This is a genomic window from Rhodobacteraceae bacterium S2214 (assembly GCA_025141675.1).
Taxonomy (GTDB): domain Bacteria; phylum Pseudomonadota; class Alphaproteobacteria; order Rhodobacterales; family Rhodobacteraceae; genus Yoonia.
On sequence record CP081161.1, the window covers coordinates 2,902,672 to 3,018,014 of the forward strand.

99 protein-coding genes, 1 tRNA gene and 1 pseudogene (2 of these 101 only partly in view) are annotated in these 115,343 nt (G+C 55.0%); 41 read left to right on the plus strand and 60 right to left on the minus strand.

The annotated features are described in order from the left end of the window. The 10 genes from K3729_14425 to K3729_14470 all read right to left on the minus strand — a co-directional run. Positions 1-107 carry the beginning of a TolC family outer membrane protein gene (locus K3729_14425; GenBank protein UWQ98617.1) on the minus strand. It extends 1,255 nt beyond the left edge of the window, so only the first 107 of its 1,362 coding nucleotides appear in the window; its start codon is at positions 105-107; its stop codon lies off the left edge, out of view. Between the two features lie 55 nt (positions 108-162). Then, complete coding sequence (locus tag K3729_14430; protein ID UWQ98618.1) at positions 163-816, minus strand: protein-L-isoaspartate O-methyltransferase; 654 nt, start codon at positions 814-816, stop codon at positions 163-165. A gap of 92 nt (positions 817-908) precedes the next feature. Next, on the minus strand, positions 909-2,333 hold the full coding sequence (locus tag K3729_14435) for an AMP-binding protein (protein ID UWQ98619.1): 1,425 nt from the start codon (positions 2,331-2,333) through the stop codon (positions 909-911). Further along, positions 2,326-3,174, minus strand: a complete 849-nt coding sequence (locus K3729_14440) for a hypothetical protein (GenBank protein ID UWQ98620.1) — start codon at positions 3,172-3,174, stop codon at positions 2,326-2,328. The genes K3729_14435 and K3729_14440 overlap by 8 nt, the downstream gene beginning before the upstream one ends. Further along, entirely contained in the window at positions 3,171-4,496 is a 1,326-nt protein-coding gene (locus tag K3729_14445; protein UWQ98621.1) for a hypothetical protein, read from the minus strand. Before K3729_14445 ends, K3729_14440 begins: the two co-directional genes overlap by 4 nt. Beyond that, positions 4,493-5,596: a BtaA family protein gene (locus K3729_14450; protein ID UWQ98622.1), complete on the minus strand. Its 1,104-nt coding sequence runs from the start codon at positions 5,594-5,596 to the stop codon at positions 4,493-4,495. Before K3729_14450 ends, K3729_14445 begins: the two co-directional genes overlap by 4 nt. Then, positions 5,580-8,006, minus strand: coding sequence for a hypothetical protein (locus K3729_14455; GenBank protein UWQ98623.1), 2,427 nt, complete (start codon positions 8,004-8,006; stop codon positions 5,580-5,582). The genes K3729_14450 and K3729_14455 overlap by 17 nt, the downstream gene beginning before the upstream one ends. Beyond that, positions 8,003-8,917 carry a UbiA family prenyltransferase gene (locus K3729_14460; protein UWQ98624.1) on the minus strand — a complete coding sequence of 305 codons (915 nt, stop codon included), beginning with the start codon at positions 8,915-8,917 and terminating at the stop codon, positions 8,003-8,005. The genes K3729_14455 and K3729_14460 overlap by 4 nt, the downstream gene beginning before the upstream one ends. After that, a complete protein-coding gene (locus K3729_14465; GenBank protein ID UWQ98625.1) occupies positions 8,914-10,185 on the minus strand; it encodes a hydroxymethylglutaryl-CoA reductase in 1,272 nt (423 codons plus the stop codon). Before K3729_14465 ends, K3729_14460 begins: the two co-directional genes overlap by 4 nt. Before the next feature lie 84 nt (positions 10,186-10,269). Then, positions 10,270-11,223 (minus strand): ester cyclase, encoded by a 954-nt coding sequence (locus K3729_14470; protein UWR01073.1) that lies wholly within the window; start codon positions 11,221-11,223, stop codon positions 10,270-10,272. Positions 11,224-11,494: 271 nt separating this feature from the next. Between K3729_14470 and trpA the strand changes: the two genes are divergently transcribed. The 3 genes from trpA to K3729_14485 all read left to right on the plus strand — a co-directional run bounded on the left by trpA (position 11,495) and on the right by K3729_14485 (position 14,117). After that, the gene (gene trpA / locus K3729_14475) at positions 11,495-12,283 is read left to right on the plus strand and encodes a tryptophan synthase subunit alpha (protein UWQ98626.1); all 789 of its coding nucleotides are present in this window, start codon (positions 11,495-11,497) and stop codon (positions 12,281-12,283) included. A gap of 12 nt (positions 12,284-12,295) precedes the next feature. Beyond that, on the plus strand, positions 12,296-13,525 hold the full coding sequence (trpB, locus tag K3729_14480; protein UWQ98627.1) for a tryptophan synthase subunit beta: 1,230 nt from the start codon (positions 12,296-12,298) through the stop codon (positions 13,523-13,525). A 163-nt stretch (positions 13,526-13,688) separates the two neighbouring features. Beyond that, positions 13,689-14,117 (plus strand): hypothetical protein, encoded by a 429-nt coding sequence (locus K3729_14485; GenBank protein UWQ98628.1) that lies wholly within the window; start codon positions 13,689-13,691, stop codon positions 14,115-14,117. 234 nt (positions 14,118-14,351) lie between these two features. Here the strand turns inward: K3729_14485 and K3729_14490 are convergent, their stop codons facing one another. The 8 genes from K3729_14490 to K3729_14525 form a co-directional block, all read right to left on the minus strand. Beyond that, positions 14,352-16,694 carry a molybdopterin-dependent oxidoreductase gene (locus tag K3729_14490; protein ID UWQ98629.1) on the minus strand — a complete coding sequence of 781 codons (2,343 nt, stop codon included), beginning with the start codon at positions 16,692-16,694 and terminating at the stop codon, positions 14,352-14,354. Next, positions 16,687-17,163: a (2Fe-2S)-binding protein gene (locus K3729_14495; protein ID UWQ98630.1), complete on the minus strand. Its 477-nt coding sequence runs from the start codon at positions 17,161-17,163 to the stop codon at positions 16,687-16,689. The genes K3729_14490 and K3729_14495 overlap by 8 nt, the downstream gene beginning before the upstream one ends. A gap of 21 nt (positions 17,164-17,184) precedes the next feature. After that, on the minus strand, positions 17,185-18,486 hold the full coding sequence (locus K3729_14500) for a c-type cytochrome (protein UWQ98631.1): 1,302 nt from the start codon (positions 18,484-18,486) through the stop codon (positions 17,185-17,187). 932 nt (positions 18,487-19,418) lie between these two features. Beyond that, a complete protein-coding gene (locus K3729_14505; protein ID UWQ98632.1) occupies positions 19,419-19,883 on the minus strand; it encodes a nuclear transport factor 2 family protein in 465 nt (154 codons plus the stop codon). Positions 19,884-19,889: 6 nt separating this feature from the next. Next, positions 19,890-20,342, minus strand: coding sequence for a cyanase (gene cynS, locus K3729_14510; GenBank protein UWR01074.1), 453 nt, complete (start codon positions 20,340-20,342; stop codon positions 19,890-19,892). Between the two features lie 32 nt (positions 20,343-20,374). Next, positions 20,375-21,280, minus strand: coding sequence for an ABC transporter ATP-binding protein (locus tag K3729_14515; GenBank protein UWQ98633.1), 906 nt, complete (start codon positions 21,278-21,280; stop codon positions 20,375-20,377). A 10-nt stretch (positions 21,281-21,290) separates the two neighbouring features. Further along, positions 21,291-22,124, minus strand: a complete 834-nt coding sequence (gene ntrB / locus K3729_14520) for a nitrate ABC transporter permease (protein ID UWQ98634.1) — start codon at positions 22,122-22,124, stop codon at positions 21,291-21,293. A gap of 3 nt (positions 22,125-22,127) precedes the next feature. Next, positions 22,128-23,510, minus strand: a complete 1,383-nt coding sequence (locus K3729_14525; GenBank protein ID UWQ98635.1) for an ABC transporter substrate-binding protein — start codon at positions 23,508-23,510, stop codon at positions 22,128-22,130. A 199-nt stretch (positions 23,511-23,709) separates the two neighbouring features. Here K3729_14525 and K3729_14530 point away from each other — a divergent pair, with 199 nt between their 5' ends. Then, positions 23,710-25,566 carry a sigma 54-interacting transcriptional regulator gene (locus K3729_14530; GenBank protein ID UWQ98636.1) on the plus strand — a complete coding sequence of 619 codons (1,857 nt, stop codon included), beginning with the start codon at positions 23,710-23,712 and terminating at the stop codon, positions 25,564-25,566. Between the two features lie 515 nt (positions 25,567-26,081). Here K3729_14530 and K3729_14535 read toward each other — a convergent pair. From K3729_14535 to K3729_14555, 5 genes are read right to left on the minus strand one after another with little or no spacing between them, the layout of a single operon-like run. Continuing rightward, positions 26,082-26,507: a F0F1 ATP synthase subunit epsilon gene (locus tag K3729_14535; GenBank protein UWQ98637.1), complete on the minus strand. Its 426-nt coding sequence runs from the start codon at positions 26,505-26,507 to the stop codon at positions 26,082-26,084. A gap of 25 nt (positions 26,508-26,532) precedes the next feature. Continuing rightward, complete coding sequence (atpD, locus tag K3729_14540) at positions 26,533-27,957, minus strand: F0F1 ATP synthase subunit beta (GenBank protein UWQ98638.1); 1,425 nt, start codon at positions 27,955-27,957, stop codon at positions 26,533-26,535. Between the two features lie 18 nt (positions 27,958-27,975). Next, positions 27,976-28,848 carry a F0F1 ATP synthase subunit gamma gene (locus K3729_14545; protein ID UWQ98639.1) on the minus strand — a complete coding sequence of 291 codons (873 nt, stop codon included), beginning with the start codon at positions 28,846-28,848 and terminating at the stop codon, positions 27,976-27,978. Between the two features lie 26 nt (positions 28,849-28,874). After that, a complete protein-coding gene (atpA, locus tag K3729_14550; GenBank protein UWQ98640.1) occupies positions 28,875-30,410 on the minus strand; it encodes a F0F1 ATP synthase subunit alpha in 1,536 nt (511 codons plus the stop codon). A 1-nt stretch (position 30,411) separates the two neighbouring features. Then, entirely contained in the window at positions 30,412-30,972 is a 561-nt protein-coding gene (locus tag K3729_14555; GenBank protein UWQ98641.1) for a F0F1 ATP synthase subunit delta, read from the minus strand. Between the two features lie 585 nt (positions 30,973-31,557). Between K3729_14555 and K3729_14560 the strand changes: the two genes are divergently transcribed. Continuing rightward, positions 31,558-32,550, plus strand: coding sequence for a hypothetical protein (locus K3729_14560; protein UWQ98642.1), 993 nt, complete (start codon positions 31,558-31,560; stop codon positions 32,548-32,550). Here the strand turns inward: K3729_14560 and K3729_14565 are convergent. Beyond that, positions 32,542-33,303, minus strand: coding sequence for a class I SAM-dependent methyltransferase (locus tag K3729_14565; GenBank protein UWQ98643.1), 762 nt, complete (start codon positions 33,301-33,303; stop codon positions 32,542-32,544). The two genes, K3729_14560 and K3729_14565, sit on opposite strands and share 9 nt — an antisense overlap. Before the next feature lie 61 nt (positions 33,304-33,364). On the opposite strand from K3729_14565, the gene gloB reads away from it, so the two are divergent. From gloB to K3729_14580, 3 genes are all read left to right on the plus strand, one after another. Beyond that, complete coding sequence (gene gloB / locus K3729_14570) at positions 33,365-34,132, plus strand: hydroxyacylglutathione hydrolase (GenBank protein ID UWQ98644.1); 768 nt, start codon at positions 33,365-33,367, stop codon at positions 34,130-34,132. 176 nt (positions 34,133-34,308) lie between these two features. Next, entirely contained in the window at positions 34,309-36,630 is a 2,322-nt protein-coding gene (gene clpA / locus K3729_14575) for an ATP-dependent Clp protease ATP-binding subunit ClpA (protein ID UWQ98645.1), read from the plus strand. Between the two features lie 13 nt (positions 36,631-36,643). Next, complete coding sequence (locus tag K3729_14580) at positions 36,644-37,594, plus strand: M23 family metallopeptidase (GenBank protein ID UWQ98646.1); 951 nt, start codon at positions 36,644-36,646, stop codon at positions 37,592-37,594. On the opposite strand, the gene K3729_14585 is transcribed toward K3729_14580, so the two are convergent. The 3 genes from K3729_14585 to K3729_14595 form a co-directional block, all read right to left on the minus strand. Continuing rightward, the gene (locus tag K3729_14585) at positions 37,591-39,549 is read right to left on the minus strand and encodes a peptidoglycan -binding protein (protein UWQ98647.1); all 1,959 of its coding nucleotides are present in this window, start codon (positions 39,547-39,549) and stop codon (positions 37,591-37,593) included. The genes K3729_14580 and K3729_14585 overlap by 4 nt on opposite strands. 2 nt (positions 39,550-39,551) lie before the next feature. Next, positions 39,552-40,658, minus strand: a complete 1,107-nt coding sequence (locus K3729_14590) for a biopolymer transporter ExbB (protein ID UWR01075.1) — start codon at positions 40,656-40,658, stop codon at positions 39,552-39,554. 137 nt (positions 40,659-40,795) lie between these two features. Beyond that, a complete protein-coding gene (locus K3729_14595) occupies positions 40,796-41,326 on the minus strand; it encodes a gamma-glutamylcyclotransferase (protein ID UWQ98648.1) in 531 nt (176 codons plus the stop codon). A 64-nt stretch (positions 41,327-41,390) separates the two neighbouring features. Between K3729_14595 and K3729_14600 the strand changes: the two genes are divergently transcribed. Continuing rightward, positions 41,391-42,383, plus strand: coding sequence for a DUF2125 domain-containing protein (locus K3729_14600; GenBank protein UWQ98649.1), 993 nt, complete (start codon positions 41,391-41,393; stop codon positions 42,381-42,383). Here K3729_14600 and K3729_14605 read toward each other — a convergent pair. Genes K3729_14605 through K3729_14615 form a run of 3 tightly spaced genes read right to left on the minus strand, consistent with a single transcriptional unit; the run spans position 42,380 to position 45,221 of the window. Further along, a complete protein-coding gene (locus K3729_14605; GenBank protein ID UWQ98650.1) occupies positions 42,380-43,381 on the minus strand; it encodes a YcjF family protein in 1,002 nt (333 codons plus the stop codon). The genes K3729_14600 and K3729_14605 overlap by 4 nt on opposite strands. A 2-nt stretch (positions 43,382-43,383) precedes the next feature. Further along, positions 43,384-43,812, minus strand: a complete 429-nt coding sequence (locus tag K3729_14610) for a GNAT family N-acetyltransferase (protein ID UWQ98651.1) — start codon at positions 43,810-43,812, stop codon at positions 43,384-43,386. Continuing rightward, entirely contained in the window at positions 43,809-45,221 is a 1,413-nt protein-coding gene (locus K3729_14615; GenBank protein UWQ98652.1) for a YcjX family protein, read from the minus strand. The genes K3729_14610 and K3729_14615 overlap by 4 nt, the downstream gene beginning before the upstream one ends. Positions 45,222-45,319: 98 nt before the next feature. Here K3729_14615 and truA point away from each other — a divergent pair, with 98 nt between their 5' ends. From truA to K3729_14630, 3 genes are all read left to right on the plus strand, one after another. After that, positions 45,320-46,090, plus strand: coding sequence for a tRNA pseudouridine(38-40) synthase TruA (truA, locus tag K3729_14620; GenBank protein UWQ98653.1), 771 nt, complete (start codon positions 45,320-45,322; stop codon positions 46,088-46,090). A gap of 136 nt (positions 46,091-46,226) precedes the next feature. Next, positions 46,227-48,023 carry an autotransporter assembly complex protein TamA gene (locus tag K3729_14625; GenBank protein UWQ98654.1) on the plus strand — a complete coding sequence of 599 codons (1,797 nt, stop codon included), beginning with the start codon at positions 46,227-46,229 and terminating at the stop codon, positions 48,021-48,023. Next, positions 48,020-52,780 carry a translocation/assembly module TamB domain-containing protein gene (locus K3729_14630; GenBank protein UWQ98655.1) on the plus strand — a complete coding sequence of 1,587 codons (4,761 nt, stop codon included), beginning with the start codon at positions 48,020-48,022 and terminating at the stop codon, positions 52,778-52,780. The genes K3729_14625 and K3729_14630 overlap by 4 nt, the downstream gene beginning before the upstream one ends. Positions 52,781-52,853: 73 nt before the next feature. Here K3729_14630 and K3729_14635 read toward each other — a convergent pair whose 3' ends face one another. From K3729_14635 to K3729_14655, 5 genes are all read right to left on the minus strand, one after another. After that, entirely contained in the window at positions 52,854-53,861 is a 1,008-nt protein-coding gene (locus K3729_14635; protein UWQ98656.1) for an ATP-binding cassette domain-containing protein, read from the minus strand. Next, entirely contained in the window at positions 53,858-54,865 is a 1,008-nt protein-coding gene (locus K3729_14640; protein UWQ98657.1) for an ATP-binding cassette domain-containing protein, read from the minus strand. The genes K3729_14635 and K3729_14640 overlap by 4 nt, the downstream gene beginning before the upstream one ends. Continuing rightward, positions 54,828-55,754, minus strand: coding sequence for an ABC transporter permease subunit (locus K3729_14645; GenBank protein ID UWQ98658.1), 927 nt, complete (start codon positions 55,752-55,754; stop codon positions 54,828-54,830). The genes K3729_14640 and K3729_14645 overlap by 38 nt, the downstream gene beginning before the upstream one ends. Before the next feature lie 12 nt (positions 55,755-55,766). After that, the gene (gene oppB, locus K3729_14650; GenBank protein ID UWQ98659.1) at positions 55,767-56,690 is read right to left on the minus strand and encodes an oligopeptide ABC transporter permease OppB; all 924 of its coding nucleotides are present in this window, start codon (positions 56,688-56,690) and stop codon (positions 55,767-55,769) included. A gap of 86 nt (positions 56,691-56,776) precedes the next feature. Next, a complete protein-coding gene (locus K3729_14655; protein UWQ98660.1) occupies positions 56,777-58,411 on the minus strand; it encodes a peptide ABC transporter substrate-binding protein in 1,635 nt (544 codons plus the stop codon). A 284-nt stretch (positions 58,412-58,695) separates the two neighbouring features. Here K3729_14655 and K3729_14660 point away from each other — a divergent pair, with 284 nt between their 5' ends. After that, a complete protein-coding gene (locus K3729_14660) occupies positions 58,696-59,262 on the plus strand; it encodes a hemerythrin domain-containing protein (GenBank protein UWQ98661.1) in 567 nt (188 codons plus the stop codon). Between the two features lie 75 nt (positions 59,263-59,337). On the opposite strand, the gene acs is transcribed toward K3729_14660, so the two are convergent. Continuing rightward, positions 59,338-61,284 carry an acetate--CoA ligase gene (gene acs / locus K3729_14665; protein ID UWQ98662.1) on the minus strand — a complete coding sequence of 649 codons (1,947 nt, stop codon included), beginning with the start codon at positions 61,282-61,284 and terminating at the stop codon, positions 59,338-59,340. 155 nt (positions 61,285-61,439) lie between these two features. Here acs and K3729_14670 point away from each other — a divergent pair, with 155 nt between their 5' ends. Next, complete coding sequence (locus K3729_14670) at positions 61,440-61,934, plus strand: YdcF family protein (GenBank protein ID UWQ98663.1); 495 nt, start codon at positions 61,440-61,442, stop codon at positions 61,932-61,934. On the opposite strand, the gene K3729_14675 is transcribed toward K3729_14670, so the two are convergent. From K3729_14675 to K3729_14690, 4 genes are all read right to left on the minus strand, one after another. Continuing rightward, on the minus strand, positions 61,931-62,149 hold the full coding sequence (locus tag K3729_14675; protein ID UWQ98664.1) for a DUF1127 domain-containing protein: 219 nt from the start codon (positions 62,147-62,149) through the stop codon (positions 61,931-61,933). The two genes, K3729_14670 and K3729_14675, sit on opposite strands and share 4 nt — an antisense overlap. 123 nt (positions 62,150-62,272) lie before the next feature. Next, entirely contained in the window at positions 62,273-64,561 is a 2,289-nt protein-coding gene (locus K3729_14680) for a glycoside hydrolase family 55 protein (GenBank protein UWQ98665.1), read from the minus strand. Between the two features lie 127 nt (positions 64,562-64,688). Further along, positions 64,689-65,090: a DUF4864 domain-containing protein gene (locus tag K3729_14685; GenBank protein ID UWQ98666.1), complete on the minus strand. Its 402-nt coding sequence runs from the start codon at positions 65,088-65,090 to the stop codon at positions 64,689-64,691. Positions 65,091-65,226: 136 nt separating this feature from the next. Further along, entirely contained in the window at positions 65,227-66,792 is a 1,566-nt protein-coding gene (locus tag K3729_14690) for a lysine--tRNA ligase (GenBank protein UWQ98667.1), read from the minus strand. A 112-nt stretch (positions 66,793-66,904) separates the two neighbouring features. On the opposite strand from K3729_14690, the gene K3729_14695 reads away from it, so the two are divergent. Then, on the plus strand, positions 66,905-67,324 hold the full coding sequence (locus K3729_14695; GenBank protein UWQ98668.1) for a tellurite resistance TerB family protein: 420 nt from the start codon (positions 66,905-66,907) through the stop codon (positions 67,322-67,324). Between the two features lie 59 nt (positions 67,325-67,383). Here K3729_14695 and K3729_14700 read toward each other — a convergent pair whose 3' ends face one another. After that, a complete protein-coding gene (locus K3729_14700; GenBank protein UWQ98669.1) occupies positions 67,384-67,674 on the minus strand; it encodes a hypothetical protein in 291 nt (96 codons plus the stop codon). A gap of 155 nt (positions 67,675-67,829) precedes the next feature. Here K3729_14700 and K3729_14705 point away from each other — a divergent pair, with 155 nt between their 5' ends. Continuing rightward, positions 67,830-68,015 carry a PLDc N-terminal domain-containing protein gene (locus K3729_14705; GenBank protein ID UWR01076.1) on the plus strand — a complete coding sequence of 62 codons (186 nt, stop codon included), beginning with the start codon at positions 67,830-67,832 and terminating at the stop codon, positions 68,013-68,015. Positions 68,016-68,066: 51 nt separating this feature from the next. Here K3729_14705 and dacB read toward each other — a convergent pair whose 3' ends face one another. The 4 genes from dacB to mgrA are packed head-to-tail and all read right to left on the minus strand — an operon-like array spanning position 68,067 to position 72,075. Continuing rightward, positions 68,067-69,569 carry a D-alanyl-D-alanine carboxypeptidase/D-alanyl-D-alanine-endopeptidase gene (gene dacB, locus K3729_14710; protein UWQ98670.1) on the minus strand — a complete coding sequence of 501 codons (1,503 nt, stop codon included), beginning with the start codon at positions 69,567-69,569 and terminating at the stop codon, positions 68,067-68,069. 51 nt (positions 69,570-69,620) lie between these two features. Beyond that, positions 69,621-70,214 carry a nicotinate-nucleotide adenylyltransferase gene (locus tag K3729_14715; protein UWQ98671.1) on the minus strand — a complete coding sequence of 198 codons (594 nt, stop codon included), beginning with the start codon at positions 70,212-70,214 and terminating at the stop codon, positions 69,621-69,623. Continuing rightward, complete coding sequence (locus K3729_14720) at positions 70,215-71,036, minus strand: hypothetical protein (GenBank protein ID UWR01077.1); 822 nt, start codon at positions 71,034-71,036, stop codon at positions 70,215-70,217. It abuts the gene before it with no gap. Positions 71,037-71,040: 4 nt separating this feature from the next. Continuing rightward, positions 71,041-72,075 (minus strand): L-glyceraldehyde 3-phosphate reductase, encoded by a 1,035-nt coding sequence (gene mgrA / locus K3729_14725; GenBank protein ID UWQ98672.1) that lies wholly within the window; start codon positions 72,073-72,075, stop codon positions 71,041-71,043. 156 nt (positions 72,076-72,231) lie between these two features. On the opposite strand from mgrA, the gene K3729_14730 reads away from it, so the two are divergent. Continuing rightward, the gene (locus tag K3729_14730) at positions 72,232-74,070 is read left to right on the plus strand and encodes an EAL domain-containing protein (protein ID UWQ98673.1); all 1,839 of its coding nucleotides are present in this window, start codon (positions 72,232-72,234) and stop codon (positions 74,068-74,070) included. 31 nt (positions 74,071-74,101) lie between these two features. Next, positions 74,102-75,757 carry an energy-dependent translational throttle protein EttA gene (ettA, locus tag K3729_14735; GenBank protein ID UWQ98674.1) on the plus strand — a complete coding sequence of 552 codons (1,656 nt, stop codon included), beginning with the start codon at positions 74,102-74,104 and terminating at the stop codon, positions 75,755-75,757. Between the two features lie 34 nt (positions 75,758-75,791). Here ettA and K3729_14740 read toward each other — a convergent pair whose 3' ends face one another. Then, positions 75,792-76,310, minus strand: a complete 519-nt coding sequence (locus tag K3729_14740; protein UWQ98675.1) for a PhnA domain-containing protein — start codon at positions 76,308-76,310, stop codon at positions 75,792-75,794. Between the two features lie 224 nt (positions 76,311-76,534). Here K3729_14740 and K3729_14745 point away from each other — a divergent pair, with 224 nt between their 5' ends. Together K3729_14745 and K3729_14750 are read left to right on the plus strand one after the other, a co-directional pair. Further along, on the plus strand, positions 76,535-76,741 hold the full coding sequence (locus K3729_14745; GenBank protein ID UWQ98676.1) for a cold-shock protein: 207 nt from the start codon (positions 76,535-76,537) through the stop codon (positions 76,739-76,741). 249 nt (positions 76,742-76,990) lie between these two features. Next, on the plus strand, positions 76,991-77,200 hold the full coding sequence (locus tag K3729_14750) for a cold-shock protein (GenBank protein ID UWQ98677.1): 210 nt from the start codon (positions 76,991-76,993) through the stop codon (positions 77,198-77,200). A 51-nt stretch (positions 77,201-77,251) separates the two neighbouring features. Here K3729_14750 and K3729_14755 read toward each other — a convergent pair whose 3' ends face one another. Beyond that, positions 77,252-77,938 carry an arylesterase gene (locus tag K3729_14755; GenBank protein UWQ98678.1) on the minus strand — a complete coding sequence of 229 codons (687 nt, stop codon included), beginning with the start codon at positions 77,936-77,938 and terminating at the stop codon, positions 77,252-77,254. On the opposite strand from K3729_14755, the gene K3729_14760 reads away from it, so the two are divergent. Genes K3729_14760 through K3729_14770 form a run of 3 tightly spaced genes read left to right on the plus strand, consistent with a single transcriptional unit; the run spans position 77,937 to position 81,645 of the window. After that, positions 77,937-78,623 carry an ABC transporter ATP-binding protein gene (locus K3729_14760; protein ID UWQ98679.1) on the plus strand — a complete coding sequence of 229 codons (687 nt, stop codon included), beginning with the start codon at positions 77,937-77,939 and terminating at the stop codon, positions 78,621-78,623. The genes K3729_14755 and K3729_14760 overlap by 2 nt on opposite strands. After that, on the plus strand, positions 78,620-81,127 hold the full coding sequence (locus K3729_14765; protein ID UWQ98680.1) for an FtsX-like permease family protein: 2,508 nt from the start codon (positions 78,620-78,622) through the stop codon (positions 81,125-81,127). Before K3729_14760 ends, K3729_14765 begins: the two co-directional genes overlap by 4 nt. After that, entirely contained in the window at positions 81,124-81,645 is a 522-nt protein-coding gene (locus tag K3729_14770; GenBank protein ID UWQ98681.1) for a gamma-glutamylcyclotransferase, read from the plus strand. Before K3729_14765 ends, K3729_14770 begins: the two co-directional genes overlap by 4 nt. Here K3729_14770 and gltX read toward each other — a convergent pair. The 4 genes from gltX to K3729_14790 form a co-directional block, all read right to left on the minus strand. After that, a complete protein-coding gene (gltX, locus tag K3729_14775) occupies positions 81,642-82,961 on the minus strand; it encodes a glutamate--tRNA ligase (protein UWQ98682.1) in 1,320 nt (439 codons plus the stop codon). The genes K3729_14770 and gltX overlap by 4 nt on opposite strands. A gap of 51 nt (positions 82,962-83,012) precedes the next feature. After that, positions 83,013-83,441 (minus strand): DUF1801 domain-containing protein, encoded by a 429-nt coding sequence (locus tag K3729_14780; GenBank protein UWQ98683.1) that lies wholly within the window; start codon positions 83,439-83,441, stop codon positions 83,013-83,015. 105 nt (positions 83,442-83,546) lie between these two features. Further along, positions 83,547-83,738: a hypothetical protein gene (locus K3729_14785; protein UWQ98684.1), complete on the minus strand. Its 192-nt coding sequence runs from the start codon at positions 83,736-83,738 to the stop codon at positions 83,547-83,549. After that, a complete protein-coding gene (locus tag K3729_14790; protein UWQ98685.1) occupies positions 83,735-85,396 on the minus strand; it encodes an NAD+ synthase in 1,662 nt (553 codons plus the stop codon). Before K3729_14790 ends, K3729_14785 begins: the two co-directional genes overlap by 4 nt. Before the next feature lie 186 nt (positions 85,397-85,582). Between K3729_14790 and K3729_14795 the strand changes: the two genes are divergently transcribed. Then, positions 85,583-87,013, plus strand: coding sequence for a 2-isopropylmalate synthase (locus K3729_14795; protein ID UWQ98686.1), 1,431 nt, complete (start codon positions 85,583-85,585; stop codon positions 87,011-87,013). A gap of 55 nt (positions 87,014-87,068) precedes the next feature. Here K3729_14795 and K3729_14800 read toward each other — a convergent pair whose 3' ends face one another. The 3 genes from K3729_14800 to K3729_14810 are packed head-to-tail and all read right to left on the minus strand — an operon-like array spanning position 87,069 to position 89,791. Beyond that, the gene (locus K3729_14800; GenBank protein ID UWQ98687.1) at positions 87,069-87,584 is read right to left on the minus strand and encodes a redoxin domain-containing protein; all 516 of its coding nucleotides are present in this window, start codon (positions 87,582-87,584) and stop codon (positions 87,069-87,071) included. A gap of 24 nt (positions 87,585-87,608) precedes the next feature. Continuing rightward, positions 87,609-89,135, minus strand: coding sequence for a cryptochrome/photolyase family protein (locus K3729_14805; protein ID UWQ98688.1), 1,527 nt, complete (start codon positions 89,133-89,135; stop codon positions 87,609-87,611). Further along, a complete protein-coding gene (locus K3729_14810) occupies positions 89,129-89,791 on the minus strand; it encodes an SDR family oxidoreductase (protein UWQ98689.1) in 663 nt (220 codons plus the stop codon). The genes K3729_14805 and K3729_14810 overlap by 7 nt, the downstream gene beginning before the upstream one ends. A 370-nt stretch (positions 89,792-90,161) precedes the next feature. Here K3729_14810 and K3729_14815 point away from each other — a divergent pair, with 370 nt between their 5' ends. The 7 genes from K3729_14815 (at position 90,162) to K3729_14845 (ending at position 98,577) form a co-directional block, all read left to right on the plus strand. Next, the gene (locus tag K3729_14815) at positions 90,162-91,718 is read left to right on the plus strand and encodes a 2-isopropylmalate synthase (protein ID UWQ98690.1); all 1,557 of its coding nucleotides are present in this window, start codon (positions 90,162-90,164) and stop codon (positions 91,716-91,718) included. Positions 91,719-92,028: 310 nt separating this feature from the next. After that, on the plus strand, positions 92,029-93,066 hold the full coding sequence (locus K3729_14820; GenBank protein UWQ98691.1) for a rod shape-determining protein: 1,038 nt from the start codon (positions 92,029-92,031) through the stop codon (positions 93,064-93,066). Between the two features lie 51 nt (positions 93,067-93,117). Further along, complete coding sequence (gene mreC, locus K3729_14825) at positions 93,118-94,017, plus strand: rod shape-determining protein MreC (GenBank protein ID UWQ98692.1); 900 nt, start codon at positions 93,118-93,120, stop codon at positions 94,015-94,017. Beyond that, complete coding sequence (locus K3729_14830) at positions 94,010-94,549, plus strand: rod shape-determining protein MreD (GenBank protein UWQ98693.1); 540 nt, start codon at positions 94,010-94,012, stop codon at positions 94,547-94,549. The genes mreC and K3729_14830 overlap by 8 nt, the downstream gene beginning before the upstream one ends. A 13-nt stretch (positions 94,550-94,562) precedes the next feature. Then, positions 94,563-96,509, plus strand: coding sequence for a penicillin-binding protein 2 (gene mrdA, locus K3729_14835; protein ID UWQ98694.1), 1,947 nt, complete (start codon positions 94,563-94,565; stop codon positions 96,507-96,509). After that, positions 96,506-97,645, plus strand: coding sequence for a rod shape-determining protein RodA (rodA, locus tag K3729_14840; GenBank protein ID UWQ98695.1), 1,140 nt, complete (start codon positions 96,506-96,508; stop codon positions 97,643-97,645). The genes mrdA and rodA overlap by 4 nt, the downstream gene beginning before the upstream one ends. Further along, a complete protein-coding gene (locus K3729_14845) occupies positions 97,645-98,577 on the plus strand; it encodes a glyoxylate/hydroxypyruvate reductase A (protein ID UWQ98696.1) in 933 nt (310 codons plus the stop codon). The genes rodA and K3729_14845 overlap by 1 nt, the downstream gene beginning before the upstream one ends. On the opposite strand, the gene K3729_14850 is transcribed toward K3729_14845, so the two are convergent. Next, positions 98,574-99,350 carry an SseB family protein gene (locus K3729_14850; protein ID UWQ98697.1) on the minus strand — a complete coding sequence of 259 codons (777 nt, stop codon included), beginning with the start codon at positions 99,348-99,350 and terminating at the stop codon, positions 98,574-98,576. The genes K3729_14845 and K3729_14850 overlap by 4 nt on opposite strands. A gap of 173 nt (positions 99,351-99,523) precedes the next feature. Between K3729_14850 and K3729_14855 the strand changes: the two genes are divergently transcribed. From K3729_14855 to K3729_14875, 5 genes are all read left to right on the plus strand, one after another. Beyond that, positions 99,524-100,048, plus strand: a complete 525-nt coding sequence (locus K3729_14855; GenBank protein UWR01078.1) for a uracil-DNA glycosylase family protein — start codon at positions 99,524-99,526, stop codon at positions 100,046-100,048. Positions 100,049-100,208: 160 nt separating this feature from the next. Continuing rightward, a complete protein-coding gene (locus K3729_14860) occupies positions 100,209-100,868 on the plus strand; it encodes an ATP-binding cassette domain-containing protein (GenBank protein UWQ98698.1) in 660 nt (219 codons plus the stop codon). Further along, complete coding sequence (locus K3729_14865; protein ID UWQ98699.1) at positions 100,846-102,474, plus strand: capsule biosynthesis protein; 1,629 nt, start codon at positions 100,846-100,848, stop codon at positions 102,472-102,474. Before K3729_14860 ends, K3729_14865 begins: the two co-directional genes overlap by 23 nt. Before the next feature lie 74 nt (positions 102,475-102,548). Continuing rightward, positions 102,549-103,841, plus strand: coding sequence for a mechanosensitive ion channel (locus tag K3729_14870; GenBank protein ID UWQ98700.1), 1,293 nt, complete (start codon positions 102,549-102,551; stop codon positions 103,839-103,841). 62 nt (positions 103,842-103,903) lie between these two features. Further along, positions 103,904-103,978: transfer RNA gene (locus K3729_14875), tRNA-Gln, on the plus strand. Between the two features lie 249 nt (positions 103,979-104,227). Here K3729_14875 and K3729_14880 read toward each other — a convergent pair. Further along, the gene (locus tag K3729_14880; GenBank protein ID UWQ98701.1) at positions 104,228-105,751 is read right to left on the minus strand and encodes a hypothetical protein; all 1,524 of its coding nucleotides are present in this window, start codon (positions 105,749-105,751) and stop codon (positions 104,228-104,230) included. Positions 105,752-106,388: 637 nt separating this feature from the next. Here K3729_14880 and K3729_14885 point away from each other — a divergent pair. From K3729_14885 to K3729_14900, 4 genes and pseudogenes are all read left to right on the plus strand, one after another. Further along, positions 106,389-106,775: a hypothetical protein gene (locus K3729_14885; GenBank protein UWQ98702.1), complete on the plus strand. Its 387-nt coding sequence runs from the start codon at positions 106,389-106,391 to the stop codon at positions 106,773-106,775. Between the two features lie 113 nt (positions 106,776-106,888). Then, positions 106,889-107,314 carry a hypothetical protein gene (locus tag K3729_14890; protein ID UWR01079.1) on the plus strand — a complete coding sequence of 142 codons (426 nt, stop codon included), beginning with the start codon at positions 106,889-106,891 and terminating at the stop codon, positions 107,312-107,314. After that, entirely contained in the window at positions 107,311-108,186 is an 876-nt protein-coding gene (gene sigJ, locus K3729_14895) for an RNA polymerase sigma factor SigJ (protein UWQ98703.1), read from the plus strand. The genes K3729_14890 and sigJ overlap by 4 nt, the downstream gene beginning before the upstream one ends. Positions 108,187-108,372: 186 nt before the next feature. Further along, a pseudogene (locus tag K3729_14900) lies at positions 108,373-109,005 on the plus strand (tyrosine-type recombinase/integrase). 225 nt (positions 109,006-109,230) lie between these two features. Here K3729_14900 and K3729_14905 read toward each other — a convergent pair. From K3729_14905 to K3729_14920, 4 genes are all read right to left on the minus strand, one after another. Continuing rightward, entirely contained in the window at positions 109,231-110,559 is a 1,329-nt protein-coding gene (locus tag K3729_14905) for a TrkH family potassium uptake protein (protein UWR01080.1), read from the minus strand. Between the two features lie 17 nt (positions 110,560-110,576). Further along, entirely contained in the window at positions 110,577-111,242 is a 666-nt protein-coding gene (locus K3729_14910) for a TrkA family potassium uptake protein (protein ID UWR01081.1), read from the minus strand. Between the two features lie 1,136 nt (positions 111,243-112,378). Further along, positions 112,379-113,104 (minus strand): hypothetical protein, encoded by a 726-nt coding sequence (locus tag K3729_14915; GenBank protein ID UWQ98704.1) that lies wholly within the window; start codon positions 113,102-113,104, stop codon positions 112,379-112,381. A gap of 93 nt (positions 113,105-113,197) precedes the next feature. Next, entirely contained in the window at positions 113,198-113,377 is a 180-nt protein-coding gene (locus K3729_14920; GenBank protein UWQ98705.1) for a hypothetical protein, read from the minus strand. A gap of 677 nt (positions 113,378-114,054) precedes the next feature. Between K3729_14920 and K3729_14925 the strand changes: the two genes are divergently transcribed. Then, positions 114,055-115,343 carry the start of a hypothetical protein gene (locus K3729_14925; GenBank protein ID UWQ98706.1) on the plus strand. Its footprint extends 2,260 nt past the window's final position, so the window shows 1,289 of its 3,549 coding nt (coding positions 1-1,289); its start codon is at positions 114,055-114,057; the stop codon falls past the right edge of the window.

Sequence of the window (115,343 nt, forward strand, 5' to 3'; positions counted from 1 at the left end):
TAGGCATGCGTCAATGCATCAGCAAGCGTTTCGGCAGAAGCCGCAGGGGCAAATGCAACAAAGCAAACAGCAGCAATGGTTTTCAATTGTACCGCAAAATTCTTCATTAAGATCGCTCCCTTTGCGCATTCTGCGCTCGCCGAAGATCGGACCGAACCCGGTTCACAAGCTGAACGCGGCGGCCTTCTTAAAACCAGATAGTGTCGGCGCCGTCGCATTAAAGGCGAAGCGCCAACTTACAATACCGTTTGACTTGTAACCGACCCGCACAACGCCAAGCGACCCTTCAGCAAAGATGGCCGCAATTCGCCCACCGTCGCGCAATTGGTCAAGAATCGTTGCAGGAATTTCTTCGACAGCACCTTGCGCGATGATGATATCGTAAGGGCCAGATTTAGCTGCACCTTCTGTCAGGTCACCGGCCATCACGGCTGCGTTGTCGACACCGTTTTCTGACAAAATGGACTGAGCTTCGTTCGCCAGATCTTCATCGTCTTCAACGCCAGCAACAAAATCTGCTAATCGCGCCAGAACCGCTGTGGAATACCCAAGACCGCAACCCAGATCCAACACTGTGTGGTCTGGCTGGACATCAAGCACTTCCAGCATCTTCGCGAATGTCCGTGGTTCCAACACAACCCGATCGGCGCTTAGCACAACATGTTCGCCCATGTAGGCTGCTTCGCGCAGTTGATCTGGCACGTAGACCTCGCGCGGAACGGACAACATCGCGTCGATGATTGGGAACTTTGTGACGTCTGATGGGCGGACTTGTGTGTCGACCATCATCGTGCGGCGGTTGCTGTAGTCTACCACGGGGAACACTCTTCTCTTGAAATATGTCAAGGTTGGTGATGCCACACCCCGCCACTGGCGGCAATGTCTGATAAGCCGTTGAACCGCCCGATTTATGCCTTCAATTGAAGCAAAAGTGCTTTTCGATCCACCTTTGATGCGTGGCGCTGATCCATGGGGATCGCTGTCACGTGCCTGATCTCGGAGATTCCTAAAGCGCGAGCAGATGTAACCCACGTCTGAAAATCTGTTTTGTCTCCGCAGATAACAAGCGTCGGCGTTCCATTTGCACTAATCAATGCGCAGGACTCAACACCGGGCCATTGCCGCACCGCGACCTCCACCGAAAACGGAAAAGTAGGCTGCCCATTCAGGTAAACGTCCGTTCCTATGCGACCCAGCAACCAAAGCCGGCCATGATCATCATACCGGCCAGCGTCACCGGTGCGGTGCCAAATCTCGCCGTTCTCGTGCAGTTTGTTTTCGGCGTCGTGTCGCGGATCAAGATATCCTTGGTTCACGTGGTCGCCCGCGACCAAAATTTCGTCTTCAACAATCCGGACCGACGTCGTCGCAGTTGGTTTCCCAACCAAAAGCCCCTGCCCCGCTTGCATGGCCGCGTTATCGTCATCACTAACCTGCGCCTGATCAAGATGCGCGATCGGTTCCGCTTCGGTAGACCCATACACACATGTAACGTGCACCTCGGGATGCGCCTGACGCAGGGCCGCAACCATGTCGGGAAACACCGGACCACCACCGGTAAAAATCTTTCTTAAGGACGGCAGGCGTTGCGTTTGTGACAACGCCGTACACAACGCGGGCGGCAGCAACGCACGGCTGACGTTTTGATCTTTGATCCAATCTCCCAGCTGATCAGAGCCCAGATCAGCAAGACGCGACATTTTCCAATTTGGCAGAACAGATGTGCGACCAGCCGCTAAATTGATCAGCGCAAAAACTGGAAAGGCAACAAGATCGCGTTCTGGCAAATCGCTATTCAAGAGAGGGGCGACAGCGTCGTGCTGCGCCATCAAAAACGCATGACTGCGCGGGATCGCTTTCGGGGCATCTGTTGTGCCTGACGTGAATGAAATCAATGCGATATCGGTTGGGTTAATGGCGTTGTGTAACTCCCCATGATCGCCTTCGCGTAGCGCTAATCGCTGGATGAACCACAATTCGGGCACGACCACCCGAAGCCCGACATACCACCCCGCCGCGCAAAAAGCCGTTACATTTGCGGTCTTCACCGCGTGCCGCACACCTGCCAATCCCAATGCTGGTTCTGGCAGGACAACAGTCGCACCAAGCGACCAAAGTGCGGCAAGGGTCGCGTATAGATCGCTGCTGATCCCCATGGCCAGCAGAACGCGGTCACCCTGACCGATGCCTGCCATGGACCATGCATTGGCCAGCTTTGCAGCGCGTGCGTCAAGGGCAGAAAAAGACACAGACGATCCGTCAGCGTTCACGATAGCCGCGCGATCCGGATATGCGGCGACCGTCCGCGTAAAATGACTGATCAGATCAGCCATCTAATTTGAGGCCGAACAACGTATATCTTCGGAAAATCTCTGCCCCCTCGGCGGCACTTCGCACCGCCGACAGGTTGTCGTTGTGAATCAACGCGTGAACAGCTGTTTCATAACCAAGTTCACGGGCCGTTTCGTGGAAGGCATGCGCCAACATTTGACCTGCACCCTTGTGCAAACTCGCATAGGTTTTGAGAATGACAGTCCTCGGCGCCGGGCCTTCGTTATAATTGGGAATCGCAAACAGAAAGCCAGCCAGCCGCCCTGCAGAAGTCCGTGCAAAAAAGATAAGTTCTTTCTTCAAGACTGGCAGCACCGGCATATACATTTGCAGAAAAACATCGAGCGACACAGGTTTATAAAACGCATTCTTTTCAAACGCGGCGATCGATAACCCGTAAACCTGCTGAAACAGCTCTTCGGGATCTTCGCCATCCCACTGCTCGACATACAGATCTTCAGAGGGTGGTGGTGCAGTCGTCGCAGTGTCTTTCAGCGCAACCCGTGCTGAAAAGTAGTCGCTGACCGATTGGAAACCCGCAGCAACAAACACATCAACATTTGTCTGCGGATTGGAAGGCTCTAACATGAACGTCGGACTGTCATCGGTTTCAGTTACAAACCGGTAGCTGTGCCAAGTGTCCCCATCCATCGGGCCAATCACGCGGCGAATATTCTTCGAGCGAATAAAATCTAATGCGGTTGTTAAGACTTCGGCACCAGCTTCTTTTGTTTTACACGAAAACTGGCCTAAAACGGCCGTTCTTTCACCTGACCATAGCGGGCCATCAAGGTAGACAGATATCTTCGCATCCGTCGTTTTAAAAAGCGTCGGGGCCGTCACAGTAACCCTCCCAAGTCAGTCTCAACACAATACACTATTACCGGGGTCATAGTCGACACAACGGCCAGTAAAGTCACCCTGAAACGACTGAATAGGTAAGTAAATTGGGATGTCATAGTAGAAATAAAGATCAAATTTACCATAACGACGCCCCACATCGGACCGTTCCAGTTTTGAACAGGATCGTTCAGCGTCACACTCACAATTCGTAGAACAACAAGCGCAGCGACGACGCACAACGCCCCTACTAAGCGCACTCTTGCACGTGCAGGTATCAACGCAATGACGCAAAAACCTAGGGACATCCCCATCGCAGAGATCCCGTAAAACGACACGGCATTCCACGTAGTTGCATTACCTAGCGTGAGCCAGAAAAGGCTAAGAATGACAATCCCGGCAACGACATCCAGATCGGGATATGCGCTTTTGTCAGGGTTCGTTGATCTGCTCCATGCGTGGGCCAGAAAAACAGATATCGGCAGCAATGCGTTATGGACCGACGTCACCGCCAGCAGCAAAAAGACGGTTGTCACGTATACCCGACCAGCATGATTAGTCAGACCAACAAGCGGCGCCACCGCGCGGAACCCGATGAGCGTTGCTGCGAATAGAACTGCTAGGGAAATCAACGCGCCAATATCGCGATCACCGTGACTGGCGAGGAAAACCAGAATTCCAAGCGGTAGGAAAAGGTTGTCAAAACCACGCCAACTGACCGCTTCGACCAAGGTCCCAAAGCCTGCCACCATCAGCGAAAGCAGGATAACGTTGCTGGGCGGAAAAGGTGTCATCGCCATCAAGCATCCCATCGACAACAACAATGCGACCGCAAAGAAAACAACGCAGCCCTCAAGGCTTTTCTGGCCGTCCTCGACCCTGAAAAAGCGGCGGCCATAGGTCGTCCCTGCCAGTGCGGCGGCTGCGTCAGCGAGCGTCAGCAACGCAATGGGAAGAACGTACAAAACCAGTTGATCTTCTGACAGGAACAAGCACAACCCAACAGCAATCGCGAGCAGAATGTCACCGTAGGATTGCCTGTCCACGCCGTGTAGCGTTGATCCCAACCCGCCCGACGCCACGCGTGGCAATCGCAGCGCCAGCATCACAATCAGGGTCACACCAACCAACACGTATACGGGCCAACGATCAGGAAACAGCCAAGGTAAGGTTAACGCATACATACCAGTCCCGATGTGAACCATCTTGCGCTGGATTTCTGCCGACAGGCCGTACGCGCCGGCCATACGTTTCACGACGGCCATGAGACCAAGCAGCACGCAGACCGACCCGAATGCGAGGACCATCTGCGTAACAACGGTCACGGGCGGACTTCCTCGACCACGAAATCCGAATAGAAAAAGGCTTTGTCACGCCGTTTCTGTATGTCTTCAACATCGGTCAACGTATTCACGCGGTCCTGCAAATCAGACGGCACACGGCGTGGCGCCATCATATTCCAATAGACTAACCGTGCATGCGGTGACGCCGCCGACAGAATACTTTCATAAACCTGCGCAAAAACATCGGGCGACATATATTCGAAAATGTCAGACAGGTTAAAACCATCGGCCTTTTCGCCTGTAGACACAAAAGCCTCTAACGATCCGGACCGAATATCCAACCGATCCAATCGCGACCGGATCACGTCATAATGCTCAGCCCGCCATGCCATCGGAAGGGCAGCACCGTGTCTGCCCTTTAATATCCAGTGCAGGTAGGGGTTTTCTGCCGGATCGCAGTCAACAGCCGCATGCCGGATACGCTGCGCGACATGCTGTGCTGGGCTGTCGTCGACATGATCAAAAAAGGCTTTGTCGCGCCCCATGCGCCCCATCACAAAGCGCGAGAAAAACACGTTCAACAGCAGCCGCCAGCGCCATGTATTGAAACGCGTATCAAGGAATTCTTGCCGCTCCGCTTTCGGGCGGGAAACAAAAGTGTCGTCAACCGTGCGACGACTGTGGACCAGTGGTAAAAGGCGGGTCCGGAAAATGCGGAAATAGCGTTCGAACTTACCAACACCGCCTGCGCCGTGCTGCGCTACGTCATCCGAAAGCGAAGCCCAGAATGCTATCGTATCAGCGTCCAAATTCGCAATTGCACGCTCCAACAATGCAGCGCGCCGGTCGCTTTGTACGGCCCCCATAAGTTCAAGAAATTCTGGATGCGACAAGTTTCGGAACGCGCCAATCCGTAAATGCAGGCAGGCGATTTGCGCAGGCGATAGGTCGACGACGACAACCTTTGCAGGGTCCAAGGTCAGCATCGCCAATGCGTTATCCCCAGCCGAACAAATGGAAACCAACGTTCCGCCCGTCACATCACCCAACGCTGCCGTCAAAACATCAGCGTCTTCCCAAAGCTGGGCGTAGCGGATGTAATCAAACGCCGCTTTTTCTGCGATTTCAGAGCTTTGGGTCATGCTTTTCTACCCTCCCCGTTGCACCATCTACCGAGATTTCTTGCCCATCCGCGATCCACTGCGTTGCACCTTTCAGTCCAACGACGCAGGGGATACCCAACTCTCTTGCCACAATCGCGGAATGAGAAAGCAACGATCCCCTTTCGACCACAATGGCCGACGCTTGCGCAAAGACCGCGATCCAACCGGGGTCAGTGTGGCGCGCGACCAAAATCTCTCCGGGGGCCAGCGTTTGTGTGCGCGGATCACGGATCACGCGCGCTGTCGCCGTCACTTGCCCTGCGGCACATCCGGTCGCAGTTTGCACCATATCCGAGGTCGCAGAGGTCACCGTATCCGCCTGCCAGACTGGCGCAATCGCTGGTCCGCGCAGAGATACGCGTTCAGGTGGATCAGGACGATCCTGCGCAGCGCGATCTTCTGCTTGCCGCATCGTGACGATTGCTTTCAGATCATGGGATATACCCGCGCCTTCGACGGCACCTAACACCTCGTCTTTGGTCAGGAAAAAGATATCGCGGGGCGTGGCAATGATCCCGCGGGCCGCAAATTCGCGACCAAGCCCCAGAAACACGCGCCGCGCGTAGCCAAATAACCGCGTCCGTTCAAAGCGTAGATTTTCACGATCACGTACGCGGGATTTCGTCCAGTTGATGATGGCTTTCGCAACCCTCTTTTTGATTGGATTGCCCTGAAAAAGCGTCTCCCAATCAGGCGCTTGGTCGGCCTGCTTCGTTCGCTTAGTCAGAGATGCCTGCGCCGCAATCGCGTTCAAAAGCGGTTGCGGGTCATCCGTCAACGGGATGCTTTCCAGCTTTAGTTCTTCAGTGCATCTATCTCCGAATTTCGCAAGGTAGCTTTCAATTTCGGCAGCGATTTGCGGTATCTCTTGCAAGCATGAGGGGTCCGTCACCCCCGCCTCGCGCGCCATCGTAGCCATCTTTGCGATCCGCTGGGCAGGCTCAGCCGACACGATGTCACCCTGCCCGATCATCACATCGTTATGCAGCGACAAACCACGGTCACTCAGCCATTTCTGCATCAAATTTCGCGACGCACCAAAAGCGATCATGCATAGGAAATCATTGACCAAAGGCGCATCCCAGCGATCCAAAAGCGTGCTTTCGATCTTGCGGTATTGTGCAGCCAATGCAGTAGGGTTCGCCGTTGCGATGTCGAAATCATCATGCAACGCCGCATTCAACCGCGCATAAAAACGACGTCGCGTGCGGGGTAGGATCATTGCCTGCCACGCAAGTCCCGCCCCAACCCGTAGCAATTTCAAGTATTCGACATAACGCGCAATTCCGGTCGCTGGCGGCGGCCCAATCGCGTCGGTCACTTCGTCAGGCAAGGGTTCGGACACCCCCATCATCGTTTCCATGTACGCGCGGTTGAGCGAAAATCCGGGCAACAGTGCCAAAGCGCGATACCAGTTCACGAGATTGTAGTAGACGCGCCCATCAAGCCGACCCAGCATATTCGCAAATACGGCGCCGTTCGCTTCGATCGTCGTATCGGGCACACCTAATAGGCCGACGAACGCCCGATAAACGCGATCATAAACATGAACGGCAAACGAATAGGTCAGCGGGCTAACTATCCCTGGATAGCTTTCCACGATGTTGGAGTTATCGAAAATTGTCAGCGCCCGATCCAGCGCGGGTTTCGGCAACAATAGCGTGGTGATCGGGCGAGCTTGCAGAATGTGCAGCCCATCGCGATCAATCGCCCATTCGATATCTTGCGGACATCCGAAGGCTGTTTCAGCGCGCCGTGCGAGCCCTGCAATTTCTAGCGCTTGCTGATACGACAAGATGGCATCACGCGGTGTCGTGATGATGTTTCCTTCCGCGTCTATTAACCAACTTTCACCATCGACTTCACCCGCGACCAACGCATCGCCTAACCCCGCCACAGCCGAGATCACGACGCGATCGCGTTGCCCCGAAACGGGGTCGGCCGAAAACGCAACGCCCGCGAAATCCGCCTTAATCATGCGCTGAACGATGATTGCGGGGGCTTCGGACGTTCCCCCAGATGTCACGTCGAGATAGGTTTTAACTGTATCCGAAAAACCGGATTGCCAAACCGTCAAAGCCTCGTTTGCTACTTCAGCGTGATCGACATTTAGCACGGTTTCGAACTGCCCCGCATGGCTGTGCGCGACGCCATCTTCCGCACGGCCAGAACTGCGTACAGCAAATGGACCGGAGCCTAAGGTGTTTAATGCAGTATCAAGTTCAGGAACCAGTTTGTCGTCCATCAGACCGCCATCAAATGCGGCTGGCTTTATCACAAAAAATGGCGGCGGATTGAAACCCAGACGGGTCAACGCAGACAACGCGGCGGCTTTCCCCCCCACGACATTAGCGTCAACCGACTGATCTTCTTCGACAATAAAACTCATAAGGCCCTCAGCGCTAGCGGTACAAAGCCCGCGATGGCGTAACATGCAAACACCCACAGGCCTGCAATTGTATCCATGCCCTCTGCTGCCTTTACTGTTGGTTCATTGCGATAGGCAAGCGCACGCACGACGCAAAGCCCAACCATAACCGCCCCCATAGGTGCGACCAACCACCCTGATTGCGTCACGCCCCCGATCCCCCAAAGCAGGCCAAATGCGACGCCTACACACGCCAGCCAAATGGCGCTTGCGCGCCGCGCACCCCACAGGCCAGAATAGGTGTCGACGCCGTCGATTTCGCTTTCAGGCGCCCACAGTTTGCGCCCGATTTCAAGAATGCAGCCATTCACAAACGACAATGCAATGAACAACCACAGGAACGGTGACGCCCCACCACCCGGCACCCATTCAAGTCCGGTAAGCAGCACATCAATCAGCGGCATAATCGCCATATGGCTCAGAAGATAAAGAACGGGACGCGCTTTCAAAAACGCCGGCACGCCGAATTCAAAGGTCATCGCCGTTAACCATAACCAGACAAGAAGAAGCAGCCACAGAACGGGTGGATGCCAAATCCAAACCGCAAGAATGGCAACCGGGACCGTCGCAATCCCGACCTCTATTACGCCGCGCAGCGACACCAGCCCGCGCGGGATTGGGCGGTCGGGACGAAACCGTCGGTCGTCATCCAAATCCTTAATCTCGTCGCAGACCCGCATCTGGAAAAACAACGCCATAGCAACAATGAAACCCACGACGAAGACGCTGAATTCAGGCAGCTCGCGCCCGCTTAACGTGGCTGACGCGCAAATGCTGGCTGCCGAAAAGACACCCAAGAGCGGCGCCGTTTTTTTCAAAGGGAAGCGTTCAGATTGATAGATCCACATCCGCGTCAGGCGAGATTGTATCATCGGTGTCGTGCCAATGATTCATGTGCACGGGTAAAATCCCCAGCGGCGATGGCTGCAACAATCGAAATCTCGCCGCACAGACAGGTTGCCGCGGCGACTTCTGCCAGCGCTGCGGCTTTGCCTTCGCCCTTTAGTCCCAGCACGTTCAGCCCGGCAGACTGGCTCGGCAAACCTGTCCCACCACCAACAGACCCCACCAAGATATTGGGCATCGTGACACTGCAGAACAGGTCATCGCCGCGCGGTTCCATCCGCGTGATGCCCATCGCGCTTTCAGCGACACAAGCCGCGTCTTGACCGGTCGCGATGTATAGCGCGGCAAGACCATTGGCAAAATGCGCCTGCGCCCCCATCTGGCCCGATAAGTGCGACCCAAGATTAGCGACCTGCCCGTAAGCAAGCATATCCTCCACCGTCGTGCCGAGCGTTTTTTCGACAACTGCAGCGGACAGTGTGACAGAGGCGCTGACCTTGCGTCCACGCCCTGTCACCAGACCCAAGAATGACGCCTTTTTATCGCCCGAAAAGTTTCCTTCGATATACCAATGTGCAATTGGCACGTCGCAGCGATCAGCAATCATGCGACACAGCGCATCCGTTGCGATCGTCACCATGTTCTGGCCTGCAGCATCGCCAGTTGTGTAACGGCAAACTAAAAAAACCACATTATTATCGACCATAGGTTCAATAGAAGACAATTTCCCGTATCGGGTGGTGCTTTCCGATTCGACCTTAAGGTCGTCAACGTTGTTTACAATCCATTCAACAAAGCGACCGGAATCCAGCAATGACCCCAAGACGAACGCGGGCGAACGGATCACCCCTTCGTACAGCATGGCGGTGCTGATCCCACCTGCCTTTGTGGCGGCATAGGCCCCCCGCGCATAAGACGCGACAAGCGCTGCTTCGGTTGTCGCCATCGGGACATGATAGTCGCCATGCGCGTTCAAACCATTGATCCGCAGGGGACCAATGATGCCGACGGGGACGTTTACTGTCCCGATAAAATTCTCGATATTGCCATTGAAGACATCCGGCGAATCCGCATCAAAACCGGTCTGCATTGCCGCTTTGTCCGCGTCGGTAGCGGGGCTGTCCGACATCAGCCTTGCCCAGTATTTCGCGATCGATGCCTGCGTTGTTTTGCGAACCGGGCGTAACGTCGTGAAGTCATCGTCACTGGGCAACATCCGATCTTGAAGCGGTTTCAGTTCGAATTTGTCCCGCACGGATTGCACCATTTTGCGGACGTGATTTGGAATTGTCACCAGCTGTCTCCGTCATTTTGAGACACCTTAATGTTTAAGGCGGTGATGTCTAAGCATAGTTTCTAGATGAAGATCGCCCGCCTATCAGGACATACCACTAGGCACGGCGACAGCGCCGACATTCCGCGCCTTATTGAATTCACGCATGCGACCCAGTACGTCGACACCAACCTGATTGTAGAGGTCCAACAGATCAACCAACACCCAGTTTTCGCGGATCAGACCGCTTTCCAGCCGCCAAAAATCGAGGCTGCGTAAAAGCACCTCTTTGTTCGATGGCGCAATTCCCATCCAACCGTCGGCGGTGATCGTCAGCCGCATATTCGGCCAGCCAGTCTCGCAAACGTAATCGCCTTCGCCGACCCAATGAGACATAAGATCACCCATCGCATCAAGCTTGCGGTCGGGCATACCATTCAGGAACGGAATCTGATGCCAATTCCTGAAACCTGAAATCCCGCGCGACGTTCCGATCCCCGTCGGCCCGTACCAGTTGAAACGCGGGTGCCAATATTGATCTAGGTTCATCACGGACGGATCCGGATCAGCAGGATATTTACAAAGGTCGGTCAACATCGCGACCACATGGTCGACCGCTTTCTGTCCATCACCTGCGATGGTTAAACCGTCGCCAGACATCGGCGCTGGAGTACACAAGAATCCGCCCAATTGCGGCGCCATCGGCCAAGCCCGTGCCTGCATCATAATCTCAGGGATATCCCAAATCGCCTGCATCTCGACGATTTTGCCGTCAGAGACGTGAAAAAATTCGTGGTACCGCATGTGAACAAGGTGGCCGGTCGGCGGAATATCAAGAAACGGTGCCGTGAAGGTGCCCATGTAATTGCCCATACACCCGATCAAGTCCTGCCCTTCTGGCGTCGTTCCGGCCATCACGATCATATCGCGTCGCTCCAGATCCGGCACAGCGGCAAGCAAGGGCGCATAACACGTATCGAAAAAGGCATCCGGTCCAGTGACAGTCCCAAACGGGAAACACATCTTGATCTCAGCGTCCGGCGCAAACAAAGCCTCCATTTTCGCGCGGACAGACTTTTCCGTGAACGTGGCCGTTGCAACGCGGTAGTCTTTGAAGAGCGCTTTCAATTCAGCAGATGTCATTTTGTTGGACCTTTTGATCAGACAAGAAGCGCGGCAATTTCACGCGATATCGGGTTCATTCTACCCACATTCTTGACAATGCGCGGTCCCCGCTTCAAGTGGTTATTATATCCGCGACAGCAGTCATACCAAGGGCCCCGCCGCTTGTAACCACTGCCCAACAATCGCACTGACTGGGGAGGGCAAGATGACCCGTATTGATGACAAATTCGCCGACTTGAAGGCTGCCGACAAGAAGGCCTTTGTGACCTATATTATGGCGGGCGACACCGACTATGACACTTCGCTTGAAGTCATGCGCGGCCTGCCTGGTGTCGGCGTCGATGTAATCGAACTCGGCCTGCCCTTCACCGATCCTGTGGCCGACGGCGCGACGATCCAGCTAGCTGGGCAACGCGCCCTTGATGCGGGCCAAACGCTGAAGAAAACGCTCGCGATGGCCAAGGCATTTCGCGAAGACGACAACACGACCCCAATCGTGATCATGGGCTATTATAACCCGATCTATTCCATGGGCGTGGACAAGTTTTTGGTTGCAGCCAAAGACGCAGGCGTTGACGGTCTGATCGTCGTAGATCTGCCGCCTGAAGAAGACAGCGAATTGTGTTTGCCCGCGAAGGACGCAGGCATCAACTTCATCCGCCTTGCGACCCCGACAACAGATGCGAAACGCCTACCAAAGGTGATCGAAAACACATCCGGCTTCATCTACTACGTCTCGATGAACGGGATCACCGGCTCTGCCGCGGCGCAGGCAGACAGCGTGCAGCCAGAAGTCGCACGGATCAAAGAAGCAACAGATCTGCCCGTCGTCATCGGCTTTGGCGTTAAAACACCAGAGGCGTCCAAAACCTTCGCGGGCTTGGGCGACGGCGTTGTTGTCGGCTCTGCCATTGTGGAACGGATCGGGCGCGGCGATGCCCCTGCTGATGTTCTCGCCTTCGTTAAAACGCTTGCCGATGCGGCCCATAGCTAAAGGAACTGACCGATGAATGATCTTTTCAACAGCTTCATGACTGGCCCTGACGAGAATGGCCGTTTCGGCGATTTTGGTGGTCGCTTTGTGTCTGAAACGCTGATGCCGCTGATCCTTGAACTTGAGGAACAGTACGAGCACGCAAAGACCGATCAAACTTTCTGGGCCGAGATGAATGATCTGTGGACCCATTACGTTGGCCGTCCGTCGCCGCTGTATCATGCAGAACGTCTTTCCGAACATCTTGGCGGTGCCAAGATTTACCTCAAGCGCGACGAGTTGAACCACACTGGCGCGCACAAAATCAACAACGTGCTCGGCCAGATCATTCTGGCGCGGCGCATGGGCAAGACGCGGATCATCGCTGAAACTGGCGCTGGTCAACATGGTGTTGCGACGGCGACTGTTTGTGCGAAATTCGGTTTGAAATGTGTGGTTTACATGGGCGCACATGACGTTGAACGTCAGGCACCAAATGTTTTCCGCATGAAGCTGCTGGGCGCTGAAATCGTGCCTGTGACCTCTGGTCGTGGCACATTGAAGGACGCCATGAACGACGCCTTGCGCGACTGGGTGACCAACGTTGACGACACGTTCTACTGCATCGGCACCGTGGCGGGTCCGCACCCCTACCCCGCTATGGTCCGCGATTTCCAAGCGATCATCGGCAAGGAAGCCAAGGAACAGATGCAGGCTGCAGAAGGCCGCCTGCCCGACACAATCATCGCCGCGATCGGTGGCGGGTCAAACGCGATGGGCCTGTTCTTTCCATTCCTCGATGACAAAGAGGTCAACATCATTGGCGTAGAGGCCGGTGGTAAAGGCGTGAACGCGAAGATGGAGCACTGCGCGTCCCTGACGGGCGGCCGTCCCGGCGTGTTGCACGGCAACCGGACGTATCTTTTGCAGGATGACGACGGGCAGATCCTTGAAGGGTTCTCAATCTCTGCGGGTCTGGATTATCCGGGCATCGGGCCAGAACACGCTTGGCTGCACGAAATTGGTCGCGCGCAATACGTGTCGATCACGGATGTTGAGGCGCTTGAGGCCTTCCAACTATGCTGTGACATGGAAGGCATCATTCCCGCGCTCGAGCCGTCCCACGCGTTGGCGCACGTGATCAAGATCGCGCCGACGTTGCCGAAGGACCACTTGATCATCATGAACATGTGTGGGCGTGGCGATAAGGACATCTTTACGGTGGCCAAGGCGCTTGGGTTTGAGATGGGTGAGTTTGCTTAAAACACTAATCTACTTTGATGACCTTGTGGGCCTTGCAGATCGCGAGGCCCTTTTCATTTCTCCATCAATGTCTGCTTCGAGCCCATACTTGCCCTAGTATTTTCTACATTCTCTATGCAATTTGGTCGGCGACAATCAATTCAAATTCCACCGGAACTCAACAATGAGAGTACGACTACAACCTTTTTCGGCGCAACAGGAGCTCGATGAGGACTTAGCCCATTGCTGGCAATCCCATCTCAATGAGATGGGTGTGGGTGCAGAGGTGGAGGTTTGGGGCGTTAGCAAAAGGGACGCACGATGCTTGCTATTGCTCATACCATATTCCGACACACTTGGAGATATTTTCTTCAGTAGAGCAGAGAGCTGGGAGTTTCTCGACACAAACATTCCAAACAGTTGGAAAACCAAGTTTGAGGTCTTTGATGAACTTCTGGCTCCGGTAGTTGAGGATTTCGACTTAATCGCTGACCCACTCTTCAGAAGCACTAAAGATTTTCTTTGGCGTTTGTCTGAAGATCAGCTCAGTTCAACCGAATGGGACGGCCTGAAAGCGATTGTCGGAAAAAAGAGCGCCTCAAAGGTAAAGTGAATTTCTATTCTAAGGACAAAGTGTCGGGGGTCCGTTTCGTCCGCGATGTGTGAATTCACCCGTCGCTTGATTTCGCTGGTGCAGCGAATGTCTTCTTTGGCGGGCCGCATCGCAGCATCGCGCAGTGTGGGGCAATGGCCGGTATGGGCCGTTACTACTGCCCGACAGCAGGTGCGGATCGCTCTCGTTCGGTGAGGTGCGCATCAATCGCGCGCACCTCTCTGTCGCAGATTGTCACGCGTTCAAGACAGACAGCACAGCCTCTGGCGTAATCGGTAGATGGCGAAGACGTGCGCCCACCGCATTGTAAATCGCGTTGGCAATGGCCGGCGCGATCACTGTGGTTCCCGGCTCGCCAAGTCCAACAGGCACCTCTGTGCTCTCGATAAACTCGATCTCCATGGGTGGCGTGTCGATCATACGCAGTGGCGTGTATGTGCCAAGATTGCGATCCGCCACATTGCCGTCTTCAAATTTTGTGCCTTCGTAGAGGGCCATAGACAAGCCCCACAGGGCGGCGCCCTGACACTGCGCCAGCGCCCCATCGGGATCAACAACTGTGCCGCAATCAAAACTCAACCACATCTTTTGCACATCGATATCACCGGTTTCACGATCGACATGAAGCTGCACAGCACCGCCGACCCAAGTTGGCATTGAGCGGGACTGCCCAAATGTAGTGGCGATGCCAATTGCTGTATCCTCCGGCAGATCAACCCGACCGTAACCCGACATTTCGGCAACGCGCCTCAAGGCATCGGCCTGACGGTTTGCGCCACCAACCGCATTGGGCGCAGATCCGGCATTCATGCCGGTCGCATCAAGGTGTTTCAGGCGGAATTCCAATGGATCGACGCCCAGCTTGTGCGCGGCTTCATCCATAAAACTTTCAACAGCGAAGTTCGTCCACCCCGGCCCGACCGAGCGGAGCCACCCCGGGCGGAAAGTTGCATTCGCAAGATCGTTGGAAACCGCCCGCACCCTATGGGCACCGACGTTGTACCAATGATCGGCACCATCGATTGCAAAGGGATCATAGGGCTCATCATTGACGCCCTTTGGCATGAATGAGGGCACCATCACCTGCGTGGGCCACCCTGCGGCGGCGTTATGATCCATCGCAGTAACCGCGTTCGCGTCATCAAACGCCATGCGCAACTGCTGTACCGAAGGCGATCGTGGGCTATCAAATTTTGCATCGTCCTCTCGCATGAAGACCAGTTTGACAGGTTTGCCGCCAAGCGCCTTAGACGCCAGGGCCGCAGGGATCGCGTAGTCGCCATTCAATCGGCGTCCAAAGCCACCGCCCAACATGTAGCTGCGCATCACAATCTGATCTGCGGGGGCTTCGAGCGCGGCAGAAAGTGTGGGTAGGATCAACGATTGCCATTGGTTGCCGGTATGAATTTCCCAGATACCGTCTTCATCTTGAAAGACCGTCGCATTGGCTGGCTCTAACTGAAAATGCAGGACCGTCTGCGTCGTATATTCCGCCTCAAGAACAGCGGCGGATTGTTCAAATGCGGCTGCAGTATCAGTGTCATCTGCGGGAAGGATTGCGCCATACCCATCATCGGCGATCAGCGCACGTGAACGGGCGTTAATATCTTCTTCGCTGACCGATGCGTTCTCTCCCGCTTCCCATTCGACAGCGACAAGGTCCGCTGCGCGTTTGGCCGCCATAAGGCTCTCGCCCAGTACGACAACCCACCCCGGAACCGTACCAGACGGATCATCTAGGGCAAGCGTTTGCAGATAGCCCTTAACGTCTCGGGCTGCGCCATCATCAACAGAGATCACAGAAGACCCAAGGCGCGTTGGCGGCACAAGTGGTACCGCGTAGACCATACCATCAACCGACGCATCGATGCCGTAGATTGCCTGACCCGTTGTTTTTGTATCGATATCGAGCGCTGTGACATCCTGCCCGACCAAGCGCAGATCTTCATGCTGTTTGAGCGGCAATGCGTCCAGTTCATCCTCGCTGAAGGATCGTTCCAAACCCTCAGCGACAAGCGCGGCATAGCTGATTTCGTTACTGCCATCACTCACAACTCCGTCGCGGGCGGTGCAATTTGCAGGATCAACGTCCCACTTGGCAGCAGCAGCTTCAATAAACGCCGTTCGTCCTGCGGCACCCGCTTTGCGGTAAACCGGCCAGCTTTGCCAGACCGACCAACTGCCGCCCGTGACCATCGTGCCCCATTTTTCGTCCGTATCGACATGGGTGATGCGCACGTTTTCCCACGCGACCTCCAACTCATCGGCCAAGATACGTGCGATTGCTGTGCCAACGTGCTGGCCCATTTCGGCGCGGATGATGTTCACATTGACGATCCCGTCACTGTCGATCCAATACCAAAGACTAGGCTCGAAGGTTGCGCCATCTGGGGTCACCGGTTCGCCATCGGGCACGCTAGGATCCATCGCGGCCCGGCTTTGCAGCGGAAATCCGAAAGCAGCCCCAGCCGCAGTCGCCGCAACCAGGAAACCGCGGCGGGACAAATCCAATTGCCCTTCGCCTGCTTCAACAACATCTGTGTGCGCTTCGCGCAAACGGGATAAAAGATTAGCCATTGTTGCGGCCTCCATTTGCCATTGCAGAAGCAGCTTCGCGAACCGCATCGCGAATACGTGGGTACGTCATGCAACGGCACAGGTTGCCTGTCATTACTGCGTCAATATCTTCATCCGTTGGGGAAGGGATATCCTCAAGCAGCGCTGCGGCTTGCATAATCTGACCCGACTGGCAGTACCCACATTGCGGAACGCGTAGGTTGCGCCACGCCTCCTGAACGGGGTGATCATTCTCTTCGGCAAGCCCTTCGATGGTGGTGATAGACGTTCCTTCAACTGACGAAACAGGCGTAATGCAAGATCGCGTCGCCTGTCCGCCAACATGAACTGTGCAAGCACCACACATCCCGATTCCACAGCCAAATTTTGTACCTGTCAGGCCAATCTCGTCGCGGATAGCCCACAGCAGGGGCGTGTCTGGGTCGGCGTCAACACGCACCGTTTTACCGTTGATTTCGAACTCTACCATCCGACTGATCCCCCTTTGGATTTATTCGCTTTGTGTGTTGGTTTGTGAAAGGCGTGACACAGTTTCCACAAGGTCTGGCCAAGCAGGTTTGCCTGCGCGTTCATCTCTGAGATAGGCTGCGATCGCCGTAATGTCGGCCTCGGTCAGTGCGCCGCGAAAGCCCGGCATAACAACGCCGGCAATGCCTTCAGGCCCGCTTACCCCATCTAGAATGACGTGGACGAGGTTGTCGGATGTATCCAGATTAGTCGCTGAATTGATGCCAAGATCAGGGCGGCCTGCTAAGATTTGCGCGGCATTGTAGTGACAGGATGCGCAGGCGGTTGCGTATAGACGTTCGCCAAGTTCACGGCGGTACAACGGGTTCGGGCGACCTCGCTCAAGACTAGCTAAAACGGTCTCGCTTGTGGCCGGGTCCGCCGCGTCACCACCGGATATCTCAGCAAAATAAAGGCTAAGGGCGTCGATGTCATCGTCCGGCAATGCGCGGATACCATCATGAACGACAGGCCCCATCGGTCCGGCCGAAACACCGTGATACGTCGACACACCGGTTTTCAGATAAGCTGCGAAGTCGGGCGCGGTCCATGGCACTTGCGCGGCATTTTCAGACGTCAATGCGGGGGCCGTCCAGCCGTTGATCTGCGCACCGCCGTATTGTTGGCTTTCGATTTCCGCACCCAACGGATTGCGCGGCGTATGACAAGCACCGCAGTGTGCCACACCCTCGGCAAGATATGCACCACGGTTCCATTCCGATGTCTGCGCTTGCTCGCCTTCATATTCGCCAAAGTCGACAAACAGCATCTTCCAGCCAGCCTGCAAAAAACGTTGGTTCAAAGGAAAGGGAATCTCGGCTTCTTTGGTCTCTAGTTCCACCGGAGCGATTTCAGACATGATGTAGGCGTATAACGCGGCAACATCCTCATCGGTCATTTTGGTGAAGTGATCGTATGGAAAAGCGGGGAACAAGTGGCGCCCGTCAATATCCACGCCCTGTTTCATCGCCCGCCGGAAGGCTTCGACCGAGTAACCACCGATGCCTGTTTCCATCGCGGGGGTCAGGTTGCTGGCGTAAATCGTGCCAAATCCGGTCTCCATCGCATAATTGCCAGCGTAAGGGGCACCATTTTCCGAAGTGTGGCATTCGCTGCAATAACCGGCGGCGGCGAGCAACCGGCCTTTTTCAATGACCTCAGGCGAAAACTCTGGGCGTTCCGAGGCAGTGATCGGCGGCAACGGGGATTTATACGCGTAGATGCCAAATCCAATTCCCCCGACGATCAAAACGCCGAAACCACTAAGAAGTAAACGCTTTAGCATGAGATGGGCCTTTGTTCGCCTGAATGGACTGCGGGAAGCAGAGCTTTCAGTCCGATGAACCTTGAACCGCCCCAAAGGTTCCTAGAAAATTCGCTTTGTCGATAAGTCGAAACGAAAGCCCCTTTCTGATCACAGTTGTGCGCGTCGTCCATCTGGATGCAGTGGAGCCCAAGTTTGCGGCCAAGAAACAGAGCACCGCTTCGTAAGCCCCAGCCATAATTTCCGGTTAAACTGCAACGGGCTTGGCGTGCGGAACCACTCACTGTCCAGCAATATCCCAAGAGTCAGGGCCAGCATTCAAAACCGCGCAACCGATACGGACACATGACTGCTTCTGACCAATGCACAAATCGGATCAGACATGCCGTGCCATGCCCGCGCCATCCCGACTGGACATGCGACACAATGCAGCGAATTCACACTTTGTTCGCAAAGTGCGGGTTCGCATGCGTCGAAATTTTGTTGTCACAGTAAAAGGCCGGTCTGAAGGAGCGCACCACAGCGTTGTGACAACTGGATGAATGGCAGCAATGGGCCGTCCGTGTTGCTCCAACACGACCCAGCAAGTGAACTCGCTGTAATCTTTCTAATGGCCGCATTGAGCCCAATACTGTAACTAGGTAATTTGTGTTGTGTGCGCTAGCAGCATGCCGATCGCCGCAGATACTGGTTAGGCCAGGCTGCGCGGCGGTAAGGATAGCGGCCATTCCTTCATGGTGCGGAGAAGATTTGGGCGGAAATTATTCGGGTTGCGGATTTTTGAGACATTCGATTTAAAGGCCGGCCCTGCTGTAGATAAATCCCGTTCATATGTGGGAAGGCGCCCTCATCCGTGAGCGGCCCGCTGGTCTTCAATTTAAGCTCTCTTTTGTCGTTGATACGGCAATAAAAATGACGTTCAGTCGCTGCCGAGCAGTCTTGATACTCTTCGTTTACAGTCCGAAATCAGACAAACCTCCATGTTCTGACGGCCTTGGCCCCTGAGGCCAATGAAACAGCCTTTCGGTCTCAGTGATGGCGACATCATTGATTGAGGCATGGCGCACGGCCATGTAGCCTTCAGCGTCGAATTCCCAGTTTTCATTGCCGTGGGCGCGGAACCAGTTGCCGTTCTCGTCATGATATTCGTAGCAAAAGCGTACTGCGATGCGATTGTCGCCATGCGCCCAGATCTCCTTGATCAACCGGTATCCGTTTTCCTGCGACCACTTACGGGTCAGGAAATCGCGCACCTCGTCCCGGCCATTCAGGAACTCGGAGCGGTTGCGCCACTTTGTGTCAGGCGTGTAGGCCAATGCCACCTTGTCAGGATCACGTGTGTTCCAAGCATCTTCGGCCATGCGGACTTTTCTGACCGCATCGACGTAAGAAAAGGGCGGCACTGGCATACGGGTCATTGCGGTCTACCAGCTATTATAGCCAAGGTACTTGCCCGACATCTCGACCTTCACGCGATCCCCTTTTGGGTTCTCAACGCGCGTGACGGTCATGTCGAAATCAATGGCGGACATGATCCCGTCGCCAAATTTTTCTTGAATCAGCGCTTTCAAAGTCGGGCCATAAACGCCAACGATTTCATAAAAACGGTAAATGCAGGGATCGGTCGGCACTGCTTGTTCCCAAATCTTGGTGGGGCTTTCGGCCAAGACGCTTTCCGCTTCCTGCGGCAGGCCCATGACGCTGACCATCAACTTGGCTTTTTCGGCCGGAAAGGCGTTCATGCCCATCGCGGCGGAATGGGTCCAGACGGGGGACATGCCGATTTTTTCGGCGATCTCTTCCCATGTCAGTCCAGCCTGTTTCTTGGCGGACAGGATCATGGCGGTGACGTCTTCTTTGGTCATCATCTCAGTCATTGTGAGGTCTTTCATGTTGGTCTCCTCCGGTCTTAGCTATTCACTGCTTTCAAGGCAGGTCGTTTGTCTTCGGGATCTTCTGCAGGATCGGTCAAGTCGATCCTGACCGTTTTGGGTTTGTTCGTTTGGCCTGCCTCTGTGGGCTGTCCGGCCAGTTCCTTTGATCGTTTGCCAAGGAACTGCACCAAATGGTTGCGGATCGCATAGTAGTTTGGGTGTTCGATAATTTCGGTCCGATTGCGCGGGCGCGGGATTGTGATTTCGACACTTTCGGCAACACGCGCGTGCGGTCCGTTTGTCATCAGCAAGATGCGATCGGCCAGCAGGATCGCCTCGTCGATGTCATGGGTGATCATAAAGACCGTTTGCTCCATCTGACCCCAAATCTTGAGCAGCTCATCCTGAATGGTCCCGCGTGTGAGGGCATCAAGTGCGCCGAAAGGTTCATCCAGCAGCAACAGTTTTGGGTGGTTTGCAAAGGCGCGCGCAATCGACACCCGCTGGCGCATGCCACCCGACAACTGGCTTGGTTTGCGGTGGATCACATCCCCCTCAAGCCCCACCATCGCGAGGAACTTGGTCGCATGTTCTTCGACCTGCTGCTTGGTCCATTCCGGGTGCCGGGCCTTAACCCCGAATGTGACGTTCTTCAGTGTCGTCAGCCATGGCAGCAAAGAATAGTTCTGGAACACGACGCCTCGGTCGAGGCTGGGACCACGGACCTCATAGCCATCCATCGTGACAACGCCGCTGGTCGGGTCTGCCAACCCTGCGAGGATGTTCATGATCGTCGATTTGCCGCAGCCTGAATGGCCAAGGATCACCACGAATTCGCCTTTTTCGACCCCGAAGGAAGCGTTTTCGAAAACAGTCAACTCGCCGCCGTTCCCATCCGGGAACCGTTGGGTGAGTTTGTCGATACTTAAGAACGGTTTCATGGAACTTCCTTTATTCGGCGTAGGTGACACGGCGCTGCAGCAGGCCGAACATGGCGTCGAGCAGCATGCCCACCACACCAATCATGAGGATTGAGAAAACGACGGATGTCAGATCAAGATTGTTCCATTCGTTCCACACGTAGTAGCCAATGCCGGTGCCACCGACGAGCATTTCAGCGGCCACAATCACTAGCCACGCGATACCGATCGAGATGCGCATGCCAGTCAGAATCGTTGGGGCCGCCGCTGGCAGGATCACGGTGAAGGCAGTTCTAATTGGTCCCAGCTCGTGGGTACGGGCCACGTTGACCCAGTCCTCACGCACGCCAGCCACGCCAAAGGCGGTGTTGATCAGCATGGGCCAGATCGAACAGATAAAGATCACGAAGATCGCCGATGCTTCACTGTCACCGATAATGAACAACGCAAGCGGCATCCACGCGAGCGGAGAGATCGGGCGCAGTACCTGAATGAACGGGTTGAAGGCCTTGTAGGCAACTTGGCTCATCCCGATCAGAAACCCAAAGGGGATGGCGATCAAGGCGGCGAGAAAATAGCCCGTCAGGACACGATAAATCGAATATCCGATTTGAATGCCGATGCCTTTGTCGTTGGGCCCCGCATCATAGAACGGGTCGCTGAGTTGTTCCCACGCCTTGGCAATGACCTGACTGGGTGGCGGGACACCCGCCTTTGGTGCGCCAGCGCCGGTTAGAATCTCGTATTCGGTCAGCTCTTCGGCGGCCTTTTGTGCCGGGATGGCGGCCTCCCAAATCAGGAGACCGACAACCAACATGACAACCGACAACAATGCAGCACGCTGGTTTATTGAAAGGGTGCCCATGGCTTACCCCTTCCCGATTGGGAAGCTGCTGACGTATTCTTCTGGCTTCGCAGGATCGAAGGTTTTGCCCATGATCGTATGCGATTTGTAGGTGATGTCCGGCGCGTCATAACCGAGGTCTTCCATCACTTTCTTACAGTCAGCGGCAAGGTAGACCTGTTCAGCCACGCCGCGGTAATCCACGTCGCCTTCGATATAACCCCAACGTTTCATCTGCGTCAGGATCCAAACGCCCATGGAGTGCCATGGGAAAGGATCGAAATCGATCCTGTCGGGCACACGCTGCACCTCGCCCAAGCCGTCGGCGTAGGTTCCTGTCAGTACCTGCTCGATGACAGTCACCGGCTGGTTGAGGTAGTTGGTCGGGGCAATCGCCTCTGAGATTTCCTTGCGGTTTTCTGGCGCTGACGCATACTGCGTCGCGTCGATGATCGATTTCAAGAGCGCGCCATAGGTGTTCGGCAACTCTGTGGCAAAGGACAGGGGTGCAGCAAAGGCGCAGCATGGGTGACCTTCCCAGATTTCTTTCGTAAGCAAGTGAAGGAAACCAATGCCCTCATAGACGGCACGCTGGTTGAACGGATCAGGCGACAGATAGCCGTCAAGGTTACCGGCACGCAGGTTTGCAACCATTTCTGGCGGTGGCACAACGCGGATTTGGATGTCGACATCTGGGTCCAGGCCAAACTCGGCCACGTAATACCGCAGTAGGAAGTTGTGCATCGAATACTCAAACGGCACGCCGAAGGTGAAGCCCTTCCACTGTTTCGGGTCACGCTTATCGAGGTGTTCGTTCGACAGCACGATGGCTTGGCCGTTGATGTTTTCAACGGCTGGCATGATGTAAGGTTCCGCAACCGACCCCGCCCCAAGTGTCATCGCCAATGGCATAGGCGTCAGCATGTGCGAGGCGTCGTATTCCCCGTTCAGCGACTTGTCACGCGCCACAGCCCAGCCTGCGGTTTTGATCACCTGGGCGTTCAGGCCGTAGCGTTCATAAAACCCCAAGGGTTGGGCCATAATGATCGGCGTCGCACAGGTGATCGGCACAAAACCAATGTTCAGGTCGGTCTTTTCAGGCGGCCCAAGATTGTCGAGGATAGCGGCTTTCGCTTCGTTCAGTGGAAACACCGACGCCAGTGCCGCGGCCATCGTCGACCCACCCATCATGCCCATAAAGGACCGGCGCCCGATGTCGCTTTGTCCAAAGACTGACCGCACAATTGCGCTTTCGACTGCGCGCTCCAACATGCCTTCTGAGGTGGACAGATCAATGCTGTCCGCAGCCTCTTGTTTGGGTGCGCTACAGGTGTGGCAGCCGCAATCGGCGGCGTGCCGCAGATCGGTTTCGGAAGAGAAGGGATTACCCAGTGATTTGACAGTCATGTTGCAACCTCGCTGTTGATTTTCTCCATGCTGGCAGCGGGGTATCGACAATTGAAGGCATTCGTTAAGAAATCAAAAAATGGATTTTTTGATTAATTTCAAAGCAATAACAGAAGAACAGCCCACGAATTATTACGAAATTTCGTAAATTACGATATTTCGTATTGCTCATGGGCGCGTGCTTATCCTTCATCAAAGGATGCTTGATACCGATCTCCCTCACGATTCCTTTCTCGCCGGCGCAATTGGCCCTACGATCCTAATTCATCTTGGCCGGGATCAAATTTTGGCAGCGACTAAAGAGGCCGAAACACTTTTAGGGGATGATGCCCTAACAGGATCGCACTTCGCCCGCTTCGTTGCCGCAGGTATGGAGACCTTCGTCGTCTTTATCACAGAGGTTCAACACCGAGGGACAGCTTGGACCCGGCAGGTGACACTCCAAAATGCGGACCAATCGCCCCTGCAATGCGAGGTTACGGGGCGGGCTGTACATCACGACGGTCAGGACATGCTGCTTTTGCATGTGCTTGATCTTGAGACCCTTGAACAACACGCAGCTGAGGTTGAGGCCGGAAAAATCTACAACGGCGGCCTGATGGAATGGCAGCGCGCGCAAAGCTTCTTTGCAGATCTGGAACGCGAAAACCAATTGATCCTAAACGCCGCTGGCGAGGGGATTTACGGGGTTAATGCCGACGGTAAGACAACCTTTGTGAACCGCGCAGCGCAGGAAATGCTTGGTTGGACAACCCAAGACCTTCTGGGCCACGATATCCACGCGAAAATTCACCATCACCACCTGAACGGCGAACAATATCCGTCGCACGAATGTCCGATCTATCAATCTTTCCGGTATGAGCAGGTCAACCGGATCGAAGACGAAGTATTCTGGCGTAAGGATGGCAAACCGATCCGGGTCGAATATGTCTCCACCCCGATCTACGACGGGCCCAAATTGGTCGGTGCGGTGGTCATCTTTCGCGACATCACGGAACGCTGGGAAAACGAACGCAAACTGCGGGACGCAATGGATCAAGTTGCCGCGTTGCATCATCAGTTGGAAGAGGAAAACGCCTACCTACAGGAAGCGATCAGTATCGAGCGGGCACATCACGACATTATCGGGCGCTCGGATGCGATTCAGGAGGTCATCAGGCAGATCGAACTTGTAGGTCCAACCGATACAAGCGTCTTGATCCGTGGCGAGAACGGTGTCGGAAAATCCCTTGTGGCGTCAGCTGTCCATGACGAAAGCAGCCGTAAACGCCGCCCTATGATCCACTTCAAGGCTGGAGCCGTAAGCCCTGAGAAAATTGAAAGTGAGTTGTTCGGCCAAGTCCGTGGTGCCTTTGCCGGTGCGCTCAAGGATCGGCCTGGAAAGTTGGAATTGGCACATGGCGGCACCTTGTTCATTGATGAGGTTGCGGACATTCCCATCGAATTACAGGGCCACTTACTTGATGCATTGCAGAACAGAGTGGTGACACGATTGGGCGATGATCGCAGCCGCAGCCTAGATCTACGTGTGATCGCCTCGACCAACCGCAACATTGACCGCGAAGTACAGGCAGGACGTTTGCGTCAGGACCTCATGCTGCACCTTGGAGTTTTTCCTATTTTGTGTCCTTCTTTACGGGACAGGCCGGAGGACGTCCCGATCCTGACCGCCCATCTGCTGCGCATCGCCTGCAAGCGGCTCGGTCGAAAGGTCCCTGTCGTCACCGAAGGGGCGATGCGAAAGCTGCAAGACTACCACTGGCCCGGCAACGTGCGCGAACTGGCAAACGTCATCGAACGCGGTGCCATCGTGTCGCAATCCGACAAGTTACAAGTTGAGATTCAGAGCCAGGTTGTACCGGGATCCGCGCCGACGTCTGCCTTGCTCACGGAAGCGGATGTAGAGCAAATCCGTCGAGCAAATATCATCGCCTGCATGAAAGAAGCTGATGGAAAGGTTTCCGGAACAAAGGGGGCGGCCGCACTGCTCGGTATCAAGCCGACAACACTCTATTCAAGGCTAAAAAAGCTGGGATTGAATGAAAATGACTGGTGAATAATTGACGTGTGCAGAAAGTCACGAAGACCGCCAAAGCCTACATCGGATCGCATGAATAAACGCCAAGCAGCTTATCCGGAAGGCTGTGGGCGGACCCTTCGTAAAGGCTAAGATTACCTGCGATGACTGCGCCCAGCGGGATTTCAATGCCAGGCGCAATGGTTGGTATTGAATAGTGGTTCTGGGGCTGCAGTGGACTGATCTGCAAAAGGAGGGCCGAAGCAAGATCCCTACGCGGCAATGCATTGGCGCTTTGTCCACCGGATCGTTGGCCGGATCAGTTTGCGTTGAAAATACGTTCTTTGTTCTTATTGATACCACTTTTGCGAATGACTGGTCTGGCGACAGATGATGTAGTGCAGAGCAAAACGTGCCGCGTGTGTAAACGAACGCTGCATCTGCGAAATACGAAAATGAAGGTCGGGAAAGTCCGCACAGCTCACATTCAATCTCTCAACGAAAAAGGCCCCGCGTCGCCGCGAGGCCTTTCTTAATTCAAATAACCGCAGGTCTTAGTTGCTAGCTGTCAGGCCGATGTGGCCCCCGATGGCAACCATGTCTGAGATTAGCTTGGCCGCGTCATCGACTGGGCCTGGCTCGTTTTTGAAGGTCTCTTGCGCAGTTGCGTAGGCTTCTTTCGCCTCTGCCACCATGCCGTCGAACATCTCTTGCGTGACCTCTGCTTTTGGCAAAGCACGCTCTGCCAAAACCGATACGCCTGTTGGCGTAATCTCTGCGAAGCCACCGACCACGATGTAGTCGTCAACGCCACCGCTGTGCGTCACGGACAGCACGCCGGGGCGCAGTGTCGTGATGGTCGGTGCGTGGTCAGCCATCGCCGTCATGTCGCCATCAGCACCCGGGATTTGCACCGCGGATGCTTCGATGGACGCCAAACGACGCTCAGGCGAGACAAGATCGAATTGTAGGTTTGCCATTATCTAGGCCTCCTTTTGCTTCGACTTAAGCCGCGTCTGCGGCCATTTTCTCGGCTTTGGCTTTCACTTCGTCGATGCCACCAACCATGTAGAACGCGCCTTCTGGCAGGTGATCGTATTCACCGGCAACAACCGCTTTGAACGACGCGATTGTGTCTTCCAAAGGCACCTGAACACCGTCAGAACCTGTAAACACTTTCGCAACGTCGAATGGCTGGGACAAGAAGCGTTCGATCTTACGCGCACGGGACACAGTCAATTTGTCGTCTTCTGACAATTCGTCCATGCCGAGAATGGCGATGATATCCTGCAAAGACTTGTAACGCTGCAGCATTTGCTGAACGTCAGCTGCCACAGCGTAGTGCTCTTCACCAACGATCTGCGGATCAAGCAGACGGGATGTTGAATCGAGCGGGTCAACCGCAGGGTAGATGCCTTTTTCGGAAATCGCACGGTTCAGAACCGTTGTCGCATCCAAGTGAGCAAATGATGTCGCAGGCGCAGGGTCGGTCAAGTCATCCGCAGGTACGTAGATGGCCTGAACAGACGTAATAGAACCGTTCTTAGTGGATGTAATCCGTTCCTGCATCGCACCCATGTCGGTTGCGAGTGTAGGCTGGTAGCCCACCGCAGATGGAATACGACCCAAAAGCGCGGACACCTCGGAACCAGCCTGTGTAAACCGGAAGATGTTGTCCACGAAGAACAGAACGTCTGTACCAGATTGGTCGCGGAACGCTTCAGCCATTGTCAGACCTGACAAAGCAACACGCATACGCGCACCTGGAGGCTCGTTCATCTGACCGTACACCAGTGCCACTTTGGACTTGGTGAGGTCTTCCATGTTGATGACTTCGGATTCGATGAATTCGTAGTAAAGGTCGTTCCCTTCACGTGTACGCTCACCCACACCCGCGAAAACGGAGTAGCCAGAGTGCACTTTCGCGATGTTGTTGATCAATTCCTGAATAAGAACTGTTTTACCAACACCCGCACCACCGAACAGACCAATTTTACCACCCTTCGCGTAAGGCGCGAGAAGGTCGATCACTTTGATGCCTGTTACCAGAACTTCGGACGCAGTGGACTGCTGTTCGAATTCAGGTGCGTCAGCGTGAATAGAGCGACGCTCTTTTTCACCGATGTCGCCACGTTCGTCGATTGGTTCACCGATCACGTTCATGATGCGGCCCAAAGTGGCTTCACCAACTGGCACAGTGATTGGGCCGTCAGTATCTGTCACTTCTTGACCACGAACGAGGCCCTCGGTGGAGTCCATCGCAATTGTACGGACTGTGTTTTCGCCAAGGTGCTGCGCTACTTCGAGCGTCAGCGACTTGCCGTTGTTGTCTGTCGTAACCGCGTTCAAGATCTCCGGCAGGTGATCGTCGAATTTAACGTCTACAACGGCGCCAATCACCTGTGTGATTTTGCCTTTTGCGTTTGCCATTATGTTTCTCCGGTTCTCTTAAAGCGCTTCCGCGCCCGAAATGATTTCAATCAGCTCGTTGGTGATCACAGCCTGACGCGAGCGGTTGAACTCGATTGTCAGTGCGTCGATCATTTCACCAGCGTTGCGGGTCGCGTTGTCCATTGCTGACATCCGAGCACCCTGCTCGGACGCACCATTTTCCAACAGCGCCGCGAAGATTTGTGTAGCCACACCACGTGGAAGCAAGTCAGCCAAGATGGCATCCTCGGACGGTTCGTAGTCGTACAAGGTCGCGTCACCGCTCTCGTCTGCTTCGAACTGTGCGGGAATAACCTGCAAAGCCGTTGGGTGCTGCGTCACAACGTTTTCGAAGCGTGCGAAGAAAATCGTCGCCACATCGAATTCGCCGCCGTCGAAACGGGACAGCACGTCTTTGGCAATGCTTTGCGCGTCGCCGTAACCCACGCGTTTCACTTCTGTCAGGTCAACGTGACCCACAAAGTGATCGCCCAGATCGCGTTTGATCGCATCGCGGCCTTTTTTACCAACGGTCAAGATTTTGACTGTTTTGCCTTCAGCAAGCAATTTGGATGCATGCGTACGGGCCAATTTAGCGATGTTGCCGTTAAAGCCGCCGCACAGACCACGTTCCGCTGTCATAACAACAAGCAAATGAACTTGATCTGAACCGGTGCCGGACAACAGCTTTGGCGCGGACGGGGAACCCGCTGCGCCAGACGCCAGCCCTGCCATCACAGCGTTGAAACGCTCTGTGTAGGGGCGTGATGCCTCAGCTGCGTCTTGGGCGCGGCGCAATTTTGCTGCCGCGACCAATTGCATCGCTTTGGTGATCTTGCGGGTCGATTTGACCGACGCGATCCTGTTTTTAAGGTCCTTGAGATTAGGCAAACCTAGTTCTCCTTATCCTAAGACGATTAAGCGAAGTCTTTTGCGAATGCATCCAAAGCAGCTTTCACTTTGTCAGCCAGTTCACCCTTAACCTTACGGTCATTCTCGGTGATGTCAGCCAAAAGATCAGCATTATTTGCGCGCAGGTGCTTGAGCATTTCTGCCTCAAAACGACCTACTTCTTTGACGTCGACGTTATCGAGGTAGCCGTTTGTACCCGCATAGATGACACAGACGATTTCTGCGTTTGTCAGTGGGGAATACTGTGGCTGCTTCATGATCTCAGTCAAACGCGCACCACGTGCCAGCAACTGCTGAGTGGCCGCATCCAGATCGGAACCGAACTGCGCAAACGCAGCCATTTCACGATACTGAGCCAAAGAAAGCTTAACCGGACCAGCAACAGACGCCATCGCCTTTGTTTGGGCAGAAGACCCAACACGGGAAACGGACAGACCTGTGTTCACAGCTGGACGGATACCTTGGTAGAACAATTCTGTTTCCAAGAAGATCTGACCGTCGGTGATGGAAATCACGTTAGTCGGAATAAACGCAGAAACGTCGCCACCTTGGGTTTCAATGATCGGCAGCGCCGTCAAAGAACCAGATCCGTTGTCTTCGTTCAGTTTACATGAACGCTCAAGCAGACGGGAGTGAAGGTAGAAAACGTCACCTGGGTAAGCTTCACGGCCTGGTGGGCGACGCAGAAGCAAGGACATCTGACGGTAAGACACAGCTTGCTTGGAAAGGTCATCATAGATGATCAGCGCGTGACGGCCAGCATCGCGGAAATGCTCTGCCATGGCTGTCGCAGCGTATGGTGCAAGGAACTGCATCGGTGCTGGGTCAGACGCTGTCGCCGCAACAACGATTGAATACTCAATCGCGCCGGACTCTTCGAGCTTCTTAACCAACTGCGCAACTGTGGAGCGTTTCTGGCCGATAGCTACGTAGATACAGTACAGCTTGCCAGAATCGTCGGCAGCTGCGTCGTTGTATGATTTTTGGTTCAGGATCGTGTCGAGCGCGATCGCTGTTTTACCTGTCTGACGGTCACCAATGATCAATTCGCGCTGACCACGGCCAACTGGGATCATGGAGTCAACGGACTTCAGGCCAGTCGCCATTGGTTCGTGAACAGATTTACGTGGAATAATGCCCGGCGCCTTAGAATCAGCAATCGCACGCTTTGTTGTCGCGATTGGACCTTTGCCGTCCAGCGGGTTGCCAAGGCCGTCAACAACGCGACCAAGCAGTTCGTCACCAACAGGAACATCCACAATCGCGTTTGTACGCTTAACTGTGTCGCCTTCTTTAATGTCGCGGTCAGAACCGAAGATAACAACACCAACGTTGTCAGCTTCTAGGTTCAAGGCCATTCCGCGGATACCACCGGGGAATTCGACCATTTCACCAGCCTGCACATTGTCGAGGCCGTAGATACGCGCAATACCGTCACCAACTGACAGTACGCGGCCCACTTCGGCCACTTCGGCTTCCTGACCGAAGTTTTTGATCTGGTCCTTAAGGATCGCAGAAATTTCAGACGCTTGGATCGCCATATTATCCGACCTCTTTCATAGTGTTCTGGAGTGCGCTGAGCTTCGATTTGATCGACGTGTCGATCATTTTCGAGCCCACTTTAACAATAAGACCGCCGATGATTGATTCATCCACGGTCTCTTGAATGGTGACGGCTTTGCCGACTTGTGCTTTCAAAGTCTTCGAAAGCTTGTCCATCTGGGCCTTTGTCAAAGCTTTGGCTGTTGTGACTTCAGCAGTCACCTCGCCACGCTCTTCGGCCAAACGGTCGCGCAAGACAGTCGTCAACTGTGGCAACACAAAAAGACGCCGCTTGGACGCCAGAAGTGAAAGCACGTTGCTTGTTGTCTTGGACAATTTCATTTTCGTAGCAATCGCTGCGATTGCCGTTTCTTGCTCTTCCCGGCTGTAAAGCGGGGATGTCAGCAATGTACGGAAATCTGCGCTGTCGGCTAATGCGCCGTCCAGTGCTGCCACGTCGGTTTCCAGCGCCTTGAGCGCCTTACCCTCTTTTGCGAGGTCAAACACAGCCGTCGCATAACGCGCGGCGATGCCTGTGGAGATACCAGCTGTTTCGGACACGTCCACCCTTCCGATGTCTGTCGCCTACACTATTAACCGCTTCTTCACGGCCGCCAGATAGGCATCTTGTTGGGCCCCCAATAACCGGCGGCTTCAAAATCTCGTGCGATGTAGCAGAGGTCATATGTTGTCGCAAGCACGCGTCGCGACAAAATCGTAATCTCGCGTCGCTCCTATATTCTTTGGGCACAGTTTACCCATATTCTACGCAACTTGGGCAAATTGACGCAGCGAAAGGCTGCTTGCCCTCGAAAACCCTTCGCAAACGGCACATTCATGCTTTTAAGCGACTCAGCCCGTCCAGTCACGCCCCGCATGCAAATCTATGGAATCGCCTCGGTGCATCAAACGAACGCAAAGCTGGCCGATTCGTCCCACACGCCCTTAACCGCCCAATGATCCGGCACACGGCCTAAACCACCCGCAAAATATCCGCAGATTTACTCTGCTCAGGCAAATCAAACCATTAGACCAATTTACGCCATATCATCGTTCCGATAACGGCGCATTTCTTGCCAACATTCGTTGATTTTACAACGTAAAGTAGGTGATAGTAGCGGCGTTACTCCCAGAGGGCTTATTTGTATGCGTATTTCGAAAAGAGAATTTGATTCACTTGCGAGCTTTGTCAGGAAGAAGTCTAACGAAGAGGTCGGTCCGGCCATGCGCTATGCCATTTCAGGCATCGACCCTCGGAAATCGAACCGTGATCTCCAATCTCTTGGCGCTGAAAGGCTAACAGAGCTTATCCAGATTTTACCATCAGGACGCGGCACAAGTTTTAGTTCGCCGCTTTTGACAAAGCTGAAAAAGAAGGCACGACAGTCCTTGGCCGGTCTACGTGTGCCGCACCTTGATCCAGAATCATGGCCGCAAATCTACCGGATGCAGATGCGCCTTAATAATAGTCGCGCCGGCCTACGGGATTTTGGCATGGGGCAGATCGGCAAAATGCACCCCAAAGGCAAATCCCTATCCAAACCGCTGCGTATTACATCGGTATGGGACACATCAGAAGCCGGCGATCTTGTGATTATGGGGCCTTGGGCTGACATCGCTAAAATGCTGTCCACCAGTAGCGGAACCTTCCGTGCCAAATTTGACGACATGTACGACGGTGATGTGAATGTCGAATTTGACCGCAAGTATGGCCCGCCAAAAGGTGAATCCCCTGACTGGTTCGAAAAAATTAGTGCGATGCCGCTGTACGTCACGATGGCTGAAGGCGCGCAATACACAAAGACAGAATCTGAAGGACACGTTGTTCTCAACGCCCCCGGCGAAATCGTCGATCTGGTGGGTAGTAAAGTGACAGCTATCGCAGGGGCAGTTGCACCAGAAAGCCTTGGTGACAAAACATTGGACATTATCAATGAAATCAAAGGCGCCATGGAAGATCACGTTATTCCAGCGGTTCAATCGGGAATGGAACAGCATGCCATGGTGAAGGAAGAAAAGCTGAACAAAACGCTTTGCACCGTCACTGTCGGTATTACGCCGGCAGGCAAGAACTACGCTGTTGGCCAACAATCCATGACAGCCGCTGAAATCCTTCAGCTCGCGCGTAAACTACGGTAAGTCGCGACCGCTTACCGCTTCGGGTGCTGGTTTTGCGATCCCTTCCAGCGCCTTGAGCGGCCGACGCACCGCTTCTGTTAATCCCGGACGTGTTGGGGCGGCCATCTGCTTTGACACCTCTACGATCAACACGCCGCCTGTTGCGATAGGCATGTGGTGACCTATCTTTTCCAACGGACCTGCAAATTTGCGCCAGACCCGTTTTCCGGATGGCGGTTGGTACAATGCAGACTGTGATCGTTCCGTTACGAAACGATGCTTACGCAATTGCGATTCCAGCTGCCCCATCGAATAGGGTCGCCCGTAGCCAAACGGCGTATTGTCGGATCGTGACCAAATTCCGGCCCTGTTCGGCACCACAAAGACGGCTTTCCCGCCGGGACCAAGCACGCGCCAGCATTCGTCTAGCAATGCAGTGGGATTCTCTGATGTCTCTAGCCCATGCATCAATACTAGCTTGTCGACGACACCTGTTTCAATCGGCCAAAGCGTGTCGTGACAAAGGACAGACACATTCGGTTGCCCTGCAGGCCATGGCATCACACCTTGCGGACCAGGCATCAAGCCAATCACCCGTCGTGCGTCTGCCAGAAATGGCCGCAGCAACGGGACCGCGAAACCAAATCCGGCAACGGTTTGGCCTTTTACGTTCGGCCACCAACTGACCAATTCATCTCGGATCACCTTCTGGGCGCCCCGACCGAGCGCGCTGCGGTAGTAGAAGTTTCGCAGATCAAGAACGTCGAGATGCATTGCAGGGGCCAGTGGTTTGGGTCAGTCTAACTATACAATAGCCACGAAAGCACAATTGACCATGCCCGTTGAAGTCATCACCGTCCCCTGCCTGTCTGATAATTATGCCTTCATCATTGGCAACCCCGACACTGGAGAGGCCGCGGTCGTCGATGTGCCAGAGGCCGGACCGATCAACGCGGTGATTGCCCAAAAAGGATGGACGGTCAGAACAGTGTTTCTTACCCACCACCACGATGACCACGTCATGGGGTTACCGGACCTCGAAATTGCCACTGACGCATTGGTCATCGGGGCCGCGGCAGATCAACACCGCCTTCCACCGCTGACCAAAGCCGTTAGCGAAGGTGACGTCGTTTTGTTGTGTGGGCTGGAGACACTGATCATTGACGTTTCGGGCCATACTATCGGCCACATCGCAGCCTATACCCCGTCGATCGGCCATGCCTTTACTGCCGACAGCCTCATGGCGCTTGGATGCGGTCGTCTTTTCGAAGGATCAGCAGACCAGATGTGGCAAAGCATGCTGAAGCTGCGCGATCTGCCCGACGAAACGATCATCTGTTCGGGCCACGAATATACGGCGGCCAATGCAAAATTCGCCGCAACTATTGATCCTGACAACGCGCACCTTATCTCTCGTATACGGGCAATCGAAGCTGCCCGCGCCGCCAACCAGCCTACGGTTCCGTCCGAACTGGGGCTTGAAAAACGAACCAACCCCTTCCTGCGTGCTGATGACCCAGCGCTCAAAGCAACCTTAGGGATGCAATCCGCATCCGACAGCGCCGTCTTCGCCGAGATTCGCTCGCGCAAAGACTCGTTCTGACTGGAAACTGGGCAATTGCCCCCGAATTCTTAACGATCACGCAACTTTAAACCAAAAAGTGAGCGTGTTTTGAAAAAAATGCCTTGAAGGTTCGGCTTCGACACCAGACCTTAAGGATAAGAGGCCACGGTTGACCCATCTGTCGGATCAGCCCCCGATCAAAAGGAGCACCCAACGTGCCATCTTTTTCGAACACACTAGAGCAGTCCATTCATGGTGCCTTGGCGCTTGCCAACGCGCGCAAACATGAACTGGCGACGCTTGAACATCTTTTGCTGGCCTTGATTGACGAACCTGACGCGGCCCGTGTGATGCAGGCCTGTGCGGTCAATCTGGACGAGCTGAAGAAAGACCTAGAAGATTTCATCGACGACGATCTTTCCAATCTGATCACAGATGTGGACGGTTCCGAAGCTGTGCCAACGGCGGCTTTCCAGCGCGTAATCCAACGCGCCGCGATCCATGTGCAGTCGTCTGGTCGTACCGAGGTCACCGGCGCCAATGTTCTCGTCGCCATTTTTGCGGAACGCGAAAGCAATGCGGCATACTTCCTGCAAGAACAGGACATGACACGTTACGATGCAGTGAACTTTATTGCGCATGGCGTGGCGAAGGACCCTGCATTCGGCGAAAGCCGTCCTGTCACAGGGTCACCAGACGCGGAAACCGTTGATGGCGGTGAAGCGGAAGAAGAAAAATCCGCATTAGCCAAATACTGCGTCGATTTGAATGCGAAGGCCGCCAAGGGTGATGTCGACCCATTGATTGGTCGGTCACATGAAGTCGAACGCTGCATCCAGGTTCTTTGCCGCCGCCGCAAGAACAACCCGCTTTTGGTGGGTGATCCGGGCGTTGGTAAAACAGCAATCGCTGAAGGTCTTGCGTTTAAGATTGTGAACAAGGACACACCCGAAGTCCTGTCAAACGCGACAATCTATTCGCTTGATATGGGCGCGCTTCTCGCAGGTACACGGTATCGCGGTGATTTTGAAGAACGCCTGAAAGCTGTGATGACGGAAATGGAAGACCACCCTGATGCGGTGCTTTTCATTGACGAAATCCATACAGTCATCGGCGCCGGTGCGACATCTGGCGGTGCTATGGACGCGTCCAACCTGCTGAAACCTGCGTTGCAGGGCGGTAAACTGCGGTGCATGGGGTCTACGACTTACAAAGAATTCCGCCAGCATTTTGAAAAGGATCGTGCGTTGGCGCGTCGTTTCCAGAAAATCGACGTGAATGAGCCATCTGTCGAAGATGCTGTGAAAATCCTGCGCGGGTTGAAGCCACATTTCGAAGAACACCATTCGATAAAATACACCGCTGATGCGATCCGTACTGCTGTTGAATTGGCTGCGCGTTATATCAACGACCGTAAATTGCCGGACAAGGCAATTGACGTGATTGATGAAGCGGGTGCAGCGCAGCATCTCGTCGCTGAATCCAAACGTCGTAAGACAATTGGCGTAAAGGAAATCGAAGCCGTTGTCGCCAAGATCGCCCGCATCCCGCCAAAGAACGTCACAAAGGACGACGCAGAGGTTCTGAAAGACCTCGAAAAGTCGCTCAAACGTGTCGTGTTTGGTCAGGACGAAGCGATCACCGCGCTGTCATCGGCGATCAAACTGGCGCGTGCAGGTCTGCGCGAACCTGAAAAACCAATTGGTAACTACCTGTTCGCAGGGCCAACCGGTGTAGGTAAAACCGAGGTCGCAAAACAGCTTGCCGATACACTTGGTGTTGAATTGCTGCGTTTTGACATGTCCGAATACATGGAAAAACACGCTGTTTCGCGTCTGATTGGTGCGCCTCCGGGCTACGTTGGTTTTGACCAAGGTGGGATGCTGACAGACGGCGTCGATCAGAACCCGCATTGCGTACTGCTGCTCGATGAAATGGAAAAAGCGCACCCTGACGTCTACAACATTCTGTTGCAGGTCATGGACCACGGGAAATTGACCGACCACAATGGCCGGACAACAGACTTCCGCAACGTGATCCTGATCATGACGTCTAACGCAGGTGCTGCCGAACTTAGCAAGAATGCGATGGGCTTTGGTCGTGAAAGCCGCGAAGGTGAAGACACCATCGCGATTGAAAAGCACTTCACGCCTGAATTCCGCAACCGTCTGGATGCGATCATCAGCTTTGGCGCATTGCCGAAACCTGTGATCCTACGTGTTGTTGAAAAGTTCGTGCTGCAACTCGAGGCGCAGTTGATTGACCGGAACGTGCACATTGAGCTGACCAATGCAGCAGCCGACTGGCTTGCTGACAAAGGATATGATGCAAAAATGGGGGCTCGCCCGCTTTCACGCGTCATCCAAGAGCACATCAAGAAACCGCTTGCCGAAGAACTACTCTTTGGCAAGCTGACAAAAGGTGGTCTGGTCAAAGTTGGCGTCAAAGCTGGCAAACTTGATCTCAAGTATATCGAACCAGAACAGGGCAAGATTGCGGGATCCGGTGACAAACCACCATTGCTGACCGCCGACTAAAGTGCGGCCAATTATGGCAATACCGTTTGTATCCCTCGTCGCAACATCTGCGGCGGGGGATATTCCTTTGGCGCTTCCGATTGATTGCACGCTCGGGGAAACCTGCCATATCCAACAAACGGTCGACCATGATCCAACGGCTGGTGCATCCGATTTCGCCTGCGGACTACTGACTTATGACGGGCACAAGGGGACGGATTTCGCCCTTCCCTCACTCGCTGCCCAAACTGAGGGCGTGAATGTCGTTGCCACGGCCCCCGGAACCGTGCGCGGCGTGCGTGATGGCATGGCGGACATATTGCAGACGGCCGAAAACGCGCCCGACGTAACCGGTAAAGAATGCGGAAACGGTGTCGTGGTCAGCCACGGTGATGGCTGGGAAACACAATACTGCCACCTCGCCAATGGGTCGGTCGCGGTGGGGACTGGCGACAGGGTCGCGATCGGAACCATCTTGGGTCAGGTCGGTCTTTCCGGCCAAACGCAGTTCCCACATCTCCACTTGTCCGTTCGTCACAATGGCAACGTCATTGATCCATTCGACCCCGATGGCGCGATCACCTGCGGCGAACCGTCTGAAACAAAATTGTGGTCAGACGCAATTGATGCGCCAGCAGGCGGATTGATCACTGCAGGTTTTGCAGCCGGGGTCCCCGAATATAGCGCCGTTAAGGCCGGCACAGCACATGAGACGACATTGTCGTCTTCTGACGATTTGGTCGTGTGGGGCTACGTTTTTGGCGGTCGGGTCGGGGACGAAATCATCCTAAAGATCGACGGTCTCAACGATCAAATTATCAACCAAACTGTTGTTCTCGAACGAAATCAAGCACAGCTTTTCCGCGCGACAGGGCGCCGTGCACCTCAGTCTGGGTGGCCCTTCGGCGACTATCTTGGCGACATCAAAATGGTGCGCGATGGAATGGTCATCGACACCGCTACGACGACCGTAGAGATCCGTTAGCGTTCCGTCAGTTTCAGCTCAATGCGACGGTTTTGTGCCCGTGCTTCTGGCGTGTTTTCGGTGTTAATAGGTTGGAACTGGCCAAAACCGTTTGCGGCCAGACGGTTCGGTGGAATACCCAGAAAATCAGTCATGTAGCGGACAACTGAAAGCGCCCTGCCCTGACTGAGTTCCCAATTGTCGCGATACCGCCCATTTCCGCCAAGCGGAATATTGTCCGTGTGCCCGTCGACGCGGATCACCCAGTCGATGCCATCAGGAATATCGTCAGCGATATCGCGCAAAATGCTGGCGATATTGGCGATTTCAGCACGCCCCAGATCCGACAATTCCGCGCGTCCGGGCTGGAAAAGAACCTCAGACGAAAAGACGAAACGGTCACCTTCAATGCGAACGCGGTCTTGGCCCTCAAGCACTTCGCGCAGTTGGCCAAAGAAATCGGATCTAAACCGTTCCAGGTCTTGCGCCTCGGCGGACAAACGTGCGGCTTCCAAGGCAAGACGGTCTGCTTCAGCTTCTTCCAAGGCTCGTGCACGCCGTTCTTCTGCCGCCACACGCGCAAGCGCGGTGTTCAACTGTGTGCCAAGCGCTTCGATCTGGACATTTGCAGCTACGTCTTCTTCTTCAGCGAGGTTCAGTAAGCTTTGCAGCGTGCCAACCTGCTGGCGCAACTGCGTAATCTGCGCATTCAGCAACGCAACTTGGCGTTGGCTTTCTGCTGACAAGGCCTGTTCATTCGACAAAGCATCGTTTGCAGCGGCCAACAACGCCGCTTGTCGTGCGCTTTCTTCCGATTGCGACAGCGCGGCAGTCGTCTGGCTTTCTGCCTCTTCACGAGCAGCCTGTGCAGCGGCCAAGGCCGTTGCCAATTGCGCGGCAAGGTCGGATTCGGTTGCTTCAGACTGGGTCTGCGATTGCGTCAGCGCATCAATCTGCGCCTGCAATGTTTGGTTCTCGGTAATAGCCTGAGCCAACTGATCCTGCAGCGTTTCCACCGCCAAGTTTCCGGTCACTTCTGCTTCGGCGGTATCCGCAAGCTGCGCTTCCACCGCCTGTTTGGCCAATAACAATGCGGCCAATTCCGTATCGAGGTCAGCACGTGCTGCATCTGCGGCAGCGAGCAACGTCAGCGTATCTTCCGCCTCACGCCGCTTTTCTTCCAATGCCAGCGTCATGGCAGTGAGTTCCGTATCGGCATTCGCCAATCTTTCACGCAACGCTTCGGCGGCGGCGGCTTCCGCCAATTGTTGCGCTTCCAACGCGGTCAGTTGCTGTGTTTGTTCAGCATTGTCGGCCTCCAATGACGCGATCCGACCTGCTTCAATTTCTGCAGTTGTTTCCAGATCATCCACGAGCGACTGCAATGCGTCGGCCTGTGCCGCAGCAAGCCGCGCCTGTTCCACCTGCACATCAATCTCAGATCGGGCCTGTGCCAACGCAAGGTTTAACGCATCAGCCTGCGTCGCTAATCTGTCTTGTTCTGCCTGCAGTCCTTCGATTTCTGCGATGGCGCCATCGCGTTCATCGGTCAGGTCTGCGATTGTCGCATTTGCCGTGTCCCGATCGGCCAGAAGGCCCGCAACCTGCGCCTCGAACGACGTGATTTGTCCTTCGGCGGCCGTCAGCGCCTCTGCCTGAGCATCACGTTCTGACAACAGTGAAATAATCTGGCTGGCTTGGTCTTCAATCGCGGCGTTCGCTACGTCCAAATCGGACGACAAACCAGCACTTCTTGTTTCTTCTAACCCGAGGGCGGAAGAAAGCGCTTCCACTTCACTAGTCAAGTCGTTCAATTGGTTTTCTTGTCCGGTAATCGTTTCGCGCAACACGAATTGGATCACCATAAAGATCGTCAAGACGAACATCAGAACCAGCAACAAGCCGGTCATCGCATCCACGAAACCGGGCCAGATCGCGTTCTGGAAACGTCCAGTAGATCGCCGCGACAACGCCATGATTATTCCGCCGGCGGACGCCCACGCGCGCCCTTAATTGTGCGAGAAAGTCCCGCGATATCCGCCCGAATGTCAGCCATCGTTTCTTGGCGACCTGCGGACATTTCTTCAAGAACCCGCAGCAATTGCACATCAATGGACCGCAGACGCATCCGGCTTTCCGCGTCCAATCCATCGACACCACCGTCTTCAAGCCGTTCGATCAGCCGCTCTTGCCCTTCTGCAATACGCTGCAACAGTGCCGACTGGTCATTACCACCCTCGCGCCCGTAGGCCAGTGTTTCGACGGCCGTCGAAAGTTTATCCAGCCTTTCGTCCATGATCGCCCGATTGGCATCGGACTGCGAAAATACGACCGCCATTGTCTCGACCTGCTCGGCAAGATGTTCCATGAATCCCGCAAGTGCGCCGCTGCCAGACGTGTCGCCATCATCATTCGCCGAAACGCTCAGACGGGTAATCGTCGACAGCCATTCTTCCAGTTCCTGATAAAAACGGTTCTGACCTTGTGTCGCGAAAAGTTCCAACAAGCCCACGATCAACGATCCAGCCAGTCCCAACAAGGACGACGAAAACGCGGTGCCCATACCGCCGAGCTGGCTTTCCAATCCGGCCTGCAATCGCCCAAAAATGTCCGCACCACTTTGGCCTTCTTCTGGCGAGAGGGATCGGATCGTTTCGACCAATGCGGGAACGGTTGTCGCAAGTCCGTAAAATGTCCCCAAAAGGCCAAGAAAAATCAGTGTATTACCAATATAGCGGGTAATTTCGCGAACTTCATCAATCCGTTGACCGACCGATTCCAAAATGGATCGTCCGGAAGATGACGACAATTGCGTCCGCGCACCGCGTGATCGCAAAAGTGTCGCCAGTGGTGCAAGTAACGAAGGGGCCGTGGTCAAATGATGGCCCGCACGTTCCGCAGCAAAGCCTTCAATCCATTGCACCGAATACATCAACTGGATGACTTGCCGGAAACACAGCACCACACCAATCACAAAGACCGCAAAGATTGCGCCATTCAGAACGGGGTTCGACCAATAGATGGCAAGCAATGGTCCGCGGCCGACGTAAAACCCGGCCCCGACGAGGCCAAGCACGATAAGCATTATTGTGATCTGCCCAACCGGTTGCGAAAACTGCGGTGTGGGTTTGCGTTCAGTCATATCTGACACGGGCGTGTGGCCTCTACTGCTCTATATTTTGTGGGGCAGCATAGTCGGATACATACGGAAACCAAACGATTTTATGCAGTTTCCGCGATCTGCCTGACCCGTGTGACAAGCCAATCCATATCGCTATCTGGAATTTTCAGTTCGGCGAGCAGGTCGGCAGTGTTGTAAAGGTATTCAGTGTTCGGACCACGACCACCAACAGCTGTCGCGATTATCTGCGCCTGCTTTTCAAGATCAAACTGACAATATTGGACATGACCGGGATTAATGACGTAGGCCAATGCTTCAATATCCCGCCCGTCATCTGCATGTAATGTCACATGTTTTTCCAGATAAGCAGAGGATACGAGTTCTCTTTCGCGCAGATATGCCAGCACCTCGTCCGCATGTTCATCATCAACGCGCAGCGCCAATCCTGTACATGTGGCATCGGCTTCGTCCAACGCCAAAACGAGGCCCGGATCATCGTCGGTCCCGCGATGATGTATCGACAACATACAAAAAGAACGATGGTAACCCTTTAACGTGGCTCGTACTTTTTCCGCCGGTTCAAATCCCGGGTTCCACAACAGTGACCCGTACCCAAATACCCAAAACGCCATGTTGCTGGTCCTTCTACTTGCGCGCCTGTAAACACTGCTTGGGCGAGTATTGAAAGGGCCGTTGATGAAGCGTTTGACTTACTTTGTGGCAATCATTGCACTTATCTACAGCGGATACTGGGCCGCCGGGGCCTTCGCTTTGAAAAATGGGATGCAATCGCAACTGACACAGATGACCGATAAAGGTTGGACTGTCGAATATGACACGCTGAGCACAAGAGGGTTTCCTTCCCGTTTTGATACAACGGTTACCGACCTCAACGTGACGACGCCGGACCAATCGACCAGCTATGCCACATCAATGTTGCAAGTCCTCGCCCTGTCATACCGCCCGAATAACGCGATCATCGCATTTCCACCGGAACAATCGCTCACATTGGACGGCCTCCCCATCCTCATCGAAAGCGCCGGATTACGGGCAAGCGTAAGCGCTAATGCGAACACGTCATTGTCGCTTGACCAAGTCTCAGCCGAGGCCCAATCGCTATCATTTGCACTAGGCCAAGGTCAGCTTTCAGCCCTTTCAGACCTTCTTGTCGCAGCCCGAGAAAGCAGCGCCGCACCATATACTTATGATGCGTACTTCACAGCAACTGACGTCGTCTGGCCGTCCTTGATCTTAGGACAGTTGCCAATTGACGGTGGATTGCCTCAGACCATTTCGAACGTCACATTTGATGCAGGCATCACGCTTGATCGTGCTTTGGACCGCCACACGTTACCGGTCTGGCAAAGCGATCCTGGCCAATTGCGCGGTATGAACTTGCGCGCGTTTTCGATGAACTGGGGCCCGTTCGAAATTTCGGGCAAAGGCAGCTTCACGGTCGACGAAACGGGCACGCCCGACGGGACGATTACATTAACTTTGAACGATTGGCAGGGTTTGTTGGACGGGGTGCAATCGACTGGCATGTTGCCCGCGCAGTATCAATTCATGGCGCAATCCATGGGGCAGACCCTGTCGCAAGGCGAGAAAACGATGGTTCTGCCAATCACCGTGCAGAACGGAAACCTGTCCGTGGGGCCGCTGCCATTGGGACCATCGCCAAAGTTCTAATCGCTTCCGAATAGTCCGGTTAACGCCCGCCGTCCCAACGCTGTGACAGACGGTTTCGACGTTGCATGAAACGGCAGTGGGCGGCAAACCTCCATCGCAGCGACGCCGACGCGTGCGGTCAGTGCACCGTTGATCACACCTTCACCGAACCGTCGCGAAACCTTGGACAGAACCCCGCCGCCCGCGATTGATCCAATCATATCGTCGCCAATTGCGACGGCACCTGTTGCGACCAGATGTGTGAAAACAGTGCGCGTCAAACGCCAGCTGCCAATCGTACCGGACCTGCCGCCATAAATCTCTGCGATGCGACGGATCATACGCAGATTTGCCGTCAATGCGGTGAAAACATCCGCCAAAGCCAGTGGAACAAGGGCAGTCACCGTGGCGACCTGACGGGCTGCAGCTTCGATTTCGCGGGTTGCGCGGGCATCCAGCGGATCAAGAACGGTCTTCTCTGCCAACCCAAGCAGCCCGTCTGCATCCAACATATCGTGTTGTTGTTCGGCCAATTTTTCGCGCCCCCACGCGGTATCGTCGCGTCTTGTATAAAGGCGATTCAATTGGGTCACGGCATTGCGCGCCTCGGCCAGATCGTTGGTGGTCATCGCGCGAGCCGCAGATTTGTGAATACCATCAAGACGTTGCAAACGGCTGAACGCGGCGAGTTCTCTGATCGCCATTCCTAATAGGACCAGCACAAATCCCGCGATCAGCGCCGTTGCAATGCCACCTAAGATCGGCGAACGCGCAATCAAACCAGTGACGTAGTCCCATGCTGCAAGTGAAACGACAAACCCCAGCAATGCCAAAAGAAATGACCAAAACCATTTTGCAAAGGGCGACGGGCGGCGCGTAGCAAGTGCCGCGACTTGCTGCATTGCGGCCCCATCGGCGGCATTAGGCAGATCAATGACTGGCACAGCATCCGCTGGGTTAGTCGCGTTCTTACTATCGAGATCAATCAAGACTGGACCGCGATTCTTTATGCTGCTCATGGTCAATCCTTTGTCCACGTCATGAAGGCGTCTGGCAATTTTTCTTCATTGCCCTGTCCGTCCGTCAGGTCGGAAATGTGAAATTTGTTCGCCTCGTAAAACGCAATCGCGTTCTTGCTGGCTTGAAAAGTCCAAAGCGTAAGTTGTTCGCGATCCTGTTTCACGGCATCCAACAACGCTGTCCCCCACCCTTTTCGCCGCAATTCCGGTGCCAAATACAACGCGTCGATGCTATCTGCCTGTCGCGCCAGAAATCCGAAACCATCTTGACTGTCTGCAACCCAAACTTCGCGCGTGTTGATTAGTTTTTGGCAGAAAGCAAAATCTTCAGCACGCGTATGGATCCGCGGCATCCAAGGAGTCGCATCGATCCAGCCGCTCAACACCTCAGCCATCACCGCCGCATCCGAAATATCGGCGGGCCTGATCATAGACGATCCCCGAACAAGAATTCTGCGGCCCGATCAAGACGAATATGCGGCGGCCCATCCCCTGGACGCAATGTCAGCGGGGCCGGAGCAAAATTCATCACTTGATAATCCGCATCAAGCCAAGCCTGCGCCCCCTCTTCAGCTGGCGCCAACAAATGTGACGGGTCTGACGGCAAATCACCGGGGTAAAACGCGGCCTGCTTTCCAGATCCCAGCAACTGACCTTGAACCACGTTCAAAGGGCCATCGCGATGTTCTACCGTTTGTTCAACCGTCGTACGCAAGGACGCAATTGACATGGCAGCGGTTTGCGCACCCGCAAATCTTGCTTTGTCTCGCGCTTCGCGCAGCAATGCCTCTGTGATCGCGGTCAATTGAGGATGCTGGGTGTGATGCAAATGATCTGCTTTGGTCGCCGCGAATAGTATTTTTTCAACCTGACGTCCCTGAAAGATACGCGTGAGAAAGGCATTTCTCCCAGGACGGAATGCCCCTAAAATATCTGCCATCGCCTGTTTCAAGTCAGCAACGGCAGGTGGACCGGCATGGATTGCACCTAAAACATCAATCAAGACGACCTGTCGGTCAATCTTTGAAAAATGGTCCCGAAAGAACGGTTTAACGATATTGCGTTTGTAACTTTCGAACCTGCGCTCCAATTCACGTCCCAGCGCCCCGCGCCCCCAACTGCCCGCTGGCAGCGGCGCAAAAGTCAGAACCGGCGACCCAGCAAGGTCACCGGGCAGCAGAAAACGACCCGGTGTACAGTCAGAAAAGCCGGCCTCTCGCGATGCATTCAGATGCGCCGTATATGATTTGGCCAACGCCTGTGCCTGCGTCTCGTCCAGCTTTGCCGTGGCATCTATCGCGCCGAGCGTTTCCAGAAATTCATCGCCGCCGGGGCGTCCAGACGCACGCGCGATTGCCGCCTTCGACCATTCCGCAAAACTGATGTCCAGCAATCCCAGATCAAGCAGCCATTCGCCCGGATAATCAACGATATCAAGATGAACGGTTCGCGGCCCCGACAGACCTGACAACAATCCCGTTGGCTGCGCGCGCAAAGATAGGCGCAACTCGGAAATATGCCGTGTTCCATCAGGCCAACTTGGGGTCGGAGACGTCAACCGCCGCAGGTGATCTTCGAATTCGAAACGCGGTAACGTATCGTCCGGCTGCGGCTGCAAATAAGCCGTGCGGATCGCCCCATCCGCCGCCGCACGCATTTGCGGCATCCGTCCCCGATCCATCAGGTTTGCCACCAGCGACGTAATAAACACGGTTTTGCCAGCGCGGCTTAGTCCGGTCACGCCAAGGCGGATGACCGGATCAGAAAAAGGGGCGCTTAAGGTGTCCGTTACCAAATCAACGCTACGCGTGATCTGGTCTGCAAGTGCGGCAAGTACCAATTTCGTCCCCTTTTGGCGTGTCTTACCCCATAGATAAGGGCAGCGCGTTGTCTTGGGTAGGGATTGATTTCATCCGTTGCTCCCCCTAATCGGTCGCTATGGGTCGTTTTGCTTTAAAAATCGAATATGATGGTGCGCCATTCGCAGGGTGGCAGCGGCAAGCGGATCAACCGTCCGTGCAAGGCGCGATTGAAGCCGCATTGGCCAAACTGGAACCGGGTGCGCATACGATCGCAGCAGCAGGTCGCACCGATGCGGGCGTGCACGGTTGGGGGCAAGTTGCCCATTGCGATCTGCAAAAAGACTGGGATCCGTTCCGGCTGTCAGAAGCGTTGAATTACCATCTCAAGCCGGATCCCGTTGCGATCGTTGCATGTGCCCGCGTTGACGATGCGTTTCACGCTCGTTTTTCTGCCGTGGCCCGCCATTACATCTTTCGCATCATGGCCCGCAGGGCACCGCTGACATTTGGCCATGGGCAATTCTGGCGGGTTAATCATGACCTTGACCTTGATGCGATGCAGGCAGGTGCCGCAGCTTTGCTTGGTGAAAATGACTTCACGACCTTCCGCTCAACGATGTGTCAGGCGGCAAGCCCAGTTAAGACGCTAGACCGTCTTGACGTCGCGCGCATCGTGCAACCCGAAGGCATTGAATACCGCTTTGACGTCCGCGCCCGATCATTTCTGCATAACCAAGTGCGCAGTTTTGTCGGGACCCTTGAACGTGTTGGAACGGGCGCTTGGGCACCCGAAGATGTGGCAAACGCGCTTGCCGCAAAAAACCGGTCGGCTTGCGGTCCCGTCTGCCCGCCTCAGGGCCTTTATCTGGCTCATGTGGTTTATCCGGATGACCCGTTCGCAGATTAACCGCAAAAGTGATCGAAAACAGCGCAAGTTATCGCCAGAATATCAAAACACGCATTTTCCCGCGCGACGCGACAGTCTAATGTTCAAGGAACTAATCGACGCCCAAAGGGTTGTTCGACGAACTATTGGGGCGGCTATGAGATTTTCCTTCGCAACGGCAACAGGCCTTCTGGGCCTTTTCGCGCTTCCTGCGGTGGCGCAAGACATCACATTCGACGCAGGTGATGCAAGCGACACCCTCAGAGGCGAATTGCGGTCCGCGTCATTGGTTCTGGCCTTAAAAGGCGAAGAAACCACGCAAGCGCAAGACCTCGTTGCCGCCGCGCGCGCGGACTACCGACGCATCCTGACGGCGCTTTATTCTGCGGGATACTATGGCGGCGAAATCGGCATTCTGGTTAACGGACGCGAAGCGGCTGGCATTCCCGCACTTGATGCCCCACAAACGATCAATTCCATCGCAATTTCCGTCACCCCAGGTCCGAAGTTTCAATTCGGAGAAGCCGTTGTTGGCCCAGCACCGTCCACCGCTGTTCTGCCCGCGGGATTTGTCACAGGATCAGGTGCCAGCACCGACGTGATCCGAAGCGCCGTCAGCGCTGTTGTAACAGCTTGGCAAGACGCAGGTTATGCCAAAGCAGCCGCTGATGGTCAGCGGATCACAGCACGCCACCGTGACGAAACGTTGGATGTGAATGTGACCATCGCAACGGGACCGCAATTGACCTTTGGCGATCTAATTGTCAGCGGGAATACCGCTGTGCGAACAGATCGTATTGTCGCAATCGCCGGCCTGCCGACGGGATCGGTGTATTCACCCGACGACCTGACAAAGGCGGAACGGCGACTGCGCGACACCGGTGCCTTCGATAGTGTTGCCTTGGTCGAAGCCGAAAACATCGCAGCCGGTGATGTGTTGCCGATCACCGCCCAAATCGCAGAGGCCAAGCCACGGCGTTTTGGTTTTGGCGTTGAACTTTCATCAATCGAAGGGCTGGGAACGTCGGCCTACTGGCTTCATCGGAACTATTTCGGCGGCGCGGAACAGTTTCGCGTGGGCGCTGAGGTTTCCGGCATTGGCGGCGAAACGGGGGGCGTCGATTACAGGCTGAATGCAAGTTTGAAACGTCCAGCGGTTTACGGCCCTGATACCGACTTCCTGATTTCCGCTGAAATCAGCCGCGAAGACGAACCTGATTACATTCTGGATCAAGCCGCTGTGGAAGCCACGCTGACCCGATTGATCCGCGAAGACCTTGAGATATCGGGCGGTTTCGGGTTGATCACAGCGCGCGAAGAAACCGAAGCCGGTGTGCGCGAATTTACGTTGCTGACAGCGCCGCTGGGCGCGACCCTCGATCGCCGTGACGATGCGACAAACGCCAATAACGGTTACTACATCGACATTGATGCGACTCCGTTTCTTAGCATCGATGGCGCGGACAATGGCGCACGCCTGTTTGCCGACACGCGGGGCTATCGCAGCTTTGGCGAAGAAGGCCGGTTCACATTGGCCGCCCGCAGTCAAATTGGCACCGTCCTAGGGGCCGATGCGGAAGATGCGCCTGCAGACTTCCTTTTCTTTTCTGGCGGTGGTGGCACTGTGCGCGGACAACCGTACAACGCACTCGGGATCGACACGGTGATTGATGGTGAAACTGTCGGTCGTGGTGGATTGTCCTTTGCTGGCGCACAGCTAGAAGCCCGCTACGGGGTCACGGACGCCATTGGCGTTGTCGGCTTTTATGACGTGGGATTTGTCGGCGAATCCTCAGATCCATTCGGAGAAGGGGATTGGCACGCAGGTGCGGGTCTTGGCATCAGATACAACACCGGCATCGGCCCGATCCGGTTGGACATTGCCACACCCACAACCGGCGGCAACGCAGGCGAACGCGTAGAAGTTTACATCGGCATTGGACAATCGTTTTGAGATACCTTCTGATCACATGTGCGCTTGTCACAGCCCCTGCCCCGATGATCGCCCAGACTGCGCAGGAAGAAGAAGACAAAAGTTACCTGACCACGTTGATCGAAGACAACTTGTCCGGGGTCAGCCGCAGCGTAAATATCTCGGGTTTTCGCGGTGCGCTCAGTTCGGAAGCGACCATTGATCGATTAACAATTTCGGACGAAGACGGCGTTTGGCTCACGCTTGAAGACGTTGTTCTGGATTGGAACCGGTCCGCTTTGCTGCGTGGTCGGATCGAGGTCGAACAATTGAGCGCGGTCAAAATCATCGTGGCACGCGCCCCGATATCCGAAGCAACGGCGCCGTCGGCGGAATCGCAACCCTTCGCGTTGCCCGAACTTCCCGTCAGTATCGAACTGGGCACCTTACAGATCGACCGGATCGAATTGGGTGAAAGTTTTCTTGGAGAACCGGTCAACATCAGCCTCACGGGAAGCGCGACGCTTGAAGGCGGTGAAGGCACAGCCAACGTCACCGCTATCCGCCTCGATGAAACCGATGGGCGCTTTGTCATCGACGGAAGCTACAGCAACGAAACAACGTTTCTCGATCTCACCCTCGATGTTAGCGAAGCGGCAAGCGGCATCGCCGCCAAACAACTTGATATTCCGGATCAACCGGCACTAGCGCTGACCGTTGCGGGCGACGGTCCCATCGACAGCTTTGCAGCAGATATTGCCTTGGCAACAGACGGTGTGGACCGGATTGCAGGCCAATTCGCGCTCGAGACAATTGACGACAATCAAGGGTTTCAACTGAACATCGGCGGTGATCTGACACCGTTGCTGGAAGGCGATTACCACGACTTCTTTGGCGACGATGTCGATCTTGTTGCAGCTGGTCGCCAGCTACCCGACGGTCGGTTCGATCTCAGCGATCTTGACCTCACAGCCCAACGATTGCGGTTGACTGGCGGTGCGTTGATCGGCGCCGAAGGCTGGCCTGAACGTTTAAACCTGACGGGGCAGATCAACGACCCGACAGGCGATGTTGTTCTGCTGCCGCTTGCTGGTCCGAAGACCTTTGTCGATGATGTATCGCTGAATGTTCAATACAATCAAGCGGTTTCCGACGATTGGACAGCGTCCTTCGTCATCAATGGCTACGATCGCCCTGGATTGTATATTTCGGAAATTGACCTATCCGGCGGCGGCATTTTGCAGGCTGGTGAAGGGGCTGACCAAACGGGTCGCGTCACGGCCGATTTCACATATGCGGCCAGCGGCTTGGAATTGGATGATCCCGGCACGGCGCAGGCCTTTGGCGATGCGGTCACGGGCACGATCTTGGCTAACAGGGTCGAGGACGAACCGTTCATTATCGAAGAACTCACCCTTCGCGGTCCTGGGTTGGAAGCCGACGCAAACGCGCAGATCAGCACATCAAGCGAAGCCATTCGTATCACCGCCACATCAGCGTTGCGCGTGTCCGCTTTGGGGCGGTTTTCGACACTTGCGGGACGAGATCTCGCTGGTGCTGCCAACGTCGACATTAACGCGGACGTCGATTTACTGAACGACCTTTACGACATCACTGTTGCAGGCACGACGACCGACCTCGCAGTTGACGTGCCACAGGCCGATCCACTGCTGGCAGGTGACGGGGATATCTCCATCGCGTTTGTACGTGACCCTGACGGTACGCGATTGGAAACTTTTGAAATCACAACTGACGCGGCGCAGATTACGGCGGATGCTGATCTGACTTCCGAAGGGAGCGATGCACGTTTCCAAGCCCAAATATCTGATATCAATTTGGTCGAGCAAAGCCTTTCAGGGCCGGTCACGCTTGGTGGCACAATTTCCCAAGACGCTGAAAAGATTGTGACCTTTGATATCGCCGGCGACGGCCCAGATGTCACCTTGCAGGCAAAAGGCAACGCACAGCCTCTCGAAACGGGATACAACGTACTCGCAAATGTCGCAGCAGATGTCGCTGACTTGGACACCTATGCTGCACTGGCGGGCCGCCCGTTGGACGGGGCGATGGACGCCCAACTGTCCGGTGTTCTGTTGACCGAAGGGCTGCGGTTTAACGGCGAATTGTCGGCAACGACAAACGATCTGGTCATGGGTATCGACCAGTTTGATCCCCTGCTTGCTGGTCGCGGCACCGTTTCGGTCGGATTGGAACGCAACACCGAAACGCAATACCGCGCCCGTGATCTTGTTTTGCGCATGCCGCAGATCACGCTGGATGCGGATGCGACAGTGGATACCCAAGGCCCGCTCGACGCGGATTTCAACCTGCGGATTGCCGACGTGGGGCTTGTTGTGCCTGAAATATCAGGACCACTGACGGCAATCGGAACAGCATCGCGCGACACCGACGGGGTGGCGATTATCGATGCGTCCGCCACTGCACCCGGCGTAAATTTGACGGCCGATGTTGCGATTGCGCCCGAAACGAACGCAATCTCCGGCAATATCCAAGCGCGGGTGAATGACCTCAGCGATTACCGTTCGTTGATCGGTCAGCCGGTCAGCGGCGGGGTCACGGCGGACATTTCAGGGCGGCTTTTGCCCGATCTTTCCGAACTTGATGTAACGCTCGACGTGGCAACGCGCGACTTGCAGACCGGCGTCAGCCAAGTTGACCCGTTGCTATCGGGCGAAGGTCGTGTTCAGGGCATCGCGCGACGCGATGCGACGGGGATCACCATCCCCGCCCTGCAGGCCAGCACCCCGCATTTTGATTTGAACGCGACATTGTCACAGCTCGAACAAGGCGGAACGGGCACTTTTGATCTTAACCTGCAGGACATCGGTCTTGTCGCAGACGGCATCAACGGACCTGCCACAGCCAAGGGGCAAGCCGACCAGTCCGCGAACGGCGACTGGACCGTCGACGCGGATGTCACAGCCCCAGGTGCCGACATCAATGCGGATGTCACAATTGCCGCAGAAACCAACGAAATCAGTGGCGCGCTACAGGCCGCCATCAATGATTTGTCTGCCTATCGTCCGCTGATTGGTCAGCCTGTTTTGGGTAGTGTGAATGCCAACGTTGTCGGATCGGTTCTTCCGGATCTCAGCGCATTTTCCGCCGACATCGACGTCGCGACCCGCGATCTTGCGATCGGCAATCCGACCGCTGACCTGTTGCTACGCGGCGCGGGATCGCTTGATCTTACAGCTGCGCGGACTAGCAACGGCATCCGGATCAGCAATCTAGCCGCCAGCACCAACAACGTCACCGTGAACGGAAATCTGGACGCGAGCGACAATGGGAACAGCAGTGGGCAGTTTAATGCGCGGCTGCGTGACATTGGCATCTTTACGGATCAACTTAGCGGTCCTGTGACAGCGACCGGCACCGCATCGGTGGCATCTAACGGGACCATCGGTTTGAACGTTGATGGCACAGGTCCGGGCGGGATAACCGCGCGCGCAGATGGCACAGTGGCCTCCGGTGGTGATCTGAACATCGACGTAAACGGGATCGTGCCGTTGGCTTTGGCCAACGCGGCTATCGCCCCGCGTAGCGTCAATGGAACTGCGACGCTTGACCTGTCCATCAACGGGCCCGCGTCGCTTGAAGCTGTGTCAGGTCGCGTCTCGATCAACGACGCAAGACTGTCCGCGCCGACGTTCGCGCAAGCGCTTGAAGATATTTCCGGCAATATCGGCCTGTCCAATGGGACGGCACAGCTTTCTGTCACTGGCAACGTGCCATCGGGCGGCAACATCGCCGTGTCCGGACCAATCGGACTGACGGGCAGCATGCAAGCAGATGTCACCGCACGATTAAACAACGTCATCGTGCGCGATCCTGAACTTTATGAAACCAGCATCGATGGCCAAGTTGCGATCCGCGGCCCGCTAAGCGGTGGTGCAAACATCGCAGGCACACTGACGCTTGGTCAGACAGATGTGCAGGTACCATCTTCCGGCGTTGGATCACTTGGCGATTTGCCGGATGTGGTTCACATCGGGCAGAACGGTCGCGTGCAACGCACTTTGGACAAAGCGGGCGTGACACTGCCAGAAGAAACCACGCAGTCCGGGACATCCGGCACCGCCTTCCCGCTCGATATCACGGTGAACGCGCCATCGCGTATCTTTATCCGTGGTCGTGGCCTTGATGCGGAATTGGGCGGCAGCCTGTCGCTTGGTGGAACAACCGCAAACATCGTGCCTGTTGGGCAATTTTCATTGATACGCGGTCGGCTAGACATTCTGCAGCAGCGGTTCGAATTGGCAGAAGGCGTCGCGTCACTTCAAGGTGATTTTTCCCCCTATATCCGGCTTGTGGCAGAAACAGAGGCGCGGACTGGCACGCAAATCAGGATCATCGTGGAAGGTCCGGCTGACGCCCCCGAAGTCAGCTTTGAATCGACCCCGCAATTGCCGCAGGACGAAGTCCTTGCGCAGCTTATCTTCGGCCGCAACCTGTCTGAAATCAGTCCCTTACAGGCCGTTCAATTGGCGGCTGCGGTCGGTACATTGGCAGGACGCGGCGGCGGCGGTTTGATCGACGGGTTTCGGCAGGAACTGGGTCTGGATGACTTTGATGTAACGACCGATGAAGACGGTAACGCCGCGGTGCGCGCGGGCGCATATCTGTCCGAGAACGTCTATACAGACGTGACGATCAATTCCGAAGGCGAGACCGAGATTAACCTGAACCTCGATATCACCGACGAAATCACCGCCAAAGGTACGGTCGATGCGGACGGTGAGACAAGTATCGGGATTTTCTTTGAGCGTGACTACTAAATACAAACGTATCGCCCGCCGCAGGCAATAAGTGCCTCCGGCGGGGATATTGAGGGCCAAAAGAATGGAGGCGTCAGCCTGCCGACAACACCTGTAGCGGTTCGTGGAACGGGCACGCAACCTCGTGTCCCTGCCCCAGTTGTTGCATCACAGGACGATCACCTGCGCACGACGCCTGTACTTTTGGGCAGCGCGTGCGGAACACACAGCCCGATGGCGGGGCAAGCGGCGATGGCAATTCACCATCTAGGATGGGACGCACACGCGCCTTTTCCAGCACAGGATCGGGGATCGGCACGGACGAAATCAGCGCCTGACTGTAAGGGTGTTCCGGCGCTGTCGTCAGCGTGAATGCATCCGCCTTTTCCATCTGCCGCCCGAGATACATCACGATGATATCGTCCGAGATATGTTTCACCACAGACAGATCGTGTGCGATGAAAATCATCGACAGGTTCAGGTCTTTTTGCAGTTCCATCAACAGGTTGACCACCTGTGCCTGCACGGACACATCCAAGGCGGACACAGGTTCGTCGCAAATCACCAACTTGGGTTTCAGGATCAATGCACGTGCAATCCCGATCCGCTGGCATTGACCGCCAGAAAATTCATGCGGGTAGCGGTTGATCAAGTTCGGCAGTAGCCCGACCCGTTCCATCAATTCGCGCACGCGGGCTTTGACCTCGGCACGCGGCGTAGACGGTTCGTGGGTGATCAGCGGCTCTGCGATGATTTCACCGACGGTCATGCGCGGATTCAACGCGGCCAACGGGTCTTGAAAAATCATCTGCACGTCGCGGCGGTGAACACGACGTTGCCGTGTGTCCATATTTGCCAGATCAGCGCCTTCGAAATTGATTTGGCCGCCAGTGCTGGGCACAGTTCCGACGATCGCGCGCGCAAGCGTCGACTTACCCGACCCGCTTTCGCCCACAACGCCAAGGCATTGGCCAGGTTGCAGATCGAACGACATCTCTGACACCGCATGCAATTTCAGCGGCGGAGTCCAAGGCCACGATCCGGGTCTGCGCACGTCAAATGTCACAGATAGGTCTTTTACCGATAGGATAGGTCCAGTCATGACATCACCTCTTCAGCAGGAAGGTGGCAGGCGCGGCGGCGATCACCGAAGACTTCCAACGGCGGGCGTTTGGATGGGCAGTGGTCCATCACCACTGAACAGCGCGGCGAAAACGGGCATCCGACAGGCAAGCGCGACATGTCGGGCGGTTCACCAGCAATGGTTTGCAAGGCCGCATCAGCACGGTCGAGCCGTGGCACGGCCTGCAACAACCCTTTGGTGTAAGGATGGGTCGGAGACTTGAACAACACGCCAGTTTCCGCCTCTTCCATCACCTGACCGCCGTACATCACAAGCGTCCGGTCGCAGAAACCGGCAACAACGCCAAGGTCATGCGTAATCAGAATAATTGCCGTGCCAAAATCATCGCGAATATCATCGAACAATTGCATGATTTGCGCCTGCACAGTCACATCCAGCGCAGTAGTCGGTTCATCCGCGATCAGCAGCTTCGGCTGACAGAGCAGCGACATCGCGATCATGATACGTTGCCGCATGCCACCAGAAAATTCGTGCGGATACATAGTGATCCGGTTCTTTGCATCGGGAATTTTCACGGCATCAAGCATCTTGGCCGCCTCGGCGACCGCCGCGCGTTTTGACATGCCTTTGTGGATTTGCAGGACTTCGGCCATCTGATCCGAAATCCGCAAATACGGGTTCAGTGATGTCATCGGGTCTTGGAAAATCATTGCGATGTCTTGACTGCGGATCTTGTTGAGTTCCCGCCGTTTCATCGTAAGCAGGTCTTTTCCGTCAAACATCGCGCGGCCAGTCGCCCGCCCGTTTTGCGCCAGAATACCCATCGTGGCGAAGGCGGTCTGTGATTTACCCGATCCGCTTTCCCCCACAATCGCAAGGGTTTCACCTGCGTCGATGCCAAAGCTGACACCGTTCACAGCATTGACTTCGCCATCTGCGGTTTTGAACGTGACCTTCAGGTCTTCGATGTCCAGAAGTGCCATTTCAGCGATCCTTAGGGTCGAGTGCGTCACGCAGGCCATCGCCTACAAAGAAGAACGCAAAGATGGTCAGCACAAAGGCGATCAGCGGAAACTGCAATTGCCAGATTGTGCCGTTAAACATGTTGGACGCGCCTTCTGACAGCAGCGCACCTAGCGATGTATTCGGTTCTTGAACGCCGAGGCCAAGGAAGCTGATGAAGCTTTCAAAAATGATCAGCTGCGGCACCAACAGCGTGGCATAGACCGCGACGATCCCCAAAAGGTTGGGCACGATATGACGCAAGATGATCTTCGCCGGATGCACACCGATTGCATGTGCGACCTCTACGAATTCTTTGTTCTTGATCGTCAACGTTTGGCCCCGTGCGATCCGCGCCATGTCGAGCCATGAAATCAGGCCGATCCCAAGGAACAACATGAACATCGACCGACCGAAAATCACCAGCATCAAGATCAGAACAAACATGAACGGGATCGACATCAGCACGTCCACCGTCCGCATCATGATCCCGTCAACACGACCACCAAAATAGCCAGCCGTCGCGCCGTACAAAGTACCAACAATCACCGCCACGGCCGCACCAACGATGCCAACCATAATCGAAATCGCAGTCCCCTGCACAACACGCGCATACAGATCACGGCCCGACGCATCTGTGCCGAAGAAATGGCCAGTCTCCAGCGACGGCACACCTTTGTAGGCGTTGGCGCCCATCAGGGAAAAGTCGACGACGTCGCGCTCATATTCGGTCAACAGCCCGCCGAATAAGGCAAAGGCCATGACGAACACCAACAGGATCAGCCCAAACACGGCCGCTTTATTACGGAAGAACCGCGTGCGGGCATCGGCCCAAAGCGACCGACCTTGGATTTCGGCCAGCTGCATGGCGTCGCCAACAGCTTCGACATCTTTTGCTTGTGGTAACATCGCCCTGCCCCCTTAGTACCGGATTTTCGGGTCGATCCATGCGTAAAGCACATCGACCAGAAGGTTGAACAGGATAGTCAAAGACCCCACCAAAATGGTGATACCCATGATCACGGAATAATCGCGGTTAAACGCGGAATCCACAAAGAAGCGACCAATACCGCCCGTTGAGAAGAAGATATCAATCACAACCGACCCCGTGATCATCCCAACAAACGTTGGCCCGAGGTAGGACAACACAGGCAAGATCGCAGGCTTCAACGCATGACGGAAAATGACGCGTGCAGGTGACAGACCCTTTGCTTGTGCCGTGCGGATGAAGTTCGTGTTCAGAACTTCCAACATCGACGACCGCGTGATCCGTGCAATGGACGCCATGTACGACGTCGATAGCGCGATCACGGGCATGATCAGATTTTCCCACTGGCCACCATTCCAGCCACCACCAGGCAACCACCCAAGCCAAAGTGTGAAGATCAACACAAGGATCGGGGCCATAACGAAGTTAGGCAGCACCTGCGCACCGATGGTGAAACCAACGGCCAGATAATCCAGCCACGAATTCTGTTTGATCGCAGCAGCAGCGCCGACCGAGACACCAACAATAGCCGCAACAAGAAAAGACCAAGCGCCATAGGTCAACGTCACAGGAAAGCCCTGCGAAATAATGTCGTTTACACTGCGGTCTTTGTATTGGAACGACGGGCCGAAATCGAATTGGGTCACGACACCGACCACGTAATTCACGATCTGCTTCCAGAACGGTTGATCAAGTCCGTACTTGGCTTCGATGTTCGCCAAAACAGCAGGCGGTAACGGGCGTTCGGAATTGAAAGGGCCGCCGGGGGCTGCGTACATCAGCACAAACGACAGGACCACGAGGATCAACAACGTCGGTATGGCGACGGCAAGGCGTCGGGCGATAAAGCTTAACATGTCATGGGTGTCCGCATTGCAAAGTGCGTAAAATAGGGAACACGCCCCCGGTCTGAAACCGGAGGCGTGCCAGCAATCAAAGTTGCTTATTCAGCGATCTTATACAGATCTTTTGAGTACCAGTTCTGCTGGAAGTTTGTGAACGGCCAGCCACCAACAGCGGCGTTTTGCATGTTCACTTCAGCGTAGTGGTAGATCGGGATGATCGGCAGGTCTTCTGCGATGATCTGCTCTACTTCGGTGTAAGCCGCCTGTGGGTTATCAGACGTCTTCGCCTCTGCCATCAATTCGTCTACGCGTGGGTTTGCGTATTTCGCATCGTTGTAGCCTGAATCGGACTGCATCAGGTCAAGGAATGTGGACGCTTCGTTGTAGTCAGCACACCAACCTGCACGTGCAATTTCATAGTCTTGGTTGCCGCGTGTTTCCAAGAATGTCTGCCATTCTTGGTTTGCCAGTTCTGTTTCCACACCCAATGTCTGCTTCCACATCTGGGACACAGCAATCGCTACAGATTTGTGGCTTTCGTTGGTGTTGTAGATCAGGTTCAGATCAAGCGGGTTGTCCGCGCCGTAACCAGCAGCAGTCATCAGCTCAACCGCTTTGGCGTTCCGCTCTTCCTGCGTCATGCCTGCGATTGGGGTGTCTGGTGTTTCAAAGCCAGCAGTCGCCCAGTGTGTGAACGTGTAGGCAGGTTTCTGGCCGCCAGCCAGAACAGCCTCAACAATCACGTCGCGGTCGATTGCCATGGACAGCGCTTGACGCACGTTGACGTCTTTCAACGCAGGGTTCGTCGTGTCTGTCATGTTGATCGTGTAGTAGTAGGAACACGCAGACGGGACAGAAACGGCTTCGTCAGGACGTTCTGCGGACAAGCGTGGGAACTGGCCTGCTGGGACGTCTGTCTGATCAAGCTCACCCGCAAGGTACCGTGTCAGCGCGATGTTTTCATCGGTGATAACCAGCTTGGTCACGGTGTCGATGATGGTGTTTTCGTTGTCCCAGTAGTTTTCGTTGCGCACGCGCACGAGTTTTTCCTGTGGAACGAATTCAGACAGCTTGTATGCGCCGTTGGACACGATGTTTTCTGGGGACGTCCAGTCAGAACCGAACTCTTCTACTGTCGCTTGGTGCACTGGGAAAGTTGTTGCGTGAACAACCATTTGCGCGAAATACGGCAGCGGCTGGGACAGGTTCACAACAAGCGTTGTGTCGTCTGGTGCAGACACACCAAGATCGGTGACTGGCTTATCGCCTGCGATGACTTCAGCACCGTTTTCGATGGACATCAGTTCCATGTACCACGCGTATGGTGACGCCAGTTCTGGGGACGCCGCACGCTGCCATGCGTAAACAAAATCGCCTGCAACCACTGTGTCGCCATTGGACCACTTTGCGTTGTCGCGCAGTGTGAATGTGTATGTCTTGCCTTCGTTGGACACTTCATAACCAGTCGCGACACCCGGAATCAGGTTGCCTTCGGCGTCTTGGTTCATCAGGCCTTCAAACAGGTCACGGACAACGGCAGAACCATCAACGTCTTCTGTGAGGCCCGGGTCGTAGGACGGGCTTTCGTCGCCAACGCGGTATGTGAATGTCTGTTCAGTCGCCAGTGCTTCGCCCGTTTCAGGGTGCGTCGCGTGGCCGTCTGCGAATGCGGTGTTTGCTGCCAGCACAAGCGATGCCGCTGTGGTGGCTTTAAGGAACGTTGTCAGTGTCATTTGGAAGTCTCCCTAGGTGTCCGACCATTTGCTGGTCGTGCGTTTTGGTCGCCGCTGATAAAAATGCGGCGTTGATGGGGTATCTTTTGGGACGCCGTGTAAAAGTGCAAGCGACATTTTTTGATCAGCGAAGGACGTTAGGTCAGCTACAAAAATAGGCAATAAAACGCATCAATATTTCAACCAACGCCACTTTAACGATACTTTATGATCCGAGGCCGATCATCTTATGCGCGAATCGGGGCCATGTTTTACATTGTCCGAAATTGACCTAGGTGCAGCATATGGATCAAACTGACCTTTCAATTCGCACCAAGCTACCCGACGCCCTGCGCGTCCTTTTGGAATCATATCCGAGGTCCAGCTGGGAACACGATCCTGGCTTTGACGGACTAATGCGATTTTGGCTGGATCGGCATCTGATGTTCCGCAGAATTCTAAAACAGATGACTGATGAAGCTGAACAAATGCTCGACAACACCATGGACCCACGTGCTTATGCGGCCCACTTGTCACGTTATGGCGGCATGTTTGTGCAACAGCTTCATGGCCACCACACCATTGAAGACACGCAATATTTCCCCAAACTGATCGGCTTGGACAGCCGCATATCAGGCGGTTTTGACATTTTGGACAAGGACCACCACGCGATTGATGGGCACCTCAACGATTTTGTGGAAGCCGCGAATGATGTTCTGAACCAACGCGACCAAAGCTTGAAGATGATCCCCGCGACTGATCGCTTTCGCAAACAACTGATCAGTCTCGAAAAACTCTTGGATCGTCACTTGATAGATGAGGAAGAACTGGTTGTGCCCGTTGTTCTGAAGTATGGCGCGCCGGACATTTAACGCACCCAATAAGAAAGACCCGCGCTGCAAAGCCTGCAGCGCGGGTCAACCATTGGTAAATCAAGCTGATTTCGATCAGCTCTTGTTCATCCGGTTCTCGATCAGATCATCAACAACGCTTGGATCAGCGAGCGTCGATGTATCGCCAAGCGCGCCAAAATCATCTTCAGCAATCTTACGCAGGATGCGGCGCATGATCTTGCCGGACCGTGTTTTCGGCAAACCTGGCGCCCATTGGATCAGATCAGGCTTGGCGATTGGACCGATTTCCGAACGAACCCAAACCTCAAGCTCTTTACGCAGCTCTTCAGACGGTTCTTCGCCGCCCATCAAGCTGACGTAAGCGTAGATGCCCTGCCCTTTGATAACGTGCGGGAAACCAACAACTGCGGCTTCAGCTACTTTTGCGTGGGCAACCAAGGCGCTTTCGACTTCGGCTGTCCCCATGCGGTGACCAGATACGTTGATCACGTCGTCGACGCGGCCTGTGATCCAGTAGTAGCCGTCTTCGTCCCGACGACAGCCATCACCGGTGAAATAGTAGCCTTTGTAGTCAGCGAAGTAGGTTTTCATGAACCGTTCATGATCCCCCCAAACGGTGCGCATCTGCCCCGGCCAACTGTCCTTGATGCACAGTACACCTTCGGCGGCAGTGTCGGTGATTTCTTCGCCGCTGGTCGGTTCAAGGATGACGGGCTGCACCCCAAAGAACGGCAAGGTTGCCGATCCGGGTTTTGTGGCTGTCGCCCCCGGCAATGGCGTCAACAGATGACCACCCGTTTCAGTCTGCCACCACGTATCGACAATAGGAACGTTCCCCTTCCCGACGATGTTATGGTACCAATTCCATGCTTCGGGGTTAATCGGTTCACCGACGGTGCCCAGCACTTTGAGGTCGGAAAGGTCGTACTTTTCAACCCATTCGTTACCCTGCGCCATCAAGGCACGGATCGCGGTTGGCGCAGTATAGAATTGGTTCACTTTGTGCTCTTCGCACACAGCCCAGAACCGGCCTGCGTCGGGATAGGTTGGTACACCTTCGAACATCAGCGTCGTCGCACCATTGGCCAACGGGCCATAGACAATGTAGCTGTGGCCGGTGACCCACCCCACATCCGCCGTACACCAGAAGACGTCACCGTCATGGTAATCGAACGTGTATTGATGGGTCATCGACGCATACACAATGTAGCCGCCGGACGAATGAACGACACCCTTCGGCATCCCAGTGGACCCTGACGTGTAAAGAATGAACAGCGGGTCTTCGGCGTTCATTTCTTCAGGCGGACAATCAGCGCTCACTTTTTCCTGCATCTCGTGCAACCAGTAGTCGCCTTCTTCACGCCACGCGATTTGCTGGCCAGTGCGTTTCACAACGAGGCATTTGACCGGATCAAAATCATTCAACAACGCTTGGTTCACGTTGTCTTTCAGGTTAGTGACACGGCCGCCACGCGGCGCACCGTCAGATGTAATTACAACCTTTGCATCACAGGCATTAACCCGTGCGCCCAGCGCATCGGCAGAGAAACCGGCAAACACAATCGAATGGATCGCACCGATACGCGCACAAGCCAGCATCGCATAAGCGGCTTCGGGGATCATCGGCATATAGATGACCACGCGGTCGCCTTTGCCCACGCCCATCTCTTTGAGAACATTCGCGAATTTGCAGACATGACCGTGCAGGTCTTTGTAGGTGATATGCAATGCGCCATCTTTGGGATCATCAGGCTCCCAGATGATCGCAGTCTGATCACCGCGTTCCGCAAGATGCCGGTCAATACAATTCGCAGCAACGTTCAGCGTGCCGTCCTCGAACCACTTGATATCAACATCACCGAAGTCAAAACGCGCATTTTTGACCTTCGTATATGGCTTCATCCAATCGATCCGCTTGCCGTGCTCCCCCCAGAACGCCGCAGGATCGGAGATGGATTGTTCATACATCGCCTCGTAGGTGGCCTTATCCGCATGCGCACGCGCTGCGGCTTCGGCGGATGGTGGATAACGATCTGACATATTGGTTCCTCCCCCCAAATTTGATAGTTGGGAGGCATCATGAGCAGAAATTGCAAAAAGCCAAGTTCGCCTAGGTCGTATATGGTCAGTTTGTGTAAATTTTCAGCGGAGCGCGAACTGATGCTGTCAATTATTTTACAATCTGAGAGGCTGTTTTGTCCGCAATCGTGATATTGGGGGCCGCAGTTTGGCCCGACGGCCCTTCACCTACATTGCGCCGCAGAACGCTGCATGCAGCCTCGCTGTGGCATCAGGATCCCGCGCAAATCATTGTGGCCTGCGGCGGCTTGGGGAAAAACGCCCCGACAGAGGCCACCGTGATGCGCGACCTACTGATCGACGCCAAAGTCCCAACCGACGTGATCCACTGCGATGACCAGTCCACCTCGACCTATGAAAACCTGCGCAATGCCGCGCAAATCCTGAACCCCTTCGGAATCCAAAACGTCACAATCGTGACGAACGGTTACCATGGGCCGCGGTCAAAACTGGTGGCCCGCGCGGTTGGCCTGAAACCGCAGGTCAGCGCGCCGGACATCACCGGCGCACATATGCCGAGCCACTACCGCATGGTCGCCCGCGAACTTCCGGCCATTCCGGCCTACGCAGCGCGACTGCTGTGGTGGCGGTTTCGCGATCGAAACCTTTAGAAGCCGCAGCGCAAAATCGCTTGAGCTGCCTGTGCGCGTGTCAAACCGCGTGCAGCCAAGTCTTCGTCGCTCATCGCGTTCAACGCGTCCAACTGTTCCATCCGCGAGGACTGGATCGTCGTGAAGAACTTTACGACAGCTTGAAATGGCAAAGCCAAGAACGAACCGATCATCTCACGGGTCGTCATCATTGTGTTCATGTTATAAGTAGACATGGAAAGCATCCTTAATTCGTTACCTTCCTCCCACCACAAAAATGGGCCCATTTGTATGGACCCACAACTCTCATTCCTGCAAGGCTGTTATGCACTTTCTGCATCGCAGCATGCGCGTCGTTGTCAAAGTGGGTTATCCATACGCACTTGATACCTGATCCGCCCTTTGACAGCCGTCCCAAAGGTGAATCGTGTCTCGCTTTTGTTCGATCCAAGGTTGTCGGTCACATAAGGCGTCTCAAACACCGCAGCATTGCTCGCATTTTGCAAAGGGCCGTCCGCCACAATCGAATCAACAAAGCGGGCTTGGCCACCAAAGGGTAACAAAGGTGCCGCATCGAATTGCCAAGTCGTCGACGGCGTGGCTTGGGTGACGTCCATCGGGGCAGGATTGTAGCAAGGTTCATCCACGCCGTGAAACGTGTTGTCAGTAAAACTGACACCGCGCGCACGCCCGAAATCAAGATCATCAAATGACGTATCGACAGATTCCACACGATCAATCGCACCATTGAGCGTGCGAAACACGTTGGAAACGACAGATAACCCGTGAATGAAATGGTTCGGGCCATATGGCTTGATCACAATGAAATTGAACCAACGCGCGACGTCATTCGCCGTAAATATATTGCCAGTGATCGTCAAGCCGCCAAAGGAAAACTGGGACGCAAATTCAGGCTCTGCCTCATGTTCGTTCGTCAGTTCGATAAAGTTGTTATCGATATAGTTGCCCGTGATGATCGATTTGCTGTTTGGCAGAGTGAAAATCATCCCGCCCAACCGCACGCCGTCTGTCGTTTGATCCCCGTGGAACCAATGGTTGCCAGACACAAGGTTGCCGGATCCCGCCAAGACGCAAAAATGCTTGAACAAAGCGACGCGATTGTCCCTGATCTTCACATCATTTGCATTCGCATTGAACGCGATGGTTTTGCGGGAAGACACCGACAAAGGTTGTTCGTTTGACGTGAAATTACACCGATCAATCATCATCCCCTGACAGCCGGTGCCAATCGACGTGATCCCGCGATCTTTGGGCTTGGTCATGAAACTGTCACGAACCTGAAAAATAAGCCCCTGCGGTGCCAACATAATCCCGCTTGCGATGCCATCACATTGGAAATCGATGTCATCCAAAATCATTTGATCCAGATCGGCAAAACCTGAAAAATCCAACATGTATTTGAAACGCTTGAACGTGAAATTCTGCGTACCAGCGGCATCAAACAACGGTTGGCTCAGGTTCAGGGTCTGTGCGCCAACATTGACTGAGGTCACATAAACCTCGCGCCCGACACCGGCGCCTTCAACCAAAGACCCGACAGGAATATTTGCAACATTGGTCACATTCGACAGGCGTCTGGCATTGCTCGTCGCATATGTCCCTTGCGACGTGACAACCGTCGTATCCCAATTGGCCCCGGCAACGGGCTGAAACTGGCCATTTCGGATCACACGCCGCGTGGCAAAAACCGTCCGCGTTGGATCAGCCGCCTGCATGTCGACCGGTTTGCGCAATGCAATGCGCCGCCCGCCCAGATCAAGCGATTCATGATCCGAAAAATTTAGCAGCGCCTGAAATGCCTTTTCGAACGCCAATTCCTCGTCGCCAAACGCATCCAGATACAGTTGGTAATTGAAGTCGTGTTGCAGAATAAACCGATCTGCAGGGTCTTGCCGGACTGCCCCTTCGAACTTGATGCGGCTCTGGATCGTCACGCTATCGCCCAGATAATATTGACCAGTCGACACAAGCACCGTGCGGCCATTCGCAAAACCGTCGGCGGCCTCAAACGCGGCACTATCATCCGTCACACCATCGCCTTTTGCCCCGAAATCGCGCACATCCACGACGGACATAATATCGCGCAAAAACGCACTGGTGATATCTTCGATGATCAGGTCGTCAACACGGATCAGCCCGCCGTTATCCCCTGTCAGATCGATCCCGAAATGACCGTAGGCTGCACCCGGCCAGACCATATCAACGCCCGTACGTTCGCCCAGCCCGATGATCGCGGATATCTCGACGATTTCGCCTATGGTGGTCAGCGTCGTGGCAGGCCCCGTCTCGGGCAGTCCACCGACCTTCCCACCGCCAGACGCGCCGGGATAGCCTGAAATACGCACCGTTGGAAATGGACCAGCGACGGCTTTGACACGCGCCGTCACGCGTAAATAACACCCCGGCAAGATGGGCGTTTCGCCCATATAACGCAGACGTTGGGTGCCAGCATTTTTCACCATCTCAAGACAACCACCAAAGTCTTGATCAGCGGATACAAAAACACCCGACCCGTCTGTGGCGTAGGTATCTGACCCTGGAGTACCATCTTCAGATGACCAAACACCCAGCCCCGCCACAAAGGGAAGCGGCATCAACACCACGCCGTCAGTAATCGCCTTGTTCATGGAATATCCCTCATGAGTGCGGTGTGATCCGCAAGGGAACATCCAACCGCCATTTCAGTCGGGAATAGGGATAATCTGATCAGGTAAAGGCCACCTGACAGCACCGTAACGGCGCCATGCGCAACGCTTAGGCGGCCAAGTCGGGTGCGACCAAAGCGACACCATTAATCTGCCAACCGTTCGGCGTTTCAATCATCGCGTATTCCAGCGTATGAATAACGCCTTCCGCGTCTTTGATCATTACCCGCTGCAAGATCATGCCCTGCTCTTCGCGTAAATCCAGAAACCGCACATCGGAATTGTCCCACACCATCGGATAGCCCCGTTCGACCATCATTCCGAAATTCTGCGGTTCGCGGAAAATGCCTTGGATCATCGGGCTGGCGTAGGAAAACGCTTCTGTCACATCGCGGTCGTTAAAGGCTTGTAATTGGCTTCCAATCACATCTTCGATCGCCTCATTGGCCTGCCCAAGCGCGGTGCCCGCCCACAAAACCAGCGCCGCAACGCCCATAAAAATTCGCTTCATGATCGTTCCATCCCTCTGCTGCATCATAGCAGATACGGATGAAACAGCCGTTAGGTTTCATTTTAGTGGCGCCAAACGAAAAAAGGCGCCACAAACGTGACGCCTTTCATAACCTGAAACGCTGTCGCGATGCCGCTTACTTCGACAGCGCGTCTTCGATCAGAGCAACCGTTTCATCCACGCCATAAAGCGCGATGAACCCACCAAAACGTGGACCCTGAGACGCGCCCAGCAACACTTCATATAGCGCTGTGAACCAGCCCCGCAGTGGGTCAAACGCGTGCTCTTTACCAACCGCAAACACCATCGACTGCAGCTCTTCGGCATCCAGACCGCCGTCCCATGCCTTCAGACGCGCGACGAGGTCCGTCAAAGCCGCACGTTCCTGATCCGTTGGTGCGCGATACACTTTCGTCGGTTTGACGAAGTCATTGTAGTAACGCACGGCAAAACCGGCGGCCTGATCTAGTTGCGGATTACTTTCCGGCGACGCGTCAGGCGCATAGCGCTGGATAAAGCCCCAAAGCGTGTCCTTGTCTTCCGCACCGGACACAGAGGCCAGATTCAGCAGCATCGCAAACGGCACCACCATGTCCGATGACGGCACGTTGTGGCCGTGGATGTGGAACACAGGGTTGTTCATCTTCCCCTTCTCGTCCTGATCCGGATAGGCGCGCAATTGCTGGTGGTATTCATCCACAGCCTTCGGGATCACATCAAAATGCATCCGTTTTGCGGTCTTCGGCTTTTGGTACATGAAGTACGAAAGGCTTTCGGTCGCCGCATATGTCAGCCATTCGTCGATGGTCAGACCGTTGCCGGATGTCTTTGAAATCTTGTGACCATCGGCATCGAGGAACAGCTCGTATGTGAAGTGCTCGGGTGCGCGACCGCCCAATGTGCGGCAGATGCCGTCATAGATCGGCGTGTTCGTGGCGTGGTCCTTGCCGTACATCTCAAAATCAACGTCCAACGCAGCCCAGCGCGCGCCAAAATCAGGCTTCCACTGCAATTTGCAGTTTCCGCCCGTCACAGGGATCGTCACATCAGTGCCGTCTTCATCTTCAAACGTGATCATGCCGTCTTTGGTCACTTCCTTCATCGGCACGTACAAAACGCGGCCAGACGTCGGAGAAATCGGCAAGAAGATTGAATAGGTCTCGCGGCGTTCTTCGCGCAACGACTTCAGCATGATCTTCATGATATCGTCGTAGCGATCAGCAGAGCGCAGCAAAATCTCGTCCATCTTGCCCGACCCATAGTATTCGGTCGACGACGCGAATTCATATTCAAACCCAAACGTGTCCAAGAACGAATTCAGCTTCGCGTTCATATGATCGCCAAAACTGGCATGCGTACCAAACGGATCAGGCACTTTCGTCAGTGGCATCTGCATGTACGGCACCAGCGCGTCAGGGTCAGGCACATTGCCAGGCACCTTACGCATCCCGTCCATATCGTCCGAGAAACACAGCAGTTTGGTTGGGATATCCGACAGCACCTCGAAGGCGCGGCGCACAGTGGTCGTGCGCGACACTTCGCCGAAGGTGCCGATATGCGGCAAACCAGATGGGCCATATCCGGTTTCGAAAAGAACATAACCCTTCTCGGGGTCCTTCTTTTCATACCGTTTGAGCAGCTTACGGGCCTCTTCAAAGGGCCAAGCCTTGGAAGTCATCGCAGCATCACGCAAATTGGTCATATCGGTCTCTCATCTCAGAATCCCTGCCAGAATTGACAGCAATGGCGCACTCCCTATTGCGCGGGGCGAGTGGCGTCAATAAATCGTAAGGGTGAAGCAAAAGGATTAACCTATGATCGAAGACGCCCCACTGACGGCCCAAGACGCACTTGTCGCCTTAATGATAGCCGTCTCAGCATCTGACGAAGATATCCGGACGTCGGAACTGGTGAAAATGACGACTTCAATCAATCACTTGCCTGTTTTCGCGGGCTACGACACCGAACGTACGCCACGCACATCCAAAATGGTGTTCGATCTTCTCGAACAAGAAGACGGACTTGAGGCACTATTCGGCCTGATCCGCGATGCCCTGCCGGAACGTTTGTTTGAAACCGCATACGCACTGTCCTGCGATGTGGCTGCAGCGGATGGCCTGATCGACGGGGCCGAGGCACGCATGCTCGAAGAAATTCGCGATGAGCTGGAATTGGACCGGCTTCACGCCGCTGCCATCGAACGCGGATCGCGCGCGCGGCACATGACGGCCTAAACAAATCCGAAAAAACAGAGAGAGCCCAAACTTGGGCCCTCTCAATTCAACACACCGCATTAGTTTGTCGCGGTGTCGTCCCCTGGCGCTTCGATATTTAACGTGGGAACGGTCACAGTTTCTGTGTTGGTCGTGATTTCAACGTCTGGAACTTCGACCTCAACGTCTGTTTCGCCGACACTGATGCTGCCAACCTCTGCGTCAAATTCTGGCAACTGGCCGCCTTCAACGTCAATATCAACGTCGGGTAGCGCCGCTTCTTGGGTCTGATCTACGTCTACCATAAAGACTGCGAAAGCGATCACAGCGATTGCAGCAACACCACCAACGATTGCAAGTACAGGTTTCATTTAATTCTCCTCATTCCTGCGCAGTCACAAAAGTTGACGCGCTTATGGAAGATGAGAACGGCATTCCTGATGTTTGGTTCCCAATTTTTTTATCGGAACGTTTTTTGTCGCGACCAGTTGGTCCACCAACGCAAACACAGTTTGGAGAAAGACAAATGGGTTACGGCATTTTCGGATTTTTAGTTTTGATTGCAGACCTTTATGCAATCTACCAAGTCATGACATCTAGTGCAGGAACGGCCGCAAAAGTTGCGTGGACCGTGGTTATCCTCGTCCTGCCCGTCATTGGTTTTCTGGTGTGGGTTGGGTTCGGACCGCGTGGGCGTGCCACAGCCGCGTAACACATCACGACACCCCCAAAACCGAGGCGGCCGAAAAACTTGGCCGTCTCTCTACGCTTCGCTTTGAAATACCAAAGACCACCGTTGCAGCAACCGTTGCTGCAATCGCTTCGCCCGACGGTTCCACCCGATTGATCCGGCGGGCTGTTCATCACCTGCCGCTTTGCCGCGTGCGCGGGCTTCCAGGTCGGCAGCGAAGATCGTGAAAACCAGATCGTCGCCTGCTTCTGTGCGCACATATCCCGCCAACGTGGAAACAAAATTCAGCGTTCCGGTTTTTGCAACCACACGCGCCGGAAAATCAACAATGACATCGCGGTCTTCGTCCGTCATCGGGATATCCTTCAAGATCGGGCGCAACGTCCCAATCGCGTCAGGATCGCGCAAAATCGCAACCATGTCCTGCGCTGACACACGCGAAACATCACTTAACCCCGAATGGTCCGCAAAATTTGCCCGCACATTCGACCGTTGTTCAGCCCAGCGCGTCATACAGGCCGCCGACTCGGGCAGTTCAAACGGTTTTCCGACGATCTTTTTCGTGGCCGTCAGACCCGCCCCCTCAGCCGTCAGGTTTGTACTAAACCGCAGCATGGACCGCATCATCTTCGTCAGATCTTCGCTTTCATGCGCAGCGATTTCATCTGCATCAGGCAATTCGGCGATCTTTTCGGGGTTCGGTAACGGAACACCCAGCGCCCGCGCCATCGTCTGAAAAACATCGCCTGCATAAAGCGCAGGGTTGCGCACAGGCAGCCAACGCGACCCTGAATCGCCCAGCGCACCGCGGGCGACTGTCCATTCATCAATCTTGCCAGCCCGCGCATATGTATAAATCGGCACCGCACGATCCACGATCCGCATGCGTGACGTATAGACCAGCGGGCGTTGCGTTTCGCTGCGTGCATCCATCGCGATCGTGTAACGCCCGTTCGCGCGACGCCATTCAAAATGCACACGGTTGAAATTCAGGTTCAGACCACTGACTGACGGGTTGTAGCCAAGATGATCCAACTGCGGTGGATCAATCTCTTCGCGATATGGCAACGCGTCGCCCCATACCTGAAAGGCGCCAGTGATCTTTGTAATCCCAAGGTCGACAAACTGCTTCACAAGCGCGCTCAACTCGTCCGTCACAAAATTCGGGTTCCCGCCGCCCGCAAGAATAAGATCACCCTGCAAAACACCATCAACAACAGGACCCGTCGCCAAAAGGCGCGTGCGGAACGTATAATCAGGGCCAAGTGTCTTGATCGCAAACAACGCCGTCATGGCCTTGGTCACACTGGCAGGCGGCAGGCCAATATCGGCGTCAGTCGCTTCAAGCAGTTGTCCCGTCTTCGCGTCAGCCACCATAAAACCGACAACACCGTTCAGGTCCGCATCCGCGATAATTTCAGCAGTGGTAACTTGCGCCAAAGGGGACGTTTTCGGATCAAGATCAGGCCGTGCGGTTGGGCGCAATGACGTCAGCGGCGCCTCGGCAAAAGCAACAGTAGCAACACTCGACAATGCAGAAGTTAAAAGGGCGCGGCGCGTAAAATGATGTGTCATGCGTAACCTTTAAAAAGATTCTTGCAGACGCACCAGCCCGCATAGAACACGTTAGCGCCATTCCCCTCTTGCACGGATAGCGCTAGAAGATTGGGACGACATCGGCAGATTAATAAAGCTCCACGCCGGTGCCGCATAATCGCGTAACGTATGCGCGGCCCGACCGGGAATACGGGCGTTTGCATAAACCCGTGCTGTCTTGGAAAGCCGCGCCGCAATCCGATCACCGGGGCGGGCCACAACCCCGACAGGGACGTTGTCCATGATCCATTGCCAGTCTTGCCAGTGATGGAACTGCGTCAGGTTATCAGCCCCCATAAGCCAGACGAACTGAACGCCGTGGTAGCGGCGCTGTAACGCGGCCAGCGTATCAGCGGTATAGCGGGTGCCAAGCGTCGCTTCGATATCCGTAACATCAACCTTCGGATGCTGCATCACCGCGCGCGCGGCTTGCAGTCTTTCCGCCATTGGTGCCGGACCGTTTTCTTTCAGCGGATTACCCGGACTGACCATCCACCAAATACGGTCCAACTGAAACCGTTTCAGTGCGGTCGTCGTGATATGCACATGTCCTGCATGCGCCGGATCAAACGACCCGCCCAATAGGCCGATGACTTGACCACGTTTTGCGACAGGATGCGTCATCTAGCTGACATACCGCACAAACGCGAATTGCTGGCTATCAGGTGCCCAAGACGGCACATTGATCGTCCCCTGCCCGCCAAACAGATCAATCAGATGGCGGGTATCCCCACCATCAGCAGGCAATATCCGCAGGCTCACGTCCAAGCCGCCGGGATGGCCCAGCGTCCCTTCAGGGTAAGCCAAGTAGACAACATGCGCCCCATCTGGTGACGGATGCGGGAACCAGTTCACAGCAGCGTCGTCAGTCATCTGCTGAAGGTCGTTACCATCAGGCCGCACGCGCCACAGATCGACCTTCCCGTCTTGTTCGCCATTAAACCAGATCCAATTGCCATCAGGCGCGTAATCCGGCCCATCCACATGATCAAACGCATCGGTGACACAGACTTCATCGCTGCCATCCAACGCGCAGGTATATAGCCCAATCGGTGTGCCTGCGGGACGGGCCGCAGCATAGGCCAAACGATCACCATCAGGCGACCAGCCATGCCACCACGACGGTGTTTGCGACGTCACCTTTTCAGGGGTGCCGCCTTCAATCGGAAGCAGATAGATGCACGACCTTTTGGTCTGCGTCGCATCGCTGATCACAAGCCGTTTGCCGTCTGGCGATATGCCGTGGTCATTGTTGCATGTCACAGCGAAGCCCGTATCGATCGGATCCAAGGTCGGATCGTTGAAACCCAGACGGTACAACCGACCGCCGCCGTTCACGATCAGATAACCATCAGGATGCCAGTTCGGGGCTTCCAGATGGCCATCGTGGCGCAAAACAACAGTTGTCTCACCGTCTAGCTCACAGATACAGACTTCGCTAATCACAGGATCAATTGTCCGTTTCAGACGATTTGGCCCACAGGTTAATCGCCTCATCGTCAGCGTATTTGTCGATCTCGGCGAGTTCATCAGCTGTGAAGTCCAGATTGCCAACGGCACCAGCACAATCGATCACTTGGCTCGGCTTAGACGCGCCAATCAAGGCGGTTGTGATGCCCCCGTCACGCAAGACCCACGCAATCGCCATTTGTGCCAGCGTTTGACCGCGACCTTCCGCAATTTCATTAAGCTTGCGGATGTTTGACAGCGCTTTATCCGTCAACATCGACGTAGACAAAGATTTATCCTGCGCGGCACGGGAATCTTCAGGAATGCCGCCCAGATATTTCTTTGTCAGCATCCCCTGCGCCAAAGGCGTAAAGGCGATCGAACCAATACCAAGATCCTTCAACGCGTCTTTTAATCCGTCCGTTTCGACCCAACGGTTCAACATGTTGTAAGATGGCTGGTGGATCAAACAAGGCGTCCCAAGGTCTTTCAGAATAGCCGCTGCTTCTTTCGTCCGTTCGGTATTGTACGACGAAATACCGACATACAACGCACGCCCGGACCGAACGATGTGATCCAATGCACCCATTGTTTCTTCCAACGGCGTGTCGGGGTCAAAGCGATGCGAATAGAAAATGTCGACGTAATCAAGCCCCATACGCTTAAGCGACTGATCACAAGACGAAATCAGATACTTGCGGCTTCCCCATTCCCCGTAAGGACCGTCCCACATGTGATATCCGGCTTTTGAACTGATGATCAGTTCATCACGATGGTTCTGGAAATCTTCCTTCAGTATAGACCCAAAGGCATGTTCGGCAGAACCAGCAGGCGGCCCATAGTTGTTTGCCAAGTCAAAATGCGTGATCCCTTGATCAAACGCTGTCCGGCAAATTGCCGTCTTCGTATCATGTGGCGTGTCATGGCCAAAATTATGCCAAAGGCCCAGCGATACCGCAGGCAGCTTCAATCCCGAATTGCCACACCGACGATATGTCATGTTTTCGTAGCGATTTTCGGCGGGCATATAAGTCATCAGAGTCTCCTTTTAAGATACGCATAGGGACGTTAGGCAATGCGGATTGTCAAACCAATAGACTCGTAAATCAATGAACCTCAAAATTTCTCGCCAGCATTAACACCATTTCCATTCGAACCGTGTAAGTGTGCCGAAGCACCGGAATCCAAGGGTATGACGAAACATTCAAATGCCGTCGCAGATCGACGTTTCAACTCAGATATAGCCAGTGCCGCATTTTCGGGAATTCCGGATGCCGCGTTCTATCGTGCGGTAGGCACGGCTGCCGATGTCGGGCTTGTCGTGCAATCCATGGATGGCATCGTTTTGTGGGCGAATGAAATCTACGCCGAAATGATGATGATTCCATTGGATCAGATTATTGGGCAGAACCCGCTGTCCTATGCATTACCGATCAAAGACACGCCAAGTGCGGCTGACATTGCAGCGTTCCGTTACCGCAAAGAACAAAATGCAAAATCGCAGATCGCAATCTTCGAGAACCGGCGCGGCAACGGGGAAAGCTTTTGGGTCGAACTGCACGTCTCTTTCGACACAATCCGCGAATTTGGCGAAGTCGCGATTGTCGTAGCGCGCGACATTAGCGATCACATCACGCGTCAAATGGAACTTACCGCAACATCCAAAAAGCTTTCTCAAATCGCAGCAACCGATAGCCTGACAGGGCTATCCAACCGACTGAATGTGATGCGTCGCATGTCGCAAGCCTTAAGCGATGCGGATGACGGTCAAACGGGCGTCGGCCTTCTTGAAATTGACCTTGATCATTTCAAAACCATTAACGACAGTTTCGGCCATTCAGCTGGGGACAAGATACTCAACGGGATCGCTGATACCTTACGACAGGTGATTACCGACGATGACATCGCCGCGCGGATCGGTGGCGATGAATTCCTTGTTCTCTGCCCCAATGCCCAATCGCTTGATGCGATCGAATTGATCGGCCAGAAAATCATCAAAGCGAATGATGACGGGCGGCATCTAAATGGTGGGTCCCTGCATTGTGGGCTCAGCATCGGCGCAGCCTTCGCCAGTGAAAAAAAGCTAAGCCCTGAAGATTTGCTCAGACGTGCGGATTTCGCCCTGTATGAAGCCAAAAATGGCGGACGCGGACGCGTCGCGACTTACGACAAATCGTTGCATGCCAGACAAGTTGAACAAGCCCGATTGGGTGACGAACTATGTGCGGCTGTCGACAACGACACGATTTCGTTTCAGTTTCAGCCGACCATGGACCTAAAGTCGGGTGTGATCTGCGGCTTTGAAACGCTCGTGCGTTGGCAGAACCCACGACTAGGGCTTATTTCACCCGCCGATTTCTTGCCGCTCGCCAAAAATTTAGGGCTAATGGCCGACATTGACTTTGCAGCCCTTCGTGCGGCCTTGGACCTGAAGGTCAAACTCAACGAAAATGGCCACCCAAATATCAAAATCGGCCTGAATGGTTCAGCCGAATTATTGGGTCATCCTGCTTTCTTCCAAACCATGATGACCGAACTCGCGGACCGAAACCTCGACCCCAAGGACGTCTTGATCGAAGTTCTCGAAACCGTCGTGTTCGACGATATAAGCAAGTCAAATCCGTTGGTGCAAACCGTACAAAAACTTCATGACGCAGGCATCGCGACGCTGCTAGATGACTTCGGAACCGGCCACGCGGGCCTCACGCACTTGGCGACCTTAGCGGTGGACGGTGTTAAGATTGATCGGACGTTAACCAAAAATGTCCTGACCGACCCAACCAGTGCCAAAATCATCTCTGTCATGTACGAACTTTGCCGTGATCTTGGTCTGGTCGCAGTCACGGAAGGCATTGAAACGACCGAACAGGCACAGGCCATCGTCGATATGGGTGGTAGCGTGATGCAGGGTTATTGGCTTGCGAAAGCGATGCCCGCGACTGACGTGCTCGATTGGCTCGCAAATCGGACGAATATCGTATCGCAGATCGCACGTTCACCAATTGCCGCCGCCGCCCCACCCCGCTATTGAGGGACAAACTTTTTCTAGCGGAGCGTCCATCATGGCCAGCAATCAATTCGTCTACTTCATGGACGGCGTGTCCAAAACATATCCCGGCGGCAAGAAGGTGTTCGAAAACATTCGCCTCAACTTTCTGCCTGGCGTGAAAATCGGTGTTGTCGGTGTAAACGGCACCGGTAAATCGACCCTGATGCGGATCATGGCCGGTCAGGACAAAGATTTCGCAGGTGAAGCATGGGCTGCCGAAGGCGCGCGCGTCGGTTACCTGCCGCAGGAACCGCATTTGGACGAAAACCTGACAGTCCGTGAAAACGTGATGCTGGGTGTTGCCGACAAGAAAGCGATCCTTGATCGCTACAACGAAGTCGCAATGAACTACTCCGAAGAAACCGCCGACGAGATGGCGAAGCTTCAGGATGAGATTGACGCGCTGAACCTCTGGGATCTGGACGCACAAATTGACGTGTCGATGGAGGCGCTGCGCTGCCCGCCAGATGACGCCGACGTTACGACGCTTTCGGGCGGTGAACGTCGTCGCGTGGCGCTGTGTAAGCTGTTGCTTGAAGCACCTGACATGTTGCTGCTCGACGAACCGACCAACCACCTTGACGCCGAAACAATCGCATGGCTGCAGCAGCACCTTATTGATTACAAGGGCACAATCCTGATCGTCACCCACGACCGCTACTTCCTTGACGCGATCACCGGCTGGATTTTGGAACTCGACCGTGGTGCGGGCATCCCGCACGAAGGCAACTATTCCTCGTGGCTCGAAGCCAAAGCCAAGCGTATGGAACGCGAAGCCAAAGACGACAAATCCAAGCAGAAAACGCTGGAACGCGAACTCGAATGGATGCGCCAAGGCGCAAAGGCTCGTCAGGCAAAATCCAAAGCCCGGATCGCGTCCTACAACGAAATGGCGAACCAGTCAGAGCGTGAAAAAGTCGGTCGTGCCCAGATCATTATTCCAAACGGTCCGCGTCTCGGATCCAAAGTGATCGAAGTCACTGATCTGAAAAAGGCGATGGGCGACAAACTGTTGGTGGAAGGACTGTCCTTCGATCTACCACCCGGCGGCATCGTCGGTGTGATCGGGCCAAACGGCGCGGGTAAATCCACGCTGTTCTCCATGCTGACAGGTCAGAACCAGCCGGACGAAGGCACCGTTGAATTCGGCGACACAGTGAAGCTGTCCTATGTGGACCAGTCGCGTGATGCCCTTTCCGAAGACACAACTGTCTGGGAAGAAATCTCCGGTGGTGCCGAAATCATCGAACTCGGCGACGCGTCGATGAATTCCCGCGCTTACTGCTCTGCCTTTAACTTCAAAGGCGGGGATCAGCAAAAGAAAGTTGGCCTGCTGTCTGGTGGTGAACGCAACCGCGTGCACATGGCCAAGCTGTTGAAATCAGGAGGAAACGTTCTTCTACTCGACGAACCGACCAACGATTTGGACGTTGAAACACTGCGGGCTTTGGAAGACGCGCTTGTCGACTTCGCAGGCTGCGCCGTGGTCATTTCCCACGACCGTTTCTTCCTCGACCGGATCTGTACGCATATCTTGGCCTTTGAAGGCGACGCGCATGTGGAATGGTTCCAAGGCGCATTTTCCGATTACGAAGAAGACAAGAAAAAACGCCTCGGCGCCGATGCAATGGAGCCGAAGCGCATGAAACACAAGAAATTCGTACGCTAAACCATGCGAGGTGTCCGGCTTCGGTCGGGCACCTTTACTTTCGTTTGACGAATTCCGTCAAAATGACAATCCGCTGACCTTCGACTTTGCCTTCAATATGGCCCGCGTTATCCGGCACCAGTGAAATATTGCGCACCGCTGTACCACGCTTCGCCGTAAATCCGGCACCTTTCACGGGCAAATCTTTGATCAGCACGACCGTGTCGCCATATTCCAGCACCATGCCGTTGCTGTCTTTGTGGACAACTTGGACCTCACCGACAGCGCGCGCCATCACGTCAGGTTCCATCATCAGGTTTTCGCGGGCCTCAACGGCCCAAACCTCATCGATTCCCCCAAGTTTGCGCCAAACTGCGATTTGGACAGCAGGCACAACAGACCAGACCGCACCCTCAAGGCAGCGCCAATGAACCGAAGGGGCGTCGTCAGATCGGCACGTTTCGCATAAAAGGACGTGATCTTCGTTCGTGATCTCTACACCGCTAAGTTGTTCTGTCGCGCCGCAAAACTCGCAGACCGACCCTGCCCGATCCATCAATTCATCCCAACGCATGCCGCTACTCCTTAGGTGTTTAACCGCCTGTCGCACTGCATTGGCACAAAGGCAACCCGCGATTTTCCTTGCAACTAGGGCGACAAAAGCGCATGTAGATAACGCAGACGTTATTCTATCTCGACCCACTGTTTTCCAAACGGCTACAGTCTTTCGATCTAGCACTGACCACGCCACGCTATCGCAAATCCGCGGATGGCATTGAAAACATGAAGGAAAACACGATGGCTACTGGCACCGTGAAATGGTTCAACACAACTAAAGGCTTCGGCTTTATCGCTCCTGATGGCGGCTCCAAGGACGTATTCGTCCACATCTCCGCTGTTGAGCGTTCCGGCCTGACTGGTCTGCGCGACGATCAGAAAGTTACTTTCGACATCGAAGCTGGCCGTGATGGTCGCGAATCTGCGGTTAATCTCGCACTCGCATAAGCTACGGCTTACGACACAGGGGCGCGCGTCTGCGGGCGCCCCAACCCAGATTTGGCGCAAATCAGCTTATGATTGCATGGCCGATCAAAAACCTCCCAAATTTTCTTGATTTCTGATTTGCCCCGCGTAACATCCACGCGCGTGTTGACCTCATCAATCATTACGCCACTCGGGCCTAATGCTGCGATGAATGCGTCGCGCGCCATTCCGCTGCAATGCCGCGAGCGGGAGCAATAAAGGAAGAACGACATGGCTTCAGGCACTGTCAAATGGTTCAACACAACCAAAGGTTACGGCTTCATCGCGCCAGACGGTGGCGATAAGGATGTTTTTGTACATATTTCAGCGGTCGAACGGTCCGGTCTTACCGGCCTACGCGACGATCAGAAGGTCAATTTTGACATCGAATCCGGCCGTGATGGTCGCGAAAATGCGGTTAATCTGACCGTAGCAGACTAAATCCCACATAGCGCTGGTGGGGGCATTCGCGGATGCCCTTGCCCACAGACGCTACTGCTGCAAGCCTTGCGCAAATGCCAGCACATCTGGCCCCATGGCCGCCACGATCACCCGAACACCTTCGGCGTTGGGATGAATGCCATCGCGCTGCATAAATTCAGCCAACCCGTCCTGCATGCCCGCCGCTGCTTGCAACCCTTGGAAAAAACTGGGGAAAAGGGGGACATCGAATTCGGCAGACAGGTCCGAATACATCGCTTCGAATTCGGTTTTATATTCCAACCCATAATTACTGCCGGCCCGCAGCCCGACCATCATCACATCGACACCTTTTGCCTGTGCGGCTTCCAAGATGCCGCGCAAATTGGCCCTGCTCACTGCCGGATCGATCCCACGCAAATAATCGTTGCCGCCCAGCGTCACAATCATCCCGTCCACATCCGGGGTCAGGGTCCAATCGACCCGCGACAACCCGCCCGCAGTTGTATCCCCTGACACGCCTGCATTTCGTAGATCGACCTGCAGGCCCTGCACTTCCAGCCACGCATCCATCTGTGGGACGAAACCATCGCGCTGCGCCACGCCATACCCCGCCGTCAGGCTATCACCTAAGGCCGCGATGACGATTTCATCCGCCGCCGCGTAACCAGTTGTCAGGACTGTGACGATAGAGAGGTTGCGCAACACCCCAAGTGCCCCATATCCAAAGGAGAAGATTTTGCTAAAGGCTGTGGCCATGACTGATCCCGTACTCTCGCTTTCGAATGTTTCACTGACCTTGATGGGCAACGCCGGTCCTGTCGATATCCTGCACGACATTGTGTTGGATGTTAGCCAAGGGGAAACCGTCGGTCTCGTCGGGCCTAGTGGGTCGGGCAAATCATCGCTCCTTATGGTGATGGGCGGCTTGGAAATGGCATCATCCGGATCGGTTCTGTCGCTTAATCAGGACCTTACCGCAATGAACGAAGACCAGTTGGCCCGCTTTCGTAGGGATCATATGGGGGTGGTCTTTCAATCTTTCCACCTTATCCCGACAATGACTGCGCTTGAAAACGTCGCTACACCGCTGGAACTGGCGGGCGATAAGGATGCGTTTACCAAAGCAGCCGCCGAACTTGCCGCCGTTGGTCTAGCCGACCGCGCCGATCATTACCCCAGCCAAATGTCCGGAGGCGAACAACAGCGTGTCGCACTTGCCCGCGCATCAGCACCGCGCCCGCGTATTCTGCTGGCCGATGAACCCACTGGGAACCTTGATGAAACCAATGGCCGCGCGATTATGGACCTGCTGTTTGATCTGCGTGATCGCCACGGTGCCACATTGATCATGGTCACGCATTCCGCTGATCTTGCTGCGCGATGCGACCGTGTTGTGCGTTTGCGTGATGGCAGGATCGACCCTGCGAAGGCCGCAGCATGAGCATTGCGGTTGCCGCGAAATTTGCACGGCGGGAACTACGGGGCGGCTTGCGCGGCTTTCGCATCTTCCTCGCGTGCCTCGCGTTAGGAGTCGCTGCGATTGCAGCCGTCGGAACCGTCAGGGCGGGCATTCAAGCGGGACTGGACCGCGAAGGTGCAGCACTACTGGGTGGAGACGCAGAGGTCGAACTGACCTACCGTTTCGCGCGTGACGACGAATTGGCGTACCTCAACGATATCGCCGACGTCGTGTCCGAAACCGTGGATTTTCGGTCCATGGCCGTCACTGACACCGAGGACCGCGCACTGACGCAAATCCGCGCTGTCGACGGTGTTTACCCGTTGATTGGGAAAGTGCAGCTGACGCCCGATATGCCGCTTGCCGACGCACTGGCGGACAGTGGTGCTGTCATGGAACGGGTGCTGGTGGACAGGCTCGGCTTGGCCATCGGTGATACCTTCCGCTTGGGCACGCAGGACTTCACCCTACGGGCGGTGCTCACAAAATACCCCGACAACGCGTCCGGCGGTTTCGGGCTTGGGCCACGCACGATTGTCCTGACCGACGCGCTAGCGGGGTCGGGCTTGATCGCAGAAGGTACATTATTTTCAACGCAATACCGACTAGACCTGCCTGACGGTACGGACCTACAAGCTGCAGAGGACCAGACCAAAGTGACGCTGTCTGACGCAGGCCTCAGGTGGCGCGACAGCAGGCGTGGCGCAGGCGGGACAGAACGGTTTGTCGAACAGATCGGATCATTCCTGATCCTGATGGGGCTGGCGGGGCTCGCGGTGGGGGGCGTCGGCGTATCAGCAGCCGTGCAATCCTACCTTGCCGGCAAAACCAATGTGATTGCCACGTTGAAAACGCTTGGGGCGACCAGCCGAACGATCTTTTTGACGTACTTCTTTCAGATTGGCGTTCTCACCATTCTTGGCGTCGCACTTGGCGTCATCATCGGCGGCGCAATCCCAGTTATCTTCGCGCCATTCATCGAAGCACGCCTTCCGATTCCAGCCGAATTTACCTTTGATCCTCGCCCGCTTGGCGAAGCGGCAATCTACGGCGTTTTGGCCGCGTTGATCTTTACACTTTGGCCGCTTGCAAAAACCGAAGACATCCGCGCTGCCACCCTGTTTCGCGATGCTTTCGGCGCTGGGAAGGCCTTGCCCCGTTTGGGATATCTCATCATGACCGCCGTATTGCTTGCCGCACTTGTAGGGCTTGCGATTGTGTTTACGGGCAACGCATTTTTAACGCTCTGGACAACGGGCGGCATCATCGCAGCGCTCGTGATATTGATTGTCGCAGCCGTCATCATCCGCTTCATCGCGCGGCGCCTGCAGCGGCCAACACGCGGCAGACCCGCCCTGCGACTGGCCCTTGGCGCGATCGGATCACGTGGCGGCGAAGCGACGGCCGTCGTTCTGTCGCTGGGGCTGGGCCTTTCTGTACTGGCAAGCGTAGGTCAAATCGACGCGAATTTGCGCAGTTCGTTGTCCGAAGAACTGCCGCAAAACGCGCCGTCCTATTTCTTCGTCGATATCCAACCAGATCAGATCGATGGCTACACCGAACGTCTGGCAAACGACCCTGCCGTCAGCAATATGGAAACCGCGCCGATGTTGCGCGGCGTCATCACCACCATTAACGGACAAGATGCGACCACTTTCGCGGACGGACATTGGGTCGTGCGCGGTGATCGCGGGGTGACTTATGCAAACGCGATGCCAGACGGCACGACAATAACCGAAGGCGCATGGTGGCCGGAAGATTACGACGGGCCGCCGTTGATCAGCTTTGCGGACGAAGAAGCGCGCGAAATGGGGCTGTCGATTGGCGACGGCATGGTGATCAATATCCTGGGCCGCGATATCACCGGCACCATCGCCAGTTTTCGCGATGTCAGCTTCGAAGACGCAGGCATGGGCTTTGTCATAGCGCTCAACCAATCGGCCCTTGCAGGCGCGCCCCACAGTTGGATTTCAACGGTTTACGCCGAAGAAGCGGCCGAGGCGCAGATCCTACGCGATCTTGCCACGGCATACCCCAACATTACAGCAATCCGCATTCGCGATGCCATCGATCAAGTTGTCACCTTGATCAGTGGCATATCTGCGGCAACGCGATACGGCGCTTTGGCAACTTTGTTGACCGGATTTCTGGTTCTCATTGGCGCGGCAGCCGCCGGAGAACGCAACCGCACTTACGAGGCTGCGGTCCTTAAAACGCTCGGTGCGTCCCGCGGTCGCATCCTGACCAGTTTCGCTTTGCGCGCCGCACTGCTGGGATTTGCGGCGGGTGCCGTAGCACTTGGCGCGGGCATCTTGGGCGGATGGGCCGTTTCGACTTTCATCATGGAAACGGATTACGCCATTGTCTGGTCCAACGCATTGCTGATCATCGGGGGTGGCGTCGCCGCGTCGCTTGTTGCGGGGCTGGCCTTTGCAATAAGACCGCTAACAGCACCGCCCGCGCAAATATTAAGAGCCCGCGAATGACCGACCCGACTTTCTTTGGCTACGGAAGCCTCGTGAACCTGAAGACCCACGATTATCGTCAACCGCAGCGCAGAAAAATCGACGGATGGCGGCGCGTTTGGCGCAGCACCAGTTTGCGCGATTTTGCGATTCTGTCGGTGACGCCTGATCACGGCACGACACTTGATGGCATTTGCGCGCAGGTTCCGAACGCCGATTGGGCTGCGCTGGATAATCGTGAATTTGCATATCGTCGCCAGCTTTTGCCGGACCAGACCGCGATTTACGAAGTTCAGGATAACATCATTTATCCAGCAGGCGGCCCCCATCCTATTTTACGCAGCTATCTTGATGTCGTCATTCAAGGATACCTGCGCGAATTCGGGCAGGACGGCGCCGCGAATTTCTTTGCAACAACAGATAATTGGGGGCCGATCAAAGACGATAGAGCCGCCCCCATTTATCCGCGCCATCAGGTATTATCGCCCGATGAAACGCGGTTCGTTGATGACCAGCTTTCAAAACAGGTCAGCGCTTAGACCTTTGGTTTCGTCTGCAGCAGTGGCATCACATCCGCCATTTCTGGCCCACGTTGCAAACCTGTCACGGCTTGGCGCAGCGGCATGAACAACTGTTTGCCCTTACGGCCAGTTGCCTCTTTCACCGCTGTCGTCCATGTGGACCACGTGTCGGCTGCGTAGGGAGGTTCGCCTAACATATCAAAGGCTTGCGCGATAAATTCTTTATCCTCATCCGCGACAAGCGGCGTAGCCCCGTCGCGGAACAACGCCCACCACCCCGGCAGATCGTCCAAGGTCGCGATATTGCCCTTCACGACGTCCCAGAAAGGCGCGGCCAAATTAGCGGGAACACCAGCGGCTTCGATCTCGGCTGCAACTGCCGTATGATCCAAGGTCGCCAGATACCGCGCCGTTAGCGGTTTCAGGTCCTCTGCGTCGAATTTCGTCGGTGCTGATCCGAACTTGGAAATGTCGAAACCTTCAACGATTTCGCCAATGTTCGCGCGCAGCTCTACCGGATCGGATGACCCCAAACGCGCCATCAGCGACAAGATCGCCATCGGCGCAATTCCTGCTTCGCGCAAGTCTTTCAGGGCCAATGTGCCCAGCCGTTTCGACAAAGCCTCGCCCTGTGGACCAGTCAACAATGAATGGTGTGAAAACGTTGGAACCGTGCCGCCAAGTGCTTGAATAATCTGGATTTGTGTCGCCGTGTTGGTCACGTGATCGGACCCGCGTACAACGTGGGAAAGGCCCATTTCTGTGTCATCCACAACGGACGCTAATGTGTACAAAATCTGACCGTCGTTCTTGAAAAGAACTGGGTCCGACACCGAAGCCGCATCAATCGAAATGTCACCGATGATGCCGTCCGTCCATTCGATGCGTTCGTGGTCCAGCTTGAACCGCCAATGCGATCCGCGTTCTTCGCGAAGTTTGTTCTTTTCGTCTTCGGACAAGGCCAGCGCCCCGCGATCATAGACCGGCGGCTTGCCCATGTTGAGCTGCTTTTTCCGTTTCAAATCAAGCTCAACTGGCGTTTCAAAGCATTCGTAGAGCCGCCCCATATCGATCAGCCGCTGTTTCGCATCAAGGTAGCGATCCATGCGGGCGGATTGATGTTCAACCCGATCCCATTCGATACCAAGCCAAGTTAGATCGTCTTTAATGCCTTGAATATATTCGTCTTTTGACCGCTCCTGATCCGTGTCGTCGATCCGCAGGATGAAGGTGCCGCCGGCCTTGCGGGCGATGGCGTAGTTGAACAAGGCAGCACGCAGGTTACCGATATGTAGCCAACCAGTGGGCGAAGGGGCGAAACGAGTCGTAGTCATTGGAAATCTCCTGTTAGGGCCATTGACCATGACAAGTCGTGATTGTCCAGTTTAGCTAGGCTTTACGGGCCACCGCGCGCCAAGATCATCTAGCCCTGCTTGAATAATCTCGGCGACGACATCGATATCCACGTCAGCGAGCTTGTTTATATAAAGACAAGCCTTACCCAATTTGTGCTTCCCGAGGCGGTTAAGGATGTGCCCAAAGTCTTGATATCCCGGCATAATATAGAGCGACAGGTTCGCTTTGCGCGGGCTGAATCCAGTCGCGCACATGTCGCCTTCGCGCCCGCTGTCGTAGGTGTAATGATATGCGCCGTAGCCAATAATCGTCGGGCCCCACATGCGCGGTTGCCAGCCTGTGATGTCGCGAAACAAAGCGTCAAGCGTTTCGGCATCGGCCCTGCGTGTCGGGTGATCGATCCCCGCGATGAAGGCGGCGGGCGAGATTTCGGTCGCCTGCGTCTTGTTGTCAGCCATGATGTCCTCCGCTTGAAAACAAGGTTAACAGAGCCGCCCAAAATGACAAAATTGATTGTCACAAGGCGTGCACAACCTGTGCACAAGGCGTGCACTGGCGCGGCGTTAACCTTTTACCTTGCGCAAAACGACAACCGCCGCCCCAAAGATCACCAGCAGAAGGCCAAGGACGGTGATCCAAATTGCAGGGGTAAACGTCTGTGGAGCCAGTCGCCCGATCGCCAAAAGGCAAAACGAACACACCACGCAAAACGCGACGACCAAAGCCGCCACGCCGCGCTTTGTTTGGTTCGTCAACTTTGGTCTCGGAAACCGTTGACGATTGGGTAACGACGATCCAGCCAGAAGGCGCGGTTCGACAGACGTGTGCCCGGCGCGGATTGGAATCGCTTGTATTCGGAAATGTAGAGCAGGTGTTCGACGCGCTTCACGGTTTCGCGTTCGTAACCTGCGGCCACGCAATCGGCGACGGACCGTTCTTCGTCCACGAGCATTTTCAGGATGCCATCGAGGATGTCATAGGGCGGCAAGCTGTCGTCGTCGCGTTGATCAGGGCGCAGTTCGGCTGACGGCGGTTTGTCAATGATCGAGACGGGAATCATTTCGCCTGCCGGCGCTTTCATCCAAGGGCGGTGGTTGGCATTGCGCCAGCGACAGGCATCGAAAACCCGCGTCTTGTACATGTCTTTGATCGGGTTGTAGCCGCCGTTCATGTCGCCGTAGATCGTGGCGTAGCCGACGGCGACCTCGGACTTATTGCCCGTCGTCAGCAGCATTTCACCGAATTTGTTGGACTGCGCCATGAGAAGAACGCCGCGCAAACGGGATTGAATGTTCTCTTCTGTCAGGTCTTCGTCGCGGCCCGCGAATAGCGGCGCGAGCGCGTCTGTCACGGCCGCGCGTGGCCCTGCGATGGACACGGTGTCGTAATTGCAGCCTAGCGCATCGACCACGCCTTGCGCGTCATCGAGCGACGATTGCGAGGTGTATTCGGATGGCAACATGACGCCGCGCACGTTTTCGGGACCCAGCGCATCGGCGGCGATGACCGCAACAATTGCACTGTCGATACCACCTGACAGGCCCAACAGGACCTTTTTGAAACCGGTTTTGCCGCAATAATCACGCAGGCTTTCGACCATTGCGCGATAATCTTGTTCCAAATCGTCGGGGAAAATTGCTTTTTCGCCAGCGATGGCTTCCCAGCCGTCATCGGTTTGATTGAAATCAACGTGCGCCAAAACTTCATCGAATAATGGCAATTGCACGGCCAGTTTCCCGCCCTTGTTTAGGACAAATGATCCACCGTCAAAGACCTGATCGTCCTGGCCGCCGACCATGTTGACGTAGACAAGTGGCACTTCGTTTTCGATCACGCGGGCCACCATTTTGGACATGCGCACGTCGAATTTTTCACGGCGGAATGGGGACCCGTTTGGCACCACAAGGATTTCAGCGCCGCTTTCGACCATGGCTTCGGCGACGTCTTCGTACCATGCGTCTTCGCAGATCGGGCTGCCGATGCGTGGACCATTCGGGATTGCGTATGGGCCTTGGATCGGGCCGCGCCGGAACTGCCGTACTTCGTCGAAGACATTGTAATTAGGCAAGAAATGCTTGAGCTGACGCGCGACAATCTTACCGCCCCGACAGATGTAATAGGCATTATAAAGCCGATCATCGGTGAAATATGGCCCACCGATCCCGATGGTTGGCCCGTCTGCGCATTCAGCGGCGAGCGCTTCAATCGCGGCTTCGGCGGCTTGATGGAAAACCGGTTTCATCACCAGATCCTGCGTCGAATATCCGGTGATGAACATCTCAGGCAATGCGACCATATCCGCGCCTGCGTCCTTGGCTGCGTCCCATGCTTTACGGGCTTTCGCCGCGTTTCCGGCAAGGTCGCCAACGGTTGGGTTCAACTGAGCCATGGTCAGGCGGAATGTCGTCGTCATCGTGCATTTTCCCTTTGGGTCTTGCCCCCGATGTAGCAGAATGTCGGCCTAAGGGAAGGTGATAACAGGTCACAAGGATGCCGCATCCGCTTCTCACAAATGACATGTGATTGATTAATGATTGTTCGATTGCGTTAAGTTGGTTTAACTTTGCGTAAAATAAAGAGCACGAGACAGGAAACGAATATGACATTCGGATGGCCTAAAGGCACAGCAATCGCACTGACACTTGGGATGGGGGTCGCCCTTTCCGGCGTGGCACATGCGCAAACCCAAACCAAGCAATACGACGATGGCGGCGTTTACGAAGGCGAGTTTCGTGACGGCAAACAGCACGGCCAAGGCACCTATCGGTTGCCCAACGGCTACGAATACTCTGGCGAATGGGTAGATGGCGAAATCCGTGGAACGGGTACTGCGACCTTCCCGAACGGGTCTATCTACGAAGGTACCTTTGCAAGCGGTAAGCCCGAAGGCACTGGCAAGATTACATTTGCCGATGGCGGCACCTATGAAGGTGACTGGACCGACGGCAATATCACGGGCCAAGGCGTTGCGAATTACGCGAATGGCGTGATCTACGAAGGCGAATTCCGCAACGCGCAGCACCACGGTGTTGGCACGATGCGCAGCCCGAACGGTTATATCTACGAAGGTCCTTGGATCAACGGCGTGAAAGAAGGTGTAGGTAAAGTGACCTACCCTGATGGCGCCATTTACGAAGGCAACCTGAAAGCAGGCGAACGCGACGGTGAAGGTACGCTGACAGCGGCTGATGGCCTGATCTATGCAGGCACATGGGTTGATGGTCAGATCGAAGGGTCTGGTAAACTGACGCAGCCGAATGGCGATGTTTACGAAGGCACGCTCGTCGCGGGTCGTCGTCAGGGTGAAGGCAAAGTGACCTACGCCAATGGCGACGTGTACGAAGGCGGCTTTGTTGATGACAAACGCAGCGGCACCGGCACGTTCACAGATACGCGCGGCTATAAATATGTCGGCGATTGGGTCGATGGCCAGAACGAAGGCAATGGTGAAGTCACCTATCCTGACGGGTCTGTCTATACTGGCACGTTCTCGGCTGATCTGGCTGATGGGACTGGCAAGATCGTTTATCCGGACGGGTCATCCTACGAAGGTGACTGGCAGAACGGTGTGATCAACGGCACGGGCGTTGCGATTTTTGAGAACGGCCTTGTTTATGAAGGTGAATTCCTGAACGCGAAGAACCACGGGATGGGCAAGATGACCTACCCTGACGGCTATGTTTACGAAGGTGAATGGGTCGAAGGTCAGCGCAACGGTCAAGGCACTGCCACCTATGCAGACGGTACAGTCTACGAGGGTACGTTTGTGGACGGTCAGCGCGACGGTACTGGTACGATCACTTTGCCAGACGGTTTCACCTACACAGGTGCGTGGGCTGAAGGCGAAATCAACGGTGAAGGCGTCGCGACTTATGCGAATGGCGACGTTTACGAAGGCCAGTTCGAAAGCGGTCGTCGTCAGGGTGTCGGCACAATGCGTTATGCATCAGGTCAGGAAATCTCTGGCGATTGGGAAGACGGTGCACTGGCACAAGAACCTGAGCTGGAAGAAGCCCCAGCCGCCGAATAATCGGATGACATAAATGAGAAAGGGCAGCCAATTGGCTGCCCTTTTCCGTTTCAGATCAAGCGTTTCCGCGTGTCGGACGGTCGTTTTCGATGTTGAAACGCATACCATCCAACAATTCATCTAGGTCAGGACGCGACGCCGGACCGTTGGAAATATCAACCAACATCAGTTCACCATTTGGGCGAACAGCGAATGTACCCGGTTCGGCAAACAGATCAGTCGTTTCGGCCTCCGACAACGGGTCAGACACATACAGGCCCAGCGCCCGCATCTGATCGACTGTCATCCCGTAGCCAACATCGAAGGTCCAACCGAATCCGTCGACGTCTGCTTGCGCCTTTTCGGCCGTATCAGCGGACACGACCATCACATCCATCAACGCCGTCCAATCAGACAGCATGTCATTGAATTTGTTCAGGTATCTTTTGCAGCGCGGGCAATGTTTGCCACGATAGACAACAAGCATGGACCAGCGATCCCGCGTGCCGCCGAACGTCAGCTGTCCGCCGCCAAGTTTCGCAAATGTCATTTCCGGCACGGCAACGCCAACGGCGGGTTTTGAATGAGTCATTGAATTTCCTTAAACAGATCAGACCTAAACCTTATCACCTGCGTCAAGACGACCCAACCATGCATCCGCCTCTGCAATGATCACATCCCGTTTACCCTGATCCATGCGGTTCCACGTGGCGTACATTTGCCCCATCCGCGGATTGTTCGAAAAGTGATCTTTGTGTCGATCCAAGAAATGCCAGTACAGCAGATTGAAGGGACAGGCATCTTTGCCGGTTTTTTCCTTCACCTTATAGCCGCATGATTTGCAGTAATCGGACATTTTCGCGATGTAGTTGCCGCTAGAGACATAGGGTTTTGATGCAATGATACCGCCGTCGGCAAACTGGCTCATCCCGATTGTGTTCGGGGCTTCGACCCATTCGAACGCGTCAGCGTAAACTGCGAGATACCATTCGTGGACCTGCTGAGGTTCGATTCCTGCAAGAAGCGCAAAGTTTCCAGTGACCATGAGACGCTGGATATGGTGGGCGTAGGCCTCTTCTTTAGTTTGGGCGATCGCTTGCGACATGCATTTCATTTTCGTGTCGGCCCCCCAATACATCGCGGGTAGATCACGGTCGTGATTCAGGATGTTGCGTGCCGTATAGTCAGGGCCTTCCAGAAAATAGATGCCCCGCACGTATTCCCGCCAGCCGATGATTTGGCGAATGAAACCTTCGACCGCATTCAGCGGCGCATCGCCCTTTTTGTATGCTTCTTCAACGGCCTGACAAACTTCAAGCGGGTTCAGGAGGCCAGCATTGATGTAGAGGCCCACAATCGCGTGGTACATAAACCGCTGGTCCGTCACCATCGCGTCTTGGAAATCACCGAATTGCGGCAGGCCGTTTTTGATCCAATGCGTCAGGTGACGGCGCGCCTGCCCCTGATCCGTCGCGAACCAAAAGGGGTGCAAATCACCAAAATTGTCGCCGAACCGGTCAGCGACTAAAGTCAGAACATCTTCAACGATTTCATCGGGTTGAAAATGCATTGGCCCGTTGAAATCAATGCTGTCTGGCGCGGCTTTTCTGTTGTCGTGGTCATAGTTCCACTTGCCGCCCTCAGGGTCGTCGCCATTCATCAACAGACCCGTTTTCCGGCGCATGTCGCGGTAGAAATATTCCATCCGCAATTGTTTGCGTCCACCCGCCCACGTTTCAAAATCGCGATGTGACGCGATGAACCGATCATCTGGAAGGCTGTGGGTTTTCAACGGCATATCAGCCAAAGCTGAGATCAATCGCCATTCACCCGGTTCGGTGTAGACGACCCCCGTCGCGTCGTGTTCGGATGCGCGCCGGATCAGTTCACCAGTGATCGATCCGGTTGTGTCGGGATCATCCAGCTTTGTGTAACACACCGTCCAGCCATCATCGCGCAGGCGGTTCGCGAATTTGCGCATCGCCGCAAAGATAAACGCGATTTTCTTGGGGTGGTGCGAGACATATGTCGCTTCATCCATGACCTCTGCCATGACGACAATGTCGCGGGATTTGTCGGTCTTGCGCAGCGCGGATAGGTCATCCGACAGTTGGTCGCCGAGGACTAGAACCAGTCTTACCATGGAATTTCCTGCCCTGCATAATCGAAGAACCCGCCGGATTGCGAAACATCTAGTGCATTGATGACATTGACCAAAGATGCCGCCGCGTCTGGTGCGGGGGTGGTTTTGTGCCGGCCTGCGTATTTCGCGGTGAACGGCGTTTCGACGGTCCCGGGGTGGAGCGCGACGCAAATGGATTGCTTGTGAGACCGTCCCAATTCGATGGCCGCCCCGTGTACGATCTGGTTCAACGCAGCCTTGGACACCCGATATGAATGCCACCCGCCGATACGGTTATCGCCGATTGATCCGACCCGCGCCGACAAGGTGGCAACCACGCTGCGTCGGTCTTTTGGGATCAATCGCGGCACATGTTTCAGGATCAACGCAGGCCCAACGGCGTTGACCGCATAGGTTTCGTGCATCGCCTCTGCCGAAATCGCGGAAAGCGATTTTTCCGGGGAGTGGGATTTGCCGGAGAGGATGCCGATGGCGGTAAAGATCAAATCGAACTGATCGGTGATTTGTCCGAGAACATTATCCACCGTTTCAGGGCGCGTGACGTCCAAACCGTCCGCCCGTGACAGTCCCGTGACGGCGACACCCTGCCCTGCCAATTCCGCGGCAACTGCGCGGCCGATGCCGCCCGAAGCGCCGATGATCAATGCATTTTTCATACCCTACAGCTAGAACCAGATGCAGGCAGGTCCAGCGGTCTGCTGCCGGATTTTCGCGGAAACATTTCAAAAAACACTTTTCATTCATATCCGCTGTTGTATGTTCGCCCTATGGATAGAACCGCACATATTATTTCTCGCGCGCCGATGCCGCGTTTGGCGTGCGCCGTTCTCCTACTTAGCTGCCTCTGAGCGTGCCATCCGGCGCGACCGCTCAGGGGTGACCAGCGCCAAGATACGCAAGCTAAGGAATTCACATGATACTGCCAATGACACGCCGGGCCCCTGCCCGCACTTTGACGTCGCGCTGCCAACAGGTTAACGCGACACCAACCCGCATTTTCCCAATTTCAAGCAAGGGCACAAAACGATGACCAAAGATAAAGTCCTGATCTTCGACACGACACTGCGCGACGGCGAACAATCACCCGGTGCGACAATGACCCATGCTGAGAAGTTGGAAATCGCTGAACTGCTGGACGAGATGGGCGTCGATATTATCGAAGCCGGTTTCCCGATCGCATCTGAGGGTGATTTTAACGCCGTGTCCGAAATTGCACGGCTTGCGAAACGGTCCACGATCTGTGGGCTGGCCCGTGCCAACTACAAAGACATCGACCGTTGCTGGGAGGCGGTGAAGCACGCGAAATCGCCGCGTATTCATACGTTTATCGGTACATCCCCGCTTCACCGCGCGATTCCGAACCTGAACAAGGACGAAATGGCCGAGCGGATTCACGACACGGTCACGCATGCGCGGAACCTGTGTGATAATGTGCAATGGTCGCCGATGGATGCCACACGGACGGAAGAAGATTACCTGTGCCGGACGGTTGAAATTGCGATCAAGGCCGGTGCCACGACGATCAACGTACCTGACACCGTGGGCTACACCGCGCCTGTTGAGTCCGCTGATTTGATCCGGATGTTGATCAATAAAGTTCCCGGCGCCGACGAGGTGATTTTCGCCACGCATTGCCACAACGACCTCGGCATGGCGACCGCGAATTCGCTGGCTGCTGTCGAAGGTGGCGCGCGTCAGATTGAATGTACAATCAACGGCTTGGGCGAACGTGCTGGTAATACCGCACTTGAAGAAGTTGTCATGGCGCTGAAGATTCGCGGCGACATCATGCCGTTCGAAACGGGCATCGATACGCGAAAGATCATGCATATTTCACGGCGTGTTGCGACGGTTTCAGGCTTTGCTGTGCAGCACAACAAAGCGATCGTTGGTAAGAACGCGTTTGCGCATGAAAGCGGTATCCACCAAGACGGGATGCTGAAGAACGCAGAGACGTTCGAAATTATGCGTCCTGAGGATGTGGGTCTGTCCGGCACGTCGCTGCCGCTGGGTAAACATTCGGGTCGTGCCGCGCTGCGCGCGAAGCTGGCCGAACTGGGCTACGATGTTGCAGATAATGAACTGAAGGACCTGTTTGTGCGGTTTAAGGACCTCGCAGATCGGAAAAAGGAAGTTTTCGACGACGACCTGATTGCGCTGATCCAGCAGAATGATGCTGTTGAAGATCGTCTGAAGCTGAAATCCTTGCGCGTTGTATGCGGTACCGACGGTCCACAAGAAGCCAAGATGGCGCTTGAGATTGATGGCGACGTGAAAGAGATAACGGCGACGGGCGATGGCCCTGTTGATGCGACGTTTAATGCGGTCAAAGGCTTGTTTGAACACTCTGCTCGCCTACAGCTTTATCAGGTGAATGCGGTGACCGAAGGCACCGATGCGCAAGCGACTGTATCGGTCCGCATGGAAGAAGAAGGCCGCATCGCGACGGGTACGTCTGCGGATACCGACACTGTCGTCGCTAGTGCAAAGGCCTACATTAACGCGCTGAACCGCCTCATTGTGAAGCGGGAAAAATCAGCACCTGGTGAAGACATCAAAGGTGTGAGCTACAAAGATAGTTAACCCCTTGAGAGCGCGGAATCCTTTGGGTTCCGCGCTTCATGACCAATTGACGCGCTGCGGTTGCGAAAATCCTCAGAATTGGCAGATTTCGCCATCAGCGAACCCCAATATGTTCGAAAATGTAAATTTTGGCTGAGAAACCGGTAAGAAATTCACAATTCAGATCGTAAATATTCAAGCAGCAAGAACGCGCCGAAACCTTGTAATCAAGGGGTTTCTTCCCTTAAGCGCTGCATCTATAAGGCCTCAGGCCCGACCCGTGGGGGAGTCGTGGCGCAGCACGTAGTTTTGCAATGGGAAGGCCAGCGGCATGGCAATTTGGGGCAGTTTGTTTTCGTCAGACATGGCGATTGACCTTGGGACAGCGAACACGCTGGTCTACGTCAAAGGTCGGGGCGTTATCCTGTCCGAACCTTCTGTTGTTGCCTACCATGTCAAAGACGGCGTGAAAAAAGTTCTGGCCGTTGGCGAAGATGCGAAGCTGATGTTGGGTCGTACACCCGGTTCCATCGAGGCGATCCGCCCGATGCGTGACGGCGTCATTGCCGACTTTGATACCGCCGAAGAAATGATCAAACATTTCATTCGAAAGGTTGCGAAACGGTCCACGTTTTCCAAGCCGAAGATTATCGTTTGTGTCCCGCACGGTGCGACCCCCGTTGAAAAACGCGCGATCCGTCAGTCTGTTTTGTCTGCTGGTGCCCGTCGCGCTGGTCTGATTGCCGAACCGATTGCTGCGGCCATTGGTGCTGGCATGCCGATCACTGATCCGACTGGTAACATGGTTGTTGATATCGGTGGTGGTACGACCGAGGTGGCTGTGCTGTCGCTGGGCGACATAGTTTATGCACGTTCCGTTCGCGTTGGTGGTGACCGTATGGACGAGGCGATCATTAACTATCTACGTCGTCAGCATAACCTGCTGATCGGTGAATCGACCGCCGAACGGATCAAGACATCTATCGGGACCGCCCGTATGCCTGATGACGGACGTGGGTCATCCATGATGATCCGTGGCCGTGACCTGCTGAACGGCGTGCCGAAAGAAACCGAGATTTCGCAGGCGCAAGTCGCGGAGGCGCTGGCCGAGCCAGTCCAACAGATTTGCGAAGCTGTGATGACAGCGCTTGAAGCCACACCACCAGATCTTGCTGCTGACATCGTTGATCGCGGCGTGATGCTGACCGGTGGTGGTGCATTGTTGGGTCAACTGGACCTCGCGCTGCGCGAACAGACTGGTCTTGCGATATCAGTCGCCGATGAATCGCTGAATTGTGTCGCAATGGGCACCGGTAAGGCGTTGGAGTATGAAAAACAGCTGCGGCATGTCATAGACTACGATAGCTGATCCGCCCCGTTGGGTCGGTCATTGTTTTCACGACCGGAGTTTGCGTAACCCGTGGCACGCGATAGACAATCAGAAGATTATATCACGCCCCTGCGTCGTCTTTTCGTGGGGCTTTTGGTGTTGGTTCTGTTTGGCGTTTTCTTGGTCTGGCGGATTGATAGCCCGCGCGTCGAACGGTTCCGCGCCGCCGTGATTGACCGTGTGGTCCCGTCATTTGATTGGGCTTTTGCGCCGGTGACCGGCCTTGTGAACCTAGTTCAAGATTTCCAAAGCTATCAACAGCTTGCCGAACAGAACAACGATCTGCGCCGTGAGCTGCAGCAGATGAAGGCGTGGAAAGAAGCCGCAGCCCAGCTCCAGCAGGAAAACGCGAAGCTGCTGGATTTGAACAACGTCCGTCTTGATCCGCAGCTGACCTATGTGACGGGCGTCGTGATGACCGATAGCGGGTCGCCGTTTCGTCAATCAGTTCTGGTGAACGTCGGGATGCGCGACGGGATCGTAGACGGCTGGGCGACGATGGACGGGATCGGGCTTGTTGGCCGCATATCCGGTGTTGGCCAAGAGATTAGCCGCGTGATTTTGCTGACCGATACGTCGAGCCGTATTCCTGTGACTGTGCAGCCTTCTGGTCAACGGGCAATTTTGGCTGGCGACAATACCCTGAACCCGCCGATTGAATTTCTGGATGACGCTGATGTTGTTCGTCCAGGTGATCTGGTTGTCACGTCAGGCGACGGCGGTGTTTTTCCACCCGATTTACAGGTTGGTCAGGTTGCGCGTGGCACCGATGGCCGTCTGCGCGTGCGGCTATCGGCGGATTATGAACGGTTGAAGTTCCTGCGCGTACTGCGTGCCCGTGGTCACGAGGTGATCAACGATCCCGGTGGTTTGCTGGCCCCGATCAACGGGCCCGTCGTGGCCCCAACTGCCGAGGCCGCCGATGGCTGAAACACCGGCAACACAAGTTTGGATCGGTCGCGCGGTCTTTGCGTTCATCATGGTTGCAATCATCTTTATCCAATTGCTGCCTTTGGATACGCGCCCCGATAGCTGGGCTGCCCCTGATCTGATGCTCACGGTGGCGTTGGCATGGACTGCGCGTCGTCCTGATTTTGCGCCCGTCATTTTGATCGCGACGCTATTCCTATTGGCCGACCTATTGTTCCAACGTCCGCCCGGTTTGTGGACCGGTTTGATGGTGATCGGCACTGAAATGATGCGCGCCCGCGCCCGCCGGATGCGCAACGTTCCGCTGATGTTGGAATGGGGCACGGTGGCTGCTGGCATTGTGGCGATTACCCTGATTTATCGCGTGTCACTCACAATTGTGATGACCCCGCAGCCGCCTTTGGGTTTGACCTTGATCCAAATGGTGATGACAATTGCCATATACCCACTGGTCGTGGTGATCGCGCACTTTATCTTTGGTGTGTCGCGCCCTGCACCCGGCCAAACCGATAGCCTTGGGCACCGCTTGTGAAAGATTTGGGCCGATGAAGAAACCTGCAAAAGACGGTGGTCGTTCCACCCGCAAAATGAGCCGCCGCGCGATGCTTTTGGGTGGTGTGCAGCTGTCTGTGGTTGCCGCACTTGGCGTGCGTTTGCAGTCGATGCAGGTCGAACAGGCTGATCAGTTTCGCCTGTTGGCCGAAGAAAACCGGATCAACATCCGCTTGATCCCCCCTGCCCGCGGTTTGATTTTTGATCGCAATGGCAAGGCGTTAGCCGACAACGAACAGAACTACCGCGTTGTGATGGTCCGCGAAGATGCGGGTGACGTGGATGAAGTGCTGGCCAAGCTTTTGACGATTGTTGATATCCCTGAAGAAACGATTGCAAAGGCCAAAGAAGATATCTTCCGCCGGTCGCCTTTTGTGCAGGTGACCATCGCAGACCGTTTGTCTTGGGAAGACATGGCGAAGATCAATATCAACGCCCCCGCCCTGCCCGGCATCACGGCCGAGGTTGGTCTAAGCCGCGTCTACCCTTGGGGGGCTGAGCTGGGCCATGTGACCGGCTATGTCGGTCCGGTCAGTGATTACGATCTGAGCAAGATCGATGATCAAGACCCGCTGTTGCAGATTCCAAAGTTCCAAATCGGCAAGACCGGTGTTGAGAACAAGATGGAGCGGATGCTGCGCGGATCAGCCGGCACGAAACGGATCGAAGTGAACGCGATTGGCCGCGTTATGCGCGAATTGGATCGCCAACAGGGCCTTTCCGGCAAGGATGTGCAGCTGACGATTGATGCCGACTTGCAAAGTTATGTGCAGGCGCGGCTGGACGGCGAAAGTGCCGGTGCAGTTGTCATGGACCTGAAAGACGGCGATCTGCGTGCGATTGCCTCTGCCCCGACGTTTGATCCGAACCTGTTTGTGCGGGGCATTTCCGTCAAAGATTGGACTGATCTAAACGAAAACAAATACCGCCCGCTGGCTGCGAAGGCCGTGCAGGGTGCCTATCCGCCCGGATCGACTTTCAAGATGATCACGGCTTTGGCTGCCCTTGAAGATGGCCAAGTCACAGTCGATGAGACTGTGAACTGTCGCGGCTTTGTTGAGGTTTTCGGAACGCGTTTCCACTGTTGGAAACGTGGCGGGCATGGGAATATGAACCTGCACGAAAGCCTAAAACAGTCGTGCGACTGCTATTATTATGAAATTTCCCAACGGGTTGGTATCGACAAGATTGCTGACATGGCCCGCCGGTTCGGCCTTGGGATCAAGCACGATATCCCTGTGTCCGCTGTTGCGTCGGGCCTTGCCCCTGACAAGGAATGGAAGACCCGTGTTCGCGGCGAAGACTGGCGGATCGGGGATACGGTGAACGCGTCTATTGGTCAGGGGTATGTGCTGTCGTCTCCGCTGCAGCTTGCGATTATGACCGCGCGTTTGGCGACGGGTCGTTCGGTTGAACCCCGTTTGATCCGCGCGATTGACGGTGTTGAAACTGCGACGGGCGCTGGGTCGCCAATGGGTGTGAATGAAAACCTGCTGCGCCGTATTCGCGCGGCGATGGGCGCTGTGTCGAACCATTCGCGCGGCACCGGGTATCGGTCGCGGATCGTCGCGTCTGAATACCAGATGGCGGGTAAAACCGGAACGTCGCAGGTCCGCCGCATTACTGCAGAGGAACGCGCGCGCGGCGTCACGAGCAACGCTGATTTGCCATGGGAACGGCGTGACCACGCGCTGTTTGTGGACTTTGCCCCGATTGAAAACCCGCGTTTTGCGGTTGCTGTTGTTGTTGAACATGGCGGCGGCGGATCGACCGCGGCTGCCCCGATTGGACGCGATATCACGTTGCAGGCGCTATATGGTGGCACCCCGCCATTGTCCGCTTATCCGTCGAATGTGCGTGGTCGGATTGCAGACCAGCAGGCGCGTATCGCCGAAAAGCTCGCTGCGGTGAAAACGCGTGCTGGGGGTGATCGCGCATGAGTTATCTTGAATATAACGCCAAATACGTCCCAACCGGTTTCCGCAAGCTGATGTATTTGAACTGGCCTGTCATCATCTTGCTGACGGCTGTGTCCTGCGCCGGTTTCATCATGCTGTTTTCCGTCGCGGGCGGGTCAGCGACCCCTTGGATGGAACCGCAGGTCAAGCGGTTCGGCCTTGGCATGGCATTGATGTTGATTGTCGCGATGGTGCCGATTTGGTTCTGGCGCAACATGGCGGGCGTGGCTTACGGCGTTTCGCTTTTGCTGCTGATCGCGGTCGAATTTGTGGGTGTCGAACGGAACGGGTCGCAACGGTGGCTGGATCTTGGTCCGATGGATCTACAACCGTCGGAGCTGATGAAAATTACGCTGGTTATGCTATTGGCTGCGTATTACGACTGGCTGCCGACCAATAAGACGTCGCGCCCGTTTTGGGTGTTGGTGCCTGTCCTGATGATCCTGCTGCCGACATATTTTGTGCTGAGCCAACCTGATTTGGGCACATCGCTGCTGCTGATTATGGGTGGGGCCACGGTGATGTTTGTGGCGGGCGTGCATTGGGCGTATTTCGCGACCGTTATTTCGGCGGGCGTTGCGACTGTTGTCGCTGTTTTGAAATCGCAGGGGCAGTCGTGGCAGATTTTGAAAGACTATCAGTATCGCCGGATTGATACCTTTTTGGACCCTGCGAATGATCCGTTGGGTGCGGGGTATCATATCACGCAGGCCAAGATTGCGCTGGGGTCTGGTGGCTGGACGGGGCGCGGTTTTATGCAGGGCACGCAGAGCCGTTTGAATTTCTTGCCCGAGAAACACACCGACTTTATCTTCACGACGCTGGCCGAGGAATTCGGGTTCGTCGGTGCCACGTCGCTACTGGTGCTTTACGTGCTGATCGTGTTTTTCTGCGTGGCCTCTGCAGTGACCAACCGCGACCGTTTCGCCGCGTTGCTGACGTTGGGCGTTGCGATGACGTTCTTCTTGTTCTTCTCGGTCAATATGGCGATGGTAACTGGACTGGCCCCCGTGGTTGGGGTCCCTCTTCCGCTGGTCAGTTATGGAGGCTCTGCGATGGTCGTGTTGTTAATCGCGTTTGGCATGGTCCAAAGCGCACATGTGCATAAGCCGCGCTGATGGCGTTGAACGTTCTGTTTGCCGCCCGTGACGGGCTTTGGGCCGATTATAAGGACCATCTGCCTGTCGCGTTTGCCGATGCGGGCCTTGATGTAGATTTGTCCCGCGATCACGCCCCTGCCGACGTGGATTACATCGTCTTTGCCCCGCATCCCGCGTTGACCGATTTCACGCCTTTCAACCGCACCAAGGCTGTTTTGAGCCTTTGGGCTGGCGTTGAGACAATCGTGACGAATGAAACGCTGACGCAGCCGCTTGCGCGGATGGTGAATCCAGGCCTGACGCAAGGCATGGTCGAATGGGTGACCGGACACGTGTTGCGCCATCATCTTGGCATGGATCGCCATATCCACACGCAAGACGGCACATGGGATCAGACCGTGCCGCCGTTGGCGCCCGAACGCAAAGTCTGCGTCTTGGGTCTTGGCGCGTTGGGGGCGGCCTGTGCGGAAGCGATTGCAGCGCTCGGGTTTGACGTGTCGGGGTGGAGCAGATCGCAAAAATCTATAGCGGGCGTGACCTGTTTTGCGGGCGATGCAGGTATGACCGCTGCGTTAAAGGACGCAGAGATTGTCGTGCTGTTGCTGCCCAATACAGCGGATACGGAGAACGCATTGAACGCTGATACCTTGGCTTTGTTGGCCAAGGGTGCGTTCATTGTGAACCCCGGACGCGGGCCCTTGATTGATGATGACGCGCTATTGGCGGCATTGGATAGCGGTCAGGTGGCGCATGCCACGTTAGACGTTTTCCGCGTTGAACCGTTACCTGCGGATCATCCGTATTGGGCCCATCCGCGCGTGACCGTCACACCGCATATCGCGGCAGAGACGCGGCCGGAAACCGCAGCCGCTGTAATCGCGGCAAATATCAAACGCTGTGAAGCGGGCGAGCCGATGCACAACCTTGTGGATCGCGGCGCGGGTTACTAGCGCAGGCGCGGTGGTTTTTCGGGGTTCATGCCGGGTGCGCTTGGTTCTTGCGGTGTTTCCAATTCTGGTAGGTCGAACCGCAATCCGACTTTTGCCAGATGCCCCGCCAATTGATCCGTCGCTTTGACGAACAGGACATCCATGGTGCCTGCTTCGATTCCTGAAAATGTCAGTGCTTCGCCTGCTGCTTTTGCCAGTGATCCTTCGGCACCGGGAACGGCATCAACGAATGCCAGAACGTGCCCGCGTGATCCGTCGTCGTAGACGGCAGCCGCCAAATAGGCGAACCGCGCGAGACCTGCCGCGATGGCGAGTTTGCGGTCAAGACCTGTGACGACCGCCTCTGGTAATCCGCCCGGTGCGTTGACTTCGGTCAATCGTGCCTCGGCCTCTTCTGGGTTGTTGGCAAGCGTTTCGACCAGCCAATCTACCGCTTCGGCAGGAATCAGCATTTCGGACGGGGCGACCTGAAGGTTCAAGGCAAGCCCGATCCCCTGCCCGGCGAGCATCCCCGCCAAACCGCGCCCCGGAATGCCTGCATAGGGCACTGGACGTCCGACGAAGTCAGACAGACGTTCTTCGCGGTCGAAAATCAGGGCAAAACGGCCATCGGCGATGTCGAAAATCTCTGGCTGGATTTGATCCCCTTCCGGTTCCGCGGCCAGCAGAAGGAAAACTTCGGTGTCGGCCAAACGTTCATAAAACCGCAGACGCTGCGCATCATCGTCAGGAGCTGCTTCCATGGCGGCGTGGGCTGTATCGAGATCGGTCATCTTGCGTCCTTCGTCTGCGTCACGATCAGGTAGCCTGATGTGCTTGCCGCGACAAGTGACAGGGCGTAGCGTTGTTGCCGGAACGTGAAGGATAGGCCGTGTCACACATCGCCAAGGACATCAGCGCCTGCCGGATTTGCGCGGCGCGCTTTGCTGCAACGAAAACGCAGCACATGCCCCGCCCTGTCGCGTGGTTTGCCAAAGGCACACCGATCCTGATCGCGGGGCAAGCGCCGGGCATGCGTGTTCAGCAATCAGGCAAGCCGTTTGATGACAGGTCCGGTGATCGGTTGCGGGACTGGCTGGGGCTGGACCGTGATGCGTTCTATGACACTGATTTTGTGTCATTTGTCCCGACAGCGTTTTGTTTTCCTGGCTATGATGCAAAGGGTGCGGACCTGCCGCCGCCGCCCGTGTGTTGGGACACGTGGCACGCAGATGTGCTGGATCATATCGGTCCGCCGCAGTTGCGGATCATTATCGGGCAATATGCGATCAAGCGTCATTTGGGGCGGTCTGGATCGCTGGGGGCGGTGATTGCGGATTGGCGTAGCTTTCCCGATGGCACATTTGTTTTGCCGCATCCGTCTTGGCGGAATTCCGGTTGGCTGAAGAAAAACCCTGTTTTTGAAACCGAAATTCTACCCGTTTTGCGCGAACAGGTCGGGTTGTTGTTGGCGATGCGGGACCTTACCTAAGGGGTCACACTTCCATTGGAAGTCACATCGCCCCGCAATTTCCCCTGTCTTTTATGGCCGTTTCGCTTCATAATTTAGACAAAGGATGCGCCCCACAGGGGGATGTTAACCTATTTCGTCAACAATGGCGAAGCCCATCACGGGATACCGACGCAGGCAGATGTTAGAATTTACGAATGTTTCCAAGTCGTTCTGGACCGGAACGCAACGCAAAGTGATCCTTGATAGGGCTTCTTTTCGCGTGGAATTGGGAAATTCCTTGGGCATTCTGGCACCAAACGGCACCGGCAAGACGACGTTGATTAACATGATGGCGGGTTTGGAAAAACCCGACGAAGGCCAGATTTACCGCGGTTGCAAGATTTCGTTTCCGCTTGGTTTTATGGGCGGGGTTGTTGGGAAACACACCGCAAAAGAGAACAGTCGCTATATTGCGCGGCTTTACGGTTTGGATCCGGATTACGTCGAATCCTTTTGCCGTTGGCTGTGCGACATTCAAGAATACTTTGACCTGCCCATCGGGACATATAGCCAAGGGATGCGATCGCGATTTACATTTTCGCTGATGCTGGCGCTTGATTTTGATATGTACCTGATTGACGAAGGCATGCCGCAGACGACAGATGTGGAATTCAACCGCAAAGCCGGTGAAATTCTGCGCGAAAGATTAGAAAGTACGACAGTGATCATCGTTTCACACCAAGCAGCGACGCTTGAACGGTTCGCCCGTTCTGCCGCCGTCCTGCGCGATGGTCATTTTCAAATGTTTGACACCTTGGAAGAAGCGAAACAGTTGTATGACTACGAAACCCAAGGCTAGAAAATTCCGCATCCGCCAGGATGACAACGGGGCTAAGCCTAACCCCGCATCTGAACCAGCGGCGACGCCTGAAGCGGCACCCCAGAAACCTGCCCCAGCCGCAGACGCCAATGTCGCGTCCCCTGCGCAGGTATCGGCAGAGATGTCACTGGATGATATCCGCAAGGAAGGTCTGACTGGTCGCCAGCTGCGTATGGCGCGTCGTGTGGCCCAGAAGAACGGCTTGGCCGTGACGTCTGATTTTGATGCCGTCAGGCAGTTGCGCGGGATGGGGATTGATCCGTTCCAGCGCAACACGATCCTTGAGCTGGTGACGCCTGAAGGTGGAAACGGTACCGGCGACGGCGGTCAGGCCAAGCAGAACGGCCAAAAACCGATTGGTCAAATCCAACTACCGCAGACCGTGCAACAGGGTCAGAACCTGCCATCAACGGAAACCGCGAGCCCCGCAGATCGTCGCGCGGGCGAGATCATGCGCATCCAACGGGATCTGGCGAAACGGCGGCGTCGTAAGCTGGCGCTGCTTTTCACACGTCTAGCGACGTTCGTGTTTTTGCCAACGATTTTGGTGGGTTGGTATTTCTACATGATGGCGACGCCCATGTATGCCACCAATTCGGAATTCGTGATCCAGCAGGCCGAAGCGACATCTGCCCCCGGCGGGCTTGGCGGCCTGTTCCAAGGGACGTCGCTTGCGACCCAGCAGGACAGTATTGCGGTGCAATCCTACCTTGCGTCGCGGGCTGCGATGTTACGTCTGAACGAAGATCATGGTTTCAAGGCACACTTTAGCGCTGATAATATCGACCAGATTCAACGCCTTGACCCAGAAGCCACGAATGAAGCTGCGTTTGGCGTTTATACCGACAAGGTCAAGGTCAGCTATGATCCGACCGAAGGCATCCTGCGGATGGAAGTGATCGCCGCTGATCCTGAAACCAGCCAGACCTATTCAGAGGCCCTGATCGGGTATGCCGAAGAACAGATCGACCAATTGACGCAGCGCCCGCGCACCGAAGCCATGAAAGGCGCGCGCGAAAACTACGACAATACGGTCCAAAGCCGCACCGATGCGCTGGATAACCTGTTGTCCATCCAGCAAGAATTGCAGGTGGCCGATCCCGCTGGCGAAACCGCCGCGCTGACCGCACAGATTTCGGCGCTCGAACAGCAACGCCAACAATTGCAGTTAACACTTGCTGAACGTCTCGGTGTACGGCGTCCAAACCAAGCGCAAGTGGAAGCAGTGCAAGGTCAGATTTCAAGCATCGAGAACCTGATTGCAGACGTCCGTGGTCAAATCAGTAACGCCACGAATAGTGGTCGTTCATTGGCTGAAAGCAACACGCGCTTGCGGCTTGCTGAAGAAGATTACGCGTTCCAGACCCTTCAAGTGCAGGCCGCGTTGGCCCAGCTTGAAGCCGCGCAAATCGAAGCCAATCGTCAGGTGCGTTACCTGTCGCTGGGTGTCGAACCCGTTGCCCCTGATGAGGCCACCTACCCGCGCGCGTTTGAAAACACTGTGCTGGCGTTCCTCATTTTCGCAGGTATCTATTTGATGATTTCACTGACAGCATCAATCCTGCGCGAACAGGTTTCGACCTAAAAATCGGGCAAAGGGCTTGGCCCGCGCATCGCCATCTGCTTAGGATAAGTCATTCTTATTAAGCAGATTGTGATATGCGTATTTTCAAGCTCCTTTGCCTCATCCTGCTGTTTGCAGGTCCTGTTGCGGCACAAAACGACGGCGGTACAATTGCCGCGATCAACACTGACCAGAATGATGCGGATATAGCGATCCGTATTCGCGATATCCTGACTGAACTTGGCAACTACGACGATATTACTGTCACTGTATCGGAAGGCATCGTGACATTCCGCGGCACCGCGACGTCGTCTCTGGAAGCATCCGAACTTGGCGATCTCGCCAATCGCGTGGAAGGTGTTGTCGCGGTCAAAAACGAGGTGACCGAAACTGCGGATATTGCCCGCAGACTTGACCCCGCCATCGCGCGTTTCAAGGCGCGTATTGAACAATTCATGACGTTCTTGCCGCTCGCGCTGATTGCTGCCGTGGCCGGTGCCTTGATCGTTTGGATCGGCCTGCGCATTGCCCGCGCCCGCCAGCCTTGGGAACGCTTGGCCCCTAACCTGTTCATCGCAGAGCTTTACCGCCAAATCGTCCGCATCGTGTTTGTCATCGGTGCTTTGGTGATTGCTTTGGACATTCTGAATGCCACTGCGCTTTTGTCGACGATCCTTGGTGCGGCGGGTATCATCGGCCTCGCGCTCGGTTTTGCTGTCCGTGACACTGTTGAAAATTTCATTGCATCGGTGATGCTCTCGATCCGTCAACCTTTTCGCCCAAACGACACGGTTGAGATCAACGGCGATCAAGGCAAAGTCATTCGCCTGACCAGCCGCGCGACGATTCTGTTGTCATTCGATGGCAACCACATTCGCATTCCCAACGCGACCGTGTTTAAGAGCCGGATCATCAATTACAGCCAACACGCGGAACGCCGTTTTATGTTTTCGCTGCTGATTGATCGGGACTCTGACCTTGGGGCCGCCCGCGCTTTGGTCGAAACGACAGTGCAGAAACTGCCGTTTGTTTTGGAACATCCAGCCGCGGCCACATGGATCGACACGTTTGAGACGTCGGGTGCCAGCCTTGTCATCACGGGGTGGGTTGATCAGAATGAGACCTCGATCGTTTTGGCCAAAGGTGAGGCTATCCGCCAAGTAAAACAAGCCTTATCTGACGCAAGTGTCGCCATGACCGACAGTTCGCAAGTGGTTGTACTGGACCGGAAATCGCAGGCTGAAGCGATGGCCGTTGCCCCGCAAGAAGCGCCTGAAGTTGCCCCAGTCACCCCCGCAACAGACAGCGATCTGGACCGCATCATCGACGCAGAAAGAGAAGCCGAAAGCAGCGAAGACCTGCTGCGGGACGACGCGCTAAAAGAATAGCACTTTTTCTGTTTGAGGGGCTTGAAGCCGCTGCAGCTTCGTCGTAAATACCGCTTCGTTGATGGGGTGTAGCCAAGTGGTAAGGCAACGCTTTTTGGTAGCGTGCACCGTAGGTTCGAATCCTACCACCCCAGCCAACACCTTCCCTCCAGTAGAATAAGAGACAACGAGGCACTCTGTCGTCCAGAATGCCCCGAAAAGTGCCCCACGGGTTCAACGGGTGCCTGTGGGCGGGCCTCTGCCACCGTCCTAGAGCAGTTACTTGCCCCCGGATACCATTGGTCTGAGTATTGAAATCGGAGGTTAGGCATAGGGATAAGTAATGAAAGGGGAGGTAAGGGAAATGAAACACCACCTATTCTATTCATCTCCCCCCCAAACCCTTCCTACCCAGCAGATGCTTCCAGGTAGGCTACCCTCTCGTTGAACAGCCGCTGGCGTGACGCTGACTGGCGGCTACGGTCTCTGTGTCTGAAGGCGATGTAGTCCTCCAGGTACTCGGGGGACTGCTGTTCTGTTTCATCCAGCCCCATGTAGTTCCAAGACACAGCAACACGGCAACCGATGACCTCGCGGGTTGCTTCATACATGACCTGCTTCAGATATCCGGCCAGACCATAATCTACGATGAAACTGTCATGGATACACAAGACCGGTATTCCTTCCTGGGTTAGTCGATTGATCACATAGCTCGCGATTTGACTATCGGTGTTCATCAGACGGATGCCTCGATCAGCGCAGAGATCACCCGCCAAGTGCGGATGCTGTTCAGCAAAGGCGTCAAGAACAACAAGTAAGTCCTGGTTCTTCATTGTCTTAGCTGTCGAGCCAACAGGACAGCCCTGCCGGAAAGCCTGGCAAGCAGTCGTCCTGTCCTTCGCGTTCAGAGCCACAAGGATCAACCTCTTCACAAGCTTGCGCTGTTCCCTTGGCATTGTGTCGGGAAACAAGCCTTCGGCCAGCTCGTAAGGATCACCAGTGGTCGGCTGTCCGTGGCCCGCATTCAGGATCGCGATGTGCAGGGCTTGATAATCGACCTCCACTGTTGGTCGCCCGTTGATATGCACTCGCTTGCGAAACTCAGAACCAACCTGTTGCCACCAGCCTCCGAAGTAGCGACCACCACAGGTCCAGTCCTCGCGATTGAAGACCCGGCGAACCTGGTTTTCGAGGGTGCAGACCGGAACACGTACAATCTCTCCGGCTCTTGGGCCCAGTTTGATCGGTCGCTCCAGGTGAGTAGCAACCTGGTCAGGAACATCGATGAAGGTTCGGGATAACAGGTGGTTGTAGGCCCGTACCTCCTCTCTCATTCGGTTTGTATCGTCTGTGTCTTCGTACTCGACCTCTCGGGCGGTCCTACGATCGTCGTGCATAATGATGACCTCCTTTTCCGGGTAGCTGTGGATGTGCTGCAGCCCAAAGTGTGCCTCACGAAACATCACCCTGAGGGGTTCAGCCGCGATGATCCGAGCAGTGCGATTAGTTGGAGCGCCAGGGCCTGAGTAGCTGCCCTTGGCGAGCTCAATGAGACCTTGATCAGCCAATTGGTGAACCAGCGAAGGAACAACCCGGGACAAGTGCAAGGCATTGTATCTCGACTTCGTGTTCCATGCTGTGTTCGACAGGTGAACGCCAATGCTCAGACCCGGATCAGTCTTCCAGGCCACGTACAGGTCCAAGATGAGGACGCGTAACTGCTGCCGATAGTCTGCCTTGGGCTTAGCGCCACCCTTTCGGGTAACTGTAGTGAAATCTGCCGCGAAGTTTGCGGTCCAGATAGCCTCGACCAAGTTCCCAATCTCGGAATGCTCCGAAAATACATGTACGTCGAGGGGCCTGGAGTACGAGGGAGCGATCAAGCTGGCAGCATTGGTGATCGAGTTGTTTACGTTGGTGTTTAGATCCATAGCTCATGTCTTTCCTTTTTCATCTCTCTGGGCCCAAGAGGAAACCCTCCTGGACGGAAGGCTGAACGGCAGACCACAAGGCAAAGCCCAGCAGATACAACCCGACAGCCGATTAAGTTTGGGGATGAAAAAAGGGGGACAGCAGCAGCGTTGGTGCCGCGCTAAAAAGACGTTCCCACGTCACGTCCGGCTTTCTTCGGATTACCTGTCTAAGGATAGTTGTGGCGGAATGCAAGGCAAACTGCAGTGCCCGACCTCCATTGCTCTCATGTCGCAAACATGGCGTTCGCACAGCGCCTAGTACGAACAGGCCGTTGGCCATTGCAGCAGACAGTAGTCGTTTGCGCAAATTGCAGCGAATGACGGCTTGGAGCCCGACTCGGCCATTGTGATATTGTGCTGCGTGCGCTCGCAGCGTGAAAAATGCGGCATCAGCGAAAAAATTCATGCTGCAGCACAGCGGACCAACCGGCCATTTGTGGATGTCGCAGCATAGGTAAGGCGTCGAATTTACGGGTTGCGGACTTAGTGTGCTTTCGCACCATTTGTTCCAAGGTCTGCTTTAAAGTGACAATTGGATGTCACAAAAGTTCCGGCCGGATCGTCATATCTCTGAAACCAAATGTTTGGAGGTGTGATGAAAAAGAAAATTTTATTGGGCGTTGGTGGACTGTCTTTGATGACTGCTGTCTATATTGGGTTTGCCACGCAGCATTGGTATGACAACGTCCCAGGCGTTGTGTCGACTGGCCCGCTCAATTTTCATTTTGCACTGGATGTCGCGCTTGCCTATTTGATGAGTGGTGGAGCATTGCTTTGGGCTGGCCTCAAAGGCGATAGATCCGCTGGAATTTGTGGGGCGGGATGGCTTGTCTTGCATGCTTTGCTTCACATCTGGATGTGGATGCACCGGGGTATTCCTCTCGACATCGTTGCGCTTGCGAACCTGCTTGGCATTCAAGTGCCAGCTTTCCTCGCGCTCTTCGCGGCAATCAATATTAAAACGGGAGGGAAACACTCATGATCCGGTATTTTTTGAAGATGGGTATGCGGCAATTCGCAAAACGTTACGACTATGACACCAGTTATATGTCTCACGTCGTTGAAACGTCTACGCCGGCTGGTGTGCGGCTGTCACTGCTCCCCCTGTATAGTCAGTTTCGAGGCCCTAAGGCGGCACAAGACGTTTGGGCGGGCGCTATGCTGGGGTCGACACAGGAAGGCGATTGTGGGCCATGTGTGCAGCTCGTCGTCGATATGGCGCTTGAGGTGGCGGTTCCAAAAGATCAGCTTGTCCTTTGTCTAAAGGGTGAGGCGGCCGCCGCAGGCGATGTCGGGCTTGGGTTTCGGTTTGCCCAAGCCGCTATTGCGAATGCGCATGAACTGGAAGACCTTAGGGCCGAAATCGACAGGCGGTTCGGCCCGGCCGCCGTCACGGCTGCTTCTTTCGCCGCATCCAGTGGGCGGATCTATCCGGTCTTGAAACGTGGGTTGGGCTTTGGCCAAACCTGTAGCAGTGTTCAGATTAATCATGAAACAATACAGGTTCCATCGCGCGCATGAACATGGTTGCAAACATATTTGAAGCCGAACGGAGCAAGCTGATGTCGCTGTGCTACCGCATGCTTGGCGAACGTGCCGGAGCGGAAGACGTGGTTCAGGACACTTGGTTAAAGTGGGCCGCCGCCGACATTGACAATATCGACAATCCTGCGGCTTGGTTACGCAGGGTCGCCACAAATATTGCAATCGACACCTTACGATCCGCCCATCGTCAACGCGAAATCTATGTCGGTCCGTGGCTGCCCGAGCCCCTTATTCAATCGGAACCCCAAGAGCCCGAATACCACTTTGAATTGGCGCAAGAATGCGAATTGGCATTGCTTTGGGCCATGGAACGTCTCACCGAAAAAGAACGTGCAGCATTTATTCTCAGGGAGGCGTTCGACGCCAGCTATTCGGAGCTCGCTGCCACTCTTGGAACAACGCAAGCGGCCTGCCGTCAACTTGTCAGCAGGTCGCAAAAGAAGTTGCAGGACTCTGGTCCCCGTTTCGATGCGACGCCTGAAGAGGTCGCGGACCTAAGCCAGCGCTTCTTCATGGCAATCATTGCGGAGGACTTTGATGCCGCGTTGTCGCTTCTTACGCCCGACGCGGTTGCGATTGCGGATGGTGGAGCCAAGAAACGCGCAGCGCGGCGTCCTTTGTGCGGTGGTCCCGAGATTGTGCAGGTGTTCCGAGCATTGTACAAAAAAGCGAAGGATGAACAGGGTTGGACGAGCCAAATGTCGATGGTGAATGCCAAGCCCGCTCTGCTGCGTTTCCACTTGGACCAATTGGATTCCGTCACAACTCTCGCCCCAGATCGAAGTGGGAAGATTGCGTGGATATATATCATGCGAAATCCGGACAAGCTTGATTTGGTCGAACTTTAAGTTCGCCAAAGCCGACATTCGCCGAATCGCGGAGATCCGGTAAAGAGGGCTCATCGCCGCCCAATGCATTTGCAGAAACATCGCCTGCCAGCGACTTCGGACACCAGCCGTTCAACAGGATGCTATGCTCTTGTTGCCAGCGCTGTGCTGATGTCTGGGTTTGGAGGGAGGATTGGAGGGCATATCATGCCAAGAGTACAACTCCCCGCAGTCACCCCAAAACACAAAGCATGGAACAAAGGGCGGATCATAGGTCAGAAACGACCGCTGCTTCCCAAACAAGTGTGGGCCATACGTGCCCGGCTCGAACATGCAGGTTATCTTCGCGACCTTGCGCTGTTTAACGTCGCAATTGATAGCAAGTTGCGTGGTTGCGATCTGGTCACTCTCGCCGTCACGGATTTGGTTAAGGAGGATCGCGTGCGTGAACGGGTGTCAGTGATCCAAAGCAAAACCAAGAAGCCAGTTCAGTTTGAACTGACTGAAAACACGAGGGATAGCGTCATTGCATGGGCAATATCACCCGAGATGATCGGATGTCGCTTTATATTCCCGAGCCGCTTTCATGACCGCCCGCATATCTCAACACGTCAATATGGTCGACTTGTGCGAGACTGGGTGACCGCGATTGGCCTGGAACCCAGCGGATACGGTACACACTCGATGCGTCGAACCAAAGCTGCCTAGATTTACCGCAAGACGGGGAACCTCCGCGCCGTGCAGCTTTTGCTTGGCCACACGAAGTTAGATAGCACGGTGCGTTATCTGGGCGTTGAGCTGGAAGATGCGCTAAGCATAGCAGAACGGATCGACATCTGAACGTCGTTGGCGGGCGGTTGCTGCCGTTCGCCAACCAAGAACGGACCTAGGAATTTCATGCCACGGTCGGCAGTAGCGAGCCCCTTTTATCGGACGCTGCGAGCTGCACGAATGTCCGTTCTCGTGTGCCTGACCTAGGCATTCAACTACACTTTCATTTTTTAACTGAGTTTTGTGAACATCCAAACCTGGCAAATGTTCGCAGAGCATAGGACTGCCAACCTTCTACCCCAAATAGATTTGACCGGATGGATATTTCACACGTGGGACACTACGGGTTGCGAGGAAAAACCCGATGGCGAGCGGACCGACGCGGCCAAGAAACATCACAAAAATGATAACAGCGCGGCCAAACCCGTCCAGCTCACCCGTCGCACCACGCGACAGGCCGACGGTGCCGAATGCAGATGTCACCTCGAATGCCAGATCCATGAAATCGCCGTCATGGCTGATCGAAACGATGAAAATGCCGGTCAGCACGAGCAACATGGATATTGTCGTCAGAGCCATGACTTTCATGACTTCCTCCATACCGATGGAGCGGCCAAAGGCATTAAGCACCGTTCGCCTGCGGAAAAAGGCCACTGTTGCCAGCAGCAGAACGGCCAGCGTGGTCACCTTGATCCCGCCAGCCGTAGACGTGCTCCCGCCGCCGACGACCATCAGCGTCATCGTGAGCAAGGTTGAGCTGTCATGCATGCCGGCGGTGTTGATGGTATTGAAACCGGCAGTGCGGGGTGTCACCCCTTGAAACCAGCTCGCCCACAGTTTTTCGCCTGTGGTGAGCGTTCCGAGCGTTTCGGGATTGGACCATTCCAGCAGACCAAACGCGATGCTGCCCCAGAGGATCAGTATAAGCGTGCCCACAAGCATCAGCTTTGTATGTAGCGTCAGCCGTGTCCAGTTTCGTTTCTGATAGATATCGCCCAGCACGATGAAACCGATGCCGCCAAAGATAAATAGTAGCGGGATTACAATGTTGATGACCGGATTGCCGACCCATTGTGAAAGGCTGTCAGGATGCAGGGCGAAGCCTGCATTGTTGAACGCGGAGATCGAATGGAACACGGCCTGCCATATTCCGTTCCAGCCGTATTGCGGTATGAATACGAACGCGAGCAGGATGGCGCCAACGGTCTGACAGACCAGTGCAATGACAAGGATGATCCGCACCAGAACCGTCAGATTGGACAATGACGTCTCGTTCATTTCCTCACGCAGGATCATACGTTGCGGCATGCCGACCTGAATGCCGAGGGCGCCCAGAACCAGAACGGCAGTTGTCATCAAACCAAGCCCGCCAAGCTGGATCAGGATAGCGATTACCGCTTGGCCGAAACCGGTAAAGGCAGCGCCCGTATCGGCCAGCACCAGACCCGTCACCGTCACGGCAGAAGTTGAGGTGAAAATTGCCTCGCTAAACCCGATGTCGCCCTTGTGCGAAATCGGCAGCCACAGGATCAAACCGCCGATGATGATAAACGTAATGTAGAACAGCACCAGCATGGCGGGTGGCGACAGGCGTATCGTCTTCGTTGACCGCAGGTAGCGCATGATCCGGCGTGCCACGCTCAAAGGCTTCCGGCAAAATCGCGCAGGTCCTTGCGCTGGCCCAGCAACAACAGTAAATCGTCACGTTCCAACCGGCATTCCTGCCCATCCATACCGATAAACTCGGTGCCCCGCATGACGCCGATACAACGGAGGTTGAAGTCAGCTTTGTGCTTGAGATGAGCCAGTGATTTTCCTTCAAGAGCCTCTGGAATACGGAAGTTCACAACGTGATAACCATTTCCAAGGCTTACGTAGTCGCGCACCAGCGGATTGTGCAAAACCTGCGCAATATGTTGCCCGACCTCAACCTCGGGATGGACAATGCGGTCTACCCCGAGCTTGCTGAGAATGCGGTGGTGGGTCTTGGTCGTCGCCTTCGCCCATACAATTGGCACACCAATCAGTTTGAGATTGATGGCGGACAGAATGCTTGCTTCGAGGTCTGACCCCATGGCCACCAGACCAACCGCACAGTCGGCAAGTCCGGCTTCGCGCAGTGCAGCGTCATCTCGGGCGTCCAGAATCATAGTCTGAGACAGCGTTTCTGCATGCCGCGCAACCCGAGCTTCATCGATATCGATGCCGATCACATGGTTACCAAAGCGCTGCAATTCGGTCGCGACTGTGCTACCGAAATTTCCCAGCCCAATGACACCGAATGTGCGGCTGCTGTATTTGGCCATGTTGCTAACCCGATTAAGATTTGTAAGACGGAACAGATTTAACATTTACCTGATAAGACCGCCCTCAACACCCTAAAAAGCGCGCCACCGATGCAATTTCGCTGTCGGCTTTTTTGTTCGGCTCTGTTGCATAAGTTGGCCTAAAACAAGTGGCTGACTGAACCTTTCCGGTGCTGCCAAAAGGACCTTTTGTTTAACAGATTACCAAACCGGACATTGATGACCTGACAGCGAACGGCAGCTCTGTCCCGCTTAGCAGATGTCTATCAACTAGCCGGATATCTGAAACAGGTCATGGATGAAGCAACCCGCGAGGTCATCGGCTGCCGAGTTGCTGTGTCTTGGAACTACATGGGGCTGGATGAAACAGAACAGCAGTCCCCCGAGTTCCTGGAGGACTACATCGCCTTCAGACACAGAGACCGTAGCCGCCAGTCAGCGTCTCGTCAGCGGGTGTTTAACGAGAGGGTGGCTTACCTGGAAGCATCTGCTGGGTAGGAAGGGTTTGGGGGGGGAGATGAATAGAATAGGTGGTGCTTCATTTCCCTTACCTCCCCTTTCATTACTTATCCCTATGCCTAGGTCCCGATTTCAATACTCAGACTATTGCTAGTCGGGAGGCGGAACTGTGGTCGTACACCTCTGCTTGTGCATGAACCCCGAGGCGACGCGGGCGGACAACAAGCGAGACCACTGGGCGAACGGGACTGACCACGCGTTGCTCTAGGACGGTGGCAGAGGCCCGCCCGCGTCGTGTGAGAGGCACCCGCGACACCCGTGGGGCACTTTTCGGGGCATTCTGGACGACAGAGAGCCTCGTTGTCTCTTATTCTAATGCGGGGAAGGTGTTGGCTGGGGGGGTAGGAGACCTTGCGGGCCGATGAATTGACTCGGAAAACGACACTGGGCCGACCGACTGGGGCAGTTATTGGGGCATTTTAACCAACACACCACCTGCTGCTGCTGTAGCGGGGATGTCCCAGTCTTGGAGCCAGGGACAGCCAGCCAAAGCCCCTGCCTCTGAACTCAATAGCTGAACAGCTGCACCTCGTCCGAGGCCACGACAGGTTCCAGGCTGTCAGTCCACGCAACAGTCGGCAATTGACAGCCAGGGTTTAAGATTCCCGCTAGAGCCCTTATTCCACTATGGGTAGCGTGAGTTCCGCATTCAAATGTCTCCCGAGGTTACTGTTTAAGTATCGGTACATAGTATTGTACTGAGATAAATATTCGTCGCTGACACCCAATGCGAGCAATTGTCTGGTCGAGACGGTAAATCGCTCAAGCAAATCCACTTCATCGGAAAAAACCTTCAAAGCCTTATTAGTCATGCGAACCTCTTCCTCCAGCCGGATCGCAGCTGCTTTCCATTCGTCCCTTTCATCAACTAATGTAGCAACCTGCTGCTGAGCAATCTCATTGAGCGAGCTCTGCCGCAAAACTTCCTCCCGTAAGTCCGCTTGTTCACTTAGGCTCAGTTCGTAGCGATTTTCAGAGATGGTGCTGTCGAGCTTCAAGGCTGAAGAAAACGGTTCAGAGATATCATGGCAAGGACCACTCGTCAGTTTTCCGGCCCACAATCCCCTGTGCACGAACTGGCGGTCTTCTTCTTCTAAAATCAGCATCGTTGAGGTTTCAACATTAATTAATTCTAAGGAAGAGGAACTAATGAAGCGCCCACTCACTTGAGAGTCATCTAGCCACCAATCTTCACTTTCAATTGTTGGGACATAAACAACAATGAATGCTTCTCCATCAGCGTTGAAGCAGGAGACTGCTTGAATTTTTTCTGCCGCACTTGAACTGGGTGTTAAAATAACCGCCAAGATAGCCGTAGCTGCAAATCTGAACTCTGGTCGCATCAAATGATCTCCAATAATTTGTTCTCCACAGTCTAGACGACGCAAAAAAAAAGCAAAGTAGCCCCCCCGGCAGCCGTAGCCACCGGGAGGGGGTTAACCGGGGAATGACCGACGCGACACGTAGTCCGCAAGCCAGCCCCAGTAGTGTTCAGCATCGGTCCAACCCTGCTGTTGCGCCGCGAGGTCTTCAGCCTCTGCCCGTGTTGCTTCGCTTTCGAACTCGCACAGTGCGGCTCTTTCTTCGAAGTCAGCAATGTCAGGGGCCACTCTCACACCGGCAACCTGATCTGATCCACGATGCCGCGTTTCTGTTCATCCGAGATCCCAGCCGAGTAGATTGAGTAGGTCAACTGGTTCTCGGATCGTGCTGATTGGTGACCAACTAAACTAGCTGTCCAATGCTCAGGGACACCGGTGCGCTCACACTGGGTGATGAACCACTTGCGGGTCGAGTGGAACACCAGAAATCCTCCCTCATTCAAATAGTCAAATCTGTCCAACGACTGCTGTCGTCAGGCAGATGGTTTGATGTTGAAGCTTTTGAAATGAGCCACCACTGGGAGCGCGAACTGCTCAAGTTGGGTAATCAAGTTAATAATCATGTGGATATTATCCGACCCGCTCATGTGAAGCCCTACGTCAAACGTGGCAAATTTGATGCCGTTGATGCTGCGGGCACAGTTGGCAGCTGTTTAATCTCGTCATGGGATAGGCAACGCCCATCTTTTCCAAGTGCACGGTGGTAAAAACGACGACTTGGGGGGCACGGAACGGTAATAGGTCGATTAATATTTCATATTTTTGGAACTGTTGTCGCGTTGACGGGTTGCACGACGGAGGCCGGATGACGAACGGCAACCGCGTTGCGCAAAACTGCTCGTGCAGTACGCAATTTTAAAGAACGCGGTGACTGACGGGTGAGACGCGAGCTTTGAAAGAGGTAAAGTAAAATGAAACTATTTTTTGTGGACCCAGCCACTGCAAATCGTATTGACGACTTTGGTACAGGTAGCGAATTGTCGATTCAGGCGCTTGGCACCGTTTTAATTGTTCCCGACACTAAATCGTCCATTGAAGCAAGCACTGCGCGGATTGACTACCGCTTTAACGAAACGACTTATTCGATCACTGAAGAGCCATTTGCTCTCACCATCGGGCCTGATGAATCTGCAGACTATAAATGGCAGACTGGTCCTCTTGAAATTGAGGCGACAGCATTTGACGCGGATGGCAGTGTTTTGGACGAAACGCTGTTAAATGTAACGGTCTTCGCAAGCCAGACGGCAATAGATGGTAGCACGACCGGTACGTCTTCTGAGAACGGTGGGTTTTCTGTGGATGGTGGCAACACAACCACAGAGAATGGCGTCGAAAGTCTCGGTTCCGAATTTGAATTTGAGGCCGAAAGCGAGGCAGAATCTGAAGCCGAAAGTGAGGCAGAGGCAGAGGCATCCGATGGATTTGCAACTGGGGCGGGCGCGTTCGGAGCAGCAGCAGCAGCTTCCGGGGCAAACGCGCTGACCTATACGTTGGCCAGTGGCTCGATCGCAACGATAGCACGCGGAGAAACGACGACCGCTATCGCCGCAGCAGCAGAGAGCGAAACGAAAACCTACGACACTGCACCTTCGACGACGACGCCAATCTTGCAAATTTCAAGCGAAACGACTCTTGGCGAATCTGAAGCAGAAGTGGAGGCGGAAGCAGAAAGCGAGATCGAGACAGAGGCCGAGGCGGAAGTTACCAACGGCGCTGCCGCCGCGGTCGCTGGTACATCAATATCGCTGGCGAGCGTCGGTTCGGGGTTGGGCGGAAACGGTGACTTGTACCTTACAGATGTTTTTGCGGCCCTTGACGGTGCAAGTTCGACTTCCGTAGCGACGGGCGAGGACCGTGGCGACGAAGATCGTGCGCAATATGCAGCAATAAGTGGCCAAACCGAAACACGTGTCGGCATTGAACGAGTGGCCGTCGCCCCGCAAGAGGGTTCAGCTGAGGCCGAGTCCGAGGTTGAGGTCGAAGCCGAGGCGGAAGCCGAAGCGGAAGCGAGCAACGGATCAGCCGCTGCCGCCGCAAGTGGCGGCGTCGGAGCCGCGATCGCAGGCAACTACGCCATTGGCGATGCGGATACGTCCGCCGGCACCGCGGTGAGCACAGGTTCGTATGAGTCCATCGCAGATTTACTCTCAGAAAACCTCGTCGGTTTACCATCCTTCGGGATCGACGGCGTGCGTATCGT

What these genes read in the sequence shown, in the direction of transcription:
- K3729_14870 (UWQ98700.1), top strand. Translation starts at nt 102,549, where the DNA reads ATGCGTATTTTCAAGCTCCTTTGCCTCATCCTGCTGTTTGCAGGTCCT.
- K3729_14505 (UWQ98632.1), bottom strand. Translation starts at nt 19,883, where the DNA reads ATGACCCGTATGCCAGTGCCGCCCTTTTCTTACGTCGATGCGGTCAGA.
- K3729_14690 (UWQ98667.1), bottom strand. Translation starts at nt 66,792, where the DNA reads ATGACCAATTTGCGTGATGCTGCGATGACTTCCAAGGCTTGGCCCTTT.
- K3729_14685 (UWQ98666.1), bottom strand. Translation starts at nt 65,090, where the DNA reads ATGAAGCGAATTTTTATGGGCGTTGCGGCGCTGGTTTTGTGGGCGGGC.
- K3729_14435 (UWQ98619.1), bottom strand. Translation starts at nt 2,333, where the DNA reads ATGGCTGATCTGATCAGTCATTTTACGCGGACGGTCGCCGCATATCCG.
- K3729_14750 (UWQ98677.1), top strand. Translation starts at nt 76,991, where the DNA reads ATGGCTTCAGGCACTGTCAAATGGTTCAACACAACCAAAGGTTACGGC.
- K3729_14490 (UWQ98629.1), bottom strand. Translation starts at nt 16,694, where the DNA reads ATGGCTAATCTTTTATCCCGTTTGCGCGAAGCGCACACAGATGTTGTT.
- truA (UWQ98653.1), top strand. Translation starts at nt 45,320, where the DNA reads ATGGGTCGTTTTGCTTTAAAAATCGAATATGATGGTGCGCCATTCGCA.
- K3729_14580 (UWQ98646.1), top strand. Translation starts at nt 36,644, where the DNA reads ATGGCAATACCGTTTGTATCCCTCGTCGCAACATCTGCGGCGGGGGAT.
- K3729_14595 (UWQ98648.1), bottom strand. Translation starts at nt 41,326, where the DNA reads ATGGCGTTTTGGGTATTTGGGTACGGGTCACTGTTGTGGAACCCGGGA.
- mgrA (UWQ98672.1), bottom strand. Translation starts at nt 72,075, where the DNA reads ATGACTTATATGCCCGCCGAAAATCGCTACGAAAACATGACATATCGT.
- K3729_14830 (UWQ98693.1), top strand. Translation starts at nt 94,010, where the DNA reads ATGGCTGAAACACCGGCAACACAAGTTTGGATCGGTCGCGCGGTCTTT.
- K3729_14915 (UWQ98704.1), bottom strand. Translation starts at nt 113,104, where the DNA reads ATGCGACCAGAGTTCAGATTTGCAGCTACGGCTATCTTGGCGGTTATT.
- K3729_14560 (UWQ98642.1), top strand. Translation starts at nt 31,558, where the DNA reads ATGCGTATTTCGAAAAGAGAATTTGATTCACTTGCGAGCTTTGTCAGG.
- K3729_14470 (UWR01073.1), bottom strand. Translation starts at nt 11,223, where the DNA reads ATGGAGGCTTTGTTTGCGCCGGACGCTGAGATCAAGATGTGTTTCCCG.
- acs (UWQ98662.1), bottom strand. Translation starts at nt 61,284, where the DNA reads ATGTCAGATCGTTATCCACCATCCGCCGAAGCCGCAGCGCGTGCGCAT.
- K3729_14450 (UWQ98622.1), bottom strand. Translation starts at nt 5,596, where the DNA reads ATGACCCAAAGCTCTGAAATCGCAGAAAAAGCGGCGTTTGATTACATC.
- K3729_14850 (UWQ98697.1), bottom strand. Translation starts at nt 99,350, where the DNA reads ATGACCGATCTCGATACAGCCCACGCCGCCATGGAAGCAGCTCCTGAC.
- K3729_14585 (UWQ98647.1), bottom strand. Translation starts at nt 39,549, where the DNA reads ATGGCGTTGTCGCGGCGATCTACTGGACGTTTCCAGAACGCGATCTGG.
- K3729_14500 (UWQ98631.1), bottom strand. Translation starts at nt 18,486, where the DNA reads ATGCTAAAGCGTTTACTTCTTAGTGGTTTCGGCGTTTTGATCGTCGGG.
- K3729_14515 (UWQ98633.1), bottom strand. Translation starts at nt 21,280, where the DNA reads ATGAAACCGTTCTTAAGTATCGACAAACTCACCCAACGGTTCCCGGAT.
- K3729_14795 (UWQ98686.1), top strand. Translation starts at nt 85,583, where the DNA reads ATGACATTCGGATGGCCTAAAGGCACAGCAATCGCACTGACACTTGGG.
- oppB (UWQ98659.1), bottom strand. Translation starts at nt 56,690, where the DNA reads ATGTTAAGCTTTATCGCCCGACGCCTTGCCGTCGCCATACCGACGTTG.
- K3729_14455 (UWQ98623.1), bottom strand. Translation starts at nt 8,006, where the DNA reads ATGAGTTTTATTGTCGAAGAAGATCAGTCGGTTGACGCTAATGTCGTG.
- K3729_14485 (UWQ98628.1), top strand. Translation starts at nt 13,689, where the DNA reads ATGAGAGTACGACTACAACCTTTTTCGGCGCAACAGGAGCTCGATGAG.
- K3729_14815 (UWQ98690.1), top strand. Translation starts at nt 90,162, where the DNA reads ATGACCAAAGATAAAGTCCTGATCTTCGACACGACACTGCGCGACGGC.
- K3729_14760 (UWQ98679.1), top strand. Translation starts at nt 77,937, where the DNA reads ATGACTGATCCCGTACTCTCGCTTTCGAATGTTTCACTGACCTTGATG.
- K3729_14790 (UWQ98685.1), bottom strand. Translation starts at nt 85,396, where the DNA reads ATGACGACGACATTCCGCCTGACCATGGCTCAGTTGAACCCAACCGTT.
- K3729_14640 (UWQ98657.1), bottom strand. Translation starts at nt 54,865, where the DNA reads ATGGCCTGCGTGACGCACTCGACCCTAAGGATCGCTGAAATGGCACTT.
- K3729_14705 (UWR01076.1), top strand. Translation starts at nt 67,830, where the DNA reads ATGGGTTACGGCATTTTCGGATTTTTAGTTTTGATTGCAGACCTTTAT.
- K3729_14525 (UWQ98635.1), bottom strand. Translation starts at nt 23,510, where the DNA reads ATGACTGTCAAATCACTGGGTAATCCCTTCTCTTCCGAAACCGATCTG.
- K3729_14905 (UWR01080.1), bottom strand. Translation starts at nt 110,559, where the DNA reads ATGCGCTACCTGCGGTCAACGAAGACGATACGCCTGTCGCCACCCGCC.
- K3729_14910 (UWR01081.1), bottom strand. Translation starts at nt 111,242, where the DNA reads ATGGCCAAATACAGCAGCCGCACATTCGGTGTCATTGGGCTGGGAAAT.
- rodA (UWQ98695.1), top strand. Translation starts at nt 96,506, where the DNA reads ATGAGTTATCTTGAATATAACGCCAAATACGTCCCAACCGGTTTCCGC.
- trpB (UWQ98627.1), top strand. Translation starts at nt 12,296, where the DNA reads ATGAATGATCTTTTCAACAGCTTCATGACTGGCCCTGACGAGAATGGC.
- K3729_14800 (UWQ98687.1), bottom strand. Translation starts at nt 87,584, where the DNA reads ATGACTCATTCAAAACCCGCCGTTGGCGTTGCCGTGCCGGAAATGACA.
- K3729_14715 (UWQ98671.1), bottom strand. Translation starts at nt 70,214, where the DNA reads ATGACGCATCCTGTCGCAAAACGTGGTCAAGTCATCGGCCTATTGGGC.
- K3729_14845 (UWQ98696.1), top strand. Translation starts at nt 97,645, where the DNA reads ATGGCGTTGAACGTTCTGTTTGCCGCCCGTGACGGGCTTTGGGCCGAT.
- K3729_14605 (UWQ98650.1), bottom strand. Translation starts at nt 43,381, where the DNA reads ATGAGCAGCATAAAGAATCGCGGTCCAGTCTTGATTGATCTCGATAGT.
- atpD (UWQ98638.1), bottom strand. Translation starts at nt 27,957, where the DNA reads ATGGCAAACGCAAAAGGCAAAATCACACAGGTGATTGGCGCCGTTGTA.
- K3729_14740 (UWQ98675.1), bottom strand. Translation starts at nt 76,310, where the DNA reads ATGCGTTGGGATGAATTGATGGATCGGGCAGGGTCGGTCTGCGAGTTT.
- K3729_14535 (UWQ98637.1), bottom strand. Translation starts at nt 26,507, where the DNA reads ATGGCAAACCTACAATTCGATCTTGTCTCGCCTGAGCGTCGTTTGGCG.
- sigJ (UWQ98703.1), top strand. Translation starts at nt 107,311, where the DNA reads ATGAACATGGTTGCAAACATATTTGAAGCCGAACGGAGCAAGCTGATG.
- K3729_14645 (UWQ98658.1), bottom strand. Translation starts at nt 55,754, where the DNA reads ATGTTACCACAAGCAAAAGATGTCGAAGCTGTTGGCGACGCCATGCAG.
- K3729_14655 (UWQ98660.1), bottom strand. Translation starts at nt 58,411, where the DNA reads ATGACACTGACAACGTTCCTTAAAGCCACCACAGCGGCATCGCTTGTG.
- K3729_14530 (UWQ98636.1), top strand. Translation starts at nt 23,710, where the DNA reads ATGCTTGATACCGATCTCCCTCACGATTCCTTTCTCGCCGGCGCAATT.
- K3729_14805 (UWQ98688.1), bottom strand. Translation starts at nt 89,135, where the DNA reads ATGGTAAGACTGGTTCTAGTCCTCGGCGACCAACTGTCGGATGACCTA.
- gloB (UWQ98644.1), top strand. Translation starts at nt 33,365, where the DNA reads ATGCCCGTTGAAGTCATCACCGTCCCCTGCCTGTCTGATAATTATGCC.
- K3729_14495 (UWQ98630.1), bottom strand. Translation starts at nt 17,163, where the DNA reads ATGGTAGAGTTCGAAATCAACGGTAAAACGGTGCGTGTTGACGCCGAC.
- K3729_14855 (UWR01078.1), top strand. Translation starts at nt 99,524, where the DNA reads ATGCCCCGCCCTGTCGCGTGGTTTGCCAAAGGCACACCGATCCTGATC.
- K3729_14635 (UWQ98656.1), bottom strand. Translation starts at nt 53,861, where the DNA reads ATGACTGGACCTATCCTATCGGTAAAAGACCTATCTGTGACATTTGAC.
- K3729_14565 (UWQ98643.1), bottom strand. Translation starts at nt 33,303, where the DNA reads ATGCATCTCGACGTTCTTGATCTGCGAAACTTCTACTACCGCAGCGCG.
- K3729_14680 (UWQ98665.1), bottom strand. Translation starts at nt 64,561, where the DNA reads ATGAACAAGGCGATTACTGACGGCGTGGTGTTGATGCCGCTTCCCTTT.
- K3729_14675 (UWQ98664.1), bottom strand. Translation starts at nt 62,149, where the DNA reads ATGTCTACTTATAACATGAACACAATGATGACGACCCGTGAGATGATC.
- K3729_14810 (UWQ98689.1), bottom strand. Translation starts at nt 89,791, where the DNA reads ATGAAAAATGCATTGATCATCGGCGCTTCGGGCGGCATCGGCCGCGCA.
- K3729_14610 (UWQ98651.1), bottom strand. Translation starts at nt 43,812, where the DNA reads ATGATCAGGCCCGCCGATATTTCGGATGCGGCGGTGATGGCTGAGGTG.
- mrdA (UWQ98694.1), top strand. Translation starts at nt 94,563, where the DNA reads ATGAAGAAACCTGCAAAAGACGGTGGTCGTTCCACCCGCAAAATGAGC.
- gltX (UWQ98682.1), bottom strand. Translation starts at nt 82,961, where the DNA reads ATGACTACGACTCGTTTCGCCCCTTCGCCCACTGGTTGGCTACATATC.
- K3729_14590 (UWR01075.1), bottom strand. Translation starts at nt 40,658, where the DNA reads ATGCTTATCGTGCTTGGCCTCGTCGGGGCCGGGTTTTACGTCGGCCGC.
- ettA (UWQ98674.1), top strand. Translation starts at nt 74,102, where the DNA reads ATGGCCAGCAATCAATTCGTCTACTTCATGGACGGCGTGTCCAAAACA.
- ntrB (UWQ98634.1), bottom strand. Translation starts at nt 22,124, where the DNA reads ATGGGCACCCTTTCAATAAACCAGCGTGCTGCATTGTTGTCGGTTGTC.
- atpA (UWQ98640.1), bottom strand. Translation starts at nt 30,410, where the DNA reads ATGGCGATCCAAGCGTCTGAAATTTCTGCGATCCTTAAGGACCAGATC.
- K3729_14770 (UWQ98681.1), top strand. Translation starts at nt 81,124, where the DNA reads ATGACCGACCCGACTTTCTTTGGCTACGGAAGCCTCGTGAACCTGAAG.
- K3729_14700 (UWQ98669.1), bottom strand. Translation starts at nt 67,674, where the DNA reads ATGAAACCTGTACTTGCAATCGTTGGTGGTGTTGCTGCAATCGCTGTG.
- K3729_14660 (UWQ98661.1), top strand. Translation starts at nt 58,696, where the DNA reads ATGGATCAAACTGACCTTTCAATTCGCACCAAGCTACCCGACGCCCTG.
- K3729_14865 (UWQ98699.1), top strand. Translation starts at nt 100,846, where the DNA reads ATGACTACGAAACCCAAGGCTAGAAAATTCCGCATCCGCCAGGATGAC.
- K3729_14820 (UWQ98691.1), top strand. Translation starts at nt 92,029, where the DNA reads ATGGCAATTTGGGGCAGTTTGTTTTCGTCAGACATGGCGATTGACCTT.
- trpA (UWQ98626.1), top strand. Translation starts at nt 11,495, where the DNA reads ATGACCCGTATTGATGACAAATTCGCCGACTTGAAGGCTGCCGACAAG.
- K3729_14460 (UWQ98624.1), bottom strand. Translation starts at nt 8,917, where the DNA reads ATGATACAATCTCGCCTGACGCGGATGTGGATCTATCAATCTGAACGC.
- K3729_14625 (UWQ98654.1), top strand. Translation starts at nt 46,227, where the DNA reads ATGAGATTTTCCTTCGCAACGGCAACAGGCCTTCTGGGCCTTTTCGCG.
- K3729_14880 (UWQ98701.1), bottom strand. Translation starts at nt 105,751, where the DNA reads ATGGATCTAAACACCAACGTAAACAACTCGATCACCAATGCTGCCAGC.
- K3729_14695 (UWQ98668.1), top strand. Translation starts at nt 66,905, where the DNA reads ATGATCGAAGACGCCCCACTGACGGCCCAAGACGCACTTGTCGCCTTA.
- K3729_14860 (UWQ98698.1), top strand. Translation starts at nt 100,209, where the DNA reads ATGTTAGAATTTACGAATGTTTCCAAGTCGTTCTGGACCGGAACGCAA.
- K3729_14600 (UWQ98649.1), top strand. Translation starts at nt 41,391, where the DNA reads ATGAAGCGTTTGACTTACTTTGTGGCAATCATTGCACTTATCTACAGC.
- K3729_14730 (UWQ98673.1), top strand. Translation starts at nt 72,232, where the DNA reads ATGACGAAACATTCAAATGCCGTCGCAGATCGACGTTTCAACTCAGAT.
- K3729_14885 (UWQ98702.1), top strand. Translation starts at nt 106,389, where the DNA reads ATGAAAAAGAAAATTTTATTGGGCGTTGGTGGACTGTCTTTGATGACT.
- dacB (UWQ98670.1), bottom strand. Translation starts at nt 69,569, where the DNA reads ATGACACATCATTTTACGCGCCGCGCCCTTTTAACTTCTGCATTGTCG.
- K3729_14765 (UWQ98680.1), top strand. Translation starts at nt 78,620, where the DNA reads ATGAGCATTGCGGTTGCCGCGAAATTTGCACGGCGGGAACTACGGGGC.
- K3729_14755 (UWQ98678.1), bottom strand. Translation starts at nt 77,938, where the DNA reads ATGGCCACAGCCTTTAGCAAAATCTTCTCCTTTGGATATGGGGCACTT.
- K3729_14780 (UWQ98683.1), bottom strand. Translation starts at nt 83,441, where the DNA reads ATGGCTGACAACAAGACGCAGGCGACCGAAATCTCGCCCGCCGCCTTC.
- cynS (UWR01074.1), bottom strand. Translation starts at nt 20,342, where the DNA reads ATGACTGAGATGATGACCAAAGAAGACGTCACCGCCATGATCCTGTCC.
- K3729_14745 (UWQ98676.1), top strand. Translation starts at nt 76,535, where the DNA reads ATGGCTACTGGCACCGTGAAATGGTTCAACACAACTAAAGGCTTCGGC.